Here is a 115,343-nt window from a genome sequence, read left to right as displayed (position 1 = left end):
TGCCGAAAAGCCATATCTACCGGATCCTGCGCAGCGGCGAAGTGCGCGTGAATAAGGGGCGGGTCGATGCGCAGTACCGGCTCGCGTTCGGCGACATCGTCCGTGTGCCGCCGGTGCGCGTGGCGGCGGCCGACCTCGCGCGCGCCGACACACCGATCGTGCCGCCCGCGAATTTCGACGTGCTGTACGAGGACGACGCGATGCTCGTCATCAACAAACCGGCTGGCGTTGCCGTGCACGGCGGCAGCGGCGTCGCGTTCGGCGTGATCGAGCAGATGCGCCAGGCGCGCCCGCGCGCGAAATTCCTCGAACTGGTGCACCGGCTCGACCGCGAGACGTCCGGGATCCTGATGCTCGCGAAGAAGCGCACGGCGCTCGTGGGCCTGCACGAGCAGATCCGCGAAAACCGGATGGACAAGCGCTACTTCGCGTGCGGCCACGGCGAATGGCAGCCCGACTGGGGCCGCCGCCGCGTGGTGAAGGCGCCGCTGTTCAAGTATTCGACCCCGGAAGGGGAGCGGCGCGTACGCGTGCAGGACGACGGGCTGCCGTCCCATACGATATTCAACCTCGTCGACCGCTGGCCCGGCTACGCGCTCGTCGAAGCGGAACTCAAAACGGGTCGGACTCATCAGATCCGTGTGCACCTCGCGCATCTCGGCCTGCCGATTGCCGGCGACGCCAAGTATGGCGATTTCGCACTGAACAAGGCGCTGGCGCGCGCGAACGCGCAGCCGTCGCTCAAACGGATGTTCCTGCATGCGCACCGGCTGAAGCTCGCGCATCCGCTGACCGGCGAGGCGCTGCAGTTCGACGCGCCGCTGCCGGACGAATGCCGGCGCTTCCTCGACCAACTCAGCGCTCTGCGCGATACCGCCTGACTCGCATGGCCCGACAGCAATTTGATCTGATCGTCTTCGACTGGGACGGCACGCTGATGGATTCGACTGCGCACATCGCGCACAGCATCCAGGCCGCTTGCCGCGATCTCGGTCTGCCTACGCCGTCGGACGAGGCGTCCCGCTACGTGATCGGCCTCGGCCTGCGTGATGCGTTGCAGATTACCGCTCCGACCCTCGATCCGTCCGACTATCCACGGCTGGCCGAACGTTATCGCCATCACTACCTGCTGGACGATCAGCGCATCGAGCTGTTCACCGGCGTGCGCGAACTGCTCGCGGAATTACGCGATACCGGTTACTTGCTCGCGGTCGCGACCGGCAAGGGCCGGGTCGGGCTGAACCGCGTGCTCGACCAGTCGAAGCTGACGAGCCTGTTCGATGCGACGCGCTGCGCGGACGAAACGTTCTCGAAGCCGCACCCGGCGATGTTGCACGAACTGTCCCGCGAATTGGGGCAGGACCTGGCGCGTACCGTGATGATCGGCGACACCACGCACGACCTGCAGATGGCCGCGAGTGCAGGGGCGGCCGGCATCGGCGTCTCGTACGGCGCGCACACGGCCGATGCATTGGCCGCGCTGACGCCGCGCTTCGTCGCGCCGGACGTCGACGCGCTGGCGGCGTGGCTGCGGGAGCACGCATGAGCGCGGCGCCGGGAGCCGTGCGCGTCTGCGCATCGGACGCGCTGGCCGACGGCGGCGCCGGCGTGCGCGTCGACGCGACGCTGCGCGGCGAGCAGGCGGTCGTGTTCTTCGTGCGCTACGACGGCCGCGCCTACGGCTATCTGAACCGCTGTGCACACGTGCCGATGGAGCTCGACTGGGCCGAAGGGCAGTTCTTCGAGTCGTCGGGCCTGTACCTGATGTGCGCGACGCACGGCGCGATCTACGCGCCGGATACCGGCAAGTGCGTCGGCGGCCCGTGCCGCGGCGGCCGCCTGCGGCCGGTCGAGGTCGACGAGCGCGACACGCCGGACGGGCGTGCGGTATTCTGGGTGCCAGATGCCGACCTGGGTCCCGCCGCTCCGACCCCTCCCGCCACGACCGACTGACGACACCACTGCATGGCCGACCAACCGAATATTCCTGATTCCTCGTCCCGTCCCGACAGCCGCGAACCGAACTGGGAGCGCGCGGCGCTCGAGCGGATCGCGCTCGCGGCCGTCAAGGAACAGCGCGCGGCGCGTCGCTGGAAGATCTTCTTCCGCTTCGCGTTCCTCGGCGTGTTCGCGCTGCTCGCGTTCGCGCTGATCGATTTCTCGAGCGACTCGAAGTTCGCGTCGAGCGGGCGCCACACGGCGCTCGTGACGATCGACGGCGAGATCGCGGCGGGCACCAACGCGAATGCCGACGACATCAACACGGCACTCGATGCGGCGTTCGACGACGACGGCACGGCCGGCGTCGTGCTGCGGATCAACAGCCCGGGCGGTAGCCCGGTGCAGGCGGGGATGGTCTACGACGAGATCCGTCGGCTGCGCACGAAGTATCCGGGCAAGCCGTTGTACGTCGTCGTGACCGACATGTGCGCCTCGGGCGGTTATTACATTGCGTCCGCCGCCGACAAGATCTTCGTCGACAAGGCGAGCATCGTCGGCTCGATCGGCGTGCTGATGGACGGATTCGGCTTCACGGGCCTGATGGGCAAGCTCGGCGTCGATCGCCGCCTGCACACGTCGGGCGAAAACAAGGGCTTTTACGACCCGTTCTCGCCCGAGACGCCGAAGATGGATGCCCATGCGCAGGCGCTGCTCGACCAGGTCCATGCGCAGTTCATCAAGGCGGTGAAGGATGGCCGCGGCAAGCGGCTGCACGAAACGCCCGACATGTTCTCCGGCCTGTTCTGGACGGGCGAGAAGAGCGTCGAGCTCGGGCTCGCCGACGGCTACGGCACGACCGACACGGTCGCGCGCGACGTGCTGAAGGCGCCGGATCTCGTCGACTACACGGTGAAGGAAAGCCTGACGAATCGCGTCGCACGCAAGTTTGGTGCGGCGGTCGGCGGCGCCGCGATGAAGGCGCTCACTGCGGGCGGCACGTCGTTCAGCCTGCGCTGAGCGCCGGCCGGCGCCGCGGCGATCGGGGTCGGGCGCCTCGTGTCGCGAGGCTGTGGCCGGTGCCGGCCTCAGTTCGCGAGCAGCAGGAAGATGGCGGGGCGTTTCTGCAGATTCGGCGCCGGCGCCTTTTTCCAGTCCGCCACGGAGCGGCTGGCGATCGTCTCGGTCTCGAGGGTCAGGTCGGCCGCGACGCAGATCTGCGTCGACGGCGCACAGGTCGCGACGAGCGTGTCGAGCATCGCCTGGTTCCGGTACGGCGTCTCGATGAAGATCTGCGTCTGGCGCGCCTTGCGCGACAGCTGTTCGAGCTCGCGCAGGCGTTTCGCGCGCGCGGCCGCATCGACCGGCAGGTAGCCGTTGAACGCGAAACTCTGGCCGTTCAGACCCGACGCCATCAGCGCGAGCAGGATCGAACTCGGCCCGACGAGCGGCACGACCTTCACGCCGCGCTCGTGCGCACGGCGGACCAGCAGCGCGCCGGGATCGGCAACGGCGGGGCAGCCGGCCTCGGACACGAGCCCGGCGTCCGCGCCAGCCAGTACCGGTGCGAGCAGCCGCTCGATCTCGCCGGCCGGCGTATTGACGTTCAGTTCCCGAATCTCGATTTCCTGGATCGGCCGCGTCGTGCCGATCTTCTTCAGGAACGCGCGGGTCGTTTTCGCGTTTTCGCCGATGTAATAGCCGAGCGTGCCTGCGCGCGCCTGCACGGCGGCGGGCAGCACGGCGGCGAGCATCGATGCGTCGCCTTCACCGAGGGTGTTCGGAACGAGATAGAGCGTGCCGGCCGTCATGCGCGGTCTCCTTGGGTAGCGAACAGCGGATAGCCCGCGGCGCGCAGCATCCGCGTGAGCGCGATCAGCGGCAGGCCGACGAGCGCCGTCGGGTCGTTGGAGTCGATCGCATCCAGCAGCGCGATGCCGAGCCCTTCGGACTTCGCGCTGCCGGCGACGTCGTACGGCGTTTCCGCGCGCAGGTACGCGTCGAGTTCGGCTTCGGGCAGCGAACGAAAGCGCACGTGCGTGACGACGTCCTCGCTCTGCGTTTCGCCGGTGCGGCTGTCGTACAGGCTGAGCGCACTGTGGAATTCGACGTCGCGGCCCTGCATCGACAGGAGCTGCGCGAGCGCGCGCTCGTGCGTGCCGGGCTTGCCGATCTGGTGGCCGTCGAACGTCGCGACCTGGTCCGACCCGATCACGAGCACGCCGTCCGGCGCGTCGATCGTCGCGGCGACCGCGCGTGCCTTCGCGCCGGCGAGGCGCAGCGCGGTCGCGGCGGGCGTTTCGCCCGCGAGCGGGGATTCGTCGAGGTCGGGCGACACGACGTCGAACGGCATGCCGAGGCGCTCGAGGAGCACGCGGCGGTAGCGAGAACTGGAGGCGAGAATCAGCCGCGGCGGGCGGCAAACGGTATCCGGCATGGTCGATTGGGTCGGTGAGTCGTCAGGTGTGGCGCGGTGTTGCGAGGGCGCAAGCATAAGTGATTGACCGTAAAAGGTAAAACAGGTATGCTTTCCCGCTTTTCGTCGGCAGGCTTCCGCTGTGGTGGCGCCTGCCGGGACTTCGGAAGTAAAGTACGCATCGTACGTGGTGTAGATCGCGTACGTGAGTGAGCGGCGCCAGATGAGCAGCGCCGGCAAGCCGGATCCCGCAAGTCAGCCTGTAGGCAGGAGCGCAACATGAACACTTCTTCTGGCAAGCCTGCGGTAGCGCTTGATCCGCACGCAGTCGACCTGTTCGAATTCGCCCGCAGCGGGCGGCAGGCAGCGGGTGCCGTGCGCCTGTCGCAACTGCCGCGCATGTTGAAAGAAGTACCGGCGGACGCGCCCGATCGCGACACGGTCTTCACGTGGCAGGCCGAAGGGTTCACCCAGAAGGAGTTGCAGGACGACGGCGCCGATGGGCAGCAGCCGTATCTGCGCCTTGCGGTGCACGGCCATGCGTGGCTCACGTGCCAGCGCTGCATGACCCCGTACGACCAGACGTTCGACGTCGACATGACGTACCGGGTCGTTGAGACCGAAGAAGAAGCTGAAGAATTTCCGCTCGACGACGATGAAGCCGATGTGATCGTGGGCTCACGCCAGTTCGATCTCGTCGACTTGATCGAAGAGGAATTGCTGCTTTCGTTGCCGCTCGTGCCCAAGCACGAGGTTTGCCCGGCAGTTCACGAAAGCCTCGTGTCGGGTGCGAGCGGTCCTTCGGAAGACGCGGACGACGAGTCCGTCGAAGACGAGGACGAAGGCAAACGGCCGAATCCGTTCGCGGCGCTGGAAGCGCTGAAGAAGGACGGGGACGGCAGCAAGAAACACTAAGCAGTTGTGGCGCGGGAAGGCGTAAGGGCTTTGGGCCAGGGTAGTTAAGCGCCGGATCGGGCTGTGTTAGAATCCGGAAAATTATTTAGGAGTTAGTCATGGCAGTCCAGCAAAACAAGAAGTCGCCGTCGAAGCGCGGCATGCATCGTTCGCACGATTTCCTGACGGCAGCGCCGCTGGCAGTCGAGCCGAGCACGGGTGAGGTGCACCTGCGTCACCACGTCAGCCCGAACGGCTACTATCGCGGCAAGAAAGTCGTCAAGACGAAGAACGACTAAGCGTCAAGTCACGCGTTGCGCGCTACGATCGCCGTTCGCGTGACAACTGGTTCGCTTGACACTTTCCTGGCTCAACAAAAAGGCGGCATTCAACTGCCGCTTTTTTGTGCCTGAAATTCGTCGCATTCCATGACCGTAAAGCTCACAATCGATTGCATGGGAGGCGACCACGGCCCGTCCGTGACCGTTCCCGCGGCAGTCAAGTTCGTCCGCGCGCATCCCGATGCGCACCTGATGCTCGTCGGCATCGAAAGCGCGATCCGCGCGCAGCTGAAGAAGCTGAAAGCCCTCGACGATCCCGCGCTGACCATCGTGCCCGCCACCGAAGTCGTGGCGATGGACGACCCTGTCGAAGTGGCGCTGCGCAAGAAGAAGGATTCTTCGATGCGTGTCGCGCTCAACCACGTCAAGGAGGGCGCGGCCCAGGCCTGTATCTCCGCCGGCAACACCGGCGCGCTGATGGCCGTGTCCCGTTATGTCCTCAAGACGCTGCCCGGCATCGAGCGGCCCGCGATCGCGTTCGCACTGCCGAACCCGACCGGCTACACGATGATGCTGGACCTCGGCGCGAACGTCGACTGCGAGCCGCAGCACCTGCTGCAGTTCGCGGAGATGGGGCATGCGCTCGTCGCCGCGCTCGAAGGCAAGGAGCGTCCGACGATCGGCCTGCTGAACATCGGCGAAGAGGTCATCAAGGGCAACGAGACGATCAAGCGCGCAGGCGAACTGCTGCGCGCCAGCACGCTGAATTTCCGCGGCAACGTCGAAGGCAACGACATCTACAAGGGCACGGTCGACGTGATCGTCTGCGACGGCTTCGTCGGCAACGTCGCGCTGAAGACGTCCGAAGGGCTCGCGCAGATGTTGTCCGACATCATCCGCGAGGAGTTCGGCCGTTCGCTGATGTCGAAGCTGATGGCGCTGCTCGCGCTGCCGGTGCTGATGCGCTTCAAGAAGCGCGTCGACCACCGCCAGTACAATGGCGCGGCGCTGCTGGGGCTGAAGAGCCTCGTGATCAAAAGCCACGGTTCGGCCGATGCCTACGCGTTTGAATGGGCGATCAAACGCGGGTATGATGCCGTCAAAAACGGCGTGCTGGAGCGCCTCGCGCGCGCGATGGCGGACAATTCGGTGTCGCTCGGCGACGGCGAACACGACGCGGGCGGCGCGGGCCAGACGAGCCCGGCCGCAGGCCATCACGCTGAACCTTCCGCTGCGCAATCCTCTAAAGCATAAATGGCCCAATCGACTCTCTATTCCCGCGTGCTCGGCACGGGCAGCTACCTGCCGCCCGACCGCGTCACGAACCAGCAGCTCGCCGATCGTCTCGCGAAGGAAGGCATCGAGACGAGCGATGAGTGGATCGTTGCGCGCACGGGCATCCATGCGCGCCATTTCGCCGCACCGGACGTCACGACGAGCGATCTCGCGCTCGAGGCGTCACGTCGTGCGATCGAGGCGGCCGATATCGATCCGCAGTCGATCGACCTGATCATCGTCGCGACTTCGACCCCCGATTTCGTGTTCCCCAGCACGGCGTGCCTGCTGCAGAACAAGCTCGGCATCAAGAACGGTGGCGCGGCATTCGACGTGCAGGCCGTGTGCTCGGGCTTCGCCTATGCGATGGCGACGGCCGACGCCTTCATCCGTAGCGGCCAGCACCGCACGGCGCTCATCGTCGGCGCGGAGACGTTCTCGCGCATTCTCGATTTCAAGGACCGCACGACCTGCGTGCTGTTCGGCGACGGCGCGGGCGCGGTGATCCTGTCCGCCTCGGACGAGCCGGGCGTGCTCGGCAGCGCACTGCACGCGGACGGCAGCTATTCGCACATCCTCTGCACACCGGGCAATGTCAATCGCGGCGTGATCGACGGCAGCGCGTTCCTGTACATGGACGGGCAGGCCGTGTTCAAGCTCGCGGTCAACGTGCTCGAAAAGGTCGCGATCGAGGCGCTCGCCAAGGCGAATCTCGCACCCGAACAGGTCGACTGGCTGATTCCGCACCAGGCCAACATCCGCATCATGACCAGCACCTGCCGCAAGCTCGGCCTGCCGCAGGAGCGCATGGTCGTGACGGTCGACCAGCACGGCAACACGTCGGCTGCATCGATCCCGCTGGCGCTCGACACCGCGGTACGCGACGGTCGCATCCAGCGCGGTCAGCACGTGCTGATCGAAGGCGTCGGCGGTGGCTTCACCTGGGGCGCGTCGGTCTTCCGTTTCTGATCCGCGGCGCGCGTGAGCTGCGCGCGGATCCCGAACCGGCGCGCCGTTCGCGCGCGCCGTCCGAATCGATTCAATTGGGGACGATATGAAATTTGCATTCGTTTTTCCGGGGCAGGGCTCGCAGTCGGTCGGCATGCTCAACGCATTCGCCGATCTGGCCGTCGTGCGCGAGACACTCCAGGAAGCATCCGATGCACTCAATCAGGATCTCGGCAAGCTGATCGCCGAAGGTCCGGCCGAAGAGCTGAATCTGACCACCAACACGCAGCCCGTGATGCTGACGGCCGCCTACGCCTGCTATCGCGCATGGCAGCAGGCCGGCGGCCCGGCGCCGTCGATCGTCGCGGGCCACAGCCTCGGCGAATACACGGCGCTCGTCGCCGCGGGCGCGATCGCGTTCAAGGACGCGGTGCCGCTCGTGCGCTTCCGCGCGCAAGCGATGCAGACGGCCGTGCCGGTCGGCCAGGGCGGCATGGCCGCGATCCTGGGTCTCGATGACGACACGGTGCGCGCGGTGTGCGCCGAAGCCGCGGAAGCGGGCGTCGTCGAAGCCGTGAACTTCAACGCGCCGGCGCAGGTCGTGATCGCGGGCGCGAAGGCGGCCGTCGAGAAGGCCTGCGAGATCGCGAAGGCGAAGGGCGCGAAGCGCGCGCTGCCGTTGCCGGTCTCGGCGCCGTTCCATTCGTCGCTGCTCAAGCCGGCGTCGGACCAGCTGCGCGACTATCTTGCGAACGTCGACGTGAAGGCGCCGCAGATTCCGGTCGTCAACAACATCGACGTCGCGGTGGTCTGCGATCCGGCCGCGATCAAGGACGCGCTGGTGCGCCAGGCCGCAGGCCCGGTGCGCTGGGTCGAATGCGTGCAGCACATCGCGGGCACGGGCGTCACGCACGTGATCGAATGCGGTCCGGGCAAGGTGCTGGCAGGCCTGACGAAGCGCATCGACGGCAACCTGATCGGCGCATCGGTGTTCGATCCGGCTTCGCTCGACGAAGCACTGAAGCTGGCGACCGCCTGACGCGGCGCCTTTCCTCAAGAGACGGATACTCGATTCATGGAAAAGACTCTCGATAAACAGGTCGCGATCGTGACCGGCGCATCGCGCGGCATCGGCCGGGCGATCGCGCTCGAACTCGCGCGCCTGGGCGCGACGGTGATCGGCACGGCGACGAGCGAATCGGGCGCTGCCGCGATTACCGCCGGGTTCGCGGAAGCGGGCGTGACGGGCCGCGGCGCGGTGCTGAACGTCAACGACGCGGCGGCGGCCGAAGCGCTGATCGACGCAACCGTGAAGGAATTCGGCGCGCTCCACGTGCTCGTCAATAACGCGGGGATCACGCAGGACCAGCTCGCGATGCGGATGAAGGACGAGGACTGGGACGCGGTGATCGACACCAACCTGAAGTCGGTGTTCCGCCTGTCGCGGGCGGTGCTGCGCCCGATGATGAAGGCCCGCGGCGGCCGCATCATCAACATCACGTCGGTGGTCGGCTCGGCCGGCAACCCGGGCCAGGCCAACTACGCGGCCGCGAAGGCCGGCGTCGCGGGCATGACCCGTGCGCTCGCACGCGAAATCGGCAGCCGTGGCATCACGGTGAACTGCGTCGCGCCGGGCTTCATCGACACCGACATGACGAAGACGCTGCCGGAAGAACAGCAGGCCGCGCTCAAGACCCAGATTCCGCTCGGCCGCCTCGGCAGCCCGGCAGACATCGCCCATGCCGTCGCGTTCCTCGCATCGCCGCAGGCCGGTTACATCACCGGCACGACGCTGCACGTGAACGGCGGCATGTACATGTCGTAACGGTTTTCGTTTACCATCCGCGCCGTATCCCGTTTTTCAGGCGGATCGGCGCTTGATCGACCATCAAGCCAACGCGCGTTTTGGCGTCAGCAAACCTGATAAAATGCGCGCACTTGTAAATCTGAACTTTCCCTCGGAGGGGTAATGGATAACATCGAACAACGTGTCAAGAAGATCGTCGCTGAGCAACTGGGCGTCGCAGAAGCCGAGATCAAGAACGAAGCATCGTTCGTGAACGACCTGGGCGCGGACTCGCTCGACACGGTTGAACTGGTGATGGCGCTCGAAGACGAGTTCGGCATGGAAATCCCGGACGAAGAAGCAGAGAAGATCACGACCGTTCAGCAAGCGATCGACTACGCTCGCGCAAACGTCAAGGCGTAAGCGCCTTTCGCGCTTGTCTGCCACGTCGCCGCGATCTTCGCGTTTGACGCGCCATCCTGCCGGCAACCGCGCCGGACGGACTAACAGCCACAGGGCTCGCAGGGCTGGTTCCTGTGGCCACTGTGGCTTTTGTTTTTGTCATCCAATGGAAAAGAGGTTACCGTGAGCCGCCGTCGTGTTGTCGTTACAGGCCTGGGGCTGATTTCGCCTGTTGGCAATAATGTTGCCGACGGCTGGGCCAATCTCGTCGCCGGCAAGTCCGGCATCGTCACCGTCACGAAGTTCGATCCGTCGAACCTCGCCGTGCATTTCGCGGGCGAGGTGAAGGGTTTCAGCGCCGAGGAATACATCCCGGCGAAGGAAGCCCGCAACATGGATACGTTCATCCATTACGGCATCGCAGCCGGCGTCCAGGCTATCCGGGACAGCGGCCTCGAAGTGAACGAAGCCAATGCGGAACGCATCGGCGTGCTGGTCGGCTCCGGCATCGGCGGCCTGCCGATGATCGAAGACACGCACCAGACCTACGTCGATCGCGGCGCACGCCGGATTTCGCCGTTCTTCGTGCCGGGTTCGATCATCAACATGATCTCGGGTCACCTGAGCATCATGTTCGGCCTGAAGGGCCCGAACCTCGCGGCCGTGACAGCCTGCACGACCGGTCTGCACAGCATCGGCCTCGCGGCGCGCCTGATCCAGGCCGGCGATGCCGACGTGATGGTCGCGGGCGGCGCCGAATCGACGGTGTCGCCGCTGGGCATCGGCGGTTTCGCGGCCGCGCGCGCGCTGTCGACCCGCAACGACGATCCGGCCACCGCGTCCCGTCCGTGGGACAAGGACCGCGACGGCTTCGTGCTGGGCGAGGGCGCAGGCGTGATGGTGCTCGAGGAATACGAGGCGGCGAAGGCACGCGGCGCGAAGATCTATGCGGAAGTCTCGGGCTTCGGCATGACGGGCGATGCGTACCACATGACCGCGCCGAACATGGACGGTCCGCGCCGCTGCATGGTTGCGGCACTGCGCGACGCCGGCGTGAACGCGGACGAGGTCCAGTACCTGAACGCGCACGGAACGTCGACGCCGCTCGGCGACAAGAACGAGTCCGACGCGGTGAAGGCGGCTTTCGGCGAGCACGCGTACAAGCTCGTCGTGAACTCGACGAAGTCGATGACGGGTCACCTGCTGGGTGGCGCGGGTGGCCTCGAGTCGGTGTTCACGGTGCTGGCGCTGCACAACAACGTGTCGCCGCCGACCATCAACATCTTCAATCAGGACCCCGAGTGCGATCTCGATTACTGCGCGAATACCGCGCGTGACATGAAGATCGACGTGGCCGTGAAGAACAACTTCGGCTTCGGCGGTACCAACGGCACGCTGGTGTTCAAGCGCGTCTGACGCTGAAATCGCTTGACGAGTCCATTCGATGCTCCGGCCGGGCGTCCGCAGCGCTTTGCGTTGCGGGCCTCGGCCGTGTCGTATGTCGTGCTGGCCGCATTCGTCGCGGCGGCGTCCGCGTCCGCGTACCTGTTCTGGGCGCCGCGGGCCGGTGCCGCCGCTGGCGCGTGCGTGTCCGCGGCGACGGCCGCGCTGCTTGCCGTGTGCGCCGCGCGGGCCTGTGCCCGCCGGCTGCCGGCCGAGTTGCGGATCGATGCATTCGGGGAGATTGCGGCGTTTGGCCGCACCGGGCGCTTGCTGGCCCGGGGCCGCGTGACCGGCCATGCACACTGGAGCAGCCTGCTGCTCGTGCTGTCGGTCGGGCAGGGCGCCCGGCGCGCGCGGCCGCTGCTGATTCCGGCCGATGCGCTCGACGCCGCGTCGTTCAGCGCGCTGTCCGTGCTGGCGCGAACCGCGGGCAAGGCGGGGCCGGCATGACGGCGGCGCGGTTACCGACCGTAACCAGCGGCCGGCGCCGGAACGCTACAATAACGCTCCGCGTTGCATCCCTAGTTAACGGATTTGTCAGGTGAGTGAAAAAGAAATCGATCAGGCTCTGGTCGAGCGCGTACAGAAAGGCGACAAGGCAGCGTTCGAACTCCTGGTCTCCAAATACCACCGCAAGATCATTCGGCTGATCTCGCGCCTCGTGCGGGATCCCGCCGAGGTCGAGGATGTGGCCCAGGACGCGTTCATCAAGGCGTATCGTGCGCTGCCGCAATTTCGCGGCGAGTCGGCGTTCTACACGTGGTTGTACCGGATTGCCGTCAATACGGCGAAGAACTACCTTGCGACGCAGGGTCGCCGGGCACCGACCTCCACCGAGGCTGATGCCGAGGAAGCGGAAACTTTCTCCGACGCAGACCAACTAAGGGATATCAACACGCCTGAGTCGATGTTGATGAGCAAGCAGATTGCCGAGACGGTCAACGCTGCAATGGCCGTCCTGCCCGAAGAACTGCGCCAGGCGATTACGCTGCGCGAGATCGAGGGCTTGAGCTACGAAGAGATCGCGGAAATGATGGATTGTCCGATCGGGACGGTCCGGTCGCGGATCTTCCGGGCGCGCGAGGCAATCGCTGCGAAATTGCGTCCGCTGCTCGATACACCCGAAGGCAAGCGCTGGTAAGCGCGACGGGCGTAACGACGCGGGTCGGGGTCTAGTTACGGATAGAGTCGTGAAATCACGACGGGGTGTGTGCAAGATGGGGAGCATCATGGGGTCGGTCAATACGCAGTCGCAAGCGTGCTCGCGCGGCGAGCGCCTTTCCGCTCTGGTCGACGGTGAACTGTTCGACGGCCCGGATCACGGGCAGTTTCTGGCTGAGCTCGACCGCGCGGATCGCGCTGCGTGGGCCCAATACCACCTGATCGGCGATGCGCTGCGCTCGGACGAGCTCGCGCTGTCGCCCGCGCTGAGCGTCGCGTTCACCGCGCGCATGTCGGCCGCGCTCGAAAGCGAGCCGCACCTGCTCGCGCCGGCCGCCGCGCCGGTCGCACGCAAGCTGCTGTCGCTGCGCCGGCGTGTCGTGCCGGCGTTCGCGGTGGCCGCCGCCGCAGCCACGCTGACGTGGATCGTTGTCCCGCAGATGCAGACGGCCGGTGCGCCGGGCGCCGTCCAGGTCGCATCGGCAGGCGCGCCGCAAAGCGGCAACCTGCAGCGCGTGACGGTTGCACAGGCATCGGCGCAGCCGGGCCTGCAGGACGTCAACATCATCCGCGACGCAAGTCTCGACCAATACCTTGAAGCGCACCAGCAATTCGCGCAGCAGCCCGTCGTCACGGGCTCGATGCCGCTGATCCGCGCTGCCGTGACCACCACGCCAGGCCAATAAACCCGATGCGGACATTGCAGTTGAATCACGCCATCTCCGGATGGAAGCGGCTGCCGGCACTCCTGCTTTGCGCAGCCGCCCTGTTGTCCGTTCAATCCCTCCCAGCCAGCGCCCAGCAACCGGATGATCCCGTCGCGACCCGCAAGGGAGCGGCGGATTGGCTCGATCGCATCCAGCAGGCGGCCCAGCAGCAGAGCTACGAGGGGACGTTCGTCTACCAGCGAGGCGGGTATGTCCAGTCGTCGCGCATCGCGCACGTGGCGTCCCGCGACGGCGAGTTCGAGCGAATCGAGTCGCTCGACGGCAAGCCGCGCAAGGTGCTGCGGCATAACGACGAGCTGTACACGTTCGTGCCCGAGCGCAAGCTGTGCGTGGTCGAGCGCCGCCAGACGCGCGATTCGTTCCCCGCGCTGCTCGGTGCGGGTGGCGAGCACGTGATGTCCGTTTATGACGCGAAGCTGCTCGGCAAGGATCGTGTGGCCGGGGTCGATGCGCAGGTGGTCGAGCTCGTGCCGAAGGATGCGTACCGCTTCACGTACAAGCTGTGGGCCGACGCCCGCACCGGGCTGCTGCTGCGTTCGCAGACGCTCGATGCGAACGATCACGTGCTCGAGCAGGTCGCGTTTTCGCAACTGCAGACGGGTGGCACGACCGGTGACAAATCCGCGATCGCGGCCGGCATGCGCAACCTGAGCGGCTGGACGGTGGTCCGCCCGCCGGTCGCGACGGTCGACATGGAAGCGCAGGGCTGGCAGATCGCGCCGACCATCGCCGGCTTCCGGAAGATTCGCGAGGTGCGCCGGCCGATGGCCGCGCGCGACGCCGGCGATCCGCCGATTCCGGTCGATCAGGCCGTCTTCACCGACGGCCTCGCGACAATCTCCGTCTTCATCGAGCCGGCCGAAAAGAACACGCGCAAGGAAGGCGCGGGCAGCACCGGCGCGACCCACGTTCTCGTGAAGCGTCGCGGCGACTACTGGATCACCGTGCTCGGCGAAGTGCCGCCGGCCACGTTGCAGCAGTTCGCGTCTGCCATAGAATATAAGGCTTCCAAGTAACGCTACGGCTTCCGACATGACCAAACTCACGCTGCGCAAAGTGCTCGCGGCGGCGGTGCTGTTTGCCTGCCTGCCGCTCGCCCCGCATACCGCGGCCGCGGCCACGGCGCCCGCTGCCAGCCTTCCCGATTTCGCCGATCTGGTCGAAAAGGTCGGGCCGGCCGTCGTGAACATCCGGACCACCGCGAACGTGCCGATGGCCGGCCCGCGCGGTGTGCTCCCGCCGGGCTTCGACAACGGCGACATGTCGGAATTCTTCCGGCGCTTCTTCGGCATTCCGCTGCCGCAGGCGCCCGGCAATGGTGGCGGCAACGGCAGTGGCAACCCGAAGGGCGCGCCGGCACCGGACAATCCGCCCGACACCGAGCAGAACCGCGGCGTCGGTTCGGGCTTCATCGTGTCGGCAGACGGCTACGTGATGACCAACGCGCACGTCGTCGACGACGCGGACACCATCTATGTGACGCTGACCGACAAGCGCGAATTCAAGGCGAAGCTGATCGGCGTCGACGACCGCACGGACGTCGCGGTGGTCAAGATCCAGGCGTCGAACCTGCCGGTCGTCGCGATCGGTGATTCGAACAAGGTGCGCGTCGGCGAGTGGGTCGTCGCGATCGGCTCGCCGTTCGGCCTCGACAACACCGTGACCGCCGGCATCGTGAGCTCGAAGAGCCGCAACACGGGCGATTACCTGCCGTTCATCCAGACCGACGTCGCCGTGAATCCCGGCAACTCGGGCGGCCCGCTGATCAACATGCAGGGCGAGGTGATCGGCATCAACTCGCAGATCTACAGCCGCACCGGCGGTTTCATGGGGATTTCGTTCGCGATCCCGATCGACGAGGCGATGCGTGTGGCCGACCAGCTGAAGGCGACCGGCAAGGTCACACGCGGTCGTATCGCGGTGGCGATCGGCGAAGTGACGAAGGACGTGGCCGACTCGATCGGGCTGCCGAAGGCGGAAGGCGCGCTCGTCAGCAGCGTCGAGCCGGGCGGTCCGGCCGACAAGGCGGGCATCCAGCCGGGCGACATCATCCTGAAGTTCAACGGCCGGCCGGTCGATGCGGCGTCGGATCTGCCGCGCATGGTCGGCGACACGAAGCCGGGCACCAAGGCGACCGTCAGCGTGTGGCGCAAGGGGCAGGCGCGTGATCTGCCGATCACGATCGCCGAGACGCCGACGGAGACCACGGCGAAGGCCGAGCAGCGCAAGAATGCGCCGCAGAAGCCGCGCCAGGCCAATTCGCTCGGCTTGACGGTCAGTGACCTTTCGGCGGATCAGATGAAGTCGCTGAAGCTGAAGAACGGCGTGCAGATCGACGGCGTCGACGGCCCGGCGGCCCGTGCGGGCCTGCAGCGCGGCGACATCGTGCTGCGCGTCGGCGACACCGACATCACGAGCGCGAAGCAGTTCGCGGACGTGACCGCGCAGCTCGATCCGCAGAAGACGGTCGCGGTGCTCGTGCGGCGCGGCGACAACACGCAGTTCGTGCCGGTGCGCCCGCGCCCGGGTCAGAAGTAACGCGCCGATGTTCACGCTCTACGGCCGCGGCTGGTGCCATCTGTGCGACGACATGCGCGATGCGCTGGCGCCGGTGGCGGCCGAGTTCGGCGTCGCGGTCGACTACGTCGACATCGACGCCGATCCGGCACTCGTTGCGCGTTACGACGAAGACGTGCCGGTGCTGTTGCTGGACGGCACGGAAGTGTGCCGCCACCGGTTCGATGAGGAGAGGGTGCGCGGCGCGCTCGCGGCCCGACGCTGAACCCGGCGCCGTTGCCGGCCGGCCACGCCTCGCGCAGGGCTTTCGGCGGCGGGCCCCCTCAGCCAGGCCTCCGGCGGGGCGCCCCTGGCCGGGCGTTCCTGACAGGGCGTCCCAAATTACCGCCCGGCAAAGGGCTTTTCGGCTAAAATAAGCCGTTTTTTCACCGACTTACAAGGCGTGCTCCGCAGTCGTCGAGCGCGCCTTTTTCGCTTGATCGGCACTGAATGGATCATATTCGCAATTTCTCGATCATCGCGCACATCGACCATGGCAAGTCGACGCTCGCGGATCGCATCATCCAGGTATGCGGCGGTCTCGCCGACCGTGAAATGGAAGCGCAGGTGCTCGACTCGATGGATATCGAGCGCGAGCGCGGCATCACGATCAAGGCGCAGACGGCGGCACTTTCCTATCGCGCCCGCGACGGCAAGGTCTACAACCTCAACCTGATCGATACGCCGGGGCACGTCGACTTCTCGTACGAAGTCAGCCGTTCGCTGTCCGCGTGCGAAGGCGCGCTGCTCGTGGTCGACGCGAGCCAGGGCGTCGAGGCGCAGACGGTCGCGAACTGCTATACGGCAATCGAGCTCGGCGTCGAGGTCGTGCCGGTGCTGAACAAGATCGACCTGCCGGCCGCGAACCCCGAGAACGCGATCGAGGAGATCGAGGACGTGATCGGCATCGACGCGACCGACGCGACGCGCTGCAGCGCGAAGACGGGTCTCGGCGTCGAGGACGTGCTCGAAGCGCTGATCGCGAAGGTACCGCCGCCGAAGGGCGATCCGGCCGCGCCGCTGCAGGCGCTGATCATCGACTCGTGGTTCGACAACTACGTCGGCGTCGTGATGCTCGTGCGGATCGTCAACGGCACGCTGCGTCCGAAGGACAAGATCAAGATGATGGCGACCGGCGCGCAGTATCCGGTCGAGCACGTCGGCGTGTTCACGCCGAAGTCGCGCAATCTCGAATCGCTGTCGGCAGGGCAGGTCGGCTTCATCATCGCCGGCATCAAGGAACTGACGGCCGCGAAGGTCGGCGATACCGTCACGCACGTGACCAAGGCCGCCGCCGAGCCGCTGCCGGGCTTCAAGGAAGTGAAGCCGCAGGTGTTCGCGGGGTTGTATCCGGTCGAGGCGAACCAGTACGACGCGCTGCGCGAATCGCTGGAGAAGCTGAAGCTCAACGATGCGTCGCTGCAGTACGAGCCGGAAGTGTCGCAAGCACTCGGCTTCGGTTTCCGCTGCGGCTTCCTCGGGTTGCTGCACATGGAAATCGTGCAGGAGCGGCTCGAGCGCGAGTTCGACATGGACCTCATCACGACCGCACCGACGGTCGTCTACGAGGTCGTGCAGAGCGACGGCTCGACGATCATGGTCGAGAACCCGGCGAAGATGCCGGAGCCGGGCCGCATCGCCGAAGTGCGCGAGCCGATCGTCACCGTGAACCTGTACATGCCGCAGGACTACGTCGGTTCCGTGATCACGCTGTGCGAGCAAAAGCGCGGCTCGCAGATCAACATGCAGTATCACGGCCGTCAGGTGCAACTCACGTACGAAATCCCGATGGCCGAGATCGTGCTCGACTTCTTCGATCGCCTGAAGTCGGTGTCGCGCGGCTATGCGTCGATGGACTACGAGTTCAAGGAATACCGTTCGTCGGACGTCGTGAAGGTCGACATGCTGATCAACGGCGACAAGGTCGACGCACTGTCGATCATCGTGCACCGGTCGCAGTCGCAATACCGCGGTCGCGAGGTTGCCGCGAAGATGCGCGAGATCATTCCGCGCCAGATGTACGACGTGGCGATCCAGGCCGCGATCGGCGCGCACATCGTCGCGCGCGAGAACATCAAGGCACTCCGCAAGAACGTGCTCGCGAAGTGCTACGGCGGCGACATCACGCGAAAGAAGAAACTGCTCGAGAAGCAGAAAGAAGGTAAGAAACGCATGAAGCAGGTGGGTTCGGTCGAGATTCCGCAGGAAGCGTTCCTCGCGATCTTGCGCGTCGAAGACAAATAACAGGACTGATCCTTTTATGAATTTTGCGCTGATTCTTTTTGTGCTCGTCGTCGTGACGGGCGTAGCGTGGGTGCTGGACAAACTGGTGTTCCTGCCGCGGCGTCGTAAGGCGGCCGACGCGGCGATCGAGGAGTTCGATCGCCAGCAGTCGCGTATCGACAAGCGTTTCGCGGACGAAAACGCAGGGCAGACGCGTTCGCAGCTGCGCGACGAAAAGCTGCGTCAGCCGTGGTGGCTCGAGTACACCGCAAGCTTCTTCCCGGTGATCCTGGCCGTGTTCGTCGTGCGTTCGTTCGTCGTCGAGCCGTTCAAGATTCCGTCGGGCTCGATGGTGCCGACGCTGCTGGTCGGCGACTTCATCCTCGTCAACAAGTTCGAATACGGCCTGCGCATGCCGATCACGAACACGAAGATCACGCAGGGCAGCCCGCTGTCGCGCGGCGACGTCGTCGTGTTCCGTTATCCGAAGGACGAGTCGGTCGACTACATCAAGCGCGTGATCGGCCTGCCGGGCGACACGGTCGCTTACCAGGACAAGCAGCTGACGATCAACGGCCAGCCGGTGCCCGAAGCGCCGCTGCCGGATTTCTTCGACGACGAGCGCCAGAACTACGCGAAGCAGTTCGAGGAAACGATCGGCACGAAGAAGAATGCGATCCTCAACAATCCCGCCGTACCGCCGTTCGTGATGGGTGCCTACGACTATCCGTATCGCGACAACTGCACGTACAACAGCCGCGGCGTGATCTGCAAGGTGCCGCCGGGTCACTACTTCATGATGGGCGACAACCGCGACAACAGCGCGGACAGCCGCTACTGGGGTTTCGTACCGGACAACAACATCGTCGGCCGCGCGTTCTTCATCTGGATGAACTTCGGCGACCTGAAGCGCATCGGTTCCTTCAACTGATCGCGTTCGACTCGCACGCACTATGCGACGCACGGGCCGCGTCGCGTAGTGCCGAACTACTTTAAGAACCGGCGGCAATACCGCCTCGTCACGCCTTTTCGCGTCCGGCCGTGCCGTTTCGGCCCGGCCGGCGCCCGCGTTATACTCCTGCACATGCCCCTATCCCAGTTGGAAAGCCGGCTGCGCTACGAATTTCGCAATGCGGAATTGTTGCGCCAGGCTTTGACCCATCGCAGTCACAGTGCCACGCATAACGAACGGCTCGAGTTTCTCGGCGATTCCGTTCTGAATTGCGCGGTGGCCGCCCTTTTGTTCCAGCGTTTCAGCAAGCTGGACGAAGGCGACCTGTCGCGCGTGCGCGCCAACCTCGTCAAGCAGCAGTCGCTGTATGAAATCGCTCAGGCCCTGAATATCTCGGAAGGGCTGCGGCTGGGCGAGGGCGAGTTGCGCAGCGGCGGCTTCCGCCGCCCGTCGATCCTCGCGGACGCGTTCGAAGCCATCATCGGGGCGGTGTTCCTCGATGGCGGCTTCGAAGCCGCCCAAGGGGTCATCAAGCGCCTCTATATCCCGATTCTCGACCACATCGATCCGCGCACGCTCGGCAAGGATGCGAAAACGCTGCTGCAGGAGTACCTGCAGGGGCACAAGATCGCTCTGCCGACCTACACGGTCGTCGCGACTCATGGTGCGGCGCACAATCAGCAGTTCGAGGTCGAATGCACGGTGCCGAAGCTCGACGTGAAGGTGTCGGGCTCCGGCGCGAGCCGGCGGGCGGCCGAGCAGGCCGCCGCGAAGAAGGCGCTCGACGAGGTGCTGGCGGCCGCGCCGATGCTGGCCGCGAAGCCGAAGCGTTCGAAGAACGCGCGCGGGTCGAAGCATGTCGAGCCCGAAATCGTGCCGGGCGTGAAGGGCGTGCAGGAAGCGCTCGACCTGCGTTCTCCGGAACGGAAGGAACGTGCTGCGGCGCGCGACGCGAAGGCGGCTGCTGCTGTCGCGTCTGCAGGGACCGACGCCGGCGCACAGCCGAGCGACCGGCCGGCGCAGGCGCCGATGGCCGCGATTCGCGCGGCGCATGTCGAAACAGTCGCGGACAAGGCCGACCGCCCCGCGAAGCCGACGGCCGACAAACCTGCCGAGAAGCCGTCCGAAAAACCATCGGATCGCAACGAAGCCGGCTCTCGCGTGGCGGACAAGTCCGCGGAAGGCGCACCCCGTGCAGCTGACAAGCCGGTGGGTCAGACGGCCGATCCGGCCGTGACGTCCGCCGACAAGCCTGCTGCCGGTTCCGACGCCGCTTCGCGTGCGACGCCGCGCGCCCGCGACGCCGCGGCGCCCGGCCCCGAGACGCCGCCGGGCGGCGCAAGCCTCGCTGCCGCGCAGGCGCGCGCGGCCGATGCCGACCACTGAATTGCCCATCGATCGTGCCGCGCGCCGCGCGGCCGTTTCCGAACCTGTCTCCCAAACGATATGAACACTCCCGCTCCTACCGGTTTCCGTTGCGGCATGATCGCGATCGTGGGCCGCCCGAACGTCGGCAAGTCGACGTTGATGAACGCACTCGTCGGCCAGAAGATCAGCATCACGTCGCGCAAGGCGCAGACGACCCGCCATCGCATCACCGGCATCAACACGTTCGACGACGCGCAATTCGTGTTCGTCGACACGCCGGGCTTCCAGACCCGTCACAGCACCGCGCTGAACCGCTCGCTGAACCGCGCGGTCACGTCGACACTCACGTCGGTCGACGTGATCCTGTTCGTGATCGAGGCCGGCCGCTTCGGGCCCGACGACCAGAAGGTGCTCGACCTGATCCCGCCCGGGATGCCGACGCTGCTGATCGCGAACAAGATCGACCGCGTGACCGACAAGGCGACCCTGTTCCCGTTCATGCAGCAGATGAGCGGGCTGCGCGAATTCACCGAACTCGTGCCGCTGTCCGCGCAGCGGCCGGAAGACATCAAGCGCCTGCTGGACACGATCAAGCCGTACCTGCCGGAAGGCGAGCCGATCTACGGCGAGGACGAACTGACCGACCGCAGCTCGCGCTTCCTCGCGGCCGAAATCCTGCGCGAGAAGGTGTTCCGCTGGACCGGCGACGAACTGCCGTACACGAGCACCGTCCTGATCGACAAGTTCGAGGAGGAAGGGCGCCTGAAGCGCATCTTCGCGACGATCCTCGTCGAACGCGATTCGCACAAGGCGATGGTGATCGGCAAGAAGGGCGAGAAACTCAAGCAGATCAGCACCGAGGCGCGGATGGACATGGAGAAGCTGTTCGACGGCCCCGTGTACCTCGAGACCTTCGTGAAGGTGAAGAGCGGCTGGGCCGACAACGAGGCGGGGCTGCGCGCCTATGGGTACGAATGACGCGCTGACGTCGACCGAAGACGCGGTGACCGCCGGCGCGAACGACGCGCCGTTGCCGGCACCGCCCGAACCGCCGCGTCGCAAGGCGCGGCGCGCGACGTCTCGCACGTCCGATTTTCGCGTCACCGAGCAGCCGGCGTTCGTGCTGCACAGCTATCCGTACCGGGAAACGAGCCTGATCATCGACGTGCTCACGCGCGATCACGGCCGGCTCGCGCTCGTCGCGAAGGGCGCGAAGCGCCCGCATTCCGCGTTGCGCGGCGTGCTGCAGACGTTCCAGCCGCTGCTGCTGTCCTGGTCGGGCAAATCCGAAGTGCGCACGCTGACGGGCGCCGAGTGGGTCGGCGGGATGCTGCCGCTCGGCGGTGACGGGCTGCTGTGCGGCTTCTACGTGAACGAGCTGCTCGTGAAATTCTGCGCGCGCGAGGATCCGCAGCCGCCGCTCTTCAATCATTACGTGCTGACCCTCACGCGCCTCGCGCACGGCGAACCCGCGGTGCAGGTGCTGCGCTCGTTCGAGCGCGTGCTGCTGCGCGAGACCGGTTATGCGATGGCGCTGAACCGCACGGTCGCGCGCCGAGCGGTCGAACCTGATCGCCGCTACGTATTCGATCCCGAGCGCGGCGTGCGCAATGCGGACGACGACGTGCCGTCACACTGGCCGGTGATTACCGGACAGACGTTGCTCGACATGGAGCAGGACGATTACCATCGAGCCCAGACGGTCGCGCAAAGCAAGACGCTGATGCGCTTCCTGCTGAACACCTATCTCGGCGGTACGCCGCTTGCCACGCGTCAGATCCTGATCGACCTGCAAAACTTATGAGTTTCTTCCTGACAACGCCCACCGCTATCGACCTCGGCGTGAACATCGACCACGTCGCGACGCTGCGCAACGCGCGCGGCACGACCTATCCCGATCCGATCCGTGCGGCGCTCGCGGCCGAAGAGGCCGGTGCGGACGCGATCACGCTGCACCTGCGCGAGGACCGCCGCCACATCGTTGACGCCGACGTGCGCAAGCTGCGCCCGCTGCTGAAGACGCGGATGAACCTCGAATGCGCGGTGACGGCCGAGATGCTCGACATCGCATGTGAAGTGCGTCCGCACGACGCGTGCCTCGTGCCGGAGAAACGCGAGGAGCTGACGACCGAAGGCGGTCTCGATGTCGCCGGGCGCTTCGAGGCCGTGCGTGCGGCATGCAAGCAACTCGCCGACGCCGGCGTGCGCGTGTCGCTGTTCATCGATCCGGACGAGACGCAGATTCGCGCCGCGCACGAAGCCGGCGCGCCGGTGGTCGAGCTGCATACCGGCCGCTATGCCGATGCGCACGACGAGGCCGAGCAGCAGCGCGAATACGAACGCATCGTTGCGGGCGTGCAGGCCGGCGCGCAACTGGGCCTGAAGGTCAACGCCGGTCACGGCCTGCATTACACGAACGTGCAGCAGATCGCCGCGATCGACGGCATCGTCGAGCTGAACATCGGCCACGCGATCGTCGCGCACGCGATCTTCGCGGGCTGGGACAACGCGGTGCGTGAGATGAAGGCGATCATGGTCGCCGCGCGGGTCGCCGCGCTGCACGGCGGCGCGCGCTGACGATGCATTCCGTGCGCGCGCGCTTCGCTCGCCGACCGGCATCGTCCGTGCATCATGGCGGGCGCTGACATGGCGATCTACGGCATCGGTACCGACATCGTCCAGGTGAGCCGCATCGCGGCCGTGCTCGAGCGCACGGGCGGCCGGTTTGCCGAGAAGGTGCTGGGCCCCGACGAACTGCGCGTGTTCCACGCGCGCCGCGCGCGCTCCGAGGCACGCGGCATCGCGTTTCTCGCGACGCGCTTTTCCGCGAAGGAAGCGTTCTCGAAGGCGATCGGACTCGGCATGCATTGGCCGATGACGTGGCGCGCGCTGCAGACCCTCAATCAGCGCAGCGGCGAACCGTACGTCGTCGCGTCGGGCGAGCTGGCCGACTGGCTTGCCGAACGCGGCGTCACGGCGCGCGTGACGGTCAGCGACGAACGTGACTACGCAGTGTCGTTCGTGGTCGCCGAGACCGAAGCCGCACTTCCGCCTGCATCCGCTCCTGTCTCCCGAACTACTCCCTGACGGAACTCCCAATTCTGATGAAAACGACTCCCGGCCCGGTCATGCTCGACGTCGTCGGCACGGCCCTGTCGCGCGACGATGCGCGGCGCCTTGCGCATCCGAACACCGGCGGCGTGATCCTGTTCGCGCGGCATTTTCAGAACCGCGCACAGCTGACCGTGCTGACCGACTCGATCCGCGCGGTGCGCGAGGACATCCTGATCGCCGTCGATCACGAAGGCGGCCGCGTGCAGCGGTTCCGCACCGACGGCTTCACGGTGTTGCCGGCGATGCGCCGCATCGGCGAACTGTGGGACCGCGACGTGCTGCTCGCGACGAAGGTCGCGACCGCGGTCGGCTACGTCCTGGCGGCCGAGCTGCGCGCATGCGGGATCGACATGAGCTTCACGCCGGTGCTCGATCTCGACTACGGGCACTCGAAGGTGATCGGCGATCGCGCGTTCCATCGCGACCCGCGCGTCGTCACGCTGCTCGCGAAGAGCTTGAACCACGGGCTGTCGCTCGCGGGCATGGCGAACTGCGGCAAGCATTTCCCGGGGCACGGCTTCGCGGAAGCCGATTCGCACGTCGCGCTGCCGACCGACGACCGGCCGCTCGACGCGATCCTCAAGCAGGACGTCGCACCGTACGACTGGCTCGGCCTGTCGCTGTCCGCGGTGATTCCCGCGCACGTGATCTACACGCAGGTCGACAAGCGGCCGGCCGGCTTCTCGCGCGTGTGGCTGCAGGACATCCTGCGCGGGCAGTTGGGCTTCACGGGCGCGATCTTCAGCGACGACCTGTCGATGGAGGCGGCACGCGAAGGTGGCACGCTCACGCAGGCGGCCGATGCGGCGCTCGCAGCCGGCTGCGACATGGTGCTCGTCTGCAACCAGCCGGACGCGGCCGAGGTCGTGCTGAACGGGCTGAAGGCGCAGGCATCGGTCGAGTCGGTGCGGCGCATCAAGCGGATGCGGGCGCGCGGCAAGCCGCTCAAGTGGGACAAGCTCATCGTGCAACCCGAGTATCTGCAGGCGCAGGCGCTGTTGAGTAGCGCACTGGCGTAAGCGGACGAAGGGCGGCGCGATGCCGCTCTTCCGTTGCCGAAAACAAGAAAGCCGCGCGTTTGCGCGGCTTTTCTCATTGGGGCGTGAAGTGCGGGGCGATACGCATTTACGCAACTAACCGTCAGCTTCAGCCGGCGCCCCGAACAAAGGCGGCCCGGTCAGTTGACCTTCATCCGCTGCAGCTTGTTGTACAGCGTCTTGGGGCTGATGCCGAGCAGCGTCGCCGCACGATGGCGCGTGCCGCCGACCGCGTCGAGCGTCGCACGGATCAGCAGATCCTCGACGTCGGACAGCGGGGTGCCGACCTTGATCTGCACGCTGCTGCCGTTCAATGCGGCGCCGGCCGCGAAGCTCGCTTCGCCCGCGCGCAGCGTCTCGATGAAATCGCCGGACGCGTCATAGGCGAAGCGCACGCGCTCCTGCAGTTCGCGCACGTTGCCGGGCCATTCGTAGGACACGCATTCGCGCACGAAGCCCGGCGCCGCGCGCTTGTCGGTCGTGCTGCGGCCGGTGGCGCGCGCTTCGCGGTTGAGTTCGTCGATCAGCGCGTCCGCGATGGCGAGTGCATCGCCGTCGCGCTCGCGCAGCGGCGGCATCGTGATCGATGCCGCATCGAGACGCAACCACAGATCCTCGCGCAGCGTGCCGTTCGCGACCGCCTCACGGGCCGGGCGACGCGTGGTCGCGATCAGCCGGAAGTCGCTCGCGATCGAACTCGTGCCGCCGATCCGCATGAAGTTCTGCGAGTCGAGCGCATGCAGCAGCGCCTCCTGCAGCACGAGCGGCAGTGCGGTGATCTCGTCGAGGAACAGGGTGCCGCCGCCGGCCTGTTCGAACAGGCCGGATTCGCGCCGCTCGGCGCCGTCGAACGCGCCGCGTTCATGACCGAACAGCACGCTGTCGAGCGACGCGCCGTGTCGCCCGGCCTGCGCGATCGTGCGGCAGTCGAACGACACGAACGGCCCCTTGCGGCGCCGGCTCAGGTCGTGCAGCGTGCGCGCGGCCAGCTTCTTGCCGGTACCGGCCTCGCCGGTAAACAGCACGGCCGTTTCGGTGCCCGCGTTGTGCTCGATCATGTCGTACACGTGTTGCATCGCCTCGCTGCGGCCGACCAGCGCGCCGAAACGGCCGAGGTGGCGCAGCGACGCGCGCAGCGTCCGCACTTCATCGATCAGTTCGTAGGGGCGCGGAATCCGGGCCAGCAGGCTGCGCAGGCGCGGAATGTTGATCGGCTTCAGCAGGTAGTCCCAGATACCGTGACGCAGGCCTTCGATCGCGCTCTCGACCGTCGCGTTGCCCGTCAGCACGATCACCGGCAGCGAGCCGTTCGGCTGCTGCTGCGGCAGGTGCTGGAGCAGGTCGAATCCGCTGCCGTCCGGCAGGTTCAGGTCGACGAGGACGACATCGGGAATCGAGCGGCCGAGCGCCGTGCGTGCCTCGGCGAGCGACGTGGCCGTGTCGACCGAGAAGCCGTCTGCGGCGAGCAGCGCGGTCAGGCCGGACAGACTGTTGGGATCGTCTTCGACAATCAGGGCGTGTGGCATGGTGGACGCGAGTCGAGTCAAGAGAGGCGGGCTGTCGGCCATCGAGCCGGCCGCAGCCGCATGTCAGATTAAAAACTGATTTTATGCCCCGCTGAACGCCTGACGTGCATTATTTCTTTGCCGCTATAAAACAGTTACCGATGATACAAATTGAATACCTTTAGTGCTGGATTTTGTGTTGTCCATGGTGCCGACGCACCGGTGCTGTTGGCGGCAGGCAAACAAAAAGCGCCCCGAAGGGCGCTTTGTTCGATCCGAAAATTGCAGGCAATTACGCGCGGCTGCGATATTCGTTCGTACGCGTATCGATTTCGATCTTGTCGCCGGTGTTGCAGAACAGCGGCACTTGCAGTTCGAAGCCCGTTGCGAGCTTGGCGTTCTTCAGCACCTTGCCCGACGACGTGTCGCCCTTGACGGCCGGTTCCGTGTAGGTGATCTCGCGAACCAGGACCGTCGGCAGTTCGACCGAGATCGCCTTCTCGTTGTAGAACACGACTTCGCAAGCCATGCCGTCTTCGAGGTAGTTCAGCGCTTCGCCCATCATTTCCGCTTCGACTTCGAACTGGTTGTAGTCGGCGTCCATGAACACGTACATCGGATCGGCGAAGTACGAGTACGTCACTTCCTTGCGGTCGAGCACGACGACGTCGAACTTGTCGTCAGCCTTGTAGACCGATTCCTGGCCTGCGTTCGAGAGCAGGTTCTTCATCTTCATCTTGACGACGGCGGCGTTACGGCCCGACTTGTTGTATTCCGTCTTTGCGATGACCCATGCGTCGCTGCCGATCTGCACGACGTTGCCTACGCGGAGTTCCTGTGCGGTCTTCATAAAAAACTGTCCTGATCCAATCAAATAAATAGGTGCCTGAGCGTTGCACAACGGCTGACGGCGCAAGCGGGGGGCGTTCCGGTGGGTGCCAAGAGCCCCAAACGCGAGCGCTTGCGTGGTCAGCCGTCGGATAACCGCTTATTTTAACTGAGATTTTGCGTATTCCGCCAGCTTTCCGGCGAGATCGCCGACGCTCGCCAGCGCGTCGGCCCAGCACGTCGCGTTGGTGTCCAGCGCGGCACGGTGTTGCAGCAAATCCGCCCAGTCGGGCGTGCCGGCGCCGTTCCATGCGTGCCAGAAGCGCTCGAGCGCCGCGCGCGGCGCATCGGCGAGGCCGGCCGACAGATGCGCGAGCGCGGCGTCGAGCTTCGGCAGGTGCGCATCGTCGGCCTGCGGGTAGATGTGCCATACGAACGGCTTGCGTGCCCATTGCGCGCGGACGAACGAATCCTCGCCGCGCACGAAGTTGACGTCGGCCACCCACAGCAGCGGGTCGTAGTCGGCCTGTGGGACGAACGCGAGCCCGTAGGCGGTCAGGTTGCCGCTGGTTGCGCGCGCGCCGGCGCCGAACGATTCGACCCCGAAGAAGCGGGCGACGGCCGGCGACACGCGGCCGGCGGGCACGAGCGCGACGACGGGCGACGGGCTGTCGCGCCACTGCGCGAGCAGCGCGTCGACGGCCGGATTTTCATACGCGAACAGGCTGACGACGGTCGTGCCCGGCGCCGGCGGCGTGTCGCCGGTTGCATGGCGCCACCATGCGGCGCGCGCCGCCGCGTCGGTTTCGAAGGCCGTGCGGCGCGCGTCGAGGTCGCGTTCCTTCAGCACGCCGCCCGTGCCGGCCGACAGTCCCGGGAAGAAGAACGTCTTCAGCAGCGGGTAGCGCGGATGCGGCGACGGGCGCAAATGGAAATCGGCGACCCAGTCCTCGGCGCTCAGGTATTCGAGATTGATCCACACCGGTCGGCGCGCACGGCGCGCCATCGCCGCGAGATACGTGCCGGGCAGCTCGCACGCGAACGCCTCGATCACGACGTCGGCGATCTCCAGCGCGTCGCCGACTTCCGCATGCCAGTGTTCGACCACGATGCCGTCGAGCGTCTGCCGCCCCGCATCGGGATCGACCCCCGGCAGCAGCCGCGCGAACGTGCGCAGGTCGTCGACGAAGAGGCGTACCTGCCAGCCGTGTTCGTGCGCGAGCTGACGGGCGAGGCGCCAGCACACGCCGATGTCGCCGAAGTTGTCGATCACGGTGCAGAAGAGGTCGCACGCGATCGGTTCGTCGGGCGCGAGCGGCGAAGGGGAGGCGGGGGTGGTGCGGGGCATCGAAGCGGGCCGGTGAATGCTCTAAACTGGCGATTCTAATGGACCCGTTCCGCGCCACAAGGCACCCGGATCACGCATGACATCCCCAGAAGCCGCCGACACCCCGTTCGAACCCAAGAAGATCCTCGCGCAGTTGCCGCACATGCCGGGCGTTTACCGCTACTACGACGCGGCGGGCGCCGTACTTTACGTCGGCAAGGCGCGCGACCTGAAGAAGCGCGTGTCGAGCTATTTCACGAAGACGCAGATGTCGCCGCGCATCGCGATGATGGTCACGCGCATCGTGCGCATCGAGACGACCGTCACGCGCTCGGAGGCCGAGGCGCTGCTGCTCGAGAACAACCTGATCAAGGCGCTCGCGCCGCGCTACAACATCCTGTTTCGCGACGACAAGTCGTATCCGTACCTGAAGCTCACCGCGCACCGCTTTCCGCGCATGGCGTACTACCGCGGCTCGGTCGACAAGCAGAACCAGTACTTCGGGCCGTTCCCGAGCGCATGGGCCGTGCGCGAGAGCATCCAGATCCTGCAGCGCGTGTTCCAGTTGCGCACCTGCGAGGATTCGGTCTTCAACAATCGCACGCGGCCGTGCCTGCTGCATCAGATCGGGCGCTGCACGGCGCCGTGCGTCGGCGCGATTTCCGAGGATGACTACGCGATCGACGTGTCGAATGCCGCACGGTTTCTGCTCGGCCGGCAGTCGGAGGTGATGAAGGAACTCGAGCAGAAGATGCACGCGTTCGCGGCCGAGCTGAAGTTCGAGCAGGCGGCCGCCGTGCGCAACCAGATGAGCTCCCTCGCGACGGTGTTGCACCAGCAGGCGATCGAGGTCGGCAGCGACAGCGACGTCGACATCCTGGCGGTGGTCGCGCAGGGCGGACGCGTGTGCGTGAACCTGGCGATGGTGCGCGGCGGCCGGCATCTCGGCGACAAGGCCTATTTCCCGACGCACGTCGAAAGTGCGCTGACGCTTGCCGAAGGCGGGCTCGGCGACGAGACCGAAGCGGCGGACGGTGCCGATGAAACCGCTGCGGCGTTGCCCGACCGGCCCGTGGACGAGGCTGCTGCCGCGCGTGACGCCGGGGTGTCGGTGGAGGCCGAGGTGCTCGATGCGTTCATCGCACAGCACTATCTCGGCAATCGCGTGCCGCCCGTGCTGGTCGTGAGCCATGCGCCCGCGAGCCGCGACCTGCTCGAGCTGCTGTCCGAGCAGGCCGGCCACAAGGTATCGCTGGTGCGGCAGCCGCAGGGGCAGCGGCGTGCGTGGTTGTCGATGGCCGAGCAGAACGCGCAGATCGCGCTCGCACGGCTGTTGTCCGAGCAGGGCTCGCAGCAGGCGCGCACGCGCGCGCTCGCGGAGACGCTCAGCTTCGAGTGCGACGATCTCGCGACGCTGCGGATCGAATGTTTCGACATCAGCCACACGATGGGCGAGGCGACACAGGCGTCGTGCGTCGTCTATCACCATCACAAGATGCAGTCGGGCGAGTACCGTCGCTACAACATCACCGGCATCACGCCGGGCGACGATTACGCGGCCATGCGGCAGGTGCTGACGCGCCGCTACGAGAAGATGGTCGAGCAGGCCGCGCAGGCGGCGGCCGCCGACGACGCGGCCGGCCTCGACGGCGAATCGACGCGCAAGGCCGAGGCATCGAGCATGCTGCCTAACATCGTGTTGATCGACGGCGGCAAGGGGCAGGTCGAGATCGCGCGCCAGGTGTTCACCGAACTCGGGCTCGACACATCGATGCTGGTCGGCGTCGCGAAGGGAGAGGGGCGCAAGGTCGGCCTCGAGACGCTCGTGTTCGCGGACGGCCGCACGCCGCTCGAACTCGGCAAGGAGAGCGCCGCGCTGATGCTCGTCGCGCAGATCCGCGACGAGGCGCACCGCTTTGCAATCACCGGGATGCGCGCGAAGCGGGCGAAGGCGCGCCAGACCTCGCGGCTCGAGGAACTCGAAGGGGTCGGGGCGAAACGCCGGCAGCGGCTGCTCGCGCGGTTCGGCGGGCTGCGCGGGGTGGTCGCCGCGAGCGTCGAGGAACTGGCGAGCGTCGACGGCATCTCGCACGCGCTCGCCGAGCAGATCTACAAGCAGCTTCACTGATCCGGCCGTGCGACCGGCCGCGCCTGAGCGCGATCTCGCGTTCTTGTGGCAGGCCGGTCGACACGGCACAATTGCGAATCCTTTACTGACCCGCATGCCATGCCGTTCAATTTCCCGATTTTCCTGACGTGGGTACGGATCGTGCTGATCCCGCTCGTCGTCGGCGTGTTCTATCTGCCGGACACGGTGATGGGCGGCGCGCACCGCAACCTCGCGGCAGCGGCGATCTTCATCCTCGCCGCGCTGACCGATTGGTTCGACGGGTTTCTCGCCCGCAAGTGGAACCAGACGTCGTCGTTCGGCGCGTTCCTCGATCCGGTCGCGGACAAGCTGATGGTGACGGCCGCGCTGCTGATCCTCGTGCAGATTTCGCGGGTCGACGCGGCGATCGCGCTCGTGATCGTCGGCCGCGAGATCGCGATCTCGGCGCTGCGCGAATGGATGGCACAGATCGGTGCGTCGAAGAGCGTCGCGGTGAACCAGCTTGGCAAGTTCAAGACCGCGTGCCAGATGGTCGCGATCCCGATGCTGCTGTACTACGGCCCGCTGCCGCTCGGCATCGCGACGATCGACACGCGGGTGTGGGGCGAGTGGCTGATGTACCTCGCGGCGGTGCTGACGATCTGGTCGATGCTGTACTACATGAAGCTCGCATGGCCGCAGATTCGCGAGCGCGGCGGCGCGTGACCGGTCCCGCACGTCGGTTGCGCAGGTTTTTGGAAAAAGGGCTGGAAAAGCCCTTGACATACGAATGTGCCTTCGACATAATCTCGCTTCTCCGCTGCACGGCGAACTAAGTGTGTGACGGGGAAGCAGTAGCGCAGCAATACGCGGGAGTAGCTCAGTTGGTAGAGCGCAACCTTGCCAAGGTTGAGGTCGCGAGTTCGAGACTCGTCTCCCGCTCCAGATTTTTTCTGGCAGCGTGTTGTACGGCAGAGCGCTGCAGATGCAGGACACATGCGGGAGTAGCTCAGTTGGTAGAGCGCAACCTTGCCAAGGTTGAGGTCGCGAGTTCGAGACTCGTCTCCCGCTCCAGATTTTTCTGGCAGCGTGTTGTACGGCAGAGCGCTGCAGATGCAGGACACATGCGGGAGTAGCTCAGTTGGTAGAGCGCAACCTTGCCAAGGTTGAGGTCGCGAGTTCGAGACTCGTCTCCCGCTCCAGATTTTTCTGGCAGCGTGTTGTAAGGCAAAGCGCTGCAGGTGCAGGACAATGCGGGAGTAGCTCAGTTGGTAGAGCGCAACCTTGCCAAGGTTGAGGTCGCGAGTTCGAGACTCGTCTCCCGCTCCAAGTCATGGGGAAGCCACGCTTCCCTTTTTATTTGATGGACTGACGGTCCTCGAATAAAAAAATCTGTCGCTTGCCGCCACGGCATCCGGACAGTCCGCTTTTGGCGCGATAGCAAAGCGGTTATGCAGCGGCCTGCAAAGCCGTTTAGGCCGGTTCGACTCCGGCTCGCGCCTCCAGCAAGAAAAGAAAAGCCCCGCTTCGGCGGGGCTTTTCTTTTTTCCGCGCTTGATCCGAACGTCATCCGCGCAGCTATTCCGCCGGATACGTCAGCGTCACCAACTCGCACTTCGACGTGCTCTTGCCGTCGTAGTCGTAAATCGCAAGCAGATGCTGGCCCTTGCTGTTCGCGATCGGCAGCGTGATCGCCCGGCGATTCGGATTGTTGCCGCCGGCCGGTTCGTCCGAAACCTGTTTGCGGATTTCCGATTCGAGGTCCGACGGGGTGTTGATGCCGTTTTCCGGACCGCGGCTGCGCACCCTGCTGTAGAAATGGAAACCGTTGTCGGTCCAGCCGCGCGGCAGCATGTTGCGCCACTGGTTGTTGGTGACTTCCTTCCACAGAAGATCGGTGTTGCCGCTCAGCGCAAACGGCGTCGGACATGCGCCGGCCGCGAACGCTTGTCCGCAGAAAAGCGGGAGGGCGGCAAGCGACCACGCAACGCATCGGACCGCGCGTCGCGCGAGGCCGGCATCGCGTCGCGATCCGGGATGATGTGGCAAGGCATGGGGTGTTTTCATACGGCATTCTCCGGGTGATGGATCGGTAGGCGACCGTGCTGTGGCCGCTGGGGAATACCGTATCGCTACCGTTCTCGCGCAAGAATGCGGTGAACGTCACACGCGTGGTCACGGGGCAAAGGTGCGGGGCCGGGGCCCGGGATGCGTGTGGAAAAACCGGGAGGAGGGGCGACAACGCGGTGCGATGTCTTGATCGCGCATTGTCGCGGGTGAAGCGATGGCCGTGCCGCGGGCCGTCTACGCCGTCCGCGTCATCATGGCCGTGCCGAACATTCGGCGATGCCGATCAGCCATCGACCGGCTGAGCCGGCGTGTCGAACCTCAACTGATAGAACGCCGCATCGAGCCAGCGGCCGAACTTGAAGCCCGCTTCGGTGATCGTGCCCGAGTGCACGAAGCCGAGGCGCGTGTGCAGCGCGACGCTGCCGCCGTTGGTCGCGTCGATGCAGCCGACCAGTACGTGTACTTCGGCTTCGCGCGCACGCCGGATCAACTCGCGCAGCAGCAGCTCGCCGAGCCCGCGGCCGCGATGGTCGCGGTGGACGTAGACGCTGTGCTCGACCGTGTACTTGTACGCAGGGAACGCGCGGAACGTGCCCCAGCTCGCGAAGCCGACCAGCGTGCCCGACTCATCGACCGCGCCGACGACCGGAAAACCGCCTGCGCGCTTCGTCGCGAACCACGTGACCATCGCTTCCGGCGGGCGCGGCCGGTAGTCGTACAGCGCGGTCGAGTTCACGATTGCATCGTTCAGGATCTCGAGGATGGCCGCGGCATGCTCGGCCTCGCTGCAATCGATCAGGCGCACGTCGTCGCGCGGTTTCGGGGAATTCATGCGGGCTCCTGTGCCTGTCGGCTCTGAACGGATGACACACTCCGCGCGCCGGCGGCGGCGGGGACATCGCAGATCGCGACGACATAGCGCGCGACGTGCGACGACGGGTTGCTGAAAATCAGCGGCTGATCGACGCGCATGGCCAGACAGTCGCCTTCGTGAAGTTCGTGAAGCTGGTCGCCGAACGTGACGTCGACGCGCCCATGGACGATCCACACCTGTTGATGCAGCGCACTTTCGCGCCCGCCCGAGTCGTATGCGACGCGCGCGCCGGGCGGGAAATCGATCTCGACGAGCTGGATCGGCGACGGCCAGCCGGGCGGCGACAGATTGCGCCGCACGTAACCGGATGCCGGATCGCGCCATTCCGCCTGCTGCGCGCGGCGCACCAGCGGGTGCGCGGGCGCATCGTCGCGATCGCCGCCGAACAGCCCGGCCAGCGACACGCCGAGACCCGCCGCGAGCTTGTCGAGCACGACGGCCGTCGGGCTCGCCGACGCGCGCTCGATGAGCGAGATCATCGAACGGCTGACGCCGGAACGCGCGGCGAGCGCATCGAGCGTGTAGCCTCGTAGCGTGCGCAAGTCGCGCACGCGCCGGGCGATGCGTTCGTTGATGCCGGTGTCGTCGGCAGGGGAGTGGGTCGATTCCTGCATAGTGGATTTATTTTCCAGCAAGTTGGAATTCGATGTCAACGGGATTCCTGCTGTTCCGGATCGGCGGTTCGCTGGCGGTCGAGCGCTTGCCCGACGACCGGGGTGAGCGTAATATACGAAATGGCTACATTTCGTTTAATTGGAGACATATGGGAATCATCAAGATCTCCGAGCACATGCACGAACGGCTGCGCTCGACCAGTACCGCGCTGAGCCGTTCGATCAATGCGCAGGCGGAGCACTGGCTGCGCGTCGGGATGCTGGCGGAACTCAATCCGTCGCTGTCCTATGGCGATATCTGCCGGATGCTGATCGAGACCGAAGCACGCGGCGGCGATGCCGGTCCGACGGAGTCGGTGGCCCACGGCATCGAGCAGGTGGCGTAATGGCGAGGCGCGAAATCCCGATCCGCGGTGCCGCGGAAATCGCCAAGTCGCGCGAGGCCGCGAAGCTCGCGTCCCAGGTGCTGACGATGATCACCGAACACGTGAAACCGGGCGTCACGACCGACGAGCTGGACGCGCGCTGCCGCGAATACATCGTTGACGCGCTCGGCGCGATCCCGGCGAACATCGGTTACCACGGCTATCCGAAAACCCTGTGCACGTCGGTCAATCACGTGGTCTGTCACGGCATTCCGTCGTCGCGGCCGATGCGCGACGGCGATATCGTGAATCTCGACATCGCGGTGATCAAGGACGGCTGGTTCGGCGACACGAGCCGCATGTATTTCGTCGGCGAGCCAGGCGAACTGGCGCGACGTCTCGTCGCGACGACCTATGAGGCGATGCATGCAGGCATCCGCGCGGTTCGTCCGGGCGCGACGCTCGGCGACGTCGGCTATGCGATCCAGCAGGTCGCGCATCGCGAAGGGTTCAGCGTGGTCCGCGAGTACTGCGGGCACGGGATCGGCGATGTGTATCACGACGAGCCGCAGGTGCTGCACTATGGCCGCCCGGGCACCGGCGTGCCGCTGCGGCCGGGGATGATCTTCACGATCGAGCCGATGCTGAATGCGGGCAAGCGCGATACGCGCGTGCTGGCGGACGGCTGGACGGTCGTCACGAAGGACCATTCGCTGTCCGCCCAATGGGAGCACATGGTCGTCGTGACGGAGCAAGGCTTCGAGATCCTGTCGGACGACGTGAAGCCGCAGGCATTCGCGGCGCTTTCCGGCACGCACGCGGCCTGACGCGCAGCAAGCCGCGCGCAGCGGCGCAACGAAAACGGGCCCCGTGTGGGGCCCGTGTCATTGGCGGCCGAGCGGCGCGATCAGCAGGCAGCTGCTTCCGCGGCCGCGGCCGGCAGCGTCACGCGGCTCGACCGCGCGCCTTCTGCCACGCGTGTTCGACGAACACGTGGCACAGCGCTTCCATCCCGTTACGGTCCTCGTCGTCGAAACGCGCGGCGACGGGGCTGTCGACGTCCCACACGCCGATCAGCGTGCCGTCGGCCGCCACCAGCGGCACGACGATTTCCGATTCCGACGCGGCATCGCAGGCGATATGGCCGGGAAATGCATGCACGTCGCGCACGACCTGCGTTTCGCGGGTCTGCGCAGCCGTGCCGCACACGCCCTTGCCGAGCGCGATCCGCACGCACGCGGGCATGCCCTGGAACGGGCCGACCACGAGTTCCGTCCCGTCGAAGAAATAGAAGCCGGCCCAGTTCAGGCGGTCGAGGGAGTGATAGACGAGCGCGGCGAAGTTCGCGGCGTTCGCCGTCAGGTCGCGCTCCGATTCGACGAGCGCGCATGCCTGCTCGACGAGCGTCGCATAGTGTTCGGCCTTGGAGGCGTGTGGGTCGGTGGACAGCGTGAACATGGCTGAAATGCGGAAAGGGTTGTGAACAGCGGGGTTGTGAAAAGCGCGATGCGCGTCCCGCAGTCTACGGCACGCGCGGCCTGTTTGCAGCGCGCGGTTCGCGAGCGCCGTGTCGAACGCGCCGCGCCGTCGCTCAATCGGGTTCGAGTTCGGCGAACCGCTCGGCCAGGAAGTCGAGTAGCGCACGCACCGCGGGCAGCAGCCCGCGCCGCGACGCGAACACCGCGTGCACGATCTCGCGGCGCGGCGCCCAGTCCGGCAGCACGGTCGCCAGTTCGCCGCGCGCGACTTCGTCGCGCACCATCATCGTCGGCAACTGCACGACACCGACCCCGGCGACGGCCGCCGCGCGCAGCGCGAGCATGCCGCCCGTCACGAGCCGCGGCTGGTGGTGGATTTCCGCGTGCGCGCCGTCGGGGCCGCGCAGCCGCCATACGTGCGTGGTCTGCGGCACGCCGTGATCGAGGCTCGGCAGCCGGGTCAGGTCGGCGGGGACGGCCGGCACGCCGAGCTCACGCAGCAACGCGGGGCTCGCGACGAGGCATTGGCCGCGCTCGGCCAGCACGCGCAGCGCGAGATCGCTGTCCTCGAGCGGCGGCGGGCGCACGCGGATCGCGACGTCGATCCCTTCGCCGACCACGTCGACGCGCCGGTTGGTCGCTTCCAGGTAAATCTCGACGCGCGGGCACGCGACCATGAACGCGGCGATCATCGTGCCGACCAGCGAATCGAGCAGCACGATCGGACAACTGACCCGCACGATGCCGCGCGGCTCCTCGTGCAGCAGCGCGATCGCCTCGTCGGCTGCGTCCGCTTCGACGAGCATCGCGCGACAGTGCGCGTAGTAGGTCTGGCCGACGTCGGTGACGGTGAAGCGGCGCGTCGAGCGCTGGATCAACCGCATCCCGAGCCGCGCCTCGAGCAGCGCGATGCGGCGGCTCAACTTCGATTTCGGCATGTTCAGCGCGCGCCCGGCCGGCGCGAAGCCGCCGTGCTCGACGACCTGCACGAAGTAATAGAGATCGTTCAGATCCCGTTTGTTATCGTTCATAAAATAGAACGCTGAGTGCGATTTTGGCAGTCTACCGGATCAATCGTCCCACCACTATATTCGTACCCAGGATGCGAAACAGGTGTTTCGCCGCAATTCGGAGAAGGCAAATGAAGAAGATCCAGGGTGTTTACAGTGCGCCGCGCGGCCATTGGGTCGGCGACGGTTTCCCGGTGCGTTCGATGTTCAGCTATCAGTCTCACGGGGCGCACCTGAGCCCGTTCCTGCTGCTCGACTACGCGGGGCCTGCGAATTTCGAGCCGGCTTCGGCACCGCGCGGGGTGGGCCAGCACCCGCACCGCGGGTTCGAAACGGTGACGATCGTCTATGACGGCGAAGTCGCACACCGCGACTCGACCGGCGCGGGCGGCGTGATCGGCCCGGGCGACGTGCAGTGGATGACGGCCGCGAGCGGGATCCTGCACGAGGAATTCCACTCGGAAGCATTTACGAAGCGTGGCGGCCCGCTCGAGATGGTGCAGCTGTGGGTGAACCTGCCTGCCGCCGACAAGATGGGCGCACCCGGCTATCAGACGCTGCTGAACGCGGACATCCCGGTGATCGAACTGCCGTACGGTGCGGGGCGTGCGCGGATCATCGCGGGAGAACTCGACGGGCGGCGCGGCCCGGCCCGCACGCACACGCCGATCGACGTGTGGGACGTGCGGCTCGCGGCCGGCGGCCGTGCGCGGTTCCCGATCGCCGAAGGGCGGACGCTCGCGGTGGTCGTGCTGAGCGGTACGTTACTGGTGAACGGCGAGACGGTCGCCCGCGAAGCGCAGTTCGTGCAACTGAGCCGCGACGGGCGCGACGTCGAGATCGAAGCGAACGGCGACGCCAAGTTGCTGATCCTGAGCGGCGAACCGATCGATGAGCCGGTCGTCGGTTACGGGCCGTTCGTGATGAACTCGCAAGAGGAAATCCGGACCGCGATCGACGATTTCAACAACGGCCGCTTCGGCCGGATGCCGGCATGATGGACAGGCCCCGCGCAGTGCGGGGCTTTTTTCATGCGCGGAAGGGCGGTCGCGTGCCGCGTGCGCTTCGAGGCATAATCGACGGTTGCCGCGCGCCGGCCGGCGCGCCCGAATCAGGACCGACCATGAACGCTTCCGCACCTGCCGCATCCCTGCGCGCCGACGATCTCGACTGGCGCTGGAAATTCTTCGACGCGCTGACGGCGCGTGAAGTTTATTCGATCCTCGACGCGCGCAGCGCCGTGTTCGTCGTCGAGCAGAACTGCGTGTATCGCGACATCGACGATGCGGACCAGGCCGCATGGCATCTGGCGGCGTACGATCCCGCGGGCCGCCTCGCCGGCTACCTGCGCGTGCTGCTGCCGGACGCGCAGCACACCGACGTGCGCATCGGCCGCGTGCTGACGACCCCCCCGTTTCGCGGTGCGGGCCTCGGCAATGCGCTGATCTCGCGCGCGCTCGAGCACATCCGCGCGCAGTGGCCGGATGCGCAGGTGAGCCTGCATGCGCAGGCCCACCTGCAGCGCTTCTATGGGGCATTCGGCTTCACGCCGAGCTCGGACGTGCACGACGAGGATGGCATCCCGCACGTGTGGATGACCAGCGTGCGCGACTGACGCGCCGCGCCGTCAGTGGGCGGCGCGCGTCACCGAAGGGCGTGCCGCGGGCCGGGCGGCAGCCCGTTCTTCGATCAAACGGCCGCGCGCGGACAACCGCAACCAGTGCCGCAGCGCGATCAGCGCACCGATCACGCTCATCATCGAACCTGGAATCCACAACAGCAGGCCGCCGATCTGCTGGTCGCGCAGCGGGCTGAGCCATGTGAATGCGCGTCCGCAGATCGAGTAGATCGGATACAGCTCGTGCGGCGTGAAGAAGATCAGCGCGCCGAGCGCGATCTGCGGCGGGATCGCCGCGACGACGATCAGGATCCGGCGGCCCGGCGACAGCCGTGCGGGCGGCGCGGGACGCGGATCGACGACGAGCCACCAGAACAGCAGCCCATCGATCACCATGCTCCAGTTCATCACGCGATACAGGCGCCAGTCGAGCATCGCGATGAAGTGGATCGGCGACAGCAGCCAGAAATAGATCAGCCCGACGAACAGCACGACCGCGACGACCGGATGGAACACCACGTCGAGCGTCGCGCGCACGGGTACCCACGCGAGCGCGGGGCGCACGAAGCGCTGCCGCCAGCGAAACGGAATGCCCGCGCGGATCGCCGCACCCGGATAAGCCAGCGCGATGAAGAACGGCCCGAGGTGATGCAGCACGAGGTGCTGCGCGCGGTGCATGAAGAATTCGTGCTCGAAGAAGTAGTCGAGCCGCGTATGCAGCGCGAGGTAGAGCGCCGTCAGCCCGAGCCAGAACGAGAACTGCCGCAGCGGTGACACCTTCGCCTTCTTCACGCCGCGCGCGAACAGCACGGCGGCCGTCAGCACCGCGATGACCACGGTCGGCGACGGTTCCCACGGATCGAGCCAGTACAGGACGTTCATCGCGCGCGCATCACTTCGCCTGGGCCGGCGACTTCACGGCGAACGGCGTGTCGACCGTCTCGCCGTCGGAGAATTTCAGGCGCAGGCGCACGGTGTCGCCGGGCCTGATCGCGTGCTTCGGTTCCTCGAGCATGAAGTGATAGCCGCCCGGCGCGATGTCGACCTTGCCGCGCGCGGGGATCGTCAGCTTGTCGACCATTTCCATCTTCTGTGTCGAGCCGTTCGACACGGTCTGGTGCAGCATCGCCATCCCGTAGTCGGGGCTGTCGACGTCGACGAGATCGACCGGTTTGTCGCCCGTGTTGACGAGCGTCACGTAGCCGCCCGCGGGCAGCTGGTTCGGCAGCCAGCGCACCCATGCATTCTGCGCGGTGATCGCGCCGGCGGCGTAGGCGTGCGCGCTGGTGCACAGCGCGGCGAGGAGGGCGAACGTCTTGAGGGTCGTCTTCATGTCGGAGTTCGGAATTCAGGAGGGGGTGGAGGCGGTGTCGACGATCCGGCGCACATCGGCGGCGATGGCGTCGGGCGAATCGCGGTCGGTCGCGAGCAGGCGCGCGCGGCCGTTCGCGTCGAAGATGTATACGGCCGAGCTGTGCGTGACTTCGTAGCCACCGGACGGATCGCGTTTCTCCATCTGGTACGCGACGCGATAGCGTTTCGCGAGCGATTCGATCTGGCCGTCGGTGCCGGTCAGGCCGCGTGCGTGCGCGGCGTCGAACGCGGCGACGTACGACTGCATCGCCTGCGGCGTGTCGCGGGCGGGATCGACCGAGACGAACAGGATGCGCACGTCGTGCGCTCGCGGGCCGAGCTTCGAAAGCACTTCCATCAGCCGCGCCATCGTTTCGGGGCAGACGTCCGGACAGTGAGTGTAGCCGAAGTAGACAAGCGCGACGCGGCCGCGAAACGCGTTCGCGTCGACCGGGCGGCCGTCGCCGCCGGTGAGCGTGAACGACAGGTCGGGCAGGTGGCCCGTGACGTTGGTCAGGCGCCAGTTCGGCTCGTCGTGCGTGCACGCGGCGAGCGCGACGGCGGCGGTCAGCGCCGCGGCCGTGCGGACGAAGCGGGTGAGGCTGAAGAAGCGCCGGTGCGGCGCGGGACGGGCAGGCGACATCTTAGGGACTGTTTCCATATGGAACGGTCGCCGGCCGGCGCGGCGCCATGCGTCGCGCGGCCGGCGGTTGCCGACTGTAGCGCAATTCCCGCGCCCGCGTCCTTTCGAAACCCGTACGGCATGGGCGAGCGGGGCAATATGTCGCAGTTGACGCGGCGGGGCGGCGAGTGGCCCGCACTGCGCCAGTTTCGCCCATCTCGATACGCAGGCGCGGTAAGATGCGCACAATTCCATTCTCGCAGCGGCGGCCCCGCGTTTGCAGGCCGCTCCTCAGCCTATCGAATCGATGCAATCCGTTCCGGCTTCCCTGTCCCTGACCGATACCGCGTTCTTTTTCGACTTCGACGGCACGCTCGTCGAGCTGGCGCCGACGCCCGACAGCATTCACGTGCCGCCGTCGCTGCTGACGCTGCTCGATGAACTGCGGCGCCGCTCGCACGGCGCGGTCGCCGTCGTGTCGGGCCGCGGCATCGACAACATCGACACGTTCCTGAACATGCCGGACTTGCCGATCGCGGGTCTGCACGGCGCCGAACGTCGCGACGCGAACGGCGACACGCAGCGCATCGGCTTCAACGACGAGCGGCTGCTGCGCATCGAGCGCGAGCTCGCGTCCGTCGTCGACCGTCATCCGGGCATGCTGCTCGAAATCAAGGGTGCGGCCGTCGCGCTGCACTACCGCAACGCACCCGAGCGCGAACCGGTCGCGCGCGCAGCCGCCGAGCGCCTCGTCGCCGAATATGCGGATGCCTACGTGCTGCAGCCCGGCAAGATGGTGTTCGAGATCAAGCCGAAGGGCGTCGACAAGGGGCGCGCACTGGCCGCGTTCCTCGACGAGCCGCCGTTCGCGGGCCGAGTGCCGCTGTTCGCGGGCGACGATCTGACCGACGAGAAGGGCTTCGCGGTGGTCAACGCGCGCGGCGGCCTGTCGATCAAGGTCGGCGCGGGCGAGACGTCGGCCCGCACGCGGCTCGACTCGGTCGACGCGCTGCACGCGCAGATCGCCCGCTGGCTTGGTGCGGAGCAGACGGGCGCATGAGTCGACTCATCATCGTTTCGAACCGCGTCGCCCCGATTTCGGAAGGCGAGCCGGCGGCGGGCGGCCTCGCGATCGGCGTCTACGATGCGCTGAAGGAGACGGGCGGCATGTGGTTCGGCTGGAGCGGCGAGGTGGTCGCGTCCGGTGCGCCGCAGCCGCAGATCCGCATCGAGGAGCGCGGCCCCGTGACGTTCGCGACCGTCGGGCTGTCGCGCCGCGATTACGACCAGTACTACCGCGGTTTCTCGAACGCGACGCTGTGGCCCGCGTTCCATTACCGCGCGGACCTGATCCAGTACGACCGCCACGAGTTCGACGGCTACAGCCGCGTGAACGTCTGGCTCGCGCAGCAGCTCGTGCCGCTGCTGCAGGACGACGACGTGATCTGGGTGCACGACTATCACCTGATCCCGTTCGCGCGTGCGCTGCGTGCGGCCGGCGTGAAGAACCGCATCGGCTTTTTCCTGCACATTCCGTTTCCGGCCGCGCAGGTGCTGGTCAACGTGCCGCCGCATCGCGAGCTCGTCGAGTCGCTGTGCGCGTTCGACCTGCTCGGCTTCCAGACAGAGCCGGACCTGCGCGCGTTCTGCGACTACATCGAGTTCGAGGCCGGCGGCGAAGTGGCGCGCGAAGGGCACACGGTGCGCGTGAGCGCGTTCGGCAACACGCTGCGCGCGGCCGCCTATCCGATCGGCGTGTATCCGGACGAGATCGCGTCGCTCGCGCAGGCGGGCGAGAACGGCAAGGCCGCGCGCATGGCCACGTCGCTGCGCGGGCGCCAACTGATCATGAGCGTCGACCGGCTCGATTATTCGAAGGGGCTCGTCGAGCGGTTCCGCGCGTTCGAGAAGCTGCTGGAGCACCAGACCTCGATCCGCAACCGCGTGTCGTTCCTGCAGATCGCGCCGTCGACGCGCGCCGACCTGCGCGCGTACCAGGATATCCGCCTGCAGCTCGAAGCGGAGTCGGGGCGCATCAACGGCCGCTATGCGGAGCTCGACTGGGCGCCGATCCTCTACATTCACCGCCAGTACGACCGGCAGGTGCTCGCCGCGCTGTATCGCCTCGCGCGCGTCGGCTTCGTGACGCCACTGCGCGACGGGATGAACCTCGTCGCGAAGGAGTATGTGTCCGCGCAGAATCCGGACGATCCGGGCGTGCTGGTGTTGTCGCGCTTCGCGGGGGCGGCACGCGAGCTGACGGGCGCGCTGATCGTCAATCCGATCGACATCGACGGGATGGCCGATGCGCTGTCGCAGGCGCTGACGATGCCGCTCGCCGAGCGGCGCGCGCGTTATGCGGACATGATCGCGCAGCTGCGGGAGAACAACGTGTCGGTGTGGCGCGACAACTTCCTGCGCGACCTGCAGCGCGTGTAACCCCCGCGCTGCGCGGCGGAGGTCGCGCGATGCCATGAAAAAAGCCGCCGTGCGTGAAGCACGGCGGCTTTTTTATCTGCAGCGTGCCTTGGCGTCAGGCCGCGCGTTCGCCGGTCGGCGTGGTGCCGTCGGGCGCGTGATGGCGGCCGTGCTGCTTCGCGAGCAGGTCGCGGTACAGGCCCGGACGGTTGCGCAGCACGTCGGGGCTGCCGTCGTCGATCACCTTGCCGTTGCTCATCACGATGATCCGGTCGAAGTTGCGCAGCGTCGACAGCCGGTGCGCGATCGCGATCACCGTGCGGCCGACCATCAGGCGGTCGAGCGCGCTCTGGATCGCTTCCTCGGATGCGCTGTCGAGTGCGGACGTCGCTTCGTCGAGCAGCAGGATCGGCGCGTCCTTCAGGATCGCGCGCGCGATCGCGATGCGTTGGCGCTGGCCGCCCGACAGCTTCACGCCGCGGTCGCCGACGATCGTGTCGAAGCCTTCCGGCATCGCCTCGATGAACTCGGAGCAGCGGGCGTCGCGCGCGGCGGCGAGCACTTCCTCGCGGGTCGCCTCGGGGCGGCCGTACGCGATGTTGTCGTAGATGGTCCGGTGCAGCAGCGAGATGTCCTGCGGCACGAGCGCGATCGCATGGCGCAGGCTGTCCTGCGTGATCGCCTTCACGTCCTGGCCGTCGACCTTCACGGCGCCGTCCTGCGTGTCGTAGAAACGCTGCAGCAGCGCGAGCACGGTCGACTTGCCGGCGCCCGACTTGCCGATCAGGCCGACGCGCTGGCCCGGTTCGATACGGAGGTCGAAGTGGTCGAGGATCGCGCGGCGGTGCGGATACGCGAACGTCACGCGTTCGAAATCGACGCGCCCGCCCTTGGCCGACAGCGGTTGTGCGTCGGAGCTGTCCGGCATCCCGTGCGGCTCGAGCAGCGTCTTCACGGCTTCGGACAGGCGTGCCACGTGCTGCGTGACGTCGACGAGGGCGACCGCCAGATCGCGCGTGCCGTGCAGGATCGTGAAGCCCAGCGAGCTGACGAGCACGATGTCGCCGGAGGTCGCGCGGCCCTGGTCCCACAGCCACAGCGCCCAGCCGAGCAGGCCGGCGGACAGCATCGCGGTGATCACCGCGTGCAGCAGGCGCAGCTTCTCGAGATAGAGCAGGCTTTGCTGGCGCGCGTCCATCTCGGCCTTCACCGTCGCGCCGAAGCGTTTCTGTTCGCGCAGCGTCATTCCGAACGCGCGCACGAGGCCCATGTTGCCGATCACGTCGACGAGCTCGCCGTCGACCGCGGCGGCCTTCGACGCGAACGCATGATGGCGCGCGGAGCCGCGCCCGGCGAGCTTGAACAGCACGACGGACAGCACGGCCGAACAGCCGAGCAGGCCGGCGGCCATCAGCGGGTTCACGACGATGATCATCAGGATCGCGCCCATCACCGCGATGCACGGCGGCAGCACGTTCCACGCCATCGTGTTCTCGGACGTATAGACGGCGTTCGACGTGGCGGTGATGCGGCTCGCGAGCGTGCCCGGTTGCTTTTCCGAGTAGTAGGTCGGCGAATGGCCGATCAGGTACTGGAACAGGTCGCGCCGCAGGTCGCCGGTGACCGCGACGAACGTGTGCGCGGCGACCCAGCCGCCGACGCGCCACAGCAGGTTGTCGGCCGCGATCAGCCCGACGAGCAGCGCGAACGCGCTCCACAGCGGGCCTGGATGATGGCGCCCGGTCGCGAGCACGTCGATCAGGTGCTTGATCGCGTATTGCGAGCCGAGCGCGCAGCCGACGGCGGCCAGCACGCTGCAGAGCACGACCAGGTGCGCGACGGGATGCAGACGGATGTAGCGGAACAGGAACGCGATCGGCCGATGCGCGTAGCTCGACAGCTTCGCGTTGTGGGCGTTGCGCTGGGCAGGGGTGAGAGATTCCAAAATATGCGTGCGGTGATTCGGTGATTGAGCGGATCGGCTGGATCGCAGCCCACGGTCGCCCGGACTGAATAATCCGGCATTGTAAACAAGGCCGTGCATTGCGCTGCGCGAATCTTGCCTTGGTCAGGGGCGCGCGATCAATTTTGAGATAAAATCCGGCATCCGTCCTGCCGCATGCGCCGGAATCGCACGATGCCGGCAGTGGCGGGATGACTCGGAACGCCAAAAGGGCCTTCCACTCTAGAACGGACACCCAAGTCCGCGGGTTGCAAAGTGTTGCGCCTTTGTAACAAAGTAAATTGTTTGAAATGTTGTGCGCCGTATCGGGATTAACCCTAGATAATCGGCTCCGGGTTCGATTCCAGGTTTTTTACGAACCCCTGTCAACGGGTCTTCGTTTCAAACGTTCTATGCCTGTCGCGTCGCCGACGCTCCTTGAGCAGCGCGGGTTCGACGCCCCCGGCAGGCTGATTCGTCCGATCTTCGGACGAAATGCATCCAGCCCGGACCGCCGGCAGGTTGCCGACCCACACCTGGTTTTTAGCCGATTTTTTAGGAGTTACGCATGCGAATCGCCCAAATCGCTCCGTTGCACGAAGCGGTGCCCCCGAAACTGTACGGTGGTACTGAGCGAGTGGTGTCCTACCTCACCGAAGCACTTGTCGAGATGGGGCATGACGTCACGCTCTTCGCGAGCGGCGATTCGCAAACGTCGGCGAAGCTCGAAGCGTGCTGGCCGCAGGCGCTGCGCCTCGACCCGACGATCCGCGACGTGATGGCGCCGCACATGCTGCTCCTCGAGCAGGTGCGCCGCCGCGCGGAAGAGTTCGACGTCCTGCACTGCCACATCGACTATTACCCGTTCTCGCTGTTCTCGCGCCAGCCGGTTCCGCATCTGACGACGATGCACGGCCGTCTCGACCTGCCGGAACTGCAGCCGATCTTCAACGCGTTCAGCGACGTGCCGGTCGTGTCGATCTCCGACAACCAGCGCATCCCGCTGCCGCAGGCGAACTGGCTGTCGACCGTATACCACGGCCTGCCGGAAAACCTGCTGACCCCGATCCCGAACGTGAAGCCGAGCTACCTCGCGTTCCTCGGCCGCATCTCGCCGGAGAAGCGCGTCGACACCGCGATCCGCATCGCCGAGCAGGCCGGCATGCCGATCAAGATCGCCGCGAAGCTCGACAAGGCTGACCGCGCGTACTACGAAGAGAAGATCAAGCCGCTGTTCGCGCTGCCGCACGTCGAGTACATCGGCGAAATCAGCGAGTCGGAAAAGACCGAATTCCTGGGCAACGCGCACGCGCTGCTGTTCCCGATCGACTGGCCGGAGCCGTTCGGCCTGGTGATGATCGAGGCGATGGCCTGCGGCACGCCGGTGATCGCGTTCAAGCGCGGTTCGGTGCCGGAAGTGATCGAGAACGGCGTGTCGGGCTTCGTCGTCGAAGACGAACTGTCGGCCGTCGCGGCGCTCAAGCGCCTCGATACGCTGCCGCGCGAGAAGGTGCGCGCCGCGTTCGAAGCACGTTTCTCGTCGAAGGTGATGGCGCAGAACTACGTGAAGGGCTACGAGGAACTGCTGCGCCAGAAGCGCCGCACGGTGCTGCGCGAAGTCAACGCAGGCTGATGCCGGGCCGCCGGCCGCACTGCGGCTGAGGCCGTCATCGACGCCCCGTCCGGGTCCCCGGCGGGGCGTTGTCACATCTGCGGCGCGGATCTGTTGTATTCTCGCCGCGCCCGGCGCCGCGAACGGCCCCGGAAGCGGTCCGGCACGCCATCCGGCCGTCTGTCCAGACGGTAATGTCCCTATAATGGCCGTGCCGTGAAATCCGACCCCGCACGAACATCGAGAGGAGAGCAGTCTTGGCGAGAACGAAAACCACGCGCGCAGCGCCGGCCCCCGGCGCCGGCGTGATCTTCGCATTGCGCGCGATCGGTCTCGTGCTGCTCGCGCGCTGGCTGTTCTCGATGTCCCAGATGGGCTATCGCGCGTCGCTGTCGGCGATGGTGTCGTCGCCCTGGGCGTTCGTCTATCTCGTGCTGATCTTCCTGCTGCTCGCGCTGCCGGGCGCCGTCGCGCGCGCCGAGCGGCCGTTCCATCCGCTGCCGCAGTGGCTGCGCCAGGCGCTGCGGGTCTTCGCGCTGATCGGTTTCCTGTTCGCCGTGTGGTCGATCGGCGCGTTCGCGTGGGCGGCCGGCTGGCGCCGTGCGCTGCACGCGGTGACGGCGACCAACGGCTGGCTCGTCGCCGCGCCGGCGCTGTATGCGGCGATCGTGTGGATGTGCCGCCCGCGGCCGTTGTGGCGCACCAACGTGGCCGCGCGCCGCTTCGCGGTCGGCCGCTACGCGATCTCGCTCGACACGCTCACGCGTACCGCGATCGTCTGGATGGAGAGCCGCAAGGTCGGCCAGTATGACGCGCGCGAACTGTCGGTGCGCTGGCCCGGACGGGTCGTCGCGCCCGCCGCGGGCGAGCAGGAAGCGCGGCCGGCCGTCGTGCCGCCGCGTCGCGGCAGCCTGTTCCGGCGGCCGAAGGTGGAACTGTTGTGGGATTCGCCGGCGGCCGTCGGCCATAACCGGCAGATCGTGATGCGCGCGCCGCTCGCGACCGAGGGCGATCGCGTCGCGGTGCTCGCGCTCGACGCGGCGCTCAAGCAGATCGTCTGACAAGGCCTGCGCGTCGCGCGGGCGACAAGGAGGCGCAATGATCGTCCGCTGGTTGCTGGCAGCCGTTCACCTGATGGCATTCGGCGTCGCGTTCGCCGCGATCGCGGGGCGCAACCGTGCGCTGCGCCGGGTCATCGCGTCGGCGCAGGCCGCCGACCTGCCCGGCGTGTTCAAGGCCGACGCGGCCTGGGGGTTGTCCGCGCTGGTGCTGATCGCGACGGGGCTCACGCGTGCATTCGGCGGCTTCGAGAAAGGCTCGGCGTATTACCTTCATGAGCCGCTCTTTCACCTCAAGATGACCGCGCTCGTACTGATCCTGCTGCTCGAGATCGTGCCGATGCTCGGGTTGATCCGCTGGCGCATCGCCGCACGGCAACAGCAGATGCCCGATCTGGGCCGTGCACGGACCTACGTGCGGATCGGCCACTGGCAGGCCTTGCTCGTGATGGTCATCGTGTTTGCCGCGTCGGGGATGGCGCGGGGGATTGGGCTGGCCGGGTAGGTGCGGCCGGCTAGGCGTGGCCGGCTCGGTCTGGCCGGGTACGTGTGACCGGTCGCACTTGGCGGGACGGGTTTGACCGGCTGACTGCGCCGGGTCGTGGTCCCGGGCCCGGGCCCGGTTCGACCGCGACCGGCCGGCGCCGCTCAGCCGGATTCCGTTTCCCGCCAGCAGCCTTTCCCGTGCGGCCCCCACCGATGCGTGGGCGAACCCGGCGCATTTCCTTCTGACCGGGCGGACCCGCCGCCCGGTTCGTCCCGCGCTCAGCGCACGAGGCAGGGGCGCTTGTTGTTGAACGTCCACCCCGGAATCAGATACTGCATCGCGGCCGCATCGTCGCGCGCGCCGAGCCCGTGCTGCTTGTACAACTCGTGCGCGACAGCGACCGCATCCATGTCGATGTCGATGCCGAGACCCGGACGCTTCGGCACTTCCACGAGCCCGTTCTCGATCTTCAGCGGCTCGCGCGTCAGCCGTTCGCCGTCCTGCCAGATCCAGTGCGTGTCGATCGCGGTGACCTGGCCGGGCGCGGCGGCCGCGACGTGCGTGAACATCGCGAGCGATACGTCGAAGTGGTTGTTCGAATGCGAGCCCCACGTGAGGCCCCAGTCGCGGCACATCTGCGCGACGCGCACCGAGCCCTGCATCGTCCAGAAGTGCGGGTCGGCGAGCGGGATGTCGACGGCCTGCAACTGTACCGCGTGGCCCATCTGGCGCCAGTCGGTCGCGATCATGTTGGTCGCCGTCGGCAGCCCGGTCGAGCGGCGGAATTCGGACATCACCTCGCGGCCCGAATAGCCGTTCTCCGCGCCGCACGGATCTTCCGCATACGCGAGCACGTGGTGCAGGTCGCGGCACAGGCGCACGGCCTCGTCGAGCGACCACGCGCCGTTCGGATCGAGCGTCACGCGCGCTTCGGGGAAGCGCTCGGCGAGCGCCGTCACCGCTTCGACCTCACGTGCGCCTTCGAACACGCCGCCCTTCAGCTTGAAGTCGTTGAACCCGTAGCGTGCATGCGCGGCTTCGGCGAGACGCACGACCGCCTCAGGCGTCAGCGCGGCTTCGTCGCGCACGCGGGTCCAGTCGTCGGTCGCGCCGCGGCCGTCGCGATAGGGCAGCGAGGCCTTGGTGCGGTCGCCGACGTAGAACAGGTAGCCGAGCATCTCGACGCGCTCGCGCTGCTGTCCCTCGCCGAGCAGGGCGGCCACGGGCACGCCGAGATGCTGGCCGAGCAGGTCGAGCAACGCCGCTTCGAGCGCGGTGACCGCGTGGATCGTGGTGCGCAGGTCGAAGGTCTGCTGGCCGCGGCCGCTCGCGTCGCGGTCGGCAAAGGTGCGCCGCACGTCGTTGAGCAACGCGTGGTAGTTGCCGACCGGCTGACCGACGACGAGCGCGCGCGCGTCCTCGAGCGTGCGGCGGATGCTTTCGCCGCCCGGCACCTCTCCGACGCCCGTCCGACCCGCGCTGTCTTTCAGGATCACGAGGTTGCGGGTGAAGAACGGGCCGTGCGCGCCGCTCAGGTTGAGCAGCATGCTGTCGTGGCCGGCGACCGGAATGGCTTGCAGGTCGACGATGCGCGGCGTGTCGTGGGAAGGCGAGGCAGTGACGGCGTTCATGGCGGCGATGGCAGAAGAGTGGGCAATGCCGTGCGGCAAAATCTTTGCCGCGCGCGGCGGGAGGTGCGATCATTCGACAACCGACGTGCGCGGCGCGCAAGCCCCGCATATCGACAGCAACCCGAAAGGGTGGGGGCGACCCGCTCGATGCCGGTGTCGCGGTGGACCGGAGCAAGCGCGGATGCGCGCTTCGATCGGCCGCGAAACCGGGCGCCGGCAGCCGCGCAGATGCGCGAATGCCGGCCGATCGCGAACCACGGGACCCGGCAGGCGCTGGTGCGCCGGCCTCGGTCGACAGGAGATCCGTGTCGCGATCATCAGTCGTCGGATGACTTGTGACGCAGTATAATGAATCATCGGCGTTCGCTCAAACCCCGCGTAAACCCTCGGCTCACATTACGATCATTCAAAAAGGAACCGGCCTCATGTCCGTGCCCACGCTTCCCGCAGCGCCGCGCCGTCGCGCACGCAGCCTCGCACAAGATGTCGTCGACGCGCTGACCGCGCAGATCGAAAACGGCACGCTGCGTCCCGGCGACAAGCTGCCGACCGAAACCGAAGTCATGGCGGCGCAGGGCGTCAGCCGCACGGTCGTGCGCGAAGCGATCTCGCGGATGCAGGCGAGCGGCCTCATCGAGACGCGCCACGGCATCGGCAGCTTCGTGCTCGAACCGTCGCGCCGCCGGACGCTCGGCATCGATCCCGCGACGATCACGACGCTGCGCGACGTGCTCGCGGTGCTGGAACTGCGCATCAGCCTCGAAAGCGAGTGCGCGAGCCTCGCCGCGCAGCGTGCGAACGATACCGACCTCGCCGCGCTGCGGCGCGCGCTCGACGCGATCGCGTCAGGGGCGGGTGGCGGCCGCGACACGGCGCAGCTCGATTTCCAGTTCCACCTGCAGATCGCGCAGTCCACCGGCAACCGTTATTTCGTCGACATCATGACGCAGCTCGGCGCGTCGATCATTCCGCGCACGCGCGTGAATTCGGCGCGCTTCGCCGGCGACGATCTCGAGCGCTATGTCGGCCGGCTCAATCACGAGCACGAGGATATTTACGAGGCGATCGCGCGTCACGACCCGGAAGCCGCGCGTGCCGCGATGCGCACGCATCTGACCAACAGCCGCGAGCGGCTGCGCCGCGCGCACGAGGCGGCCGAGGCGGAACGCGACACGCAGGCCCACTGACGCGTGGCCGCTGACACGGCCCGCGTATCGCCGCGGGTCGTGACGAACATCGGCTCAACATCAGTCATCGTATGAGGTTGGCGCGATTGCGCCGGTCGCTTCGCTGCCGGCGGCGTTCGCCGGTACCCGCATCGTGCGACGGGAGGCGGTGCGGCGTTCCCGCCGTCGTCCGCGCTCCCGGGCAGCCCGGCTACCCGGACCGCCAGCCCCGCCCGATCAGCCCCCCTTCGTCACGATGGTCTTCCACGCGCCGCTCTTCACCTGGTACAGCGTCGACATCCCGCTCTTCAGCGAGCCGTCGTTCGCGAACGAGATGCGGCCGGTGACGCCTTCGAAGTCGACCTTTTTCAGCACCGGGCGATAGACCTTCGGATCAGTCGAGTTGGCCGCCTGCATCGCCTTGATCGCCGCCCACGCCGCGTCGTAGCCGAACTGCGCGTACGACAGCACGTCGACGCCGAAGCGCTTCTTGAACCGCTGCTCGAAATCCTTGCCCTGCGGCAGTTCGTCGAGCGGCCGTCCGTATTCCCACGCCATCGCGCCTTCCGCGGCCGGGCCGGCGATCTTGATGAACTCGTTGTCCTTCACGCCGCCGCCGCCGACGAACTGCGCGTTCAGCCCGAGCTGGCGCATCTGCTTGATGAAGTTCGCGGCGAGCGAATCGAGGCCACCGAAGAAGATCAGGTCGGGGTTCTTGCCCTTCAGGCTCGTGATCTGCGCGCGGAAGTCGACCGCCTGGTTGCTGGTGAACTCGCGGCCAATGATGTTGCCGCCGGCCGCCTTAACGGCCTTCTCGAACTCGTCCGCCTCACCCTGGCCGAACGCGGTGCGGTCGTCGATGATCGCGATGCGCTTCGCCTTGGTCACGTCGACCGCGTACTTGCCCGCGTTGCCCGCGTTCTGGCCGTCGGTCGCGATCACCATGAACATGTTCGCGAGTCCGCGCGACGTGAGCGTCGGGTTGGTCGCGGCAGGGTCGATCACCGGGATGCCGGACTTGTCGTAGACCACCGACGCCGGAATCGTCGTGCCCGAGTTGAAGTGGCCGACCACCACCGCCACGTTCTGGTCGACGAGCGCCTGCGCAGCCTGCACGCCGATGCGCGGATCGGCCTGGTCGTCCTGCACGACGAGGTCGAAGTGTGCAGGCTTGCCGGCGATCTGCACCTTCTGCGCGGCGGCGTCGTCGAGCGCGAGCTGCACGCCGTTCTGAAGATCCTTGCCGTAGCCGGCGTTCACGCCGGTGAGCGGCGCGGCGAAGCCGACCTTCACGTCGGTCGCGTCGGCGGCCTGGGCGGCGTGTTGCGAGAGGAGGGTTACCGCGGATACGACCGATACCGACAACAGGGAATGACGGAATTTCATGTTCGTTCCTCTTGTTCTAACCAGCGAGTGGGTACCGCACGCAGCCAGCGGGCCGGATGCGTGCGACGGGTGGGCGGTTCGACCGCTTCTCGGAATCGGGCGGGGAGGTCGGCATGCTGATGATTCCCGGAAGAATCTCCCGTCAGGCTCGGCGAGGAGCCCCGATCGCCTCGATTTATAGGTCGCCGATATGCGCGGGTCTTGGCAATTTGCCGCGCAATCTGTGCGGATTTGCGCATAGCTTCCGCGTGCGCGCGGGCAGCCGGTATCGGGAGTTTCCCGTCACGAATGGACGGGAGGCAGGTGCGGGTGGACGGGCGGCGCGGCCCGCCGGGGCCGCGCCGCGTGCGCCGTCGTCAGTCGGACAGGGCGTCCGACGCGGCTTCGGCGTCGTCATGCGACGCGCTCGTGCGGATCGCCGGGTCGCTCGTGCTCGGTCGGCCGGTCTCGACGTGGCCCGCGAAACGACGCAGGAAGCCGAGCAGGCGGCCGTCGCTGACGGTCAGGTCGTACCAGCCGTGGCTGCCGCGCAGATCCCAGTAGTCGTCGACGTGCGCGCCCGGCGCGAGGTCGAACGTGCGCGCGCCGCCGTGGCCGTACGCGTTCGTCACCTTGAGCCGCACGGCCTTGTGGCCGCGGTTCATCAGTCGCAGCGTGATGTTGCCGTTCGCGACGTCGTAGCCGTAGATCACCTCGGGGTTCACGTTCGCGCTGCCGGCGCCGGTTGCGATCGGGCTGCGGAAATGGCAGTAGAAGCCGTTCGGGCCGTACACGTCGAGGTCGTACAGGCCGAGCGACGCCGCGGCGCTCCACGTATCGGCGACCCGCTTGCCGGCCTCGACCGTGTACGCCCACGGGCCGTCGAGACGATTGCGCGACTGTACCTGGAATGCCGCGCCCGCGCGGCCGGTGTTCGCGAAGGTCAGCCGGAACTGGCCGTTCGCGGCTTCGACGCGGCCGTGCACGAACAGCTCGTACGGCAGCGCGCGTGCCGGACGCAACCCGGCCTCCTGTTTCGGCAGCTTCTGCAGCACCGGCGGCACCGGGATGTAGTCGGGGTGCCGCAGCCGGTCGGGCGGCGCATAGCCGGTCGTGTCGGGCAGCGTCGGCCAGGCGGTGTCGGCGGTCGCGAAGTCGAACGCCGACGTCAGGTCGCCGCACACCGTACGGCGCCACGGCGACACGTTGGCGGCCGTCACCGGGTACTGCGCGCCGAACCGCGCTTCGATGAATTGCAGCAGCGACGTGTGATCGAAGGTCTGCGAGCAGAGCCAGCCGCCCTTGGTCCACGGCGACACCACCAGCATCGGCACGCGCGGCCCGAGCCCGTACGGGCCGGCCATGTGCGACGCGTCGCCGGCGAATACCTCGTTGGTCGTCGCGACCGTCGACAGCCCGTTGTCGCGCGACTGCGGCGCGAACGGCGGCGGTACGTGGTCGAAGAAGCCGTCGTTCTCGTCGTAGGTGATGAAGAGCGCGGTCTTGCTCCACACGTCCGGATTCGACACGAGCACCTTCAGCACCTGCTCGATGTACCACGCGCCGTAGTTCGCCGGCCAGTTCGGGTGCTCCGAGTACGCTTCCGGCGCGCAGATCCACGACACCTGCGGCAGCGTGCCGTTCTTCACGTCCTGCTGCAGCACGTCGAACAGCGTGCCGCCGGCGCTGATGTTGGTGCCGGTGCGCGCCTTGTCATACAGCGGCGTGCCGGGCAGCGCGCTGCGGTACTGGTTGAAGTAGAGCAGTGCGTTGTCACCGTAGTTGCCGATGTACGGGTTCTGTGTCCAGCCCCACGAGCCGTTCGCGTCGAGCCCCGTGCCGACGTCCTGGTAGATTTTCCACGACACGCCGGCCTGCTCGAGCACTTCCGGATAGGTCGTCCAGCCGTAGCCCTTTTCCTCGTTGCCGAGCACCGGGCCGCCGCCCGTGCCGTCGTTACCGACGTAGCCGGTCCACATGTAGTAGCGGTTCGGATCGGTCGAGCTCGGGATCGCGCAGTGGTACGCGTCGCAGATCGTGAACGCGTCGGCGAGCTGATAGTGGAACGGGATGTCGTCGCGCTTCAGATACGCCATCGTCGTGGTGCCCTTGTTCGGCACCCACTGGTCGTAGCGGCCCTTGTTCCACGCGGCGTGCATGTCCTGCCAGCCGTGCGGCAGGTCCTGCAGGAACTGCAGGCCGAGCTTGTCGGCGCCGGGGTGGAACGGCAGCAGTTCGGCCGGGCCGACCGGCTGGTGGAACACCGACTTGCCGTTCGCCAGGCGCAGCGGGCGCGGGTCACCGAAGCCGCGGACACCGCGCATCGTGCCGAAGTAATGGTCGAACGAGCGATTCTCCTGCATCAGGATCACGATGTGTTCGATATCGCGGATCGTGCCGGTACGGCGGTTCGCGGGAATGGCGAGCGCATCGCGGATCACGGGCGGGAACAGGTTCAGCGCGGCGGCGCCGGCGGTGCCGGCGGCGACGCGCAGGAAGTCACGACGGTTCGATCGGGTCATGGTCGTTATCGTGCGGTAAAAGGGGGGAGCCGATTGGCGGGACATGCGGGAAAAAACGGACGCGTCCGGGGCGCAGGATGCGGCTGCGCCGGTCGTGCCGCCGCGAGCATAGCGAGGATTCGGTGTCATTCATGTGAAGTCCGGAAACGTTTGCACGTGCGGGCGGACAGGATTCGGACGGCGTGGCGCCGGTGGTCGGGCCGTGGGGAGAGAAGCGAAGGGGCAGTGGGGCGGCGCGTGGAATGCCGGAGAAGCAGGGGGGATGCGAGGCGGTGCGGGGCGCGTCAGGCGTCGGTGACCCACGCGCCGAACCATTCGCTCGGTCGCGCGATTTCGTCCTGCGCGGCGACGAGTTCGAGCTCGTAGCGGCGCGCGTCGTAGGTCGCCTTCACGACCGCATGCACGGCCGCGAGCGTGTGCTCGAACGCGGCGCGTACCGAGTCGCCGCGCAGCCGGCGCGCGACGAAAATGGCGCTGGTGAGGTCGCCGACGCCGACCGGATGGCGCGGAAACGCATACAGCGGGCGCTGGCCGATCCACGCTTCGGTCTCGGTGACGGCGAGCATGTTGAAGCGGTCGGCCGGACTGTTGCGGTCGTGCAGGTGCTTGACGAGGATGATCTTCGGGCCGCGGCGGATCAGCGCGCGGCAGGCGTCGACGGCTTCGGCGACGCTCTCGATGCGCCGCCCGGCGAGCTTCTGCAGCTCGGTGTGGTTCGGCGACATGCCGTCCGCGAGCGCCGGCATTTCCTGGACGATGAATTCCTCGACGCCGGGCTCGGGCCGGATGCCGCCCGTCTGACCCATCGCCGGATCGCAGAAGTACCATGCGTTCGGGTTCATCGCCTTCACCGAGCGCACGATCTCGACCGTCGCGCGCGCCTGCGCGGGCGAGCCGACGAAGCCGGACAGCACCGCGTCGCAGCGCTTGAGCGCGCCGATCGCGGCGATGCCGTCGACCAGCTGCTCCATCTTCGCGGCGTCGATCGCGCTGCCGGCCCAGTGGCCGTACTGCATGTGATTCGACAGCTGGACGGTGTTGAGCGGCCAGACGTTGACGCCGAGGCGCTGCATCGGGAACACGGCCGCGCTGTTGCCGGCGTGTCCGTAGATGACGTGCGACTGAATGCTGAGGACGTTTTTCATGAGCGTTCGCCTGCAGGCGTTTCAGGGTCACGTCACACGATACCCGAGTTCGTCGCGCGCGCGGAAGTCGCGCGGCCATCGAGTGTTGCGCGCCGTCGTCAGCCCGACCGCGTAGAATCGCGGGGCGCGAAGCCGCCCGGCTGCCCGCGTGCATTTCCCTTTATCGTGATCGCCATGCCTTCGACTTGCAAGATGTTGTCCCTCGCGCGCGCCGCCGTGCTCGGTGCGGGCGTTGCCGCCGCATGCGCGACGTCAGCCGCGGCGGCGGCCCCGGCACCGGCCGGCAACGACGGGCCCGCGTACGGTCCCCGCCTGGAAGGCTTCGCCTATCCGGAGCCGGTGCACCGCTACGCGTTCGTGTCGCAGCGCGAAACCCTCGAGATGATGTACATGGACGTGCAGCCGGCGCATCCGAACGGCCGCACCGTCGTGCTGCTGCACGGGAAGAACTTCTGCGCGGCGACCTGGGAGGACACGATCGGCGTGCTGAGCCGCGCCGGCTATCGCGTGATCGCGCCGGACCAGATCGGCTTCTGCAAGTCGTCGAAGCCCGAGCGCTACCAGTACAGCTTCCAGCAGCTCGCGCGCAACACGCATGCGCTGCTCGAGTCGATCGGCGTGAAATCGGCGACGATCGTCGGCCATTCGACGGGCGGGATGCTCGCGATGCGTTATGCGCTGATGTACCCGAAGGCGACCGACCAGCTCGTGCTGGTGAACCCGATCGGCCTCGAGGACTGGAAGGCGCTCGGCGTGCCGCCGCTGTCGGTCGACTACTGGTATGCACGCGAGCAGAAGACGACGGCGGACGGCATCCGCCGCTACGAGCAGGCGACCTACTACGCGGGCAAGTGGGCGCCGTCCTACGAGCGCTGGGTGCAGATGCTCGCCGGCATGTATCGCGGCCCGGGCCGCGACGCGGTCGCGTGGAACTCCGCGCTGATCTACGACATGATCTTCACGCAGCCGGTGGTCTACGAACTCGGCGCGATCCGCGTGGCGACGCTGCTGCTGATCGGCGACAAGGACACGACCGCGATCGGCAAGGACGTCGCGCCGCCCGACGTGCACGCGAAGCTCGGCCGGTACCCGGAACTCGCGAAACGCACGCAGGCGGCGATTCCCGGCGCGCAGCTCGTCGAATTCCCCGCGCTCGGGCACGCGCCGCAGATCCAGGACCCGGACGCGTTCCACAAGGCGCTGCTCGACGGGATGGAGGCGGCACACTCGCAGTGACGCGCAGGCTGGTGCACCCGCCTGCGCGGGCGTGCCCGTCCGGTCAGCGGGTTTCGTTCGCGAGTTCGTCGCGGATTTGTGCCGCCAGCTCGAACGAGCGCACCCGTGCCGCGTGATCGTAGATCTGCGCGGTGATGATCACCTCGTCCGCGCCCGTCTGCGCGATCCGGTCGCGCAGCTTGTCGCGCACCGTATCGCGTGAGCCGACGGCCGCGAACGAGAGCGCATGCGCGACGTTCGCGAGTTCGAACTCGCTCGCCTCGAGCGCGTCGACGGGCGGCGGCAGCTTGTCCGGCGTGCCGCGGCGCAGGTTGATGAACTGCTGCTGCAGCGACGTGAAGAGGCGCCGCGCGTCGTCGTCGGTATCGGCCGCGAACACGTTGACCCCGACCATCGCATGCGGCTTCGGCCACGCGGCCGACGGCCGGTACTGCGCGCGATAGAGCTCGAGCGCGCGCATCAGGTAGTCCGGCGCGAAGTGCGATGCGAACGCGAACGGCAGCCCAAGCATCGCGGCCAGCTGCGCGCTGAAGAGGCTCGAACCCAGCAGCCACACGGGCACGTCCAGCCCCGCGCCGGGCACCGCGCGCACGCGCTGGCCGGGCACCGGTTCCGCGAAGTAGCGCTGCAGCTCGGCGACGTCGTCCGGAAACGCGTCGGCGCTGCCGATCAGGTCGCGGCGCAGCGCGCGCGACGTGGTCTGGTCGGTGCCGGGTGCGCGGCCGAGCCCGAGGTCGATGCGCCCCGGATACAGCGACGCGAGCGTGCCGAACTGCTCGGCGATGACGAGCGGCGCATGGTTCGGCAGCATGATCCCACCCGAGCCGACGCGGATCGTCTTCGTCGCGCCCGCCACATGACCGATCACGACGGCCGTCGCCGCGCTCGCGATGCCGGGCATGTTGTGATGTTCGGCGAGCCAGTAGCGCCGGTAACCGAGGCGCTCCGCGTGCCGCGCGAGATCGACGGTGTTGCGGAAAGCCTGCGCGGCGTCGGCGCCGGCGGGAATGGGGGCGAGATCGAGAACGGAAAACGGAATCATCGGTTGGCCTTCGAAAGGGAGGGGCGCGGTGATGCGCATGCGCAACAGGTGCCGACGATTTTGCCAAAGGGTTCCGGAACGCGCTGGCGACGCGCGGATACCCATGCGTCTTTCAGGGGCGTAAGGCTGGCTCGGGCAATCGTTGCAAAAATCGATCTAATCACCGAATAATTACCGAACTTTACGGCGATTGGGCGTGTCTCCGCATCGACGTACAAATTTCCACGAAACGTTTGATTTTTAAGACTGCAATACGCCTGCAAAGCGCTTACGCTAACGTGAATGTGGTGGCACCAGAATGGTTCCTCGGTCGCACAGCTTTGCCGAAATCGCACCAGTCCGTTTCGCGAGGTGCCCAAGCGCGGGCTGGCGCGGGCTGCTAAAATCCGGCGCCTGTCCATGTTGTGCCGATGTAGCCATTGGAATCTTCCCGCATCCCGTCCGGGCATCGCGCGAGGATGTGCCACGCGAAGCCGGGCATGGCCGCTTTCGGGGAATGGGCCGTGCCTCCCCATTACACAGACGCTGCTGGAACAAGGAGTCGGGTCGTGCCCGCGTTCGTTGCTGTCGGAATACCCAATCACGTTCAATCCGGTTCGATCGGTCGGCAGGGCGCCCGCGTCGCCGGAGGGCGTCGCGCATGACGCCGACCGTTACGCTGCTCGACTGGCTCCTGACCGTGTTCACGCTGGCCGCGGCCGGCTATGCGCTCGTCGCGGCGTTCGCGCCGCGCCCGCGCACGCCGCGCACCGCCGCGCGCGACGGCTTCGAGCCCGTCAGCGTGCTCAAGCCGCTGTGCGGCGCGGAGCCGCACCTGTACGAGAACCTCGCGACGTTCTGCGAGCAGCGCCACCCGTGCCATGAAGTGCTGTTCGGGGTCGCGTCGGCGGCCGATCCGGCCGTCGCCGTCGTCGAGCGGCTGCGCGCCGACTATCCGGAATGCGACATCACGCTCGTGATCGACGCGCGCGTGCACGGCAAGAACCTGAAGGTCAGCAATCTGATCAATCTCGCCGAACGCGCGAAGTACGGCCGCATCGTGATCGCGGACAGCGACATCGCGGTGAAGCCTGACTATCTGGAGCGTGTCACGGCGCCGCTCGCCGACGCGTCGGTCGGGGTCGTCACGTGCCTGTATCATGCGCGCAGTGTCGGCGGGTTCTGGACGCGGATCGGCGCGCAGTTCGTCGATGCCTGGTTCGCGCCGTCGGTGCGGATCACACACCTCGGCCGCTCGAGCCGCTTCGGCTTCGGCGCGACGCTCGCGCTGACGCGCGACACGCTCGACCGGATCGGCGGTTTTCCCGCGTTGAAGGACGAACTGGCCGACGACTTCTGGCTGGCCGAGCTGCCGCGCCGCCTCGGGCGGCGCACCGTGCTGTCCGAGGTCGAGGTCGCGACCGACGTGATCGAACCGTCGTTCGGGCCGCTCTGGCACCGCGAGACGCGCTGGCTGCGCACGATCCGTTCGCTGAACCCGAGCGGCTTCGCGTTCCTGTTCATCACGTTTACCGCGCCGTGGCTCGCGATCGGCGCGGCGCTCGCGCTGCGTCTCGACGGCACCGTCGCCGGCACGCTGGCGGGTGGCGCGGCCGTCGTGGGCGCGTTCGGGCGGCTCGTGCTGCATGCGCGCGGCGAGGACGGCTGGCGCGCGTTCTGGCGCGACCTGCCGCTCGTCGCGGTACGCGACACGCTGCTCGCGCTCGAATGGCTCGCGGCCGCGTTCGGCACGCACGTCGTGTGGCGCGGCGCGAGGATGACGGTCGTCGGCGGCGAACGCGCGGCGGCGGTGGTGGAAGGCGGGGACGGCCGCTGACGTACTCGATGTACGTCCTCCGGGGAACCGGCCTTGAGCCCGTCCCCGATCGAATCCGGCCCGAGGGCCGAGACGCGCCGCGCGGCAACGCCGCGCGACGCGACATGACAGAGAGGCGGGCGCCGGCAGGGCGGCCCGCGGTTGATTGACTGAATCGTTGAAACGAATCGAACTATGCAGGCTACCGGAGCATTCATGAAAACGCTGTTCTTGCAGGCCCCTTCGTATGACGGCTTCGACGGCGGAGCCGGCTCGCGCTATCAGGCGAAGCGCGAAATCCGTTCCTTCTGGTATCCGACGTGGCTCGCGCAGCCGGCCGCGCTCGTGCCGGGCAGCCGCGTGGTCGACGCGCCGGCCGACGGCCTGTCGGTCGAAGAGACGCTGAAGATCGCCAACGACTACGACCTCGTGATCATCCACACGAGCACGCCGTCGTTCCCGACCGACGCGATGTTCGCGCAGGACCTGAAGAAGATGAAGCCGTCGATGCTGGTCGGCATGGTCGGCGCGAAGGTGATGGTCGATCCGCACAACTCGCTCACGGCGAGCGAGGCAATCGACTTCGTGTGCCGCGAGGAATTCGACTACACCTGCAAGGAAATCGCCGAAGGCAAGCCGTTCCCGCAGATCAAGGGCTTGAGCTGGCGCGCGAAGGACGGCTCGATCGAGCACAACGAAGCGCGTCCGATCCTCGAGAACATGGATGAACTGCCGTTCGTCGCGCCCGTCTACAAGCGCGACCTGAAGATCGACAACTACTTCATCGGCTACCTGAACTATCCGTACGTGTCGATCTACACGGGCCGCGGCTGCAAGTCGCGCTGCACGTTCTGCCTGTGGCCGCAGACGGTCAGCGGCCATCGCTACCGCACGCGCTCGGTCGAGAACGTGCTCGCGGAAGCGAAGTGGATCCGCGACAACATGCCGGAAGTGAAGGAACTGATGTTCGACGACGACACCTTCACCGACGATTTGCCGCGCGCCGAAGCCATCGCCATCGGCCTGGGCAAGCTCGGCATGACGTGGTCGTGCAACGCGAAGGCGAACGTGCCGTACAAGACGCTGAAGGTCATGAAGGAAAACGGGCTGCGCCTGCTGCTGGTCGGCTTCGAATCCGGCGACGACCAGATCCTCGTGAACATCAAGAAGGGCGTGCGCACCGATTTCGCGCGCCGTTTCAGCGCGGACTGCAAGAAGCTCGGCATCAAGATCCACGGCACCTTCATTCTCGGCCTGCCGGGCGAGACGCAGGAAACCATCAAGAAGACGATCGAGTACGCGAAGGAAATCAATCCGCACACGATCCAGGTGTCGCTCGCCGCGCCGTATCCGGGCACGACGCTCTACAAGCAGGCCGTGGAAAACGGCTGGATGGAAGAGAACAAGACCATCAACCTGGTGAGCAAGGAAGGCGTGCAGCTCGCGGCGATCGGCTATGCGCACCTGTCGCGCGACGAGATCTATCACCATCTCGAGCAGTTCTATCGCCAGTTCTACTTCCGTCCGTCGAAGATCTGGGAGATCGTCCGCGAAATGCTGACGAGCTGGGACATGATGAAGCGCCGTCTGCGCGAAGGCGTCGAGTTCTTCCGCTTCCTGCGCGCGCACGAGGCCTGATTCGTGTCGACGCAGCGGGCGGCGCGGGCGCTGATCTTCACCGCGGACGACTTCGGGCTGCATCCGCGCGTCAACGCGGCGGTCGAGCGCGCGCATCGCGACGGCGTGCTGAACGCCGCGAGCCTGATGGTCGGTGCGCCCGCGGCGCAGGATGCGATCGAACGCGCGCGGCGCCTGCCGTCGCTCGCGGTCGGCCTGCATCTGGTCCTCGCGGACGGGCCGGCCACGCTGCCCGCGCATGAGATATCCGCGCTCGTCGGCCGCGACGGGCGGTTCGGCGATGCGATGGCGAAGGACGGCTGTCGCTTCTTCTTCCTGCCGCACGTACGTGCGCAGCTGCGCCGCGAGATTCGCGCGCAGTTCGACGCGTTCGCGGCGAGCGGTCTGCCGCTCGACCACGTGAACGCGCACAAGCATTTCCACCTGCATCCGACCGTGCTGTCGATGATCATCGAGATCGGCCGCGACTACGGGCTGCGCGCGGTGCGGCTGCCGTACGAAACGAGTGCGCCCGCGCTGCTCAAGCCGTGGATCGCGCTGGTGCGTGCCCGGCTCGACCGCGCGGGGCTCGCGCACAACGACTACGTGGTCGGGATCGAGCATACGGGCGCGATGGACGAGGCGGTGCTGCTCGACGCGCTCGCGGCGCTGCCGCCCGGTGTCGGCGAGATCTACTGTCATCCGGCGGAAGCCGGCGGCGGCCCGATCACGCCGACGATGGCCGCTTACCGGCCGGTCGACGAACTGGATGCGCTGCTGTCGCCGCGCGTCGCGGCCGCGCTGAAGGCGGCGGGCGTCGCGACCGGCGGCTTTGCGGACGTGTTCGGCCAACCCGTGGTGCGGCGCGGCACGCACCCGTCGCGCGAAGCGGGGGCGCGGCCGTCATGACCAAGTGGATCAAATGGCTCGGCTGGCCGATCGGCATCGGAATCCTGCTTGCACTCGGGCTGCACGAAGGCGTCGGCGACGTGTCGCGGATGCTCGAGCGCGCCGGCTTCGCGTTGCTGTGGCTCGTGCCGTTCCACGCGCTGCCGCTGCTGCTCGACGCGTATGCGTGGCACCAGTTGCTCGACCGGCGCGCGTCGCTGTCGTTCCTGTGGTGGGTGGCGACCGTGCGCGAAGCGGTGAACCGGCTGCTGCCGGTGGTCGGCATCGGCGGCGAGCTGGTCGGGATCCGGATGGCGCGTTGGCAGGTGCCCGACGCGAGCCGCGTGACCGCGTCGGTGATCGTCGAGGTGCTGGTGACGATCGTCGTCCAGTATGCGTTCGCGGCGCTCGGTCTCGTGCTGCTGCTCGCGACGACGCACGACATGGGCGGCGGCACGATCGGCCTCGCGCTGCTGCTGACGCTGCCGTTGCCGGTGCTCGGCGTCGTGCTGATGCGGCGCGGCGGGATCTTCCATGCGATCGAGCGGTTCGCGGGGCGTCTGCTCGGCGATTCGCACCGGTTGCTGCAGGGCGTCGACGGCCGCCGCCTCGACGGCGACATCGACGCGCTGATGTCGCGCACGGCGCTGTTGTTCAGCGCGTTCTTCTGGCAGCTGTCCGGCTATGTGCTCGGCGCGCTCGAAATTTACTGGGCGCTCGCGCTGCTCGGCCATCCGGTATCGATCGGCGGCGCGATCGCGATCGAGGCGATGACGCAGGCCGTGCGGCATGCGGCGTTCATGGTGCCGGGCGGTCTCGGCGTGCAGGAGGCGACCGTCGTGCTGCTCGCGCAGATGTTCGGCGTCGATCGCGAGACGGCGCTGTCGCTCGCGCTGGTCAAGCGCGGCCGCGAGGTGCTGTTCGGCTGCCTGGCGCTCGGTTCGTGGCAGCTTGCCGAACTGGCGCGCACGCGCCGCCGGATCAAGGCCGTGCCGGCCGGGGCGCGCGCCCCGCAGGCGAGCCGCGAGGCCGAGGTGCAAACCGAAACGATGCATTGAACACGAGACGGGCCGCGCGCCCGTCTCGCGCTTTTGGCGTTGCGCGGGTATCCTTGCCGCGTGTTTCTCGACGCGCATTTCTTCCGATGATTTTCCGTTTCCGGCTACTTCCCGTGACGATGCTGGCTGCCGCGCTGGCGCTGACCGGCTGCGACGACAAGCAAGGCAATCTCGACGTGCAACGTATCAGGGACTTTTTCAACGCGATCAAGCCGGCACCGCTGCTGCTCAAGGGGCTGAAGGCCGGCGTATCGACCGAAGCCGACGTGCGCGCCACGATGGGCAAGCCCGAGACGGAGCGCGCCTTCACCGACGGCTCGAAGCGCCTCGAATATCCGCGCGGCCCGATGGGCAACCAGACCTGGTTCGTCGACCTCGACCCGAACGGGTACTACATGGGCGCGACGCAAGTGCTGACCGCCGAGAACTTCGCGAAGGTGCGTCCCGGGATGACCGAGGACGAGGTGCGGCGCCTGCTCGGCAAGCCGGGCGACATCGCGCAGTACCCGCTGAAACCCGAGACGGTGTGGAGCTGGCGCTGGCTCGAGGACGGCGTGAACACCGACGCATTCTTCAACGTCCATTTCGGCCCGGACGGGCTTGTCTATACGACTTCGCGCTCCGACATCCTGAAAGGGCGGTGAGACCGCCTGCGGCGCTATATCGAAAAAGCGACCGGAAAATTGCAAAAAGTCCGCTTCCCTGCGTGTCATCAGACTGTCAGGAAGCGGCTTTTTTCCTTTTGAAACAGCGCTGTAGGCCGTGCCCGCAAATGGTGGGATGAATTGCTGCGACGCAGCAAGCGCGTGCACGGTGATTTGAGGCAATCAATTTCGCTTGCGACTATCCGCGTCAGCCCGGCGCGGGACAGGATTTCGCGCCGGTTTTCATATCAACACTGGAGACGCGCGTGTTCCTTTACGGCTTTGGTCCTGTCCTCTGGGCCGGCACCGTGCAGACCATCGAGCTGTCGGTGCTGTCGCTCGCCGCTGCGGTGGCGCTGGGGCTGATCGGCGCGGTGGCGAAGCTGTCGCATAACCGGGTGGTGCGAGCGATCGCGACCGGTTATACGACGCTGATCCGCTCGGTGCCCGATCTCGTCCTGATGCTGCTGTTGTTCTACAGCATCCAGATCTGGCTGAACCAGTTCACCGATCTCGTCGGCTGGGACCAGATCGACATCGACCCGTTCGTCGCCGGCGTGCTGACGCTCGGCTTCATCTACGGCGCGTACTTCACCGAGACGTTCCGCGGTGCGTTCCTGTCGGTGCCGCGCGGCCAGCTCGAGGCCGGCGCGGCTTACGGGATGAGCGGGATGCGCGTGTTCGTGCGGATCATGTTTCCGCAGATGATGCGATTCGCGCTGCCGGGCATCGGCAACAACTGGCAGGTGCTCGTGAAGGCGACCGCGCTGGTGTCGATCATCGGCCTCGCGGACGTCGTGAAGGCCGCGCAGGACGCCGGCAAGAGCACATTCAACATGTTCTTCTTCATCCTCATTGCGGCGCTGATCTACCTCGCGATCACGACCGTTTCCAACCTCGTGCTGATCCAGCTCGAGAAGCGTTATTCCATGGGTGTGCGGCACGCAGAACTATGATCGAGATCCTCCAGGAATTCGGCCAGGCGTTCCTTTACTGGGACGGCCAGCGCCTCTCCGGCCTTGCGGTGACGCTGTGGCTGCTCGTCGCGTCGATTTCGCTCGGCTTCGTATGCGCGGTGCCGCTCGCGGTCGCGCGCGTGTCGAAGAAGAAGTGGCTGTCGATGCCGGTGCGGTTCTACACGTACGTGTTCCGCGGCACACCGCTCTACGTGCAGCTGCTGTTGCTGTACACGGGTATGTACAGCCTCGAGTTCGTGCGATCGCACTCGCTGCTCGACGCGTTCTTCAGGAGCGGCTTCAACTGCGCGATCCTCGCGTTCGCGCTGAACACCTGCGCGTACACGACCGAGATCTTCGCGGGCGCGATTCGCGCGATCCCGCACGGCGAGGTCGAGGCGGCGCGTGCCTACGGGATGTCGCCGTTCACGATGTACCGCCGGGTGATCCTGCCGTCGGCGCTGCGCCGTGCGCTGCCGCTGTACAGCAACGAGGTGATCCTGATGCTGCACGCGACCACCGTTGCATTCACGGCGACCGTGCCCGACATCCTGAAGGTCGCGCGCGACGCCAATTCCGCGACCTACATGGCGTTCCAGTCGTTCGGAATCGCCGCGCTGATCTATCTTGCGGTATCGTTCGCACTCGTCGCGGCATTTCGCCGGGCGGAGCGCCACTGGCTCGCGTATCTCGCGGCCGGCCGTCATTGATTTCACTTCGAGGAGAGCCAGTTGGCCGAGATCACTCAAACGAGCGCGTCCGCTTCCGTCAAGCTTGCCGCGGTCGACATTCACAAGCGCTATGGCGATAACGAGGTGCTCAAGGGCGTGTCGCTGAACGCGAAGGCCGGCGACGTCATCAGCATCATCGGCGCCAGCGGTTCGGGCAAGAGCACGTTCCTGCGCTGCATCAATTTTCTCGAGCGGCCGAATGCGGGGCAGATCGTCGTCGACGGCGAGGCCGTGCGCACGAAGACCGACCGCGCCGGTGCGCTCGAGGTCGCCGATCACAAGCAGTTGCAGCGTATCCGCACCAAGCTCGCGATGGTGTTCCAGCACTTCAATCTGTGGGCGCACATGAACGTGCTCGAGAACGTGATGGAAGCGCCGGTGCACGTGCTCGGCATTTCGAAGAAGGAAGCCGAGGAGCGTGCGCGCGAGTACCTGGAGAAGGTCGGCCTCGCGCCGCGCGTCGAGAAGCAGTATCCGTCGCATCTGTCGGGCGGTCAGCAGCAGCGTGTCGCGATCGCGCGGGCGCTGGCGATGCATCCGGACGTGATGCTGTTCGACGAGCCGACGTCGGCGCTCGATCCGGAGCTCGTCGGCGAAGTGCTGAAGGTGATGCAGAAGCTGGCCGAGGAAGGCCGCACGATGATCGTCGTCACGCACGAGATGGGTTTTGCGCGCAACGTGTCGAACCACGTGATGTTCCTGCATCAGGGGCGGACCGAGGAAGAGGGCGATCCGAAGGAGGTGCTGGTGCGTCCGCAGAGCGAGCGTCTGAAGCAGTTCCTGTCGGGCAGTCTCAAGTAACGCGAAGGGCGGGTTTCATACGTGGTACCGGTGTCTCGTCCCGCAGGCGCCACCCGCACGACGCAGGTGGTGATCGTTGCATTGCCGCCCGTGTCGATGTCGGGCGTGGGTCCGATCGTCGATGCGTTGCATCTCGCGAACGAGATCGACGGGCGCCTGCTGTATCGCTGGCAGGTGTGTTCGTGGGACGGGCGGCCGGTGCCGCTCGTCGGCGGGGCGCAGTGGCATGCCGATGCGGCGTTCAACGATGCGATCGCGTGCGACTGGCTGATCGTCGTGTCGGAGCGGTTTCAGCAGTTTGCCGACTATCGGTTGTTTCTCGCGAGTCTCGCGCGGGTCGGGCAGCGGACGCCGGTCGTGACCGGGATTCATCACGGCGTGTGGTGGCTCGCGATGGCCGGGCAGCTTTCCGGATATCGCGTGAGCGTGAACTGGGAGACGTATCAGCAGTTCGCCGAGCAGTTCGAGCGGTCGATCGTCACGCAGCAGATCTTCGAGATCGATCGCGATCGGGCGACCTGTGCCGGTGGGCAAGCCACCGTGGACTTCATGCTGGCCATGATCGGCCGGGAACATGGAGCGGATCTCTCGGAGCGGATTGCCGATGCGCTCGGGGCCGGGACGCTGCGGAGTGGTGAGGAGCGCCAACGGATTCCTTTTGTTACCGCGCCCGGTGAGCGACATCCTCGGTTGAATGATGCTTTGCTTTTGATGGAAGCCAATATCGAGGATCCTTTGACGACCGATGAGATCGCCGGGCTCGTTGGCGTTTCACGCCGGCAGCTGGAGCGGCTCTTTCGGCAGTATCTCGGGGCGATGCCCTCCAAGTATTACCTCAATCTCCGATTGCTCAAGGCAAGGACGCAGTTGCAGCGGACCAGCAAGTCGGTGGTTCAAGTCAGTCTTGCTTGCGGGTTTTCTTCTGCTGCGCATTTTTCCAATGCTTACCGCGAGCGGTTTGGCGTCACGCCGCGGGAAGATCGACGGGCCTGGCTCGAGAAACAGACTGGCGGCGGGAGCGAGCCTCGCGGGGGCGCGCTTGTCGAGCGCGGTGCGAAGGATTGATTTTTTTGGTGGTGCGCTTTCGTTTGGTGTGAAGCACCTGTGATCGCGTCGGTCCATTAGCGTCGCCCCTGCGCGGGGCGGCGGTTACTTTTCTTTGTCTTGCCAAAGAAAAGTAACCAAAAGAAAGGCGCTCGGATAACGCATGACCTCCCGGTGCCATAGCCCACCAAGTGGCCCTCGCCTAAGTGTCGGCGCCAGTCGGGAACCCGGAGTGGTTCGAGCAATGGTTCTGACGCGCCACACCGCCCAACAGAGCGGTATACCGCCCGCTAGCTCCGTCCTCGCTTCGCTCGGCCGACAGGTCCACACGCCCCCCTTACAACGCTGTCGATCGATTGATTTCCACAATCGCGGCGGGTGGCGCATGAATGCAATAAATTGAAATCGTCGTTGCGGTACAGCGGACACAGTACTGATTTGGGGAACTGATCAGTGGGTGCTTCATGTATGGCGCGGACGCATGAATTGCGACCGAAGAACCTTGCAGCCGAGCGTAGCGAGGATGGAGCTAGCGGGCGGTATACCGCTCCGTGGGGTAGTGAGAGGTGTCAGAACTATTGCTCGAACCACTCCGGGTTCTTTCGTGGCGCCGACACTTAGGCGAGGGCCACTCCGTGGACCATGGCACCGGGAAGTCATGCGTTATCCGGGCACCTTTCTTTTGGTTACTTTTCTTTGGCAAGACAAAGAAAAGTAACCGCCGCCCCGCGCAGGGGCGACGCTAATAGACCGACACGATCACAGGTGCTTCACGCCAACCGAAAGCGCACCACCCGAAAAGCCCCAAAATACCGCCATCCCCCAGAAGAACCACCCCCGCCGGGAGGGCAAAATAGACGGAAGAAAGCGCTTCCGATAGAACCCGTCGCAATTCCGCAAGACGCTTGCGTCACCCTTACCTAAACTTGATCCTGTTGAACCCTCTTACGAAACCGAAAGGAACGACCATGACGACCTCGACCGTGACCCGCCAGACATTCGACGAAGTGATGGTGCCGGTATTCTCCCCCGCGCCGTTCGTGCCGGACCGAGCAGAGGGTTCGCGCGTGTGGGACACGGCCGGCCGCGAATATGTGGATTTCGCCTGCGGCATCGCAGTGACGTCGCTGGGCCACGGCCACCCGGAACTGCTGAAGGTCCTGGACGAACAAGGCCGCAAGCTCTGGCACATCGGCAACGGCTACACGAACGAGCCGGTGCTGCGCCTCGCCAAGCGCCTCGAATCGCTGACCTTCGCCGACCGCGCGTTCTTCGCGAACTCGGGCGCGGAAGCCAACGAAGCCGCGCTGAAACTCGCACGCCGCGTCGCATTCGACCGCCACGGCGCCGACAAATACGAAATCGTGTCGTTCGTCCAGTCGTTCCATGGCCGCACGTTCTTCACGGTCAGCGTCGGCGGCCAGCCGAAATACTCGGAAGGCTTCGGCCCGGTGCCGGAAGGCATCAAGCACCTGCCGTTCAACGACATCGAAGCCGCGAAGGCCGCGATCGGCCCGCAAACCTGCGCGGTGATCGTCGAGCCGGTGCAGGGTGAAGGCGGCGTGATCCCGGCCGATCCGGCCTTCCTGAAGGCACTGCGCGAAGCATGCGACGCGAACGACGCACTGCTGATCTTCGACGAAGTGCAAACGGGCGTCGGCCGCACGGGCCAGTTCTACGCATACATGGACACGGGCGTCACGCCGGACATCCTCACGACCGCGAAGGCGCTCGGCAACGGCTTCCCGATCGGCGCGATGCTGACGACGAACGAACTGGCCGCGCACTTCAAGGTCGGCGTGCACGGCACGACCTACGGCGGCAACCCGCTCGCGTCGGCGATCGCGGACAAGGTCGTCGAACTGATCGGCGACCCGGCACTGCTCGAAGGCGTGCGCGAACGCAGCGTGCGGCTGAAGGGCGCGCTGGAACGCATCAACGCGCGCTTCGGCATCTTCAAGGACATCCGCGGCAAGGGCCTGCTGGTCGGCGCGGAACTCACCGCCGCATTCGACGGCCGCGCGAAGGACTTCGTCACCGCCGCCGCCGAGAACGGCCTGATCATGCTGATCGCGGGCCCGAACGTGCTGCGCTTCGTCCCGTCGCTCGTGATCCCGTTCGACCTGCTCGACGAAGGCATGAAGCGCTTCGAGAAGGCAGTCGAGCAGGTGCTCGCGGCCCAGGAAGCCACCGCGCGCTGATCGGCGCACCCATCGCAGACAGGAACGACGATGCTATTTGTTCGCCCCGGCAAACTCACGGATCTCGATGCGCTCGCGCACATGGCGCGCACCGCGCAGCCGGTCCTGCACTCGCTGCCGCACGACCGCGCGGCGCTCGAAGCGCGCGTGGCGCTCTCCGAGGATTCGTTTCGCGCGGACGTCGATTTCGCCGGCGAAGAGTTCTATCTCTTCGTGCTCGAGGATTCGTCGACGGGCAAGCTGCTCGGCACGGCGAGCATCGTGGCCGCGGCCGGCTACTCGGAACCGTTCTACGCGTTCCGCAACGATGCACTGATCCACGCATCGCGCGAGCTGCACGTGAACCGCAAGATCCACGCGCTCACGATGTCGCACGAGCTGACCGGCAAGAGCCGGCTGGCAGGCTTCTACGTCGATCCGTCGCTGCGCGGCGATGCGGCCGCGCACCTGATCTCGCGTGCGCGGATGATGTACATCGCCGCGAACCGCCGCCGCTTCACGCCGGAAGTGTTCACGCTGCTGCTCGGCGTGAGCGACAGCACGGGCGCATCGCCGTTCTGGGAAGCGGTGGGCCGCAAGTTCTTCGGCCGCGACTTCACCGACGTCGACATCGCGTCGGGCGGCCGCAGCCGCACGTTCATCGCGGAAGTGATGCCGGCGTATCCGCTCTACGTGCCGCTGCTGCCGGAAGCGGCGCAGCGCGTGCTCGGCGAGCCGAACGAAACGGCACTGCTCGCGTACGACATCCATCTCGAGGAAGGTTTCGAGCCGGACCGCTTCGTCGACATCTTCGACGCGGGCCCGGTGCTGACCGCGCAGGTCGACCGCACCGCATGCGTGAAGCACGGCGCGGAGCGCACCGTGCGCGAAGCCGCGCGTCAGCACGGCGATGTCGCGTACATGGTATCGACGGGCAGCGGCGAATCGTTCCGCTGCGTGCTGGCCGACCTGCCGGGCGACACGGCCGAGGCGCCGCTGGCCGGCGACGTGCGCGCGGCACTCGATGTGAAGGATGGCGATGTCGTGCGCTGCGTGCCGCTGCATCGCCGCGACGATGAAGAGATGAAGGGAGACGCAGCATGATCGTCGTTCGGGTCGTACAAACGGGCGACGTCGACGCGCTCGTGTCGCTCGCGAAGGAAACCGGGCCGGGCCTGACCACGTTCAAGCCCGACCGCGACGCGCTCGCCGCGCGCATCGAACGCACGCGCCGCACGCTCGCGGGCGAGGCCGCGCCGGGCGAGGCCGGCTACTTCTTCGTGATGGAAGAATCGAAGACGGGCGACATCGCGGGTGTGTGCGGGATCGAGACGCAGGTCGGCCTCGAGCAGCCGTTCTACAACTATCGCGTGAGCACGGTCGTGCACGCGAGCCAGGAGCTCGGCGTGTGGACGCGGATGTCCGCGCTGAACATCTCGCATGACCTGACGGGCTACGCGGAAGTGTGCTCGCTGTTCCTGAGCCCGCGCTATCGCACCGGCGGCGTCGGCGGCCTGCTGTCGCGCTCGCGCTTCATGTTCATCGCGCAGTTCCGCGACCGCTTCCCGGAACGCATCTGCGCGGAACTGCGCGGCCACTTCGACGAGGACGGCACGTCGCCGTTCTGGCGCGCGGTCGGTTCGCACTTCTACCAGATCGATTTCAATGCAGCCGATTACCTCAGCTCGCACGGCCGCAAGTCGTTCCTCGCGGAACTGATGCCGCGCTATCCGGTGTACGTCGACCTGCTGCCGCAGGACGCGCAGGACGCGGTCGGCCTCACGCACCGCGACACGCTGCCGGCGCGCAAGATGCTCGAGGCCGAAGGGCTGCGTTACCAGAACCACGTCGACATCTTCGACGCGGGCCCGGTGCTCGAATGCCACGTCAACGACCTGCGCACGGTGCGCGAGAGCGTCGTCGTGCCGGTCGCGATCGGCGTGCCGGACGCGCGTGAAGACGCAGGGAGCGGCCATCCGCCGAGGTCGCTCGTGTCGAACACGTCGCTGAACGATTTCCGCGTCGGCGTCGCGCCGGGCGTGGTCGCGAACGGTTCGTTCGTGCTGTCGGCCGACGACGCCGTCGCGCTCGACGTGAAGGCCGGCGATCCGGTCCGCGTGCTGCCGCTCAAAGTCAAACAGGGATAAACGAATCATGACGGAACTCTTCATCGACGGCGCCTGGGTCGCAGGCTCGGGCCCCGTCTTCGCTTCGCGCAACCCGGGCACCGACGCGATCGCATGGCAGGGCGACAGCGCATCGGCGGCCGACGTCGACCGTGCGGTCGCGAGTGCGCGCCGTGCGTTCGCCGGCTGGTCGGCGCTCGACTTCGATGCGCGCTGCGCGATCGTCAAGCGCTTCGCGGCGCTGCTCACCGAGCGCAAGGAAGCGATCGCCACGGCGATCGGCCGCGAGACGGGCAAGCCGCTGTGGGAAGCGCGCACCGAAGTCGCGGCGATGGCCGCGAAGGTCGGCATCTCGATCCAGGCCTACCAGGAACGCACCGGCGAGAAGCGCCAGGACATGGCCGACGGCGTCGCGGTACTTCGCCATCGTCCGCACGGCGTCGTCGCGGTGTTCGGCCCGTACAACTTCCCCGGCCACTTGCCGAACGGCCATATCGTGCCGGCGCTGATCGCGGGCAACACGGTCGTGTTCAAGCCGTCGGAACTCGCACCGGGCGTCGCGCGCGCGACGGTCGAGGTGTGGCAGGAAGCCGGGCTGCCGGCCGGCGTGCTGAACCTCGTGCAGGGCGAGAAGGACACGGGCATCGCCCTCGCGAATCACCGGCAGATCGACGGCCTCTTCTTCACCGGCAGCTCGGATACCGGCACGCTGCTGCACAAGCAGTTCGGCGGCCGTCCGGAAATCGTGCTCGCGCTCGAGATGGGCGGCAACAACCCGCTCGTGATCGGCGAAGTCGAGGACATCGACGCGGCCGTGCATCACACGATCCAGTCGGCGTTCCTGTCGGCCGGCCAGCGCTGCACGTGCGCACGCCGCATCTTCGTGCCGCAGGGCGCGTTCGGCGACCGCTTCCTCGCACGCTTCGCCGACGTCACGTCGAAGATCACGGCCGACGTGTTCGACGCCGATCCGCAGCCGTTCATGGGCGCGGTGATCTCGGCACGCGCGGCCGCGAAGCTCGTCGACGCGCAGTCGCGCCTGGTCGAGCAGGGCGCCAAGCCGATCATCGCGATGACGCAGCGCGATCCGCGCCTGGGCTTCGTGAACGCGTCGATCATCGACGTGACCGGCGTGGCGAACCTGCCCGACGAAGAGCACTTCGGCCCGCTCGCGCAGATCGTCCGCTACGCGACGTTCGACGAAGCGATCGAGCGCGCGAACGACACGGCGTTCGGCCTGTCCGCCGGCCTGCTGGCCGACGACGCGCACGCATGGGACCACTTCCGCCGCACGATCCGTGCGGGGATCGTCAACTGGAACCGTCCGACCAACGGCGCATCGTCCGCCGCGCCGTTCGGCGGCACGGGCCGCTCGGGCAACCATCGGCCGAGCGCGTACTACGCGGCCGACTATTGCGCGTATCCGATGGCGTCGGTGGAAAGCACCCAACTGACCTTGCCCGCGAGCCTGTCGCCGGGCCTGCATTTCTGATCGAGGGAACGACGATGAACGCACAAGAAGCCAATTTCGACGGACTCGTCGGTCCGACCCACAACTATGCCGGGCTGTCGTTCGGCAACGTGGCGTCGCTCAACAACGAGAAGTCGGCCGCGAACCCGAAGGCCGCCGCGAAGCAGGGGCTGCGCAAGATGAAGCAACTCGCGGATCTCGGCTTCGCGCAAGGCGTGCTGCCGCCGCAGGAGCGCCCGTCGCTGCGCCTGTTGCGCGAGCTCGGCTTCTCCGGCAAGGACGCGGACGTGATCGCGAAGGCCGCGAAGCAGGCGCCGGAACTGCTCGCCGCGGCGAGCTCGGCGTCGGCGATGTGGACCGCGAACGCGGCGACCGTCAGCCCGTCGGCCGACACGAGCGACGGCCGCGTGCACTTCACGCCGGCCAACCTGTGCAGCAAGCTGCATCGCGCGATCGAGCACGAAGCGACGCGCCGTACGCTGTCGACGCTGTTCGCCGATCCCGCGCATTTCGCGGTGCATGAGGCGCTGACGGGCACGCCGGCACTCGGCGACGAAGGCGCGGCGAACCATACGCGCTTTTGCGCGGAATACGGCAAGCCGGGCGTCGAGTTCTTCGTGTACGGCCGCGCGGAATACCGCCGCGGCCCGGAGCCGAAGCGCTTCCCGGCGCGCCAGACCTTCGAGGCGAGCCGCGCGGTCGCGCATCGCCACGGTCTCGCCGAAACGGCGACGGTCTATGCGCAGCAGGATCCGGACGTGATCGATGCGGGCGTGTTCCACAACGACGTGATTTCGGTCGGCAACCGCGACACGCTGTTCACGCACGAGCGCGCGTTCGTCAACAAGCAGGCGATCTACGACACGCTGACGGCCACGCTCGACGCGCGCGGCGCGCGGCTGAACGTGATCGAGGTGCCCGATGCGGCCGTCAGCGTGAACGATGCGGTGACGTCGTACCTGTTCAACAGCCAGCTGCTGTCGCGCGCGGACGGCTCGCAGGTGCTCGTCGTGCCGCAGGAGTGCCGCGAGAACGCGAACGTCGCCGCTTATCTCGACCAGCTCGCGGCCGGCAATGGCCCGATCAGCGACGTGCTCGTGTTCGACCTGCGCGAAAGCATGAAGAACGGCGGCGGCCCCGCGTGCCTGCGCCTGCGCGTCGTGCTGAACGACGCCGAACGTGCGGCCGTCACGTCGAACGTGTGGATCAACGACACGCTGTTCGCATCGCTCGACGCGTGGATCGAAAAGCACTACCGCGACCGTCTCGCACCGGAAGACCTCGCCGATCCGACGCTGCTCGACGAATCGCGCACGGCGCTCGACGAGCTCACGCAGATCCTGCGCGTCGGGTCGCTGTATGACTTCCAGCGCTGAGTCCCGCATGTCGGCCGCCGCACTGCTCGACGACTTCCTCGCGTTCACGCTCGCGGGTGACACGCCGGCCGTGAAGGACGGCGCGTGCGCGGACGGCGCGGTGCGCTGGCAATGGCTCGGCGACGGGCTGCTCGAACTCGAGCCGGCGGGTGACGATGCAGGGCGCGCGAGCGTGCTCGTGTCGGCCGGCGTGCATGGCGACGAGACCGCGCCGATCGAGCTGCTGTCAATGCTCGTGCGCGATCTTGCCGCGGGTACGCTGCCGCTCGCGTGCCGATTGCTCGTCGTGCTCGGCAACGTGCCGGCGATGCGTGCGGGCGAACGCTATCTCGACGACGACCTGAACCGCCTGTTCAGCGGCCGTCATGCGCAAGTGCCGACGAGCCGCGAAGCGCCGCGCGCGGCGCAGCTCGAAGCGGCGGCCGCCGCGTTCTTCGCGGCCGCGCCGGCGGGCGGTGCGCGCTGGCACGTCGACATGCACACGGCGATCCGCGCATCGGTGTTCGAGCAGTTCGCGCTGCTGCCGCACACGGGCACGCCGCCAACCCGCAGGATGATCGAATGGCTCGGCGACGCGCGCATCGCGGCCGTGCTGCTGCATACCGCGAAAGGCAACACGTATTCGCATTACACGGCCGAGCAGTGCGGCACGCTCGCGTGCACGCTCGAACTCGGCAAGGTGCGGCCGTTCGGCCAGAACGACCTGTCGCGCTTCGCGCCGGTGGACCGTGCGGTGCGCAAGCTGGTCTCGGGCGCAACGCGTGACGTCGACGCGCGGGGCGGCCATCCGTCGTTGCCGCGCGTGTTCACCGTGATCGACCAGATCACGAAGCGGAGCGACGCGCTCGAGCTGTTCGTCGCGGCCGACGTCGCGAACTTCACCGCGTTCGCGCGCGGCACCGTGCTCGCGCAGGACGGCGACTACCGCTACACGGTGAATCACGACGAGGAGCGCATCGTGTTTCCGAATCCGACCGTGAAGCCGGGTTTGCGCGCGGGCCTGCTCGTCATCGACACGACACGCGACACGCTTGCCGCACTCGTCTGAACGATGACCGGTTGCGCGCGGCCGCGGCGACCCGCGGCGCGCGCACCGTTCCCGCGGCATCTCCCTATGCGTCGACGCCCGCATGCCGGGCAGACGGCCCGCGCGTCGCGCTTGCGTATTTGCGACATCGTCTTGCAAGTTCGACGGCGCACCTGGCCGTCATCGCGCACGCAGCGCAGCATCGCGTGCAGGCGGCCGCTTTACCGTATCGGGCCGCCCGGATTGGTACAATCGCGGCCTTGCGGCTGTTGCGCCGCATCAAGGCGCGGCATCGGGATTGTCGTTGTCATCCGACCCTGCAATGATGCATGCGCCCGTAGTTCCGGAACATTCGAGTATCGAGGAGAACACCTGATGAAGTTGGATTGGCGTAAAGTGGCCGCGCACGCGGTAGTGGCGGCCTCGGCCGTGGCGGCAGGCAGCGCGATGGCGGCGGATCTGAAGGAGATCCGGTTCGGCGTCGAGGCCTCGTACGCGCCGTTCGAATACAAGACGCCCGACGGCAAGCTGACCGGCTTCGACATCGACATCGGCAACGCGGTGTGCGCGAAGCTGAAGACGAAGTGCGTGTGGGTCGAGAACGACTTCGACGGCCTGATCCCCGCGCTGCAGGCGCGCAAGTTCGACGCGATCAACTCGGACATGACGATCACCGATCAGCGCAAGCACGCGATCGCGTTCACCGATCCGATCTACACGATCCCGAACCAGCTGATCGCGAAGCAGGGCGGCGGCCTCCAGCCGACCCCGCAAGCGCTGAAGGGCAAGCGCGTCGGCGTGCTGCAGGGCACGATCCAGGAAGCGTATGCGAAGAAGAAGTGGGCGCCGGCCGGCGTCGAAGTCGTGCCGTACCAGACGCAGGACCTGGCGTACGCCGACCTGAAGTCGGGCCGTCTCGACGCGACGTTCCAGGATTCGGAAGCGGGCTCGAAGGGCTTCCTGTCGAAGCCACAAGGCCAGGGCTTCGGCTTCGCCGGCGGCACGGTCAGCGATGCAGAGATCCTCGGCTCGGGCGTCGGCTTCGGCCTGCGCAAGAACGACGCGGCGCTGAAGACCGCGCTCGATCAGGCACTGAAGGAACTGAAGGCCGACGGCACGATCGACAACCTCGCGAAGAAGTACTTCAGCGTGCCGGTCACGCTCAAGTAAGCGTTTCGATCCGTCGTACGATGCAGCCGGCCGCTTTCGCGGCCGGTTTGCATTTGGGGCGCCGCAACGCGCACGCAGGCCGGCGGGGCGGCCGCGGGTTGCGTGCGGCTTGCGTCACGCGGGGAAGAACCGCCCCAGTTCGCGCGCGAGCTCGTTGAGCACGCTCATCTCCTGCTGCGTGATCTTGCGCGCGGGCTGCGCGCCGGCCCAGTCGCCGTACAGCAGGCCGACGGTCGTCGTGCCGACGCGCACCGGCAGCAGCACGAACGCGCGCGTGTCGGGAAACGCATCGAGGTACCACGCGGGCAGGCGCTTCACCATCTTCGGGTCCTGCGCCTGCTCGATGAAGATGCCGACCGAGTTCGTGATCGCGAGATGGAACACGTCCGGCTCGAAGCGCTCGTCGAAGCACAGCCGGTCGAGCGCCGCATCGACGTCCGGGCCGAAGCCGAGACGCGCGGCGAACGCACCGTCTGCCCGGCGCACGAACATCACGGTGCGCGTGAACGCGAGGCCCGCGAGCAGGCTTTCCGACGCGAGTGCGAGCACCGGCGTCAGCACGTGTTCGGACGGCAGCGCGCGCAGGTCGGCGAGGCCGGCCTCGAGGCAGGCCTCGGGATCGGGCTGCGCCCGCGCGATCGCGTCGGCGTTCGCGCGCAGCTCGACGATCTCGCGCATCACGGTGTCGCTCGCTTCCTCGCGTGCGAGCCGGTCGGCGATTTCCACCAGCGCGTCGGCGTCGATTTCCAGCTCCTGCCCATAGTGCTGCGAGAGCACCGCGATGTGCGCGTCGCGCTGCGGGCCCGCGGGCATCGCGAGCGCACCGGCGACATCGGTCGAGCAGCGGCTCACCGCGCGCAGCCAGCGCACGCGGTCGTCGTCGGCGCAGGCGTCACGGGGCTGCTGGCGGTCGTCGTCGGCGTCGTCCTCGTCGAGGCTGGCGGCGTGCGCGGTGCGGCCGTCGCCGTCGGCCATCCCGGCGCGGATCACGTCGGGCAGCCGCCAGCTCGCGGCGGCCTCGAGACCGATCTCGTCGAAGCCGACGCCGAGCACGTCGATGCACGCGGCCGCATCGTCGCCGTCCAGCTCGGCGGCGCGACGACGGATCCGGTCCCATTCGCTGTCGAGATAGCAGACCACCAGCAGTTTGCCGACCTGGCGCATCAGCGTGCAGACGACGGCTTCCTCGCCGCCGCGCAGCTCCGCATGCTCGGTGAGCTTGCGGGCGACGCAGCCGGACAGCAGCGCGCGGTTCAGCTCGAGTTTCGCGTCGATACGGCGCGGCGTGCTTTGGTGGAAATGGTCGACGAGCTTCAGCCCGACGACGAGATGGCCGACTGTGTCCATGCCGAGCACCATCAGTGCTCGCGTGACGGTCGTGATGTTGCCGCCGAACGCCATGTACATCGCGGAATTGGCAAGCCGCAGGACTTTCTGCGTGAGCGCGAAATCCGACAGCACGACGCGCACGAGCGCGGTGAAGTCGAGGTCGTCGTTCTTCATGGCGGCCATCGTCGCGCGCAGCGATTCCGACAGCAGCGGGAAGTCGCCCCGTTCGTTCATCCGGGCCCACAGCTTGTCGAGCAGCGCCGTGCGGGGCAGGTGTGCGGTGATTGACATACGGATCTATCCGGTTCGCCGCGCGCGTCAGGCGGCGTGCAGGCGCAGTTGCTGCGCCTCGAAGCGTCGTGCGAGTTCCTCGGACGGCAGCGCCTGACACACGAGCCAGCCCTGGATGTGGTTGCAGCCCATCTCGGTCAGCAGTTCGCGCTGCGCCTCGGTCTCGACGCCTTCCGCGACGAGCTCGAGATCGAGCGTCTGCGCGAGGCCGACCACCGCCGACACGATCGCGCGGTCGTTGCGCGACGTCAGCAGGTTCTCGACGAAGCTGCGGTCGATCTTCAGCTTCGCGAGCGGGAAGCGCTGCAAGTAGGCGAGGCTCGAATAGCCGGTACCGAAATCGTCGATCGCGAAGCGGATGCCGAGCTCGGTCAGTTCCTCGAGCAGCCCCTTCGCCTGTATGGGGTCGTGCATCAGCAGGCTTTCGGTGATTTCCAGCACGATGCGGCGCGGGTCGATGCCCGTCAGCGCGATCGCCTCGCGCACGCTCTGCGTGAAGCGCGGGTCGCGGAACTGCTGCGGCGACACGTTGACCGCCACATACTGCAGCGCGAGCCCCTGGCGATCCCAGGCGACGAGCTGCATGCATGCGGCCTTGAGCACCCAGTTGCCGAGATAGTTGATCAGGCCGATCGATTCGGCGAGCGGGATGAAGGTCGCCGGCGGTACGAGGCCGTGCACCGGATGACGCCAGCGGATGAGCGCCTCGACGCCGTCCACCGCCCCCGACTGGCTGCGCGTGATCGGCTGGAAGTGGAGCGAGAACTCGCCGTTGCGCACGCCGTCGTACAGGTCGGCTTCGAGCTTGAGCCGCTCGGCGTCAGCCGGATCGTCGACCGGCGCGTGAAACGCGAGCGCGTTGCCGCCCGATGCCTTCGCCTGCGCGAGTGCGTGGTCGGCGCGGCGCAGCAGCGGGCTGTGGTGCTGCGCGCGATGGGGCGCGGCCCGTTCGTCCGGGTATAGCGCGATGCCGATGCTCGCGGACAGGTGGACGGTCTGCCCCTGGTACCCGTAAGGTTCGCGCACCGCGGCCTGCAGCCGGCGCGCGAGCGCGTCCGCGGCTTCGCTCGCGCGCGTGCGGTCCGGGGCGGTGAACACGATCGCGAACTTGTCGCTCGCGACGCGCGCGAGCTGCTCGCCGGGCGCGACGAGCGCCTGCAGCCGCCGCGCGGTGTCGCGCAGCAGCGTATCGCCGGCGTCGTAGCCGAGCGCGCGGTTGATGCGCTGGTAGTCGTCGAGGTCGAGCAGCAGCAGCGCCGCGCAGGTGCCGCTCTCGTCGGCGGCCTGCTGCGCGCGCATCAGCGCCGGCACGAGCGCGGACAGGTTGTCGAGCCCCGTCATCGGGTCGTGGTGCATCTCGTACGTCAGGCGGGCCTCGAGCGCACGCCAGGCCGACACGTCGAACGCCGCGATCGCGAAGCCGTCGACGCCGTGGTGGCGGCTCTTGAACGCGCGAATCTCGACGTCGAGCGGGTAGGTGAGCGACTTGACGATGCACATCGTCGCCTTCTCGACCTGGCCGGAGCGCGCGGCGCGCGCAAGCAGGCCTTCGAGCGTCGCGGTATCCTGTTCCGCGATCAGGTCGCGCAGCGTCAGCGTGTGCAGGTAGTCGCGGTGATAACCGATGAAGCGCAGGCTCGCGTCGGATACATACAGAAAGCGCAGCTCGCGGTCGACATGGGCGAGGAAATCCACCGTGCCGACCGTCTGTTCCAGCCAGTTGCGCACGGTGTCGTCGCGGCGCGGCGCGCCGGCGCGCGCAGGCATCAGCGCGCCGCCCGACCAGGCGAAGCGGCGCAGCGTATGCAAGGCATTGCGCCAGGAGCCCTTGCGTGGCGTCTGTTTCCTGTTGGCTTCCATGTTTCTCGCTGACGTGAAGGGCTGGAACCGGTTGTCCGGAAGGAATAACGGCAGGCTGCGCGGAATCTTTAACCGGCCGGCCGCGGCTGGCGCTGCCGCTGGACCGGGTCGTGCACATCGGTGTTCGACAGGCGAACGCCGGTGTGGCCTACATCGAGGCTGACTTTATAAGAAATGAGGACGCAGATGAAGCGAAAACTGTTGGTGGGCGCCGCGGCGGCGCTGCTGGTGGCCGGTCATGCGCGGGTCGCACAGGCGGAACTGAAGCCGGGCGACACGGCGCCCGGCTTTACGACGCAGGCGTCGCTGGGCGGCAAGACTTACACGTACTCGCTGGCCGATGCGCTGAAGCACGGGCCGGTCGTGCTGTACTTCTACCCGGCCGCGTTCACGAAGGGTTGCACCATCGAGGCGCACGCGTTCGCGGACGCGGTCGATCATTACAAGGCTTACGGCGCGACGGTGATCGGCGTATCCGCCGACAACATCGACACGCTCACGAAGTTCTCGGTGAGCGAGTGCCGCAGCAAGTTCCCGGTCGCGGCCGATCCGGACGCGAAGATCATCCGCGAATACGACGCGAAGCTGCCCGCGCTCGATCGCGCGAACCGCGTGTCCTACGTGATCTCGCCGGAAGGGAAGGTGTTGTACGAATATACGAGCCTGTCGCCCGACAAGCATGTCGAGAACACGCTCGGTGCGGTGAAGGCGTGGGCCGACGCGCATCCGAAGCAGTAAGCGCGCAGTAAAGCGGCCCGCATCGCGGGCCGCGGGCACGATGAAACGCGCCGCCCCGCGGCGGCGCGTGCGTTACGGTTACGCGCGCAATGCCTGTTCGATCGGCACGCTGCCGCCGACGAAGCCGATGACCTTGCGCGAAATGCCGAGCTTGATCGCCTCGATCGCGGCCCACGCGACATCCTGGCGCGACACCGGCGGCGCCGCGGCGAGCGGCTCCTCGGTCAGCGCGATCTTGCCGACGCCCGGGCCGTCCGCGAGCGGGCCGGGGCGCAGGATCACGTAGTCGATGCCCGATGCGATCACGCGCTCGTCGCCTTCGCGCTTCATCTGCGAGTAGTGGCGCAGCGCGTCGCCGCTGCGCTCCGGCCAGTACGCGGTCAGCGAACTGATCACGACCAGCTTCTGCACGTTGTACGCGAGCGCATGTTCGGCCGCGCGCGCGACCGCGTCGCGGTCGATCTGCTCCTCTTCGGCGGCGCCCTCCGATTCCGCCGAGCCCGCCGCGTAGATCACGTGCGTGATGCCCTGGAACGCGTGCGAGAAATCGCCCGTCAGATCGGCCTCGACGACCTTCGCGCCCGGCAGCGCATAGCCGTGCCGGCGCACCAGCGCAGTCACCTCGAATTCCGGCTGCTCGAGCAGCAGATCCGCGCAGGCCCTGCCCGTGCGGCCGGTCGCGCCAATCAGCAATACCTTCGTCGTCATGAAACCGCTCCTTGCTCGATGCGTCATCCTTCCAGATAGGGACGGACGACCGATACTCAAGTGTATGTCGAATTGGGGCGGCGGCGCGCGGGTAATTGGGGCTGTACCGCACCGAAATGGCTGGCGTGGCGCCCGTCATCCGCGCGGTCGCGCGCATGGAACACGGAATCGACCCGCCGACCGGCTATCATGTGCGCGATGCATTTTTCGCCGCCACGCAATACAACGCGGCGACCAACCGGTTGGAGTACACATGGCATTACCCCTGGACAACGTCAGCATGGCCGTGTTCTGCGACTTCGAGAACGTCGCGCTCGGCGTGCGCGACGCGAAGTACGAGAAATTCGACATCAAGCCCGTGCTGGAGCGGCTGCTGCTGAAGGGCAGCATCGTCGTGAAGAAGGCGTATTGCGACTGGGAGCGCTACAAGGGCTTCAAGGCGTCGATGCACGAGGCGAGCTTCGAGCTGATCGAGATTCCGCACGTGCGCCAGTCGGGCAAGAATTCGGCCGACATCCGGCTCGTCGTGGACGCGCTCGATCTCTGCTACACGAAGTCGCACGTCGATACGTTCGTGATCATCAGCGGCGACTCGGATTTCTCGCCGCTCGTGTCGAAGCTGCGCGAGAACGCAAAGAAGGTGATCGGGGTCGGCGTGAAGAAGTCGACGTCGGACCTGCTGGTCGCGAACTGCGACGAATTCATTTTCTACGACGACCTGGTGCGCGAGCAGCAGCGCGCGCTGGCGAAGCGCGAACAGCAGCGCACGGGCAACGGCGGTGCGAAGCGCGCCGACGAGCCGTCGCGCAAGCCGGAACTGGAAGTGCGTCGCAGCGAGGCGATCGCGCTCGCGGTCGAGACGTTCGATGCGCTGGCGTCGGAGCGTGACGACGTCGGCAAGATCTGGGCGTCGGTGCTCAAGAGCGCGATCAAGCGCCGCAAGCCGGACTTCAACGAGTCGTATTACGGCTTCCGCGCGTTCGGCAACCTGCTCGACGAAGCGCAGGCACGCGGCCTGCTCGAGGTGGGGCGCGACGACAAGTCGGGCGCGTTCGTGTCGCGGCCGCGCCAGTCTGCGGCGGCGGAGCCGGTGGTGGCGGCACGTGATGCCGGTGGCGCGCAGCAGGGGCACGGCGGGCGCCATGCGGAAGCTGCAACGGCCGAGCGCGAGCCGCGGCGTCGCGGGCAGCGGGCGGAAGCGGCCGTGCAGGAAAGCGAGCAGGTCGACGTCGACGAGGCCGTCGTCGACGTCATGAACGAAGCAGCGATCGTGCCGGCAGTCACAGCGGAAGCGGCCGATGCGGCCGGGACGCACGGTGACGCAAAGGATGGCCGCAAGCGCGCGCGCAAGAGCGCGGCGAAGAAGACGGGCGCGAAGAAGGGCGGCGAGGCGAAGGGTGCCGGCCGTCACGCGGCGGCGAAGCCGGACGAGGCCGCGCACGGCGGTGCGAAGCACGGTGGCGACAAGCACGCGGACGGCAAGCACGCCGAAGGCAAGCATGCGGAAGCGACGCATCGCGACGCGGAGCACGGTGAGGACCGGCATGTCGCGGCGCAGCACGCGGCGCCGACGGTCGGCGAGTACGGTGCCGCGGCGGCTGCCGCGCAGCCGTCGCACGAAGCTGCACCGGCTGCCGCGCAGCCGTCGCACGAAGCTGCACCGGCTGCCGAATCGAGCGGTGAAGCGGCTGTTGAAGTTGCCGTTGAAGCGGCAACGGGCGCCAAGCCGAAGAAGCCGGCCCGCAAGACGGCGACTCGCGCGCGTCGTCCGCGCAAGACGGCCGCCGCCGCCGAATAACGGCGTGAAGGCGGGGCGGCGTCCGACCGAGGACGCTGCCCGTGACGCCGCGTCGGCCGGTGCAACGCCGGCCGGCGCGATCCGCTATCCGTTCAGCACGTACGGCCGCGTCATCACTTCGAGGAAGTGACCGTCCGGATCGTCGAAATACACGCCGCGCCCGCCGTTGTGGCGGTAGATGTCCCCGGGGTGCCGCTTCGCCGGATCGGCCCAGTGCGGCAGTCCGCGCTCGCGAATGCGCGCGAACACGCGATCGAAGCCGGCCTCGTCGGTCAGGAATGCGTAGTGCTGGGCCGTGATCTCTCCCTGCTTTTCGTAGAAATCGAGCGACACGCCGTTGTCGAGCTGGACGACCAGCATCGCGCCGAATGGCGTCGGCGCCGGCAGTTCCAGAAGCTCGGTGAGGAAGCGGCTCGACGCGTGCTTGTCGCGGCACCAGACGATCGTATGGTTGAGCTGGACGTTCATGGCGGGTCCCCGGAAAGGGGCGCGAGGGTGGGCATGGACACACGATAGCCGATCGCCGCCGGCATGCAAGCATGTCAAGCGGCCGCCCGATGCGGCCGCTTGCCCCGTTATCCGCTTACTCGCCGGCCACCGCCGGTCCGCCCGAATCGCCGCGGCGGTTGCGGCGCTTCTCGCCCCACACGCGGAACCGGTCCATGTACAGATAGACGACCGGCGTCGTATAGAGCGTCAGCACCTGCGACATGACCAGGCCGCCGGCGATCGCGATCCCGAGCGGCGCGCGCAGCTCGGCGCCGTCGCCGTGGCCGAACGCGAGCGGCAGCGCGCCGAGGAGCGCCGCCATCGTGGTCATCATGATCGGCCGGAAGCGCAGCAGGCACGCTTCGTGGATCGCGTCGAACGACGACTTGCGGCCGCTGCGCGTCTGGTCGATCGCGAAGTCGATCATCATGATCGCGTTCTTCTTCACGATACCGATCAGCAGGATCACGCCGATCAGCGCGATGATGCTGAACTCGGTCTTGAACAGCAGCAGCGCGAGCAGGGCGCCGACACCGGCCGATGGCAGCGTCGACAGGATCGTGATCGGGTGGATGTAGCTCTCGTACAGGATTCCGAGCACGATGTAGACGGCCAGCAGCGCCGCGAGGATCAGGATCGGCTGGTTGCTCAGCGATTGCTGGAATGCCTGTGCGGTGCCCTGGAAGCTGCCGACGATCGTCGGCGGCACGCCGATCTGCGCCATCGTCTGGTAGATCACCTGGGTCGCCTGCGACAGCGACACGCCCGGCGGCAGGTTGAACGAGATCGTCGTCGCGACGAACAGCCCCTGGTGGTTGACCGACAGCGGCGTCGTGCTCGGGCCGAAGGTCGCGATCGCGGACAGCGGGATCATCGTCGATTTCGACGTCGACACCGCCGCGCCCGACGACGCGCTCGACTTGCCGCTCGACGCGATCGAGTTCAGCGCCTGGTTGCGCGCGGAATCGGACGCGATCGCCGCGGCGCTGGTGGCGGCCGTGCCGGCGCTCGATGTGCCTGCCGAGGTCGCGACGTAGGTGCCGGCCGCCGCGTTGGTCGTCTGCGAGCCGTTCGCGCTGCCGCCCGACTTGCTGATCCACACCTGATTCAGCATCTCCGGGCTCTGCCAGTATTTCGGCGCGACTTCCATCACGACGTGGTACTGGTTCAGCGGGTTGTAGATCGTCGAGACCTGGCGCTGGCCGAACGCGTCGTACAGCGTGTTGTCGATCTGCGCGGGCTTGATGCCGAGCCGCGCGGCGGTCGCGCGGTCGATCGTCACCATCGCCTCGAGGCCGCCTTGCTGCTGGTCGGAGTTCACGTCGGTCAGCTCGGCGCGCTTCTGCAGCGCCTCGGTCAGCAGCGGCCCCCACTTGTACAGCTCGGCGCTCGAATCGCCGAGCAGCGTGAACTGGTACTGCGCGTTGCTCTGCCGGCCGCCGACGCGGATGTCCTGCGCGGCCTGCAGGAAGGTGCGCGCGCCCGCGACGTCGGCCAGCGGCTTGCGCAGCTGCTGGATCACCTGGTCGGCCGACAGCTTGCGCTCGGTGCGGTCCTTCAGCGTGACGAACATGAAGCCCGAGTTGGTCTGCGTGCCGCCGGTGAAGCCCGCGACGCTCTTCACGTTCGGGTTGGCCTGCACGATCCGCATCATCTCGGAGAACTTCAGCTTCATCGCCTGGAACGAGGTCGACTGGTCGGCCTGGATGCCGCCGATCATCAGCCCCGTGTCCTGCTGCGGGAAGAAGCCCTTCGGCACGACGACGTACAGGTACACGTTCAGGCCGATCGTCGCGAACAGGATCAGCAGGACCAGCAGCGGGCGGCGCAGCGCCCACGACAGCGAGCGCTCGTAGCCGCGCTGCATCCGCGTGAAGAAGCGCTCGAGGAACCGGCCGAGGCGGCCTTCCTCCTGCACGTCGTGCGATTCGCGCAGCAGCCGCGCGCACATCATCGGCGTGACGGTGAGCGACACCGCGAGCGACACGCCGATCGCGAGCGACAGCGTCAGCGCGAATTCGCGGAACAGGCGCCCGACGATCCCGCCCATCAGCAGGATCGGCAGGAACACCGCGACGAGCGAGAGGCTCATCGACAGCACGGTGAAGCCGACCTCGCGCGCGCCGTCGAACGCGGCCTGCAACCTTGGCTTGCCGTTCTCGATGTGGCGCGTGATGTTCTCGAGCACGACGATCGCATCGTCGACGACGAAGCCGGTCGCGACGATCAGCGCCATCAGCGACAGGTTGTCGATCGAGAAGCCGAGCAGGTACATCGCGCCGAACGTGCCGATGATCGAGATCGGCACCGCGACGCTCGGAATCAGCGTTGCGCGCCAGTTGCGCAGGAACAGGAACACGACCATCACGACCAGGCTGATCGCGATCAGCAGCGTGTGCTCGGTGTCCTTCAGCGACGCGCGGATCGTCGTCGAACGGTCGAGCACCGGCGTGACCGTGATGTCGGCCGGCAGCGACGCGGTGAGCTGCGGCAGCGCCGCGCGCACGCGGTCGATCGTCTCGATGATGTTCGCGCCGGGCGAGCGGTAGAGGATCACGAGCACCGCGCGCTTGCCGTTCGACAAACCGAGGTTGCGCAGGTCCTCGACGCCATCCACGACCTCGGACAGGTCGGACAGCCGCACGGCCGCGCCGTTGCGGTAGGCGACGACCAGGTCGCTGTATTGCGACGCCTGCGAGGCCTGGTCGTTCGTATAGAGCTGGTAGTGCTTCGGGCCGAATTCGATCGCGCCCTTCGGGCTGTTCGCGTTCGCGGACGCGAGCGCGGCCCGCACGTCCTCGAGGCCGATCCCGTAGTGGAACAGCGCATGCGGTTCGAGCTCGACGCGCACGGCCGGGTTCGCGGAGCCGCTCACGGATACCTGGCCGATCCCGTCGATCTGCGACAGCGACTGCTGCAGCACCGTCGACGCGGCGTCGTACAGCTTCGCGGGCGACGACGTTTCCGACGTGAGCGACACGATCATGATCGGCGAGTCGGCCGGGTTGACCTTGCGGTACGTCGGGTTGCTCTTCAGCGACGCCGGCAGGTCGGCGCGCGCCGCGTTGATCGCGGCCTGCACGTCGCGCGCGGCACCGTCGATGTCGCGGTTCAGCCCGAACTGCAGGATGATCCGCGCGTTGCCGACCGTGCTGGTCGACGTCATTTCGCTGACGTCGGCGATCGAGCCGAGGTGCCGCTCGAGCGGGCTCGTCACGCTGGTCGCGACCGTCTCGGGGCTCGCGCCGGGCAGCGACGCCTGCACCGAGATGGTCGGGAAGTCGACCTGCGGCAGCGGCGACACCGGCAGCTTGATGAACGCGAACAGGCCCGCGAGCGCGACGCCGAGCGCAAGCAGCGTCGTCGCGACGGGGCGGGTGATGAAGGGGCGCGACAGGTTCATCGGTTACGCACCCGGGTGCGTGCCGGCATCGGCGCCGGGGCCGTGCCGCTCGAACCAGCCGCGCACGCGGCGCGCGAGGCTGTCGAAGCCGAGGTAGATCACCGGCGTCGTGAACAGCGTCAGCACCTGCGACACGATCAGGCCGCCCGCGATCGCGATCCCGAGCGGCTGGCGCAGCTCGGAGCCCGCGCCCGCGCCGACGATCAGCGGCACCGCGCCGAGCAGCGCGGCAAGCGTCGTCATCAGGATCGGCCTGAAGCGCAGCAGGCACGCCTGGTAGATCGCCTCGCGCGGCGGCTTGCCCTCGACCCGCTCGGCCTCGAGCGCGAAGTCGATCATCATGATCGCGTTCTTCTTCACGATGCCGATCAGCAGCACGATCCCGATGATCCCGATGATGTCGAGGTCGTGCCCGGTGATCATCAGCGCGAGCAGCGCGCCGACGCCGGCCGACGGCAGCGTCGACAGGATCGTGATCGGGTGGATGTAGCTCTCGTACAGCACGCCGAGCACGATGTACATCGTGACGATCGCCGCGAGGATCAGGAACAGCTGGTTCGACAGCGACGCCTGGAACGCGAGCGCCGCACCCTGGAAGCGCGTCTGGAACGAGCTCGGCAGGCCGATGTCCTGCTCGGCGGCGCCGATCGCCTTCACGGCCTCGCCGAGCGACGCGCCCGGTGCGAGGTTGAACGAGATCGTCGTCGACGGGAACTGCGACAGGTGCGCGACGAGCAGCGGAGACGGCCGCTCGTGGAACGACGCGATCGACGACAGCGGCACCTGGCCGCCGCCCGCGGACGGCAGGTAGATGTCGTTCAGCGATTCGGTGTAATGCTGCTCCTTCGGCGCCGACTCGAGGATCACGCGGTACTGGTTCGACTGCGTGAAGATGGTCGACACGATGCGCTGGCCGAACGCGTCGTACAGCGCGTTGTCGACGGTCGCCGGCGTGATGCCGAAGCGCGCGGCGCTCGCGCGGTCGATCTGGATGTAGACCGACTGGCCGTTGCTCTGCAGGTCGGTCGCGACGTCGGCGAGCGACGGCTCCTTCTGCAGCCGCGTGACGAGCTTCGGCACCCAGGTCGCGAACTCGTCCGGGTTCGGGCTCGTCAGCATGAATTGGTACTGCGTCGGGCTGACGGTCGAGTCGATCGTCAGGTCCTGCACCGACTGCATGAACAACGAGATGCCGGTCACGTTCGCGACGCGCTGCTGCAGGTCGCGGATGATCTGCGCGGCGGTCTCGGTGCGTTCGTCGCGCGCCTTCAGGTTGATCAGCATCCGGCCGCTGTTCAGCGTGATGTTGCTGCCGTCGACTCCGATGAACGACGTGAGGCTCACGACGTTCGGGTCCGTCAGGATCTCGGCCGCGAGCGCCTGCTGGCGTTCGGCCATCGCGCCGTACGAGATCGACTGCGGCGCCTGCGTGATCGCCTGGATCACGCCGGTATCCTGCGCGGGGAAGAAGCCCTTCGGCACGTACACGTAGAGCAGGGCGGTCAGCGCGAGCGTCAGCAGCGCGACGACGAGCGTCGAGCGCTGGCGGTTCAGCACCCATTCGAGCGCGACCGCGTAGCGCGCGATCACCCAGTCGATCGCGCGGTGCACGCGCGCCTCGAAGCGGTGGCTTTCGGGCGGCGGCGAATGGCGCAGCAGCTTCGCGCACATCATCGGCACGAGCGTGAGCGACACGATCGCCGAGATCACGATCGTCACCGCGAGCGTGATCGCGAACTCGTGGAAGAGGCGCCCGACCACGTCGCCCATGAACAGCAGCGGGATCAGCACCGCGATCAGCGACACCGTCAGCGAGATGATCGTGAAGCCGATCTGCTTCGAGCCCTTCAGCGCCGCCTCGAGCCCGGAATCGCCTTCCTCGACGTAGCGCGCGATGTTCTCGATCATCACGATCGCGTCGTCGACGACGAAGCCGGTCGCGATGGTGAGCGCCATCAGCGACAGGTTGTTCAGCGAGAAGCCGGCCATGTACATCACCGCGAGCGTGCCGATCAGCGACAGCGGCACCGACAGGCTCGGGATGATGGTCGCGTAGATGTTCGCGAGGAACAGGTACATCACCAGCACGACCAGCGCGACCGCGAGCAGCAGTTCGAACTGCACGTCGCGCACGGCGGCGCGGATCATCGTCGTGCGGTCAGTGACGATCTGCACGTCGAGCGCGGCGGGCAGCGTCTCCTGCAGCTTCGGCAGCTGCGCCTTGATCGCGTCGACGGTCGCGATCACGTTCGCGCCCGGCTGGCGCTGCACGTTCAGGATGATCGCGGGCTCCGAATTCACCCATGCGCCGAGCTTGGTGTTCTCCGAGCCGGCGACGACCTTCGCGACGTCGGTCAGCATCACCGGGCGGCCGCTCTTGTAGGCGACGACCGCGTCGTTGTACTGATCGGCGTTCGTCAGCTGGTCGTTCGCGTTGATCGTGTACGCGCGCGTCGGGCCGTCGAAGTTGCCCTTCGGCGTGTTCACGTTCAGGTTCGAGATCGTCGTGCGCAAATCATCGAGGTTCATCCCGTACTGCGCGAGCGCGGTCGGGTTCGCCTGGATCCGCACGGCCGGCCGGTTGCCGCCCGACAGGCTGACGAGGCCGACGCCCGCGATCTGCGAGATCTTCATCGCGAGGCGCGTGTCGGTCAGGTCCTGCACTTGCGTGAGCGGCAAGGTCTTCGACGTGATGGCGAGCGTCAGCACCGGCGCGTCGGCCGGGTTGACCTTCGCGTAGATCGGCGGAGCGGGGAGGTCGGACGGCAGCAGGTTGCCGGCCGCGTTGATCGCGGCCTGCACTTCCTGTTCGGCGATGTCGAGCGGCAGGTCGAGCGAGAACTGCAGCGTGATCACCGACGCGCCGGCCGAGCTTTGCGACGACATCTGGTTCAGCGACGGCATCTGGCCGAACTGCCGCTCCAGCGGCGCGGTGACCGACGACGTCATCACCTCCGGGCTCGCGCCCGGATAGAAGGTCTGGACCTGGATCGTCGGGTAGTCGACTTCGGGCAGCGCGGCGAGCGGCAGGAAGCGCAGCGCGACGAGACCGGCCAGCATGATCGCCGCCATCAGGAGGGCGGTGCCGACCGGCCGGAGAATGAAGAGACGGGACGGATTCATCGAGCGGCCCGCGCGTTACTGGGCCGCGGGGGCCGTTGCCTGCGACGCGCCGTGCTTGTGTCCGCCGCCGTGGGCGGCCGCGCCCGATGCACCCGATGCAACCGATGCGCCGGACGCCGCGCCGGACGCCGCGCCGGCGCCGTGCGCGCCCGACGCGCCTTTCGGCTTGTCGGCCGGGATCGAGATCTTCGCGCCTTCGCGCAGCCGGTCGGAGCCGTCGGTGACCACACGCTCGCCGATCGCGACACCGCTGACGATGCTCGTGCGCTCGCCGTCGACCGGGCCGATCGCGACCTTGCGCACCGTCACCGTGTTGTCGGGCTTCACGATGTACACGAACCGGCCGATCGAGCCCGTCAGCACGGCGGCCGTCGGCACGATCGTCGCATTGCGCATCACGTCGACGAGCAGCCGCGTGTTCACGAACTGATTCGGGAACAGCAGGCCTTCCTTGTTATCGAAGGTCGCGCGCAGCTTGACGGTGCCGGTGCTCGTGTCGATCTGGTTGTCGAGCGTTTCGAGCGAACCCGTCTCGAGCGGCACCGTGTTGTTGCGGTTGTACGCGGTGACCGACAGTTTCTGGCCCGCGTTCACCTGCTTGACGATCTGCGGCAGGTTGTCTTCCGACGTCGTGAAGATCACGCTCATCGGCTGCAACTGCGTGATCACGACGAGCCCGTTCGTGTCGCCCGCCGTCACGTAGTTGCCGGGGTCGACCTGGCGCAGGCCGACGCGGCCCGACACCGGCGCCGTGATGCGCGCGTACGTGAGGTTCAGCTTCGCGGAATCGATCGCCGCCTGGTCGGTCTTCACCGTTCCTTCGTATTGCCTGACGAGCGACGCCTGCGTGTCGACCGTCTGCGACGCGATCGAGTCCTGCGACAGCAGCGTCTGGTAGCGCTTCAGGTCGATGCGGGCCGTCGCGAGCAGCGCCGAGTCGCGCGCGTGCGTGCCTTCGGCGTTCTCGAGCGCGACCTGGTACGGGCGCGGGTCGATCTGCGCGAGCAGGTCGCCCTTCTTGACGATCTGGCCTTCCTGGAACGCGACCGACTGCAGGTAGCCCGACAGCTGCGTCTTGACCGTCACGCTCGCGAGCGGCGTCACGGTGCCGAGCGCGGACAGCACGATCGGCATCTCGCCCTGCGTCGCGGTCGCGACCGATACGGGTTGCGGAACGTTCGCCATGGCGGCGGGGCCGCCGCGGCCGCGAGCGCCGCCGCCGGCGCTCGCGCCGGAGGCCGCGCTGCCCGCCGCCGCCGCAACGGCCTGCGTACGGTTCCACGGGTGCCACCACAGCAGGCCGCCGATGACGATGACCACGAGCGTCCCGATCACCAGCGTGCGGCGCGGGCGGCGCGCGGCAGGGGAGGCGGGATCCTTCGAAGGGGGCGTGGGCTTGTGTTGGTTGTCCATCGTGTTTTGTCAGGAAGACGGCGCGGCCGGCCGGGCAACGGAAGTGGAGCGGCGCGTGGGCATGCGGTGCCGGGAGGGCCGGCTCGGTCCGGGCCCGTGCGGTCCGCGCGGGAAAAGAGCGGCGCGCGCCGCGAATGCGGCGCGGTGATGGGCATGATCCTACGTCCCGTCCCCGTTACAGTCCAGTGGACTATCTTTCAACGGGTTACGGTCGTTACAGACCGCGACGGGACGATGACGGATCGATTACACGGCGCTGCGCCGGGCCGGCGCGCCGCCGATCTCGCGGGTGATTTTCGCGATGCATTCGTGCAGCGCGGGCACCACGTGTTCCTGCAGCCATTCGGGCGGGCACTGACTGGATGCGCCGCCGCAGTTCACCGAATAGCGCTGGCCCGACGGGCCGACGAAACCGGCCGCGACCGCGTTCAGCCCTTCGCGCCATTCGCCGATCGCGATGGCATGGCCTGCGCGCATCGCGTCGTCGAGGCTGGGGTTCAGGCGCGCCGATATGTGCGGCCAGTCGTCGCCGGCCGTCGCGCGCAGCGCGTCGAGCAGCGCACGGCGCTCGTCGTCCTCCAGTGCCGCGAGATACGCGCGGCCGACGGCGGTGCGCGCGATGTCCATCCGCGAGCCGATCTCGAGGCGCGTGACGAGCACGGCCGAGCGCGGCCGGATCACGTCGATCGCCACCATGTCGAGCCGGTCGCGCACCGCGAGGTGCACGGACAGCGACGTTCGCTCGGCGAGTTCGATCATGAACGGCCGCGAGCGCGCGCGGATGTCGAAATTGCGCAGGAAGCCGTGGCTCAGCTCCAGCACCGACGCGGTCAGCACGAAGCGCTCGCTGTCGGGCAACTGGAACAGGAAGCCGGCGCTGACGAGCGTCGCCGTGATGCGCGACACGGTCGGCTTCGGGATGCCCGTCAATTCGGTCAGCTCGCGGTTGCTGACCGGGGCGTCGGCGGCCGCGATGCGGCGCAGCACGGCGAGGCCGCGCGCGAGCGCGGTGATCTCGTCCGGCGACGATTCGCGATCTCGGGGCGCGGGAGGCGTTACAGGTGTCGACACGAGGGATTCTCTCTATTTCCGAAACTCGATTTCAATTTTGTTGGTATTGTAGGATGATTGTCAAAAGATGCATGTTCCATGGGTGAATCGTTCATCGGATGAGATTTTGCGGGTTCACCCTTGGTTTATTAGGAAAGTGCTCAGATGAGCCTTGCCGGAAAGTACAGAAACCGGTGCAAATACCGCTTGACTTGTCGGGCGGAAACAGAAAGAATGTCTCACGTTTTCGAAACATCGTTTCAGGAGTTTAACCGGCAACGGTGTTTCGCGCAGTCTCTCAGGTTCTAGCACGGCCCTCGGAATGGCTAGAACTTTTTTAGCGCCACGGTCTCCGTGGCGCTTTTTTTTGCCCGCTATCGGCGTACAACAAAGTCTGCGGGAACGTAAGGTCCGCCGTTCGAACGCAACAAAGTCTGCGGCAACGGGATAAAACATGCCGCGACGCAGCAATATTTGTGGACTAGGAACTCTGCAAATCTAGCGTTCGCTGCGGATCGTGAGGTTCAACTGCTCGTCATGTGGTGATTTGGAGCTATACCACTATGCAGAGGTATCGTTCGTGAACGACTGAGTACACTTGTCCCACTTATCGAAGTCGGCAACGAGCTTCGGGACGTGATTGTACCGATAGCTCCCGCGTACCGTCCGTAGTGAATCAGCTAACGGAACGGGACAGACCCATTTGCCTCAGGATTCCCCGACCGATACCTTCTACGCGCAGTATGCCTTCATGCGGTCGATGTTCCAGTACGCCACGGCCGACGGGGCCGTGGCACTGCGTAGTTGCTGACTTCTCGGTCGAACAGCGGTGATGTGCAGGGACGTCGATAACGAGCCGCGGGCCCTGCGGCATTAGTTTGCTTTGCCCGCGGCGACCAACTTCAGCGTCTCTCGACTCCCGCGCGCGCCTGGAACTTTTACCGATCGGGCGACGGCAAACGGAGCTTCCGACCTACAGCGCTCGGCAAAGCGCGCCATGCCAGAGCGCTACTCGAACTGGGCGAATCTCATCGGACAGTCGCAGAGCGACTGGGTGTCAGCATCATGACCGCAAGGCGTTCGACGTCGCACACTCCGGCCGGGGAAGACTGCGCTTCATATGACGACATTCGAGCGTGGCGGACTGAATGGATGATTGCGCTCGCCGGCACGCCAGGCTCTGTAGCCGCGGTGTGCAGGAAGCGGCATCGACCACTTTACCGACGACTTCTGCAACATGACCGAAAGTGGGTGCAGCAGAGTTGCCTGAATCAGTGCACGACCAGCTCGAGACGTATCAACTGGTCAGCTCGTGATGCTGCGTATGTGATTTCAATAAGGAAAGCATGGGAGGCGCTCAGAGCGACAGAACCGCCAAGATGGGTAAGCAAAATCAGCATTTTGATGCTATCCGGTGTTCCACAAGGTACCAGAAATCAGCTTTCCAAGCTGCCGATCTGCAACAGCTTTCTCAATGCTCATACGGAGTCTCGCGGCGACTACTTGCGCCGAAAGATTAAATGGCGCGCCGAGAATTTTCCTAGGCCCCGTGCAAGTAATTGCGCAGAAACGACCGAAATTGCAGAGCTTTAATGGGGTGTGATGGCCTGCACTGAATTCTGAAGAAAATCTCTCAAGTCATCGAAGGAGAATATCATGGCGCTGGCTTTGAAGAAGTTCCTGGAGTGCGAAACGATTTATAGCAACGTTTGCCGGTATGCGGACGAAGTGGGTCTGAGAAGAATCGATACGATCATACCCACTCTCTTTGGTTCACGTATCAAATCGTTGAAGACAATGATTCCAAATGGGATTCGGAATTTTTCGGAGCAAACTTCAGCATATGTAGGCATGTCCGGGGAGGAAATTGTTAATCGACATACAGCCTACAATTATTTGACGGCGTTGGCGAGTGAGGATGAGAGGGCTGCAATGATGCAAAGTATGTTGGAAATTTCCTCATCGAGGGGAAACAATTGTTATTCATTGAAGAAGGAAAAGATAAAGGGGTTGCGATATTGTGACGAATGTGTTGCCGACTGTCTCGAAGCAGGAATCGAACCGTACTATCGTATCGACCAACAATTGCCTGGCGTATATGTTTGCTCGAGGCATGGTGGGTTGTTACGTTGGATAGCCGGCACAGAAGAAAAAAGAACTTATCGTCCAGGTAGCTTGGCAACGCTCGCGTCTTGCAAAGACAAGACTACTTTCGAAGGAGCGAAACCACTTGAGTTGCAGGCAATGGCTGACCTTGCGAGGCGCAGCGCATACGTGCTTGTGTCGCCTGATTTTGACATCAAAAATTTCCCATACCGAGAGATGTTGAAAGAGGCTGGCTTGCTATCAAAGGCAGGTGACGTTCGTCGGGATGCCGTGATTGAAGCATGTGATAGTTACTTCGGTGCTCAGTTTTGCTGGGCAACTGGATTTGACGATTTCCACATACTCCGGCTACTGCATTTATCTTTTCGAAACCCAGGGGCGACTCAGATATTCAGGACTCTAGCTGTCCAGTCCATGCTGTCATACCTTGTATCAGAAGCCGGTGCGTACCGTCCCGGGTTTGAGATGAATCTCAAAAACTTGTGTGGTTATTTTGTTTGCTCAGGGAAGCTTCACCGAGATGGCGATAGCTTTGGATGTCCGAGATTTGTAAAGTCTAGCGGCCGTTACGTGGCTGATTGCACGTGCGGCGTGTCTATAAGCATTAGAGTCGACCGCGACGGGAACGTTGTCGACCGAAAGACAGTTCGGATTGGGAGTCGCTATAAAGCTGCGTTTAGGGAGCTTATTAACAGGGGAATTAGTGTATCGGATGCTGGGAAAGAAATAGGAATTAGATGGACTGCATGGGCCTGGAAGCGGGAAACTTCTCCGAAAACAGATCGGCTTTCTAAGTCTAGTCGTGACATCCTCAGAAAAAAATGGCGTGCTTGTGTGGAATCAGCTCCGGTAGAGCGAAGGCTGAAGGCTGCGTGCGAAACAGAGCCCACGTTGTACCGGAAATTGCGGACCTATGACAAGAAGTGGCTCCAGCATTTCAATGCTCGACATAGGAGTTCGAAGCGCCTGAGCGATGCGCGCCTAACGGAGAGCTTGGCGAGATTTAGTCGCGCTCGCCAACTTCTTGCGGATAGACTCCCGCCTGAGCAAATTACGATAAAGGCACTGGTCACTGTTGCAAGGGCTGGACTGAAAGGTCCCTTGCGAGGACGCCACGGGCCCGTAGTAAAGCAGCATATCTCCACGCTGGTGGAGGAACGGAGTGTTTTTGTCGACCGACTGATCGACTACTGGCTGGAGGAGTTGCATGGTGAGCGAGTTGTCAACATGGCGCAACTTCGCACCCGCTGCGGGTTTTCGTACACGAGGCTGACGGCTGCGCAGAAATCTCGTGTGCTGGAATGGCTTTCGGTTAACGCCCAATCATGGAAGTCAGCGTCCAGCTTGAAAGGACGTTGATGATCGGCAAACTCAAAACCTACGTTTGGCAATGGTGCGCCGCAGCGTGACTAGCGTCTCCCTCTAAAAATTTATGGTCTGGCGGCCCATGGCGCCACGCGTTCCCGCAAACTTTGTGGTTGCGGGAAGTGCTCCGAAGCTTCTCCCTTTCGAGGGGCTGCAGACATTATTTGTTTTCGGGGCCGCCACCTGCACGACGTTATCGGATCGTCGGTCGGGAATTACTGCAGACTATGTTGCAGCAGATTACCCGCCGTCCGGCGGACGGCACCGTCTGCCGCGATCGAAAGACCGCCGTTTCGAGGCAGCCAGGTCCGCGGTTGAGGCGCCGCCCATTTGCCCGGCCCACGATTCTAATGAATTTCGGCGCCCGGGATGATTTCCGGAATGTGCCGTCAACCGGCCGTCCATCCGCCTGCGACCCGATGATTCGCCGCGCAGCCGGCGAACCGATCGCCCGGCAGCCCCGACACGCACGAATCCGTGCGACTCGCCGATTTCCCGATTTCCCGACGCTTCGATGCCGCGCGAGCCCGGCCGGCTGCCGCTCGCGCGCGCCGTCGTACTGAGCATGACGCACCCACTCGCCGGGCCCCCCCTACGCAAAAGTAGGGAGGTGACCCATCCCGGTGCACAGCGCTCTTGTCCAGAATTCAGCTACGGGCAGCGGTCATGATCCGGCCGGCCCGCGTTCGCATCAGCGCATGACTTCCAGCGCGAATCGCGCTGACTGGCCCCAGGGACGGAGGTCATATGTCCAGTACCCGCGCGTATGTCGGCAGTGTTGCAGCACTGCTGATGCTGTTGTTCGCCATTCCTTCATTCGCCCAATCGTTCCGCGTCCAGTGCCCGCCCACCACGACGCTGCATCCGACGGCGCTGCAGCCCGGTGCCGGAGAGCCCGCCTACACCGGGCCTTCCAACACCGGACAGAATTCCGCGCCGACCGGCGTCGTGAACGGTGCAATCAAATGCCAGCAGATCTCCGGCGGCGACGGCTACGCGACGATGGGCGACGGGACGCAGACGTACCTGTTCGCGTTCGGCCCGTTGTCGGGGATTTCCGACATCCTGCGAGGACTGCCCGGCACGGAGTTCGCGGCGACGTTCAACACCGTCGGCGATCCGCGCACGGATCCGACCTACAACGGCGCGGTCGGCCTCGTGCCCGATCCGGAATCCTCGCCGCCCGGCCAGCTGGACGGCCATGTCGACCCGCGGCCGATCATGGACGTCGGCGTGATGAACGGCAACATTCCGGCGCCGACGATGGGCATCGACGAAGACGACGAGTTCTTCCTCACGCTCACCAACGTCGGGATGATCATGCGGCCGGATCTGTTCGAGCAGCACACGGTGCACTTCCATGGCTATCCGAATGCGTCGTCGTTCTACGACGGCGTGCCGGACGCGTCGGTCGCGATCAACATCGGCGGCAGCTTCACCTACTACTACCTCGCGCCGGATGCGGGCACCTACTTCTGGCACTGCCACATCACGCCGCCGGAACACCTGCAGATGGGCATGGTCGGCCAGATCTTCGTGCGGCCGCGCCAGAATCGCGTGCCTTATGGCGCGTCGCTGTACAACGCGCTGTTGCAGCAGCAGAACGACCTGCGCACGAAGTGCGGCAACGACATCCTGTGCTCGACGCCGCTGCCGACTTCGAACGGCATCCTGCATGCGAGGAACAGGAGCGGCTCGCCCACGCTCTACGCATACAACGACGGCGACGGATCGACCGCCTACGACGTCGAGTATCCGCTCCAGATACACGGCTTCGATCCGAACTTCCACTTCGTCGGCATGACGTTCAACCCGGAACCGTTCACCGACATGAAGGACAAGTACTTCCTGCTGAACGGGCGCAGCTATCCGGACACGGTGAACACGGCGGCTCCCGGCACCACGGGTTCGATGCAGACGCCGGTCGCGGACGGCACGACGCACTTCTCGCAACCGTTGCCGGCGCTGATCAATATTCCCGCGGGCGGCAAGGCGCTGCTCAGGATCTCGGATCTCGACGTGAGCGAGTACCAGACGCTGGCATCGCTGGGCATCCCGATGCACGTGATCGCGATCAACGCGCGCCTGCTCCGCGACATGGCCGGCAACGACATGACCTACTACACGAACTCGATCACGCTGGGCGGCGGCGAGTCCCTCGACTTGCTCCTCGACGCGAGCGACACGACGAAGTACGCGCCGGGCCAGATCTTTTACCTGTACACGCCGAATCTCGATCACCTGTCGAACGATGCCGAGAACTTCGGTGGCCTGATGACCGAAATCCACATCTGCCATGCGGTGGACCCCACCACGAAGGCGTGCACCTAGGAGAACCACCGTGGGCCACATCATTCACCTCCTGCGGATCGACACGCTCGCCGGCCTGGCACGTGTCGCGCGGTTCGGTGCGGCGGCGCTCGCCGCACTCGTCTGCCTGCACGCGCAGGCCGCTGCGCCGGGCATCACCGGCACGAACTTCGACCTGAGCGCCGAGGCGGCGCGCATCAGCCAGCCCGACGGCGCGAGCGTCTACTCGTGGGGCTACGGCTGCCGCACCGCGCCGGCCGGATTCTCGCCGTCGAACATTGCGGGCGCGAAATGTCCGAGCATGCAGATTCCCGGTCCGACGCTGATCGTCAAGCAGGGCGACGTCGTCACGATCACGCTCACCAACAACCTGCCGGCGGCCGCCGGCAACACGTCGATCCTGTTTCCGGGATTCCAGGTCTGTGCGGCCGTGATGAATCCGGACGGCACGTGCCCCACGACGTTGACCGGCACGCCGGGCTTGCTGACGCGCGAGGCCGCGCACGGCGGCACGGTCACCTACAGCTTCGTCGCATCGACACCCGGCACGCACAGTTACTTCAGCGGCACGCAGGGCGACCTGCAGATCGAGATGGGCCTGTTCGGCGCGATCATCGTCCTGCCGACCACTGCGCCGGGCACGCTCGCGGTGCCGACGGGCTGCCGCGCGGTGGCGGGCACGCTGCCTGACGGGCAGCCCGACTACCGCAATGCGGCGGCGGCGTACAACCTCGGCGCGGCCTGCTACGACCGCGAGTACCTGTTCCAGTTCTCCGAGATGGACCCGCGGATTCATACGCAGGCGGAGGCGCAGGCCGCCAACCCGTGCACCCAGCCCAACGGCTGCATGACCGTCGCGACGGAGCCGTATCACCCGGCCTATTTCATGGTCAACGGCCGCTCGATGCCCGACGACATGGACCCGAACTACGCGGTGCAGTATCTGCACCAGCCGTACAACGGCAATCCGCACATGCACCCGGGCGAACTCGTGCTGTTGCGGATCATCGGCACCGGCCGCTGGCAGCACCCGTTCCACGAGCACGGCAACCACGTGCGCGTGCTGGCGCGCGACGGCAACCTGCTGCTGAGCCAGTCGGATCCGACCAAGCTCGCGGGCCCGCTGCTGTTCACGACGACGACGACGCCCGGCCAGACGATGGACGGCATCTTCTACTGGACGGGCAAGGGGCTGAACTGGGACGTATACGGGCACAAGCCCGGCGACGGCAGCGTCTGCATTCCCGATGCGAACGGCTACTACACGCAGGACCCGACCGCGCCGAACTACTACGAGTGGTGCGCCGATCACAACAAGGCGCTCGAAGCCCATCCGTTCGGCAACGTCGGCGGCGGCGGCCCGGTCACGTTGCCGGACTCGCACATCCTGACGAACGGCGCGTGGTATGGCGGCAGTCCCTATCTCGGCCCCGACGCCACGATCCGGGCGACGTCGCCCACCGGCACGACGCCGCCGAGCGGAACGATCGCGAATCCGCCGGGCAGCGAAGCGGGCTTTGCATTCATGTGGCACTCGCACAATGAGCGCGAGATCACCACGAACAACATCTTCCCCGGCGGAATGATGATGATGATGCTCGTCGATCCACAAGTGTTCGTGATCAACGAAGGGAACTAGAGGCGGGGAGAGTTGCGATGAGAGCCAACCAGTTCAAGGCGATGCTCGTCGACCTGCTCAAGGCAGGGGCGGTGGCATCCATTCTGCTCGCGACCGGCGAGGCCGCGTTCGCGCAAAGCGTCACGCTGACGGCGAAGGCCACGACAGCCGCATTGCCCGACGGGCAGTCCGTGCCGATGTGGGGCTACACCTGCTCGGCGGCCGCGACGGCGCCGGCGACCTGCGCGGCGGCGAATCCCGGCGCCGGCGGGAACTGGTCGCCGGTCGTGATCACGGTGCCGCCGGGACCGCTGACGATCAGTCTGACCAACAGCCTGCCGGCGTCGGTGCCGACGTCGCTGGTGATCGTCGGCCAGCTCGGCGGCGGCCTGGGAACGACGGCAACGAGTACGGCGAGCCCGACGCACCCGACGCAGACCGCGACGACCTGGCCGATCGCGGGGACCGGCAGCGGCGCGACGTTTACGCCGCCGCCGCAGGGTCCGCGCGTACAGTCGTTCTCGACCGAGGTGGCGAAGGGCGCGACGACGACGCTCACGTGGCGCAACTTGCGGCCCGGCACCTATCTGATCGAATCGGGCACGCACCCGTCGATCCAGGGGCCGATGGGGCTGTACGGCGTGCTCGTGGTCCGGACGCCGCCCAGGACGGGGACGCGTTCGCTCGCGTATCCAAACATCCCTTACGACGCCGACGTGCCGCTCGTGCTCAGCGAAATCGATCCGGTGCAGAACGCCGCCGTCGCGGCCGCCGTGGCGACTACCGGCTTCAGCGAGACGAAGGTCTGGTCGGGCCTGTCGGGCGGGTGCGGCGATTCGAAGTCCGCATCATTCGGCACCTGCTATCCGCCGGCGGTGAACTACGATCCGCGCTATTACCTGATCAACGGTGTCGCGTTCGACCGCACGCATCCCGATGCGTCCGCTTTTCCCGCCGCCGCGCCCGTCTCCACCGGCCAGGTGCTGCTGCGCTTCGTGAACGCGGGGCTGCGGATGCACGTGCCGTCGGTGGTCGGCGCACAGACTGGCGCTGCCGGCAACTCCGGCTTCTCGCTCGTCGCCGAGGACGGCAATCCGCTGCCGGGTGCGCCGCGGGTGCAGTCGACCGTGTTCTTGCCGGCCGGCAAGACCTATGACGTGATGATCAACGCGCCGGCCCAGAACGCGCCCGCGCTGCCGGTGTACGACCGGCAATTGAGCCTGTCGACCGACAACCATCGCGACGGCGGCATGCAGGCCTATGTCAGCGTCAACAACGGCGCGCTGCCGACGGCGGGCGGCCAGAACGTGGTCGCCAATCCCGACAAGTACTTCCTCGTGGCAGGCAATCCGCTGACCGTCGCGGATCCGGCCAAAGGCGTCATCGCCAACGACGTCGGCGTGTACGGCGTGCAGATCAAGACGCCGCCGTCCGGCGGCACGGTAACGCTGAACCCGGACGGCACGTTTACCTACATGCCGAACAACGGCACCGCGTCCGACGCGTTCGAGTACCAGGTCAACGGCAATCCGAACATCCATACGACGGTGACACTGGCTGCCTGCACCGCGGCCGCCAGTTGCCTGTCGGGCCCGCCGGTGGCGAGCGATGCCAGCTATACGAGCAACATCGCGTCGCGGCTGCAGGTCGGCGCCCCCGGCCTGACCGCGTACGGCAAGGATCCCGCCGGGCTGGCGCTGACCGCCACGCTGGCGGGCGGCGTGATGGGCGGCACCGTCACGGTGAATCCGGACGGATCGTTTACCGCGGTGCCGACGACGCCGCCGGTTGGCGCGGCGAATGCCACCGTGACGTTCAAGTATGCGGTGGTTAACTCGCAGAACACGGCGAGCGCGACCGCGACCGCGACGGTGACGTTCCTCGGCGGCAGCGGACTCGCCGTCAAGGTGCTGGATGCGCCGAGCACCGCACCGGGCAAGACCCCGGTTCAGCTCAGCGACTACCGCTGGATCATCGAGGAGGACCGCACGTTCCAGATCGATCCGCGTTGCCAGGTGAACGTGACGCCGCGTCCCGCCGGCTGCCCGGCGCTGCCGGTGCCGAGTCTCGGCACGAACTTCCACAGCAGCTACATGCCGGTGGTGGCCGCGGGCTGCGTCGGCACGGTGGCGTGCGAGTCGAAGCAGACCGTGTTCGACCCGAAGACCAACACGCACGTCCCCGCGGTGTGCGACGTCGGCGACGGCGTGTGCCGGACGAACGCCTCGCAGCAAGTGCCGGTCGATCCGAGCCAGGTGGCGCTCGATCCGACGAAGCACTATTACATCTCGATCCTGCCGGGCGACGCCGGCAACAGCTTCTCGGCCGGCGCGGGCGCGCCGCAACCGGTCGATCCGACCAACCCGACCGGACCGCAGCGTCAGTTCAGCATCGCGCAGGACTGTCCGTCGGGCCCCGGCGGCGCGGACTTCGCGCCCGGCACGGGCACCTGCGGACACACGATGGGCGGTGCGCCGATCGCGCCCGCGCAGAGGACCGTCAACGTACTGGTGCAGGAAACGCCGTTGCAGACCGCGAAGATCTCGGTGTTCGTCTTCGAGGACGATGCGCCGGTCAACGGGGAAGTGGACGTGGGCGGCGGCACCGACGCGTTCGGCACGGCCCACGAGCCGGGCCTCGGCGGATTCGAAATCAAGCTCTTCGACGACGCGGGCGGCACGGGCGACGCAACCGGGCAGATGACCTACGACATGTTCAACATGCCGTTGTCGAACTCGCTGCAGGGCACGCTCGATCCGCTCACCGGGCTGGATGCGTGCCCGATATCCCGCCAGGCCGACACGCTCGACCCGGTCACCGGCAAGCTCATCAGCACCGACGGCCTGGTCGGCATGATCCCGACCTGCCCGAAGTTCGAGTCGGACGGCAAGACGATGTCGCCGCTCGTGGGCCAGGCCGTCATCGCGAACCTGATGCCCGGCCGCTACGGCGTCGTCGCGACGCCGTCCGCCGACCGGATCGGCCGCGGCGAGGAGTGGCTGCAGACGAACACGCTTGACGGGCAGAAGGCGCACGACGCGTTCATCAAGGTCGGCGGCCCGTCCTACTTCCAGGAATTCGGGCCGGCGGGCTTCCACGTGTCGATCGGCTTCGCGAACCCGAAGATCATCAATGACCGGCTGCCGATCGCCTGCACCGGCAGGACATGCAACAACGCGGTGTCGGGGCAGGTCACGAACCTGCACTACAGTCGTCCGCCGAACGAGAACCTCTATAGCTCGGGCTCGCGCGATTCGCTGGGCTTTACGCAGTGCTACGTGAGCATCGGCGACACGGACGGCGAGGACATCTCGTTCACCAAGTGCGACACCGACGGCAAGTTCTCGTTCACGGGGCTGCCCGACGGCACGTTCCGGATCACGGTCTTCGATCAATGGAACGACCAGATCGTCGACGGACTGGCGACGGCGGTGCAGGTGGCGGGCGGCCAGAGCAAGGACCTCGGCCAGATCGCGGTGCTGCAGTGGCACACGAACCTGTACACGCGGACCTTCATGGACCTGAACGGCGACGGCGTCTCGCAGGACAGCGAGCCCGGGCTGACGCTCGTGCCGACCAACATCCGGTTCCGCGACGGCAGCTACTCGAACTTCAACAACACGGACCTGAACGGCTTTGCCGGGTTCAATGAAGTGTTCCCGCTGTTCAACTGGTATGTGGTCGAGGCCGATACGACGCGCTTCAAGCAGACGGGCGTGCATGTCGTCTACGACGCGGGCGGGCCGGTCGACGGCACGACCGGCGGAGGCAGCTCGACCATCGCGGCGAACTTCGCGAACACGACGGAAACCTCGACAGGGCAGTTGCCGACGAGCCTGCGCGTGCCGGGGGCGGTGTATTGCGACAACGCCGATTGCGGTTCCAATCAACGGACGGGTACGACGCCGTCGACCGGCCGGGTCGATCCGCCGTGGGTGACCACGGAGGGCTGGCAGGGTTTCTCGGGCCAGAATTCGTTCATCGAGTTCGGCAAGAAGGCCTTCGGCCCGACCGAGAACGGCGGCATCAAGGGTGAAGTGATCTACGCGTCGACGCGGCCGTTCGACGATCCGGCGCTGCTCATCCACACGAGCTGGACGCCGAATATTCCGAACGTGACGGTCAACCTGTATCAGGAGGGCACGGCCGCGGACGGCACGCAGAGCCTCACGCTGGTCGACACGACGAAGACCTCGAGCTGGGACGACTGGGCGCAAGGCTTCCGTTCCGACGGCGCCACGCCGAACATGAACTGCCCGGGACAGGAAACGAGCGACCCGTTCTACGCGGTCACGCTGAAGAACAGCGCCCAGTGGCTCGATCCGCAGCGTCGTGCGCTGCCGTACTACTCGCAGTACAAGTGCTACGACGGCATGCATGCGTTCAACCAGGTGCAGCCGGCGCCGTACGACGGGATGTACCAGTTCCCGAGCGTGACGGCGCGGGACCTGCACAGCGGCCTGCCGACCGGCACGAACTGCAAGATCTGCGTGGCGAACCCGTCGGGCGACGGCACGCAGATGCTGCCGGCGGGCAAGTACGTGGTCGAAGTGATCGTGCCGCCCGGGTACGAGCTGGTGAAGGAGGAGGACAAGAACATCCTGATCGGCGACAACTACATCGCGCCGGTCACGCAGCAGTTCGGCGGGCTGGGCAACATCTTCATCCTGCCCGACCAGGCGGCGATGAATTCGACCTTCAACCCGACCAATGCGCAGAACCCGACGACGGATCTCGGTTCGACGCCGCGGCACGAAGGCGACACGGGCAGCGTCGAGACGTTCTGGCCGTGCGTCGGCGAACTGCGCATCGTGCCGGACTACATCAGCCTGTTCCCGGGCTCGCAGGAAGTCGCGCCGTTCGCGGGCGCCTCGCGGCATCTGTGCGATCGCAAGGAAGTGACGCTGACCAACGAGATGTCGGTGCTGGCGAAGTTCTGGCTGTTCAGCTCGACGCACGTCGCCGCGCACTACACCGGCTTCATGCTGGACGACTTCTCGTCGGAGTTCGACCCGTATTCGCCGCAGTTCGGCGAGAAGTTCGCGGTGCCGAACGTGCCGATCTCGATCAAGGATTTCGGCGGCAACGAAGTCGCGCGCACCTACTCGGATTCGTGGGGCATCTTCAACGGGCTCAACTATTCGACTTGGCAGGTCAACCCGCCGAATCCGACGGGTTACGCGCCGACGATGATGGTGGCCTGCATGAACGATCCGGACATGCCCGACCCGGCGCATCCGGGCCGGACGATTCGCGACCCGCTGTTCAACCCCGCGTACAGCCAGTTCTGCTATGAGATTCCGTTCATGCCGGGACAGACGCAGTACATGGACACGCCGGTCGTGCCGGTGCAGGCGTTCGCGGACGGCTACAACCAGCCCGACTGCGCGTATCCGGATGCCACGCCGGCGATCTCCAGCGTGACCGGCGATGCGAGCGGCGGGGGCGCAGGGCCGTGGGTCAGCGCGGCCGGCCACCAGCTGACGATCAACGCGCTCGGCGACCAGCCCGTGCCCAACAACGCGTACAACGGGCCGGCGGCGAGCACGACGCCGTTCAACCAGAAGTTCGTCACGCGCCACTACGGCTTCGGCAGCCGGCCTGCGTCGTGTCCGACGATCGGGGCGTGCCCGAACGTCACGATCGGCGGCTTGCCGGCGGTGGTGACGTCGTGGAGCGATACGCAGATCAAGGCCGTCGTCCCGCCCTTGATCGGTACGCAGGCAGCCTGCACGATCCAGCAGCGCGGCGTCTTGACGCCGACCGCCTGCGGCGAGCTCGTCATCACGGCCGCCAACGGCAAGCGTACCGTGGATACGGTCACCGTCACGGTGGGCGGCAAGCCGCCGACCTACGTCGGCGGCGAGAATGCGACGGGCGACGCGCTGCAGAAGGCGATCAACAACGCGACGCCGGGCGACATGATCGTCGTCGGCCCGGGCACCTACAACGAGATGCTGGTGATGTGGAAGCCGGTCCGGCTGCAGGGTGTCGGCGCGCCGTCGGTGGTCGTCAACGCGAACACCCACCCGTCGGGCAAGATGGACATCTGGCGCAAGCTGGTCGATTGCCTGTTCGGTGTCGCGATGAATGGCGCGATGATTTCGAGTACGAATCCGTTCGATCCGAACGATCCGGCCAACGCCTTCTGTACCGCGAAGATGCGACGCCAGGTCGATCCGATCCCGTTCGAGCCGATCGTCGGCTGGGACAGCACCCTCAACGGCAACCTCGGCGAAATGCTGCTCGAGCCGTCGCTGATGGGCGCCTATGAAGGCGCGGGCGTCACGGTGCTGGCCAAGGGCGTGCGGGACGTGCTGGTGGGCGGCGTACTGCAGCCCGATCCGAACTGCACGACGAACGGCATCTGCACGCCGCTCACGGGGCCGACCCTGCGCCAGCCGAACCCGCCGGACTGCGTCAACTACCCGAGCAACTTCAAGTGCAATCCGTCGCGCGTGGACGGCATCAGTTTCACGAACAGCTCGCAAGGCGGCGGCGGGATTTTCCTGCACGGCTGGGACCATCTGATGGAGGTGTCGAACAATCGCGTGTTCTCCAACGCCGGGACGCTGACGGGCGGCATCGCGATCGGCCAGGTCGAAGTGCCGGACGGCACCATCGCGGGCGACGGCGTGACCGAGCTGCCTTACCTGTTCAACAGCAACGTGAACGTGCACCACAACTATGTCACGTCGAACGCGTCGTATGGCGATGAAATCAACTCGAGCACGCCATCGTCGGCCGGCGGCGTCGTCTTCTGCACGGGCGCCGATTTCTACCACTTCAACTACAACTGGGTGTGCGGAAACCTGAGCAGCGGCGACGGCGGAGGTGTCGCGCACTTCGGGTTCAGCTACAACGGCGACATCTCGCACAACTGGGTGCTGTTCAACCAGAGCAACAATCCGACGTTGCCCACCTACGGCGGCGGCATCATCGCCCAGGGCGTGCCGCCGGACGGGACCTTCTGCGAGAACTCGACGGTCGACGTGGACTGCGCGCCCGAGCTGTCGGACGGCACCGGCCCGGGCCTGACGATCGACGGCAACCTGATCATGGGCAACACGGCGGAAAGCGGCAAGGGCGGCGGGCTGCGGTTGCAGCAGGTGAACGGCACCGACGTGCAGCGCAGCCCGAACAACGCGGCGAACTGGTACACGGTGCGCGTGATCAACAACATCATCGGGAACAACGTGGCGGGCTGGGGCGGCGGCGGTGTCTCGCTGCAGGACGCGGTGAGCGTGAGCTTCGTGAACAACACGGTCGTCTCCAACGACGCGACCGCGACGGCCGGCGTGCTGTTCAATACGCAAGGGGCCACGCAGGCGAACGTCGGGCCGCCGAACTGCACGACGGTCGGCTCGGAAACGACCTGCAACCCGATCACGACGTCGACCTATCAGCCTGCCGGGCTGGAGACCGCGCGGCACACGACGAACTTCATCTCGGCGTTCACGAGCGCGGGGGTGGCGTGTCCGGCCGGGTTGCCGAACTGCACGACGTTCTCGAATCCGCTGCTGACCAACAACGTGTTCTGGCATAACCGCACGTTCTACATCACGGTGAGCGGACCGAATCCGAACATACCGGGGCTGCAGAACACGGTCACGCTGAACCCGACGTTGAACCAGGCCACGCATTCGACGGGTTTCTGCGATCCGAACGCGGTCTACTGGGATATCGGCGGATACGGCGACACCGGGCCGGGCAACCATCAGTCGGGGCTGACCATGAGCCCGCGGTACTCGATCCTGACCGACGCGGGCGATTACCCGGGCGCGAACAACGTCGGGACCGACCCGGCGCTGGCAAGCCTGTACTGCAACGGCTCGCGGGTGCCGCCGGAAGGGGGCGGAAACGGCTTCGCGGTGCCGCCGGGCATCTCGGACACGGTGCTGCCGAACCCGTTGTTCAGCCTGCTGCCGTCGGCGGTGCCCGACGAAGGCAACCAGTGGATCAACATGTCGTACGGCCCGCTGTCGCTGTTCAACATGTCGATCGTGCAGGGCACCGCGGGCTACGGCGTGCTGCTGGGCAACTACTCGATCAAGACGACTTCGCCGGCGCGCGATACCGGCACGGCGACGGGCGCGCCGAACCACGACATCTTCGGCACGCACCGGCCGCAAGGCACCGGCTACGACCGGGGGGCGGTGGAGTTGTCGGCCGGCGGCACGCTGGTCGATCCGCTCGCGCTGAACGCGCAGTCTTCCGGCCTGCTCGGGTTGTTGCCGGCGTTGAGCACCTTGACGGGAGTGGCGCCATGAAATCCTCGTGTTCCCTTGGATGGCGGGTGGCGTGCTGCGCGGGCGCCGCCTGCGTGGCCGCCGCGCTGGCCCAGCCGGCCGCGGCCGGGCAGCAGGCGCAGCCGGCGTTCGCCCGGCACTCGCCGTATCGGCCGACGGGCCTGCCGCTGCGCGCGAAGATCTATTACCAGATGACGCGCGGCATCGACAACATGCGGGTGCGTCACACCGCATCGGACAACCTGATCCGCTTCAGCTACCGCGTGACCGACCCGGTGGCGGCGAAGCGGCTCGGCGACAAGAGTGCGACGCCGCACCTGTACGGGCAAACGAGCCACGCGCTGCTCGACATCCCCGTGATGGACAAGATCGGCCAGTTGCGGCAAAGCGGTCCGCTGAAGGCCGGGCAGGAATACTGGATGGTGTTCTCGAACAAGGGCAACGCGATCAAGCCGGGCGAGCGCGTCAACGTGCTGGTCGGCTCGTTCCATATCGACGGGTTGGTGGTCGAATGACGCGCGGCAGGGAGCCGCGGCATAACGCAGGGAGACAACTCATGAATCGCTTTCTTTTGACGGGGATTTCGGTGGCGGCAGTGGCAATGGGCCTGCTGGCATCGATGCCCGACGCGCGCGCCGCGTCGGCTGCGGGAACGGCCCAGGCCAGGGCCACGGCCAAGGCCGCGCCGGTGGCGCGCATGAGCGCGCCGCAGATCGTCGAGCGCAACGTCGCGGCGCGCGGCGGGCTGCAGGCATGGCGCGCGGTCGGCTCGCTGACGATGTCCGGGCTGATCGAGGCCGGCGGCAAGAAGAACACCGCGCTGCCGTTCGTGATGACGATGAAGCGGCCGCACAAGAGCCGCTTCGAGGTGCGCTTCAACGAACAGACGGCGTTCCAGGTCTACGACGGTGCGCAGGGCTGGAAGGTCAGGCCGTTCCTCGGACGCGACGAGGTCGAGCCCTTTACGCCGGCGGAAGCGAAATCGGCTGCCGCCGCGGCCGAGCTGGACGGGCCGCTCGTCGATTACGCGAGCAAGGGCACCACGGTGCAGCTGGTCGGCACCGAGCAGGTGGAAGGGCATGGCGCATACGTGCTGAAGCTGACGACGAAAGAGCACGCGGAACGCAAGGTCTGGATCGATGCATCGAGCTTTCTCGAGCTGAAGATCGACGGCGAGCCGCGCATGCTCGACGGCAGGATGCACAACGTCTCGATCTACTACCGCGATTACCGGAAAGAGAACGGTCTCGACATCCCGCATGTGCTGGAGACCGTGGTCGCGGGCGTCAGGCCGACGCGCAAGCTGACGGTCCAGAGCGTGAAGGTGAATGCGCCGACGGACGACGCATTGTTCGCCAGGCCGCAACTGGCGATGGCGAAGACGCCGGCCCATTAGGCCGGCACCGGGCATCCGGACGGGGGCAACGAACATGAAGCGTAATGCGTTATGGATGCTGGCCGGCTGCGTCGCGGCGGCCATGTTCCTGGTCGAGCAGATACCGGCGCAGAGCCTGAGTGCGGACCAGATCGTCGAGAAGAACGTCGCCGCGCGGGGTGGGCTCGACGCGTGGCGAAAAATCCAGACGATGGTCTGGATCGGGCACGTGGACAGTGCCAATGCCGTGGCGCCGAACCTGCCGTTCGTGCTGGCGATGAAGCGGCCGAACAAGACGCGCTTCGAAGTGACCGTGCTGAACCAGCGGGCCGTGCGCGTGTTCGACGGCAAGGACGGCTGGAAACTGCGACCGGGCGCGACCGGCAGGACCGATTTGCGGCCGTATACCACCGACGAATTGAACTTCGCGCGCGACGAGCAGGTGATCGACGGGATGCTGATCGATCACGAAGCGAAGGGAATCGGCGTCACGCTCGACGGCGTCGAGCAGATTGGCGGGCGCGATGCGTACCGGCTCGCGGTGAAGCTGCCGTCCGGCCTGAGCCGCCATGTGTGGATCGATGCGCGGACGTTCCTCGAGGTGAAGTACGACCGCGTGGTGCGGGATCTCCGTGGCCAACCGGTGAGCGTGGAGGTGGCCTACCTCGATTACCGGACCGTCGACGGCTTGCAGATGCCGTTCACGATTGAATCCGGCGGGGCCGCGTCCGCGAGGAGGGACCGGCTGATGATCGACAAGATCGCGCTCAATCCGCCGCTCGGAGACGCGATCTTTGCGAAGCCTGCCGCGCCGGGGCGCCGCGGTTCCGTTTCGATCGATGTCGACGCGACGCCGGCGATGCACGGCAAGTCGATGCCTTGATCATGAACGGTGCCCGCATCCTGCGACACGCGATCGTGCGCGGCACGCTGCCGCGCGCACGGCGCTGGCTCGCTGCCTGGATCGGCGTTGCGCTGTTCGCGATGCAGTGGGTGCCGTCGCCCGATGCGCGAGGCGCGCAGGGCGAGCCGCCGCCCGCGCCGGCGAGCGCGGGCGCGGCGATCTTCCGGCAGGGCCTGCTGGGTTCGGGCGAACCGCTCGAAGCGGTGCACGACGACGGCGTGCGGCTGCACGGCGCCGCGGCGGCCTGCATGAATTGCCATCGATACAGCGGCCTCGGCGCGCGCGAGGGCACGAGCAACATTCCGCCGATCACCGGCCGTTATCTGTTTCAGCCGCGCGTCGAGAATCCCGACGACGCCAAGGTTCCCTTCGTGCCGGGCATGCGCTTCAATCGCGAACCGTATACCGATGCGACGGTCGCGCGGGCGATCCGCGAAGGCCTCGATTCGGAAGGCAAACCGCTCAGCGCGCTGATGCCGCGGTATGCGCTGAACGATGCGGACATGAAGGCACTGATCGACTACCTGAAACGCCTCGACCGGCATGGGCCGACTGGTGTCGACGATACGGTGCTGCACTTCGCGACGATCATCACGCCGGATGCGGACCCGGTGAAAAAACGCGGCATGCTCGATGTGCTCGTGAATTACTTCCACGACAAGAACGTTTTTCCGCTGGGCGCGACGCCGGCCCTGCGCTCGTCGCGCAAGATGATGTTCATGGTCAACCGCCGCTGGGCGCTGCACGTGTGGCAGCTCGAGGGGCCGCCCGACACGTGGCATGAGCAGTTGCGACAGGATCTCGCGCGGCAACCGGTGCTGGCCGTGGTGTCGGGACTGGGCGGCCGGAACTGGGCGCCGGTTCACGATTTCTGCGAGCAGGAGGCGGTGCCCTGTCTGTTTCCGAACGTCGAGGTGCCGATCGAAACGGATCACGATTTCTATTCCGTGTATTTCTCGAAGGGGGTGCTGCTCGAGGCCGGGCTGATGGCCAAGCGCATGCTCGACGAGACGGGCGCGGGGACGGCCGCCAACACGGTGCGAACGGTCCGGCAGGTCTATCGCACGGGCGACAACGGCGAGCGCGGCGCGCAAGCACTTGCCGCCGCGCTGAAGACCCACGGCGTCGCGGTGTCGAACCAGGCGCTTGCGCCCGGCGAGCCCGTCGCGCGCGCGCTGCACGGCGTGTCGCGCGACGACGTGCTCGTGCTGTGGCTGCGGCCGCCGGACATCGCCGCGCTCGGCCATGCGCCGCCCGCGTCGGACACGGTCTACATGTCGGGGCTGCTCGGCGGGCTCGACAGCACGCCGCTGCCGACGAACTGGCGCGGCGTGACGCGCATCGCCTATCCGTTCGACTTGCCGGAAGGGCGGCGCGTGCGCGTCGACTATGCGTATGGCTGGTTCTCGATCCGGCAGATTCCGGTGGTCGCGCCGCAGGTGCAGGCGGACACCTATCTCGCGTGCGGCCTGCTTGCCGAAACCCTGAGCCACCTGGTCGATGCGTTCGTGCGCGAGTACCTCGTCGAACGCATCCAGGACATGCTCGAACGCCGCATCCTGACCGGCTACTACCCGCGCCTGACGCTCGCACCCGGGCAGCACGTGGCGTCGAAGGGCGGCTATATCGTCCGGTTCGCCGGGCCGGACCGAATGAAGCTCGTCGCCGACGGCGGCTGGATCGTTCCGTGAGCGATGGCGCGGTGCGACTGGATCGGGTGGAGATCAGACCGCGTTAAGAGGGAGTTGCCCCATGCCGGTTTCGGCCGGCGGTTCGCACAATGAAGTCATCGCGCGACGGTCGAAGGTCGCGCAGGCGAATGGCGGCATACGGCTTGGGGAGAAGCAGCCATGACAACGTTTCGGGTCGACCATGGCGGAGGCCATCGCTGGATGCGGCGCGGCGGGATGATCGTGCTCGCGGCGCTCGCATTGCTGCAGGCGTCCATCGTGCAGGCGCTGCCGATCTTCGCGCGCCAGACCGGGCAGAGCTGCGTCGCGTGCCATGCCGGCGGGCAGTTTCCGGAACTCACGCCGTACGGGCGCATGTTCAAGCTGAACGGTTATACGTTGGGCGAGCGCACGATTCCGCTCGCGGCGATGGCGGTCGGCGACCTGAGCAAGACGAGGGCCAACAGCGATGCCAGCGGCAATCCGGTCACGCCGAAGAACGGCCTGCCGATCTTCGATTTCGCGAGCGTGTTCCTCGCCGGGAAGATCACCGACCATCTCGGCGGTTTCGCGCAATTCACCTATGCGAACTACGATCATCAGGATGCCAACGGAAAATGGAAGGGCTGGTGGGCATCGGACAACACCGACTTCCGCTTCGTCGACCGGATCATCTCTCCCGCCAACGATCTGATCCTCGGACTGACGCTGCACAACAACCCGACCGTGCAGGACGTCTTCAACACCGCGCCGGCCTGGAGCTATCCGTATATCGGCTCGGCGATCAGCCCGGTTGCTGGCGTTCCGATCACGCCGATCATCGAGGGCGGTCTCTCGATGCAGGTCGTCGGGATGGGCGGGTACCTGTACTGGAACAAGTTGGTCTATGCGGAGCTGACCGCCTACAGCACGGCCGACGGCATCTGGTCGTTCCTGAGCAAGGGCAACCACGCGGGCAACCCGGACCACCCGCAGGTCTATTTGCGCGGCTACAACCCGTATGCGCGCATCGCGCTGACGCGCGAATGGGGCCCGCACAACATCATGGTCGGCGCGTTCGGGTTGAGCGTCGACATCTATCCGAACGACCCGAACAGTTTCCCGATCTTCGGCACGGGCGTGACGCGCTATCGCGACTACGGTTTCGACACACAGTATCAGTACCTGCTCGAGCCGCACACGATCACCGCGCAAGCGCGCTACGTGCGCGAAAACATTCACGATCCGAATAACTTCGTCTTGAGCGACAACACGGCAGCGAACCTGAATTCGCTGCGGCTCAAGGCGTCGTACATCTACCAGTCCAAGTATGGCGTCAGCCTGTCGTTCTTCAATACGACGGGGACCGCGGACAGCGCCGCCTATGCGGGGAGTGCGAACTTCCATCCGAATACGCAGGGCTGGACGCCGGAAATATTCTGGATACCCGATCAGCACGTGCGCGTCGGTATCCAGTACACGCACTTCACCAAGTTCCTCGGCGCGACGACCAACTACGACGGCAACGGACGCAATGCCAGGGACAACGACACGCTGTTCATCTATCTATGGATCGCGTCGTTCTGACATCTGGCGGGGCGACGGACGTTGCGGCAGGGAGAGCGCTGACATGAACAAGGTGCCCCATTTCGCTTTGCTGGCGCTGGTGCTGGCGGCATCGGGTTGCCACGACCTGGAGCGGTCGCGGGAAGTCGACAATCCGGCCGTATCGGGCAAGACCATCGCGCTGCAGGTGTGCTCGAACTGCCATGGCGCGAACGGCGTCTCGGTGTCGCCGCAGTTTCCGAAGCTCGCCGGGCAACGCAAGGAATACCTCGTCGATCAGTTGACGGACTTCAAGCATCACGCGCGTGCCGATTCGAACGCGCAGCGGTTCATGTGGGGCTTCACGCACCTGACCGACGCGCAGATCGACGACCTCGCCACCTATTTCTCGAATCAGCATGCGAGCCTTGGCGAAGCCGGCGATCGCGGGCTGATCGACGCGGGCAGGGTGATTTTCGTATCGGGCTTGCCGGACAAGGGTGTCGCGGCGTGTATCGGATGTCATGGCCAGCGTGGGGAAGGCGTTGACCGGTTTCCGCGTCTCGCCGGTCAGCACGCGGATTACGTGCTCAAGCAGCTCAAGGTCTTCCGGGAAACCGACGCGCGGCCGCGCGGCGCGGTCATGAAGGGCGTGTGCGCGAACATGACGGAGCAGGAAATGCGCGCCGTCGCGGCATTCGTCGAGGCATTTCCGGTGGAGCCCGAGACAGCGGCGAGCCCGCCGGCCGATCAATGAGCCGGCGGCGGTGAATCCGGTTGGCGTGCCTCGGGGCGCACGCAAGCCGGCGCCGCCGGCGATCCTTTCGGTGTCTCGTCTCCCCCGGGGCGGGGCGCCGCTTTTTATTTCAGCCGTGCGCGGCGACATCGTGGAGAAGGTGATGAAGGCGATGCGATCCTCTCGCGGCGGTGCGGCTTCCGTTGCCGCGCCGCCGTACCGGCAAACAGATGCGATGCGCGAGGTTCGGGCAGCCGATCCGCACGACGACCGTCCGTTCCTCGCGCGCCTGTCGGTCATCGACTGGCTGTTCGCCCTGGCTCTCGTGGTCGGCGCGGGCCATGCGTTCGTGCATTACAACGCGCACATGGATGACTACGACAAGGCGGTGATGATCGGCGCGGTGCCGGCGCTCGTCGTGCTGGGCTGGCGCTGGAAACCGGCGCGGCTCATGATGGCGTCGATCGCGGTGCTGTCGCTGCTGTCGATCCAGATTTACCA

94 protein-coding genes, 5 tRNA genes and 2 pseudogenes (1 of these 101 running past the window's edge) are annotated in these 115,343 nt (G+C 66.6%); 74 read left to right on the top strand and 27 right to left on the bottom strand.

Annotated elements, in window-relative coordinates; genetic code table 11:
* The 4 genes in view from DIE23_RS06255 to DIE23_RS06240 are tightly spaced (at most 12 nt apart) and all read left to right on the top strand, a layout consistent with a single transcriptional unit that may run on beyond the window.
* Nucleotides 1-881: the 3' portion of an RluA family pseudouridine synthase gene (locus DIE23_RS06255; protein ID WP_124611386.1), read on the top strand. The gene continues 124 nt to the left of window position 1, outside the view; the window shows 881 of its 1,005 coding nt (coding positions 125-1,005); its start codon lies off the left edge, out of view; it ends in the stop codon at nucleotides 879-881.
* Between the two features lie 5 nt (nucleotides 882-886).
* Nucleotides 887-1,546 (top strand): HAD-IA family hydrolase, encoded by a 660-nt coding sequence (locus tag DIE23_RS06250; RefSeq protein WP_124611310.1) that lies wholly within the window; start codon nucleotides 887-889, stop codon nucleotides 1,544-1,546.
* Nucleotides 1,543-1,953 carry a Rieske 2Fe-2S domain-containing protein gene (locus DIE23_RS06245; RefSeq protein ID WP_124611309.1) on the top strand — a complete coding sequence of 137 codons (411 nt, stop codon included), beginning with the start codon at nucleotides 1,543-1,545 and terminating at the stop codon, nucleotides 1,951-1,953. Before DIE23_RS06250 ends, DIE23_RS06245 begins: the two co-directional genes overlap by 4 nt.
* A 12-nt stretch (nucleotides 1,954-1,965) precedes the next feature.
* Nucleotides 1,966-2,958 carry a S49 family peptidase gene (locus DIE23_RS06240; protein ID WP_124611308.1) on the top strand — a complete coding sequence of 331 codons (993 nt, stop codon included), beginning with the start codon at nucleotides 1,966-1,968 and terminating at the stop codon, nucleotides 2,956-2,958.
* A gap of 68 nt (nucleotides 2,959-3,026) precedes the next feature.
* Here DIE23_RS06240 and DIE23_RS06235 read toward each other — a convergent pair whose 3' ends face one another.
* Together DIE23_RS06235 and DIE23_RS06230 are read right to left on the bottom strand one after the other, a co-directional pair.
* On the bottom strand, nucleotides 3,027-3,749 hold the full coding sequence (locus DIE23_RS06235) for an SAM-dependent methyltransferase (protein WP_124611307.1): 723 nt from the start codon (nucleotides 3,747-3,749) through the stop codon (nucleotides 3,027-3,029).
* The gene (locus DIE23_RS06230; protein WP_124611306.1) at nucleotides 3,746-4,375 is read right to left on the bottom strand and encodes a Maf-like protein; all 630 of its coding nucleotides are present in this window, start codon (nucleotides 4,373-4,375) and stop codon (nucleotides 3,746-3,748) included. Before DIE23_RS06230 ends, DIE23_RS06235 begins: the two co-directional genes overlap by 4 nt.
* Before the next feature lie 258 nt (nucleotides 4,376-4,633).
* On the opposite strand from DIE23_RS06230, the gene DIE23_RS06225 reads away from it, so the two are divergent.
* The 22 genes from DIE23_RS06225 (at nucleotide 4,634) to nagZ (ending at nucleotide 24,504) form a co-directional block, all read left to right on the top strand.
* Nucleotides 4,634-5,269 (top strand): DUF177 domain-containing protein, encoded by a 636-nt coding sequence (locus tag DIE23_RS06225; protein ID WP_124611305.1) that lies wholly within the window; start codon nucleotides 4,634-4,636, stop codon nucleotides 5,267-5,269.
* Between the two features lie 98 nt (nucleotides 5,270-5,367).
* Entirely contained in the window at nucleotides 5,368-5,547 is a 180-nt protein-coding gene (gene rpmF, locus DIE23_RS06220; RefSeq protein WP_006051932.1) for a 50S ribosomal protein L32, read from the top strand.
* Nucleotides 5,548-5,676: 129 nt separating this feature from the next.
* Nucleotides 5,677-6,783: a phosphate acyltransferase PlsX gene (gene plsX / locus DIE23_RS06215; protein WP_057928056.1), complete on the top strand. Its 1,107-nt coding sequence runs from the start codon at nucleotides 5,677-5,679 to the stop codon at nucleotides 6,781-6,783.
* Nucleotides 6,784-7,773 (top strand): beta-ketoacyl-ACP synthase III, encoded by a 990-nt coding sequence (locus DIE23_RS06210; protein WP_124611304.1) that lies wholly within the window; start codon nucleotides 6,784-6,786, stop codon nucleotides 7,771-7,773. It begins immediately after the preceding gene.
* An 85-nt stretch (nucleotides 7,774-7,858) separates the two neighbouring features.
* Nucleotides 7,859-8,791 (top strand): ACP S-malonyltransferase, encoded by a 933-nt coding sequence (gene fabD / locus DIE23_RS06205; RefSeq protein ID WP_124611303.1) that lies wholly within the window; start codon nucleotides 7,859-7,861, stop codon nucleotides 8,789-8,791.
* 36 nt (nucleotides 8,792-8,827) lie between these two features.
* Nucleotides 8,828-9,577, top strand: a complete 750-nt coding sequence (fabG, locus tag DIE23_RS06200; protein WP_124611302.1) for a 3-oxoacyl-ACP reductase FabG — start codon at nucleotides 8,828-8,830, stop codon at nucleotides 9,575-9,577.
* A gap of 144 nt (nucleotides 9,578-9,721) precedes the next feature.
* Nucleotides 9,722-9,961, top strand: coding sequence for an acyl carrier protein (gene acpP / locus DIE23_RS06195; RefSeq protein WP_004197638.1), 240 nt, complete (start codon nucleotides 9,722-9,724; stop codon nucleotides 9,959-9,961).
* 162 nt (nucleotides 9,962-10,123) lie between these two features.
* Nucleotides 10,124-11,356 (top strand): beta-ketoacyl-ACP synthase II, encoded by a 1,233-nt coding sequence (gene fabF, locus DIE23_RS06190; protein ID WP_124611301.1) that lies wholly within the window; start codon nucleotides 10,124-10,126, stop codon nucleotides 11,354-11,356.
* 12 nt (nucleotides 11,357-11,368) lie between these two features.
* On the top strand, nucleotides 11,369-11,833 hold the full coding sequence (locus DIE23_RS06185; protein ID WP_124611300.1) for a hypothetical protein: 465 nt from the start codon (nucleotides 11,369-11,371) through the stop codon (nucleotides 11,831-11,833).
* 91 nt (nucleotides 11,834-11,924) lie between these two features.
* Entirely contained in the window at nucleotides 11,925-12,524 is a 600-nt protein-coding gene (rpoE, locus tag DIE23_RS06180; RefSeq protein WP_006752490.1) for an RNA polymerase sigma factor RpoE, read from the top strand.
* Between the two features lie 88 nt (nucleotides 12,525-12,612).
* Nucleotides 12,613-13,230: a sigma-E factor negative regulatory protein gene (locus tag DIE23_RS06175; RefSeq protein WP_124611385.1), complete on the top strand. Its 618-nt coding sequence runs from the start codon at nucleotides 12,613-12,615 to the stop codon at nucleotides 13,228-13,230.
* A 5-nt stretch (nucleotides 13,231-13,235) separates the two neighbouring features.
* On the top strand, nucleotides 13,236-14,288 hold the full coding sequence (locus DIE23_RS06170) for a MucB/RseB C-terminal domain-containing protein (protein ID WP_124611299.1): 1,053 nt from the start codon (nucleotides 13,236-13,238) through the stop codon (nucleotides 14,286-14,288).
* A 16-nt stretch (nucleotides 14,289-14,304) separates the two neighbouring features.
* Nucleotides 14,305-15,810 carry a DegQ family serine endoprotease gene (locus tag DIE23_RS06165; RefSeq protein WP_124611298.1) on the top strand — a complete coding sequence of 502 codons (1,506 nt, stop codon included), beginning with the start codon at nucleotides 14,305-14,307 and terminating at the stop codon, nucleotides 15,808-15,810.
* A 7-nt stretch (nucleotides 15,811-15,817) separates the two neighbouring features.
* Nucleotides 15,818-16,054 carry a glutaredoxin family protein gene (locus DIE23_RS06160; RefSeq protein ID WP_124611297.1) on the top strand — a complete coding sequence of 79 codons (237 nt, stop codon included), beginning with the start codon at nucleotides 15,818-15,820 and terminating at the stop codon, nucleotides 16,052-16,054.
* A gap of 224 nt (nucleotides 16,055-16,278) precedes the next feature.
* Complete coding sequence (lepA, locus tag DIE23_RS06155; protein WP_124611296.1) at nucleotides 16,279-18,072, top strand: translation elongation factor 4; 1,794 nt, start codon at nucleotides 16,279-16,281, stop codon at nucleotides 18,070-18,072.
* Nucleotides 18,073-18,088: 16 nt separating this feature from the next.
* The gene (gene lepB / locus DIE23_RS06150) at nucleotides 18,089-18,982 is read left to right on the top strand and encodes a signal peptidase I (protein WP_124611295.1); all 894 of its coding nucleotides are present in this window, start codon (nucleotides 18,089-18,091) and stop codon (nucleotides 18,980-18,982) included.
* 153 nt (nucleotides 18,983-19,135) lie between these two features.
* Nucleotides 19,136-20,389: a ribonuclease III gene (rnc, locus tag DIE23_RS06145; RefSeq protein ID WP_124611294.1), complete on the top strand. Its 1,254-nt coding sequence runs from the start codon at nucleotides 19,136-19,138 to the stop codon at nucleotides 20,387-20,389.
* A gap of 60 nt (nucleotides 20,390-20,449) precedes the next feature.
* On the top strand, nucleotides 20,450-21,349 hold the full coding sequence (gene era, locus DIE23_RS06140) for a GTPase Era (protein ID WP_089450159.1): 900 nt from the start codon (nucleotides 20,450-20,452) through the stop codon (nucleotides 21,347-21,349).
* Nucleotides 21,336-22,175, top strand: a complete 840-nt coding sequence (recO, locus tag DIE23_RS06135) for a DNA repair protein RecO (RefSeq protein WP_124611293.1) — start codon at nucleotides 21,336-21,338, stop codon at nucleotides 22,173-22,175. Before era ends, recO begins: the two co-directional genes overlap by 14 nt.
* Nucleotides 22,172-22,948 (top strand): pyridoxine 5'-phosphate synthase, encoded by a 777-nt coding sequence (gene pdxJ, locus DIE23_RS06130; RefSeq protein WP_124611292.1) that lies wholly within the window; start codon nucleotides 22,172-22,174, stop codon nucleotides 22,946-22,948. Before recO ends, pdxJ begins: the two co-directional genes overlap by 4 nt.
* Before the next feature lie 69 nt (nucleotides 22,949-23,017).
* A complete protein-coding gene (acpS, locus tag DIE23_RS06125) occupies nucleotides 23,018-23,458 on the top strand; it encodes a holo-ACP synthase (protein ID WP_124611384.1) in 441 nt (146 codons plus the stop codon).
* Between the two features lie 17 nt (nucleotides 23,459-23,475).
* Nucleotides 23,476-24,504 (top strand): beta-N-acetylhexosaminidase, encoded by a 1,029-nt coding sequence (gene nagZ / locus DIE23_RS06120; RefSeq protein WP_124611291.1) that lies wholly within the window; start codon nucleotides 23,476-23,478, stop codon nucleotides 24,502-24,504.
* A 158-nt stretch (nucleotides 24,505-24,662) separates the two neighbouring features.
* On the opposite strand, the gene DIE23_RS06115 is transcribed toward nagZ, so the two are convergent.
* From DIE23_RS06115 to earP, 3 genes are all read right to left on the bottom strand, one after another.
* Nucleotides 24,663-26,048 (bottom strand): sigma-54 dependent transcriptional regulator, encoded by a 1,386-nt coding sequence (locus DIE23_RS06115; RefSeq protein ID WP_124611290.1) that lies wholly within the window; start codon nucleotides 26,046-26,048, stop codon nucleotides 24,663-24,665.
* Between the two features lie 271 nt (nucleotides 26,049-26,319).
* A complete protein-coding gene (gene efp / locus DIE23_RS06110) occupies nucleotides 26,320-26,877 on the bottom strand; it encodes an elongation factor P (RefSeq protein ID WP_124611289.1) in 558 nt (185 codons plus the stop codon).
* A 138-nt stretch (nucleotides 26,878-27,015) separates the two neighbouring features.
* Nucleotides 27,016-28,203 (bottom strand): elongation factor P maturation arginine rhamnosyltransferase EarP, encoded by a 1,188-nt coding sequence (gene earP, locus DIE23_RS06105; protein WP_124611288.1) that lies wholly within the window; start codon nucleotides 28,201-28,203, stop codon nucleotides 27,016-27,018.
* 76 nt (nucleotides 28,204-28,279) lie between these two features.
* Between earP and uvrC the strand changes: the two genes are divergently transcribed.
* From uvrC to DIE23_RS06070, 7 genes are all read left to right on the top strand, one after another.
* The gene (gene uvrC / locus DIE23_RS06100; protein WP_124611287.1) at nucleotides 28,280-30,310 is read left to right on the top strand and encodes an excinuclease ABC subunit UvrC; all 2,031 of its coding nucleotides are present in this window, start codon (nucleotides 28,280-28,282) and stop codon (nucleotides 30,308-30,310) included.
* 99 nt (nucleotides 30,311-30,409) lie between these two features.
* A complete protein-coding gene (gene pgsA / locus DIE23_RS06095) occupies nucleotides 30,410-30,997 on the top strand; it encodes a CDP-diacylglycerol--glycerol-3-phosphate 3-phosphatidyltransferase (RefSeq protein WP_006757520.1) in 588 nt (195 codons plus the stop codon).
* Between the two features lie 143 nt (nucleotides 30,998-31,140).
* Nucleotides 31,141-31,216, top strand: a tRNA-Gly gene (locus DIE23_RS06090).
* 53 nt (nucleotides 31,217-31,269) lie between these two features.
* Nucleotides 31,270-31,345: transfer RNA gene (locus tag DIE23_RS06085), tRNA-Gly, on the top strand.
* A gap of 52 nt (nucleotides 31,346-31,397) precedes the next feature.
* Nucleotides 31,398-31,473: transfer RNA gene (locus DIE23_RS06080), tRNA-Gly, on the top strand.
* Between the two features lie 51 nt (nucleotides 31,474-31,524).
* Nucleotides 31,525-31,600 (top strand) — tRNA-Gly (locus DIE23_RS06075).
* A 102-nt stretch (nucleotides 31,601-31,702) separates the two neighbouring features.
* Nucleotides 31,703-31,776, top strand: a tRNA-Cys gene (locus DIE23_RS06070).
* Between the two features lie 73 nt (nucleotides 31,777-31,849).
* On the opposite strand, the gene DIE23_RS06065 is transcribed toward DIE23_RS06070, so the two are convergent.
* The 3 genes from DIE23_RS06065 to DIE23_RS06055 form a co-directional block, all read right to left on the bottom strand.
* The gene (locus DIE23_RS06065; protein ID WP_124611286.1) at nucleotides 31,850-32,338 is read right to left on the bottom strand and encodes a hypothetical protein; all 489 of its coding nucleotides are present in this window, start codon (nucleotides 32,336-32,338) and stop codon (nucleotides 31,850-31,852) included.
* A 286-nt stretch (nucleotides 32,339-32,624) separates the two neighbouring features.
* Entirely contained in the window at nucleotides 32,625-33,173 is a 549-nt protein-coding gene (locus DIE23_RS06060) for a GNAT family N-acetyltransferase (protein WP_124611285.1), read from the bottom strand.
* Nucleotides 33,170-33,829, bottom strand: a complete 660-nt coding sequence (locus DIE23_RS06055; RefSeq protein ID WP_124611284.1) for a helix-turn-helix domain-containing protein — start codon at nucleotides 33,827-33,829, stop codon at nucleotides 33,170-33,172. The genes DIE23_RS06060 and DIE23_RS06055 overlap by 4 nt, the downstream gene beginning before the upstream one ends.
* A gap of 149 nt (nucleotides 33,830-33,978) precedes the next feature.
* Here DIE23_RS06055 and DIE23_RS06050 point away from each other — a divergent pair, with 149 nt between their 5' ends.
* Nucleotides 33,979-34,215: a ParD-like family protein gene (locus DIE23_RS06050; protein ID WP_059523699.1), complete on the top strand. Its 237-nt coding sequence runs from the start codon at nucleotides 33,979-33,981 to the stop codon at nucleotides 34,213-34,215.
* Nucleotides 34,215-35,021 carry a type I methionyl aminopeptidase gene (gene map / locus DIE23_RS06045; protein WP_124611283.1) on the top strand — a complete coding sequence of 269 codons (807 nt, stop codon included), beginning with the start codon at nucleotides 34,215-34,217 and terminating at the stop codon, nucleotides 35,019-35,021. The genes DIE23_RS06050 and map overlap by 1 nt, the downstream gene beginning before the upstream one ends.
* A 118-nt stretch (nucleotides 35,022-35,139) precedes the next feature.
* Here map and DIE23_RS06040 read toward each other — a convergent pair whose 3' ends face one another.
* Nucleotides 35,140-35,652, bottom strand: coding sequence for a GAF domain-containing protein (locus DIE23_RS06040; protein ID WP_124611282.1), 513 nt, complete (start codon nucleotides 35,650-35,652; stop codon nucleotides 35,140-35,142).
* 133 nt (nucleotides 35,653-35,785) lie between these two features.
* A complete protein-coding gene (locus DIE23_RS06035; protein WP_124611281.1) occupies nucleotides 35,786-36,703 on the bottom strand; it encodes a LysR family transcriptional regulator in 918 nt (305 codons plus the stop codon).
* A 110-nt stretch (nucleotides 36,704-36,813) separates the two neighbouring features.
* Here DIE23_RS06035 and DIE23_RS06030 point away from each other — a divergent pair, with 110 nt between their 5' ends.
* Entirely contained in the window at nucleotides 36,814-37,680 is an 867-nt protein-coding gene (locus DIE23_RS06030) for a pirin family protein (RefSeq protein ID WP_124611280.1), read from the top strand.
* 125 nt (nucleotides 37,681-37,805) lie between these two features.
* A complete protein-coding gene (locus tag DIE23_RS06025; RefSeq protein WP_124611279.1) occupies nucleotides 37,806-38,297 on the top strand; it encodes a GNAT family N-acetyltransferase in 492 nt (163 codons plus the stop codon).
* A gap of 12 nt (nucleotides 38,298-38,309) precedes the next feature.
* On the opposite strand, the gene DIE23_RS06020 is transcribed toward DIE23_RS06025, so the two are convergent.
* Genes DIE23_RS06020 through DIE23_RS06010 form a run of 3 tightly spaced genes read right to left on the bottom strand, consistent with a single transcriptional unit; the run spans nucleotide 38,310 to nucleotide 40,296 of the window.
* Nucleotides 38,310-39,182, bottom strand: coding sequence for a cytochrome c oxidase assembly protein (locus DIE23_RS06020; protein ID WP_124611278.1), 873 nt, complete (start codon nucleotides 39,180-39,182; stop codon nucleotides 38,310-38,312).
* Between the two features lie 10 nt (nucleotides 39,183-39,192).
* Nucleotides 39,193-39,633, bottom strand: a complete 441-nt coding sequence (locus DIE23_RS06015; protein ID WP_124611277.1) for a copper chaperone PCu(A)C — start codon at nucleotides 39,631-39,633, stop codon at nucleotides 39,193-39,195.
* Between the two features lie 15 nt (nucleotides 39,634-39,648).
* Nucleotides 39,649-40,296, bottom strand: a complete 648-nt coding sequence (locus DIE23_RS06010; RefSeq protein ID WP_124611276.1) for an SCO family protein — start codon at nucleotides 40,294-40,296, stop codon at nucleotides 39,649-39,651.
* Between the two features lie 286 nt (nucleotides 40,297-40,582).
* Between DIE23_RS06010 and otsB the strand changes: the two genes are divergently transcribed.
* The gene (otsB, locus tag DIE23_RS06005; RefSeq protein ID WP_124611275.1) at nucleotides 40,583-41,335 is read left to right on the top strand and encodes a trehalose-phosphatase; all 753 of its coding nucleotides are present in this window, start codon (nucleotides 40,583-40,585) and stop codon (nucleotides 41,333-41,335) included.
* Entirely contained in the window at nucleotides 41,332-42,714 is a 1,383-nt protein-coding gene (otsA, locus tag DIE23_RS06000; RefSeq protein ID WP_124611274.1) for an alpha,alpha-trehalose-phosphate synthase (UDP-forming), read from the top strand. The genes otsB and otsA overlap by 4 nt, the downstream gene beginning before the upstream one ends.
* 94 nt (nucleotides 42,715-42,808) lie before the next feature.
* Here otsA and DIE23_RS05995 read toward each other — a convergent pair whose 3' ends face one another.
* Nucleotides 42,809-44,638: an ABC transporter ATP-binding protein gene (locus DIE23_RS05995; protein ID WP_124611273.1), complete on the bottom strand. Its 1,830-nt coding sequence runs from the start codon at nucleotides 44,636-44,638 to the stop codon at nucleotides 42,809-42,811.
* A gap of 565 nt (nucleotides 44,639-45,203) precedes the next feature.
* On the opposite strand from DIE23_RS05995, the gene DIE23_RS05990 reads away from it, so the two are divergent.
* The 3 genes from DIE23_RS05990 (at nucleotide 45,204) to DIE23_RS05975 (ending at nucleotide 47,810) form a co-directional block, all read left to right on the top strand.
* Nucleotides 45,204-46,268 carry a glycosyltransferase family 4 protein gene (locus DIE23_RS05990; RefSeq protein ID WP_124611272.1) on the top strand — a complete coding sequence of 355 codons (1,065 nt, stop codon included), beginning with the start codon at nucleotides 45,204-45,206 and terminating at the stop codon, nucleotides 46,266-46,268.
* Nucleotides 46,269-46,504: 236 nt separating this feature from the next.
* Nucleotides 46,505-47,308, top strand: coding sequence for a hypothetical protein (locus DIE23_RS05980; RefSeq protein WP_124611270.1), 804 nt, complete (start codon nucleotides 46,505-46,507; stop codon nucleotides 47,306-47,308).
* Nucleotides 47,309-47,345: 37 nt separating this feature from the next.
* On the top strand, nucleotides 47,346-47,810 hold the full coding sequence (locus tag DIE23_RS05975) for a DUF2214 family protein (protein ID WP_124611269.1): 465 nt from the start codon (nucleotides 47,346-47,348) through the stop codon (nucleotides 47,808-47,810).
* A gap of 260 nt (nucleotides 47,811-48,070) precedes the next feature.
* Here the strand turns inward: DIE23_RS05975 and gudD are convergent, their stop codons facing one another.
* Nucleotides 48,071-49,423, bottom strand: coding sequence for a glucarate dehydratase (gene gudD, locus DIE23_RS05970; protein WP_124611268.1), 1,353 nt, complete (start codon nucleotides 49,421-49,423; stop codon nucleotides 48,071-48,073).
* Nucleotides 49,424-49,848: 425 nt separating this feature from the next.
* On the opposite strand from gudD, the gene DIE23_RS05960 reads away from it, so the two are divergent.
* Nucleotides 49,849-50,610 (top strand): FadR/GntR family transcriptional regulator, encoded by a 762-nt coding sequence (locus tag DIE23_RS05960; RefSeq protein ID WP_124611266.1) that lies wholly within the window; start codon nucleotides 49,849-49,851, stop codon nucleotides 50,608-50,610.
* Nucleotides 50,611-50,826: 216 nt separating this feature from the next.
* Here DIE23_RS05960 and DIE23_RS05955 read toward each other — a convergent pair whose 3' ends face one another.
* From DIE23_RS05955 to pdxY, 3 genes are all read right to left on the bottom strand, one after another.
* Nucleotides 50,827-51,975, bottom strand: coding sequence for a branched-chain amino acid ABC transporter substrate-binding protein (locus tag DIE23_RS05955; RefSeq protein WP_124611265.1), 1,149 nt, complete (start codon nucleotides 51,973-51,975; stop codon nucleotides 50,827-50,829).
* Between the two features lie 356 nt (nucleotides 51,976-52,331).
* Nucleotides 52,332-54,476: a phosphocholine-specific phospholipase C gene (locus DIE23_RS05945; RefSeq protein ID WP_124611264.1), complete on the bottom strand. Its 2,145-nt coding sequence runs from the start codon at nucleotides 54,474-54,476 to the stop codon at nucleotides 52,332-52,334.
* A gap of 284 nt (nucleotides 54,477-54,760) precedes the next feature.
* Entirely contained in the window at nucleotides 54,761-55,621 is an 861-nt protein-coding gene (pdxY, locus tag DIE23_RS05940) for a pyridoxal kinase PdxY (RefSeq protein ID WP_124611263.1), read from the bottom strand.
* Between the two features lie 174 nt (nucleotides 55,622-55,795).
* Between pdxY and DIE23_RS05935 the strand changes: the two genes are divergently transcribed.
* A complete protein-coding gene (locus tag DIE23_RS05935) occupies nucleotides 55,796-56,857 on the top strand; it encodes an alpha/beta fold hydrolase (protein ID WP_124611262.1) in 1,062 nt (353 codons plus the stop codon).
* Between the two features lie 43 nt (nucleotides 56,858-56,900).
* Here DIE23_RS05935 and DIE23_RS05930 read toward each other — a convergent pair whose 3' ends face one another.
* On the bottom strand, nucleotides 56,901-57,899 hold the full coding sequence (locus DIE23_RS05930; protein WP_124611261.1) for an LLM class flavin-dependent oxidoreductase: 999 nt from the start codon (nucleotides 57,897-57,899) through the stop codon (nucleotides 56,901-56,903).
* 640 nt (nucleotides 57,900-58,539) lie between these two features.
* On the opposite strand from DIE23_RS05930, the gene hpnI reads away from it, so the two are divergent.
* From hpnI to DIE23_RS05840, 16 genes are all read left to right on the top strand, one after another.
* A complete protein-coding gene (hpnI, locus tag DIE23_RS05925; RefSeq protein WP_124611260.1) occupies nucleotides 58,540-59,715 on the top strand; it encodes a bacteriohopanetetrol glucosamine biosynthesis glycosyltransferase HpnI in 1,176 nt (391 codons plus the stop codon).
* A gap of 174 nt (nucleotides 59,716-59,889) precedes the next feature.
* Nucleotides 59,890-61,332, top strand: coding sequence for a hopanoid biosynthesis associated radical SAM protein HpnJ (gene hpnJ / locus DIE23_RS05920; RefSeq protein ID WP_311767805.1), 1,443 nt, complete (start codon nucleotides 59,890-59,892; stop codon nucleotides 61,330-61,332).
* A 3-nt stretch (nucleotides 61,333-61,335) separates the two neighbouring features.
* On the top strand, nucleotides 61,336-62,220 hold the full coding sequence (gene hpnK / locus DIE23_RS05915; RefSeq protein ID WP_124611259.1) for a hopanoid biosynthesis-associated protein HpnK: 885 nt from the start codon (nucleotides 61,336-61,338) through the stop codon (nucleotides 62,218-62,220).
* Nucleotides 62,217-63,257 (top strand): lysylphosphatidylglycerol synthase domain-containing protein, encoded by a 1,041-nt coding sequence (locus tag DIE23_RS05910; RefSeq protein ID WP_124611258.1) that lies wholly within the window; start codon nucleotides 62,217-62,219, stop codon nucleotides 63,255-63,257. The genes hpnK and DIE23_RS05910 overlap by 4 nt, the downstream gene beginning before the upstream one ends.
* An 86-nt stretch (nucleotides 63,258-63,343) precedes the next feature.
* Nucleotides 63,344-63,901, top strand: a complete 558-nt coding sequence (locus tag DIE23_RS05905; protein WP_124611257.1) for a hypothetical protein — start codon at nucleotides 63,344-63,346, stop codon at nucleotides 63,899-63,901.
* Between the two features lie 266 nt (nucleotides 63,902-64,167).
* The gene (locus DIE23_RS05900; RefSeq protein WP_057927803.1) at nucleotides 64,168-64,857 is read left to right on the top strand and encodes an ABC transporter permease; all 690 of its coding nucleotides are present in this window, start codon (nucleotides 64,168-64,170) and stop codon (nucleotides 64,855-64,857) included.
* A complete protein-coding gene (locus DIE23_RS05895) occupies nucleotides 64,854-65,567 on the top strand; it encodes an ABC transporter permease (protein WP_044849122.1) in 714 nt (237 codons plus the stop codon). The genes DIE23_RS05900 and DIE23_RS05895 overlap by 4 nt, the downstream gene beginning before the upstream one ends.
* A gap of 21 nt (nucleotides 65,568-65,588) precedes the next feature.
* Nucleotides 65,589-66,389 (top strand): ABC transporter ATP-binding protein, encoded by an 801-nt coding sequence (locus DIE23_RS05890; RefSeq protein WP_124611256.1) that lies wholly within the window; start codon nucleotides 65,589-65,591, stop codon nucleotides 66,387-66,389.
* A 21-nt stretch (nucleotides 66,390-66,410) separates the two neighbouring features.
* Complete coding sequence (locus DIE23_RS05885; protein WP_124611255.1) at nucleotides 66,411-67,454, top strand: GlxA family transcriptional regulator; 1,044 nt, start codon at nucleotides 66,411-66,413, stop codon at nucleotides 67,452-67,454.
* Between the two features lie 947 nt (nucleotides 67,455-68,401).
* The gene (locus tag DIE23_RS05875) at nucleotides 68,402-69,634 is read left to right on the top strand and encodes an aspartate aminotransferase family protein (protein ID WP_124611254.1); all 1,233 of its coding nucleotides are present in this window, start codon (nucleotides 68,402-68,404) and stop codon (nucleotides 69,632-69,634) included.
* A 30-nt stretch (nucleotides 69,635-69,664) separates the two neighbouring features.
* Nucleotides 69,665-70,717 (top strand): arginine/ornithine succinyltransferase subunit alpha, encoded by a 1,053-nt coding sequence (aruF, locus tag DIE23_RS05870; protein ID WP_124611253.1) that lies wholly within the window; start codon nucleotides 69,665-69,667, stop codon nucleotides 70,715-70,717.
* A complete protein-coding gene (gene astA / locus DIE23_RS05865) occupies nucleotides 70,714-71,760 on the top strand; it encodes an arginine N-succinyltransferase (protein WP_124611252.1) in 1,047 nt (348 codons plus the stop codon). The genes aruF and astA overlap by 4 nt, the downstream gene beginning before the upstream one ends.
* 7 nt (nucleotides 71,761-71,767) lie before the next feature.
* Nucleotides 71,768-73,231 carry a succinylglutamate-semialdehyde dehydrogenase gene (gene astD, locus DIE23_RS05860; protein ID WP_124611251.1) on the top strand — a complete coding sequence of 488 codons (1,464 nt, stop codon included), beginning with the start codon at nucleotides 71,768-71,770 and terminating at the stop codon, nucleotides 73,229-73,231.
* A gap of 14 nt (nucleotides 73,232-73,245) precedes the next feature.
* Entirely contained in the window at nucleotides 73,246-74,586 is a 1,341-nt protein-coding gene (gene astB / locus DIE23_RS05855; protein ID WP_124611250.1) for an N-succinylarginine dihydrolase, read from the top strand.
* A 7-nt stretch (nucleotides 74,587-74,593) separates the two neighbouring features.
* Nucleotides 74,594-75,634 (top strand): succinylglutamate desuccinylase, encoded by a 1,041-nt coding sequence (astE, locus tag DIE23_RS05850; RefSeq protein WP_185646391.1) that lies wholly within the window; start codon nucleotides 74,594-74,596, stop codon nucleotides 75,632-75,634.
* A gap of 354 nt (nucleotides 75,635-75,988) precedes the next feature.
* Nucleotides 75,989-76,783 carry an ABC transporter substrate-binding protein gene (locus tag DIE23_RS05840; protein WP_124611248.1) on the top strand — a complete coding sequence of 265 codons (795 nt, stop codon included), beginning with the start codon at nucleotides 75,989-75,991 and terminating at the stop codon, nucleotides 76,781-76,783.
* Nucleotides 76,784-76,897: 114 nt separating this feature from the next.
* On the opposite strand, the gene DIE23_RS05835 is transcribed toward DIE23_RS05840, so the two are convergent.
* Nucleotides 76,898-78,403: an HDOD domain-containing protein gene (locus DIE23_RS05835; protein ID WP_124611247.1), complete on the bottom strand. Its 1,506-nt coding sequence runs from the start codon at nucleotides 78,401-78,403 to the stop codon at nucleotides 76,898-76,900.
* 27 nt (nucleotides 78,404-78,430) lie between these two features.
* Nucleotides 78,431-80,170, bottom strand: coding sequence for a cyclic di-GMP phosphodiesterase CdpA (gene cdpA / locus DIE23_RS05830; RefSeq protein ID WP_221623341.1), 1,740 nt, complete (start codon nucleotides 80,168-80,170; stop codon nucleotides 78,431-78,433).
* A 279-nt stretch (nucleotides 80,171-80,449) separates the two neighbouring features.
* Here cdpA and DIE23_RS05825 point away from each other — a divergent pair, with 279 nt between their 5' ends.
* A complete protein-coding gene (locus DIE23_RS05825) occupies nucleotides 80,450-81,001 on the top strand; it encodes a peroxiredoxin (protein WP_124611245.1) in 552 nt (183 codons plus the stop codon).
* Between the two features lie 78 nt (nucleotides 81,002-81,079).
* Here DIE23_RS05825 and DIE23_RS05820 read toward each other — a convergent pair whose 3' ends face one another.
* A complete protein-coding gene (locus DIE23_RS05820; protein WP_124611244.1) occupies nucleotides 81,080-81,709 on the bottom strand; it encodes an SDR family oxidoreductase in 630 nt (209 codons plus the stop codon).
* Nucleotides 81,710-81,962: 253 nt separating this feature from the next.
* Here DIE23_RS05820 and DIE23_RS05815 point away from each other — a divergent pair, with 253 nt between their 5' ends.
* Complete coding sequence (locus DIE23_RS05815) at nucleotides 81,963-83,507, top strand: NYN domain-containing protein (protein WP_124611243.1); 1,545 nt, start codon at nucleotides 81,963-81,965, stop codon at nucleotides 83,505-83,507.
* An 84-nt stretch (nucleotides 83,508-83,591) separates the two neighbouring features.
* Here DIE23_RS05815 and DIE23_RS05810 read toward each other — a convergent pair whose 3' ends face one another.
* The 5 genes from DIE23_RS05810 to DIE23_RS05790 form a co-directional block, all read right to left on the bottom strand.
* Nucleotides 83,592-83,975 (bottom strand): VOC family protein, encoded by a 384-nt coding sequence (locus tag DIE23_RS05810; protein ID WP_409364221.1) that lies wholly within the window; start codon nucleotides 83,973-83,975, stop codon nucleotides 83,592-83,594.
* A gap of 115 nt (nucleotides 83,976-84,090) precedes the next feature.
* Nucleotides 84,091-87,399 (bottom strand): efflux RND transporter permease subunit, encoded by a 3,309-nt coding sequence (locus DIE23_RS05805; protein ID WP_124611242.1) that lies wholly within the window; start codon nucleotides 87,397-87,399, stop codon nucleotides 84,091-84,093.
* Between the two features lie 3 nt (nucleotides 87,400-87,402).
* Nucleotides 87,403-90,522, bottom strand: coding sequence for an MdtB/MuxB family multidrug efflux RND transporter permease subunit (locus DIE23_RS05800; RefSeq protein WP_124611241.1), 3,120 nt, complete (start codon nucleotides 90,520-90,522; stop codon nucleotides 87,403-87,405).
* A gap of 15 nt (nucleotides 90,523-90,537) precedes the next feature.
* Nucleotides 90,538-91,935 (bottom strand): MdtA/MuxA family multidrug efflux RND transporter periplasmic adaptor subunit, encoded by a 1,398-nt coding sequence (locus DIE23_RS05795; protein WP_124611240.1) that lies wholly within the window; start codon nucleotides 91,933-91,935, stop codon nucleotides 90,538-90,540.
* A 246-nt stretch (nucleotides 91,936-92,181) separates the two neighbouring features.
* Complete coding sequence (locus DIE23_RS05790; protein WP_124611239.1) at nucleotides 92,182-93,006, bottom strand: IclR family transcriptional regulator; 825 nt, start codon at nucleotides 93,004-93,006, stop codon at nucleotides 92,182-92,184.
* A 984-nt stretch (nucleotides 93,007-93,990) separates the two neighbouring features.
* On the opposite strand from DIE23_RS05790, the pseudogene DIE23_RS40810 reads away from it, so the two are divergent.
* The 12 genes and pseudogenes from DIE23_RS40810 to DIE23_RS05730 all read left to right on the top strand — a co-directional run.
* Nucleotides 93,991-94,578: pseudogene (locus tag DIE23_RS40810) on the top strand (TnsD family Tn7-like transposition protein); the annotation flags it as partial.
* A 63-nt stretch (nucleotides 94,579-94,641) separates the two neighbouring features.
* Nucleotides 94,642-96,450: a TnsD family Tn7-like transposition protein gene (locus tag DIE23_RS05780; RefSeq protein WP_124611238.1), complete on the top strand. Its 1,809-nt coding sequence runs from the start codon at nucleotides 94,642-94,644 to the stop codon at nucleotides 96,448-96,450.
* Nucleotides 96,451-97,203: 753 nt separating this feature from the next.
* A complete protein-coding gene (locus DIE23_RS05775; RefSeq protein WP_124611237.1) occupies nucleotides 97,204-98,787 on the top strand; it encodes a multicopper oxidase family protein in 1,584 nt (527 codons plus the stop codon).
* A gap of 10 nt (nucleotides 98,788-98,797) precedes the next feature.
* Nucleotides 98,798-100,405: a multicopper oxidase domain-containing protein gene (locus DIE23_RS05770; RefSeq protein ID WP_409364220.1), complete on the top strand. Its 1,608-nt coding sequence runs from the start codon at nucleotides 98,798-98,800 to the stop codon at nucleotides 100,403-100,405.
* 17 nt (nucleotides 100,406-100,422) lie between these two features.
* Nucleotides 100,423-108,654, top strand: coding sequence for a choice-of-anchor Q domain-containing protein (locus tag DIE23_RS05765; protein ID WP_185646390.1), 8,232 nt, complete (start codon nucleotides 100,423-100,425; stop codon nucleotides 108,652-108,654).
* Entirely contained in the window at nucleotides 108,651-109,148 is a 498-nt protein-coding gene (locus tag DIE23_RS05760) for a hypothetical protein (protein ID WP_124611235.1), read from the top strand. The genes DIE23_RS05765 and DIE23_RS05760 overlap by 4 nt, the downstream gene beginning before the upstream one ends.
* A gap of 86 nt (nucleotides 109,149-109,234) precedes the next feature.
* Nucleotides 109,235-110,029 (top strand): outer membrane lipoprotein-sorting protein, encoded by a 795-nt coding sequence (locus DIE23_RS05755; protein WP_409364222.1) that lies wholly within the window; start codon nucleotides 109,235-109,237, stop codon nucleotides 110,027-110,029.
* A 34-nt stretch (nucleotides 110,030-110,063) separates the two neighbouring features.
* Nucleotides 110,064-110,891, top strand: a complete 828-nt coding sequence (locus DIE23_RS05750; RefSeq protein ID WP_124611380.1) for a hypothetical protein — start codon at nucleotides 110,064-110,066, stop codon at nucleotides 110,889-110,891.
* Between the two features lie 101 nt (nucleotides 110,892-110,992).
* Nucleotides 110,993-112,603: a c-type cytochrome gene (locus DIE23_RS05745; RefSeq protein WP_124611379.1), complete on the top strand. Its 1,611-nt coding sequence runs from the start codon at nucleotides 110,993-110,995 to the stop codon at nucleotides 112,601-112,603.
* Between the two features lie 159 nt (nucleotides 112,604-112,762).
* Nucleotides 112,763-114,148 (top strand): cytochrome C, encoded by a 1,386-nt coding sequence (locus DIE23_RS05740; protein ID WP_221623340.1) that lies wholly within the window; start codon nucleotides 112,763-112,765, stop codon nucleotides 114,146-114,148.
* 43 nt (nucleotides 114,149-114,191) lie between these two features.
* The gene (locus tag DIE23_RS05735) at nucleotides 114,192-114,863 is read left to right on the top strand and encodes a c-type cytochrome (RefSeq protein ID WP_124611233.1); all 672 of its coding nucleotides are present in this window, start codon (nucleotides 114,192-114,194) and stop codon (nucleotides 114,861-114,863) included.
* Nucleotides 114,864-115,077: 214 nt separating this feature from the next.
* Nucleotides 115,078-115,343, top strand: a pseudogene (locus DIE23_RS05730) (c-type cytochrome biogenesis protein CcsB); the annotation flags it as partial.

This window comes from Burkholderia sp. Bp9143 (genome assembly GCF_003853645.1).
Classification (GTDB): Bacteria; Pseudomonadota; Gammaproteobacteria; order Burkholderiales; family Burkholderiaceae; genus Burkholderia.
The sequence above is the reverse complement of the archived record's forward strand: the minus strand, read 5'-3'. Positions and strand labels throughout refer to the sequence as shown.

Bases quoted from the DNA above. Each gene is read 5' to 3' on its own strand.
- DIE23_RS06250 (WP_124611310.1), top strand. From the start codon at position 887: ATGGCCCGACAGCAATTTGATCTGATCGTCTTCGACTGGGACGGCACG.
- DIE23_RS06245 (WP_124611309.1), top strand. From the start codon at position 1,543: ATGAGCGCGGCGCCGGGAGCCGTGCGCGTCTGCGCATCGGACGCGCTG.
- DIE23_RS06240 (WP_124611308.1), top strand. From the start codon at position 1,966: ATGGCCGACCAACCGAATATTCCTGATTCCTCGTCCCGTCCCGACAGC.
- DIE23_RS06235 (WP_124611307.1), bottom strand. From the start codon at position 3,749: ATGACGGCCGGCACGCTCTATCTCGTTCCGAACACCCTCGGTGAAGGC.
- DIE23_RS06230 (WP_124611306.1), bottom strand. From the start codon at position 4,375: ATGCCGGATACCGTTTGCCGCCCGCCGCGGCTGATTCTCGCCTCCAGT.
- DIE23_RS06225 (WP_124611305.1), top strand. From the start codon at position 4,634: ATGAACACTTCTTCTGGCAAGCCTGCGGTAGCGCTTGATCCGCACGCA.
- rpmF (WP_006051932.1), top strand. From the start codon at position 5,368: ATGGCAGTCCAGCAAAACAAGAAGTCGCCGTCGAAGCGCGGCATGCAT.
- plsX (WP_057928056.1), top strand. From the start codon at position 5,677: ATGACCGTAAAGCTCACAATCGATTGCATGGGAGGCGACCACGGCCCG.
- DIE23_RS06210 (WP_124611304.1), top strand. From the start codon at position 6,784: ATGGCCCAATCGACTCTCTATTCCCGCGTGCTCGGCACGGGCAGCTAC.
- fabD (WP_124611303.1), top strand. From the start codon at position 7,859: ATGAAATTTGCATTCGTTTTTCCGGGGCAGGGCTCGCAGTCGGTCGGC.
- fabG (WP_124611302.1), top strand. From the start codon at position 8,828: ATGGAAAAGACTCTCGATAAACAGGTCGCGATCGTGACCGGCGCATCG.
- acpP (WP_004197638.1), top strand. From the start codon at position 9,722: ATGGATAACATCGAACAACGTGTCAAGAAGATCGTCGCTGAGCAACTG.
- DIE23_RS06175 (WP_124611385.1), top strand. From the start codon at position 12,613: ATGGGGTCGGTCAATACGCAGTCGCAAGCGTGCTCGCGCGGCGAGCGC.
- DIE23_RS06170 (WP_124611299.1), top strand. From the start codon at position 13,236: ATGCGGACATTGCAGTTGAATCACGCCATCTCCGGATGGAAGCGGCTG.
- DIE23_RS06165 (WP_124611298.1), top strand. From the start codon at position 14,305: ATGACCAAACTCACGCTGCGCAAAGTGCTCGCGGCGGCGGTGCTGTTT.
- DIE23_RS06160 (WP_124611297.1), top strand. From the start codon at position 15,818: ATGTTCACGCTCTACGGCCGCGGCTGGTGCCATCTGTGCGACGACATG.
- lepA (WP_124611296.1), top strand. From the start codon at position 16,279: ATGGATCATATTCGCAATTTCTCGATCATCGCGCACATCGACCATGGC.
- lepB (WP_124611295.1), top strand. From the start codon at position 18,089: ATGAATTTTGCGCTGATTCTTTTTGTGCTCGTCGTCGTGACGGGCGTA.
- rnc (WP_124611294.1), top strand. From the start codon at position 19,136: ATGCCCCTATCCCAGTTGGAAAGCCGGCTGCGCTACGAATTTCGCAAT.
- era (WP_089450159.1), top strand. From the start codon at position 20,450: ATGAACACTCCCGCTCCTACCGGTTTCCGTTGCGGCATGATCGCGATC.
- recO (WP_124611293.1), top strand. From the start codon at position 21,336: ATGGGTACGAATGACGCGCTGACGTCGACCGAAGACGCGGTGACCGCC.
- pdxJ (WP_124611292.1), top strand. From the start codon at position 22,172: ATGAGTTTCTTCCTGACAACGCCCACCGCTATCGACCTCGGCGTGAAC.
- acpS (WP_124611384.1), top strand. From the start codon at position 23,018: ATGGCGATCTACGGCATCGGTACCGACATCGTCCAGGTGAGCCGCATC.
- nagZ (WP_124611291.1), top strand. From the start codon at position 23,476: ATGAAAACGACTCCCGGCCCGGTCATGCTCGACGTCGTCGGCACGGCC.
- DIE23_RS06115 (WP_124611290.1), bottom strand. From the start codon at position 26,048: ATGCCACACGCCCTGATTGTCGAAGACGATCCCAACAGTCTGTCCGGC.
- efp (WP_124611289.1), bottom strand. From the start codon at position 26,877: ATGAAGACCGCACAGGAACTCCGCGTAGGCAACGTCGTGCAGATCGGC.
- earP (WP_124611288.1), bottom strand. From the start codon at position 28,203: ATGCCCCGCACCACCCCCGCCTCCCCTTCGCCGCTCGCGCCCGACGAA.
- uvrC (WP_124611287.1), top strand. From the start codon at position 28,280: ATGACATCCCCAGAAGCCGCCGACACCCCGTTCGAACCCAAGAAGATC.
- pgsA (WP_006757520.1), top strand. From the start codon at position 30,410: ATGCCGTTCAATTTCCCGATTTTCCTGACGTGGGTACGGATCGTGCTG.
- DIE23_RS06065 (WP_124611286.1), bottom strand. From the start codon at position 32,338: ATGAAAACACCCCATGCCTTGCCACATCATCCCGGATCGCGACGCGAT.
- DIE23_RS06060 (WP_124611285.1), bottom strand. From the start codon at position 33,173: ATGAATTCCCCGAAACCGCGCGACGACGTGCGCCTGATCGATTGCAGC.
- DIE23_RS06055 (WP_124611284.1), bottom strand. From the start codon at position 33,829: ATGCAGGAATCGACCCACTCCCCTGCCGACGACACCGGCATCAACGAA.
- DIE23_RS06050 (WP_059523699.1), top strand. From the start codon at position 33,979: ATGGGAATCATCAAGATCTCCGAGCACATGCACGAACGGCTGCGCTCG.
- map (WP_124611283.1), top strand. From the start codon at position 34,215: ATGGCGAGGCGCGAAATCCCGATCCGCGGTGCCGCGGAAATCGCCAAG.
- DIE23_RS06040 (WP_124611282.1), bottom strand. From the start codon at position 35,652: ATGTTCACGCTGTCCACCGACCCACACGCCTCCAAGGCCGAACACTAT.
- DIE23_RS06035 (WP_124611281.1), bottom strand. From the start codon at position 36,703: ATGAACGATAACAAACGGGATCTGAACGATCTCTATTACTTCGTGCAG.
- DIE23_RS06030 (WP_124611280.1), top strand. From the start codon at position 36,814: ATGAAGAAGATCCAGGGTGTTTACAGTGCGCCGCGCGGCCATTGGGTC.
- DIE23_RS06025 (WP_124611279.1), top strand. From the start codon at position 37,806: ATGAACGCTTCCGCACCTGCCGCATCCCTGCGCGCCGACGATCTCGAC.
- DIE23_RS06020 (WP_124611278.1), bottom strand. From the start codon at position 39,182: ATGAACGTCCTGTACTGGCTCGATCCGTGGGAACCGTCGCCGACCGTG.
- DIE23_RS06015 (WP_124611277.1), bottom strand. From the start codon at position 39,633: ATGAAGACGACCCTCAAGACGTTCGCCCTCCTCGCCGCGCTGTGCACC.
- DIE23_RS06010 (WP_124611276.1), bottom strand. From the start codon at position 40,296: ATGTCGCCTGCCCGTCCCGCGCCGCACCGGCGCTTCTTCAGCCTCACC.
- otsB (WP_124611275.1), top strand. From the start codon at position 40,583: ATGCAATCCGTTCCGGCTTCCCTGTCCCTGACCGATACCGCGTTCTTT.
- otsA (WP_124611274.1), top strand. From the start codon at position 41,332: ATGAGTCGACTCATCATCGTTTCGAACCGCGTCGCCCCGATTTCGGAA.
- DIE23_RS05990 (WP_124611272.1), top strand. From the start codon at position 45,204: ATGCGAATCGCCCAAATCGCTCCGTTGCACGAAGCGGTGCCCCCGAAA.
- DIE23_RS05975 (WP_124611269.1), top strand. From the start codon at position 47,346: ATGATCGTCCGCTGGTTGCTGGCAGCCGTTCACCTGATGGCATTCGGC.
- gudD (WP_124611268.1), bottom strand. From the start codon at position 49,423: ATGAACGCCGTCACTGCCTCGCCTTCCCACGACACGCCGCGCATCGTC.
- DIE23_RS05960 (WP_124611266.1), top strand. From the start codon at position 49,849: ATGTCCGTGCCCACGCTTCCCGCAGCGCCGCGCCGTCGCGCACGCAGC.
- DIE23_RS05955 (WP_124611265.1), bottom strand. From the start codon at position 51,975: ATGAAATTCCGTCATTCCCTGTTGTCGGTATCGGTCGTATCCGCGGTA.
- DIE23_RS05945 (WP_124611264.1), bottom strand. From the start codon at position 54,476: ATGACCCGATCGAACCGTCGTGACTTCCTGCGCGTCGCCGCCGGCACC.
- pdxY (WP_124611263.1), bottom strand. From the start codon at position 55,621: ATGAAAAACGTCCTCAGCATTCAGTCGCACGTCATCTACGGACACGCC.
- DIE23_RS05935 (WP_124611262.1), top strand. From the start codon at position 55,796: ATGCCTTCGACTTGCAAGATGTTGTCCCTCGCGCGCGCCGCCGTGCTC.
- DIE23_RS05930 (WP_124611261.1), bottom strand. From the start codon at position 57,899: ATGATTCCGTTTTCCGTTCTCGATCTCGCCCCCATTCCCGCCGGCGCC.
- hpnI (WP_124611260.1), top strand. From the start codon at position 58,540: ATGACGCCGACCGTTACGCTGCTCGACTGGCTCCTGACCGTGTTCACG.
- hpnJ (WP_311767805.1), top strand. From the start codon at position 59,890: ATGCAGGCTACCGGAGCATTCATGAAAACGCTGTTCTTGCAGGCCCCT.
- DIE23_RS05910 (WP_124611258.1), top strand. From the start codon at position 62,217: ATGACCAAGTGGATCAAATGGCTCGGCTGGCCGATCGGCATCGGAATC.
- DIE23_RS05905 (WP_124611257.1), top strand. From the start codon at position 63,344: ATGATTTTCCGTTTCCGGCTACTTCCCGTGACGATGCTGGCTGCCGCG.
- DIE23_RS05895 (WP_044849122.1), top strand. From the start codon at position 64,854: ATGATCGAGATCCTCCAGGAATTCGGCCAGGCGTTCCTTTACTGGGAC.
- DIE23_RS05875 (WP_124611254.1), top strand. From the start codon at position 68,402: ATGACGACCTCGACCGTGACCCGCCAGACATTCGACGAAGTGATGGTG.
- aruF (WP_124611253.1), top strand. From the start codon at position 69,665: ATGCTATTTGTTCGCCCCGGCAAACTCACGGATCTCGATGCGCTCGCG.
- astA (WP_124611252.1), top strand. From the start codon at position 70,714: ATGATCGTCGTTCGGGTCGTACAAACGGGCGACGTCGACGCGCTCGTG.
- astD (WP_124611251.1), top strand. From the start codon at position 71,768: ATGACGGAACTCTTCATCGACGGCGCCTGGGTCGCAGGCTCGGGCCCC.
- astB (WP_124611250.1), top strand. From the start codon at position 73,246: ATGAACGCACAAGAAGCCAATTTCGACGGACTCGTCGGTCCGACCCAC.
- astE (WP_185646391.1), top strand. From the start codon at position 74,594: ATGTCGGCCGCCGCACTGCTCGACGACTTCCTCGCGTTCACGCTCGCG.
- DIE23_RS05840 (WP_124611248.1), top strand. From the start codon at position 75,989: ATGAAGTTGGATTGGCGTAAAGTGGCCGCGCACGCGGTAGTGGCGGCC.
- DIE23_RS05835 (WP_124611247.1), bottom strand. From the start codon at position 78,403: ATGTCAATCACCGCACACCTGCCCCGCACGGCGCTGCTCGACAAGCTG.
- cdpA (WP_221623341.1), bottom strand. From the start codon at position 80,170: ATGCCTGCGCGCGCCGGCGCGCCGCGCCGCGACGACACCGTGCGCAAC.
- DIE23_RS05825 (WP_124611245.1), top strand. From the start codon at position 80,450: ATGAAGCGAAAACTGTTGGTGGGCGCCGCGGCGGCGCTGCTGGTGGCC.
- DIE23_RS05820 (WP_124611244.1), bottom strand. From the start codon at position 81,709: ATGACGACGAAGGTATTGCTGATTGGCGCGACCGGCCGCACGGGCAGG.
- DIE23_RS05815 (WP_124611243.1), top strand. From the start codon at position 81,963: ATGGCATTACCCCTGGACAACGTCAGCATGGCCGTGTTCTGCGACTTC.
- DIE23_RS05810 (WP_409364221.1), bottom strand. From the start codon at position 83,975: ATGAACGTCCAGCTCAACCATACGATCGTCTGGTGCCGCGACAAGCAC.
- DIE23_RS05805 (WP_124611242.1), bottom strand. From the start codon at position 87,399: ATGAACCTGTCGCGCCCCTTCATCACCCGCCCCGTCGCGACGACGCTG.
- DIE23_RS05800 (WP_124611241.1), bottom strand. From the start codon at position 90,522: ATGAATCCGTCCCGTCTCTTCATTCTCCGGCCGGTCGGCACCGCCCTC.
- DIE23_RS05795 (WP_124611240.1), bottom strand. From the start codon at position 91,935: ATGGACAACCAACACAAGCCCACGCCCCCTTCGAAGGATCCCGCCTCC.
- DIE23_RS05780 (WP_124611238.1), top strand. From the start codon at position 94,642: ATGGCGCTGGCTTTGAAGAAGTTCCTGGAGTGCGAAACGATTTATAGC.
- DIE23_RS05775 (WP_124611237.1), top strand. From the start codon at position 97,204: ATGTCCAGTACCCGCGCGTATGTCGGCAGTGTTGCAGCACTGCTGATG.
- DIE23_RS05765 (WP_185646390.1), top strand. From the start codon at position 100,423: ATGAGAGCCAACCAGTTCAAGGCGATGCTCGTCGACCTGCTCAAGGCA.
- DIE23_RS05760 (WP_124611235.1), top strand. From the start codon at position 108,651: ATGAAATCCTCGTGTTCCCTTGGATGGCGGGTGGCGTGCTGCGCGGGC.
- DIE23_RS05755 (WP_409364222.1), top strand. From the start codon at position 109,235: ATGGGCCTGCTGGCATCGATGCCCGACGCGCGCGCCGCGTCGGCTGCG.
- DIE23_RS05750 (WP_124611380.1), top strand. From the start codon at position 110,064: ATGAAGCGTAATGCGTTATGGATGCTGGCCGGCTGCGTCGCGGCGGCC.
- DIE23_RS05745 (WP_124611379.1), top strand. From the start codon at position 110,993: ATGCAGTGGGTGCCGTCGCCCGATGCGCGAGGCGCGCAGGGCGAGCCG.
- DIE23_RS05740 (WP_221623340.1), top strand. From the start codon at position 112,763: ATGACAACGTTTCGGGTCGACCATGGCGGAGGCCATCGCTGGATGCGG.
- DIE23_RS05735 (WP_124611233.1), top strand. From the start codon at position 114,192: ATGAACAAGGTGCCCCATTTCGCTTTGCTGGCGCTGGTGCTGGCGGCA.